Genomic DNA, 111,979 nt, shown 5'->3' on the forward strand with positions numbered 1-111,979 from the left:
ATCAGACAAATTCTTTTTCACTAACTTCAATGAGTTACGAAGGGCAGCGAGCACAACAATTGCTGTTCCATGTTGATCATCATGGAAAACAGGGATATCTAGCAATTCGCGCAGGCGTGCTTCGATTTCAAAGCAACGGGGCGCCGAAATATCTTCTAAGTTGATGCCGCCATAGACAGGTGCAATTAGTTGCACAGTGCGCACAATTTCATCGACATCTTGTGTGTCCAGACAGACTGGCCATGCATCAACATCTGCAAAGCGCTTAAAGAGTGCGGCCTTTCCTTCCATCACAGGAAGTGCGGCTGCAGGACCAATATTTCCAAGGCCCAGCACTGCAGAACCATCGGTGACAACAGCGACTGTATTGCGCTTAATAGTGAGGCGACGAGCATCGGATGGATCATCAACGATTGCTTGGCAGATGCGAGCAACACCTGGTGTGTATGCGCGAGATAGGTCATCACGAGTTTTAAGTGGCACTTTGGACTGTACTTCTAGTTTTCCACCTAAGTGCAACAAAAAGGTGCGATCTGAAACCTTGCGAACTACTAAACCTTTATGCGCACGAATGGCAGTGGTGATTTGATCTGCGTGATCAGCATCGATGGTGTCACACGTAACGTCAATAACAACTTTTTCTAATAAAGATTCAACAACGTCAAGTGCAGTAATTGTGGCACCTGCATCGGTTATGGCAGAAGTAATCAGTGCAACCGGTTGTAGTGAAGGCGAACCTTCAACGCGGATTGTTATGCCATAGCCAGGGCTTGTAGATGCCATCTACACAACACCGTATAAGCGATCGCCAGCATCTCCAAGACCAGGAACGATGTAACCACGCTCATTTAACTTTTCATCAAGTGCGCCAGTAACAACTGTGATTGGAATCTTTGCGTTTGCAAAAGCTTTTTCCATTGTGGCAATTCCTTCAGGAGCTGCCAAGATGCAAATCGCTGTGATCTCTGTGGCTCCACGCTCAATCAAATAGTTAAGGGCTGCAACAAGAGTTCCACCCGTTGCAAGCATTGGATCCAAAACGAAGCAGTGACGACCTGAGAGATCTTCCGGTAGGCGATTGGCGTAAGTGCTAGCTTGCAAAGTTTTTTCATCGCGCACCATGCCAAGGAAACCAACTTCGGCATTTGGCACAAGACGAGACATTCCTTCGAGCATTCCAAGACCTGCGCGCAGAATTGGCACAACGATCGGACGCGGAGACGCCATCTTCAGGCCCTCTGTCTCTGTCACAGGAGTTTTAATTTTTACTTTCACTGTCTGCACATCGCGCGTTGCTTCATATGCCAGAAGCGTTACGAGCTCTTCAACGAGATGTCTAAATGTTGGCGAATCAGTTCTTTCGTCACGCAGAACGGTCAATTTATGAGAAATCAGCGGGTGGTTGGCGACGTGAACTTTCATGTTCCCTAGCGTACAGGGCTTTTATTCTCCTGAAATGAGTGTAAGGATGCTCCTGTACTTTTCGGCTGTACTTTTCAACGGGGAAAGGTGAGATATGGAACAGATAAGTAACTCAGATCTCATTAACGATGTTGATATCGCCGTTGCCGCCTGGCACGAAGATGGGCGCTGGACATTGGCTCTTCTTCCCGATGCACATGATCTTGCGCAAGTAATTGACCGACTTAAATCACAACAGACAAATGGTGGCGCAATTGCACTGATTGCAATTGATGAAGAGTTCTTTATGCTCATTCGCGTTCTAGGTTCACACATCACAATGTTTCTCAGCGATGTCACATGCGCACTTGATTATGCGGTCGCCTCTGACTTTTTAGAAATAAACGATATTGATATGCCAGAAGAAGAGGATGATCCATTTCCTGTTGGCTATCTAGATATTTTTGCTGACCTGGGGATGAATCACATGGAGATGGCAGCACTGTGTGATGACGCAGAGTTATTTCCTGACGAACAACTCGAAGCGATTGCAGGGCGTTTAGGCTTTGGCGATCAGTTTGCACAGTTATTAGAGCTGTGACATCTGTTGAATTAATGCGCGAAGCAATCGCTCTTGCGCAGGCAAGCCTTGCATCCAATGATGTTCCAGTCGGTGCACTCATCATTGATCCATCAGGAAAAATTATTGCAAGCGGAACAAACGAGCGCGAAGCAAAATCTGATCCCACTGCCCACGCAGAAATCGTTGCGATGCGCAAAGCCGCAACTAATGGATGGCGTTTAGATAATCACACATTGGTTGTGACGCTGGAGCCATGTGCGATGTGTGCAGGTGCTATTGCCCAAGCACGGATTTCTAAGGTGATCTTTGGTGCATGGGATGAAAAGGCTGGCGCTGCAGGTTCAGTCTGGGATGTATTGCGCGATCCGCGCGCTATTCACCGCGTTGAAGTTGAATCAGGAGTTCTAGAAAAAGAGTGCGCAGCGTTACTCAGTGATTTTTTCCGCTCAGGCAAGTAATTCATAGGATGGATTAAGAATCTTTAGCGAACCATTTTCTTCGCCAACCATTCCTTCTGCGCGCAGTTCAGTACCCACTTCAAGGCCTGCGATTTCGCGGCGGCCTAAGAATTGAAGTGTGATTCCACCGCTTTCATCCCATAACTCGATTTCAAGTACTGGAGATGATCCACTCGGCGCAGTTTTAATTGATGCGACCTTGCCCTGCACATGTGCACGCTTTCGCCACTGCACAGCGCCGATAGGTGTCATATCTTCTGCGTAGTGACTAATGGGGCCAACCGAGGCAACAACTGGTGCTGCCTTCACAGGAGCCACAGTTACTAACTTCTTTTCTTTCTTATCAATAACAAGTGGAGCGCCAGAGAGAATGCGCTCAACATCGAAGGGAACAATCGTTGCAACCACACGTGGTAATTGAGAAATAGGAGCAGCAATTGCTTCTGCCGTTCTATCGTGTAGCAAACGACCTAAGAAACGAGAATAAGAACGACGTGGCAAGAGCAGAGTTAATTCAACATCGGCCTTTTCTGTCATCTTAATTGCGTAATCAACTGCAGCATTTGCAAGGCGACGATCTGGGCAATCAATGAGTTCTAGAGTCACATCATCTAGCGCATCCGATTTTGCCCACGCCTTTACAATTTGTTCTGCGCGCAAATCATCAATAACAAAGTGAACAGCCTTTAATTCGCGCGGCTTCAATGATCGCGCATAACGAATGGCGCCCACTGTTGCCACATCGACGCTATCGACCAATACAGTCACATCGTGTCGAGCAATCGATGTTGCACGCTCTTGTTCGACCTTCACATCTAGTGCGCTCTGCTCCTGTGTGTATTGACGGCGAAGACGAAGGAATGTAACTACAAGTATCGGCGCGGTAACTAAAACCAACCAAGCGCCTTCACTGAATTTAACAATTGAGAAAATAATAACAACTAGTAGTGAGATGCCACCAGCTAATCCGTTGATGATCATCTTCGCCTTCCAAGCACCAAGGCGATGCACGTATGCGTGCTTTGTCATACCAAAGCCAGCCAATGTAAATCCTGTAAAGACACCGAGGGCGTAGAAGGCAACAAGGTGTTCAACAGAGCCTGCAGTAATTAAGACAAGGAAGATTCCGCCACCTGCAAGCAAAAGAATGCCATTTGAGAAAGCTAAGCGGTGGCCGCGCTTTGTGAGCTGCCTAGGCAAATAACCATCTTTTGCGATGAAGTTAACCAGCAGTGGAAAAGCGCTATATGTGGTGTTTGCACCAGCAAAGAGGATAAGCATCGTTGCGAACTGAACGAAGATAAACATTGCTGTGCCAAATGTTCCATCGCCCATGGCAGCCTTAACGATCTGGGATATAACAGTTGGCGTTCCACTCTCATATGGCATCGCATGGATTTTGTGTGCAAACCAAGAAACACCTAAAACTAAAGAACCGAGCAAAGTACTCATGATTACCAGCGTGCGACGAGCGTTCACATGCTCAGGTGCCTTAAAGAGTGCAACGCCATCTGAAATTGCTTCAAGACCCGTTAAAGATGATCCACCATTTGCAAAAGCACGCAGCAAAATAAATATGGCTGCAAATGTGAGCAATCCACTCGGTTCACCCATTGGCACAGCCCCAGGCAAATTTGTTTCAAGCATTGGCAGCGTGCCACTGAAGTGGCGATACAAACCGATTGCAAAGACGATGAACATAGAACCAACGAATAAGTAGGTAGGAAGAGCAAATGCTTTTCCAGCTTCCTTCACACCGCGCAGATTTCCATACGTTAACAAAACAATGATCGCCAAGATCATCGGGATCTTCCACGGTTCAAGTTCAGGAAAAGTTGAGATGATTGCGGCCACTCCTGCTGCAGATTGAATTGCAAGTGTCACGATGTAATCGAGCATCAAAGCAACGCCAGCAATTTGTGCGACTACTGGTCCGAAGTTTTCCCTGGAGACAATGTAGGCACCACCAGTTTTCGTATAGACATCGATGACGTTGCGATAGGAAAGAGTGATGATCAAAAGAATTACTAGAACTATTGCCGTCATTGGCATCAAGATTGCAAAGGCTGCAATTCCAAAGGCTGGCAAGAGCGCAATTAAAATCTGCTCGCTACCGTAGGCAGAGGATGAAATACAGTCTGAAGATAAAATACCAAGTGCGTACTTTTTATCTAATCTCTGGTGGCTCAAGGTGTGACGATTAAGAGCGCCACCTAGTAAACGCCGCTTTATTTTGTAGGAAAGCGGATCTTTTAGGTGTGCATGTTCTTGCAAGGCGACCGGCTCCGGCGCCCCATCTGTCCACGACTTCGGCATAGTAGACTCATCTTATGCGTACACAGATGTATATCGATGGTCAATGGGTTGATGGCATAACAACAATGCCTGTCACCGATCCAAGTGACGGTTCCGTCATTGCAGAAGTAGCCGTTGCCGGCCCCGAACAATGCGAAGCAGCCGTTGCAGCCGCTGACCGCGCCGCAGCCGATTGGGCAAAGACCGCACCACGTGTTCGCTCTGAAATCTTGCGCAAAGCATTTGAAATCATGGTTGCCGAAGCAGATGCAATTGCAACGATTGTCTCTAAAGAAAATGGCAAAGTTCTAACGGATGCCAAGGGTGAAGTTTTGTACGCCGCAGAATTCTTTCGTTGGTTTGCCGAAGAAGCAGTACGCGTCCCCGGAGATTTCCGTAAATCACCAAGTGGTGACAAGCGCATCCTTGTTACACACCAACCAATTGGTGTCTCACTTCTAATCACACCCTGGAACTTTCCTGCTGCAATGGCCACACGCAAGATTGGTCCAGCAATTGCAGCGGGCTGCACAATGATTTTAAAACCAGCATCTGAAACTCCACTCACAGCACTCGCCATCGTTGACATCATGGAACGCGCTGGAGTTCCTAAGGGAGTCATCAACGTCATCCTTCCTCAAAAAGTTGGCGAATCAATTTCAAAGATTTTGCATGATCCACGAGTAAAGAATTTATCCTTCACAGGTTCCACAGAAGTTGGTCGCGTTCTTATTCGTGAGGCCGCTGACCGTGTCATCCGTTGCTCCATGGAACTCGGTGGCAACGCACCATTTGTTGTCTTCGAAGATGCAGACATCCCTGCCGCAGTTGCAGGGCTAATGCTTGCCAAGATGCGAAACGGTGGCGCTGCCTGCACCGCGGCCAATCGTGTTTATGTGCAAAAGAGTGTGGCTGATCAATTTACAAAAGAGTTCTCACAAGCAATGTCACAACTGAAAATGGGTAAAGGCACAGATGCTGGAATACAACTCGGCGCAAGTGTCTCGATTAAAGAACGCAACAAGATTGCAGAACTAGTTGATGCTGCAGTAAAAGCTGGCGGAAAACTCCACACTGGTGGCAGCACACCGGAAGGCGCCGGCGCTTTCTATCCCGCCACAGTTATCTCTGTTGATAAATCAAATGACATTTTAAATCACGAAGTATTTGGTCCTGTTGCACCGATTGTTACCTTTGATACGGATCAAGAAGCAATTCAACTTGCTAACTCCACAGACTTTGGATTAATTAGTTATGTATTTACAAAAGATCTTGCCCGCGCAATTCGCACAGCAGAAGCGATCGAATCAGGAATGGTTGCCATTAATAAAGGCGTCATCTCGGACCCTGCCGCACCATTTGGTGGCGTGAAGCAGAGCGGCCTAGGACGCGAAGGTGGATTCGATGGAATCCACGAGTTCCTCGAAACCAAATACATTGGAGTCGAGATTTAAACTATTTTTTTAGCTTGTAACCCGCCGGACACTTAGGGCTAATTGCAGTTTTCTTAACTGTCTTTGTGCCCTTTACGCAGGTGATGGTTTTCTTTACTACTGGTGTAGCGGTTGGGGTTGCGGTTGGAGTTGGAACAACAACTGTTTCGCCTTCCTTTAAAACATCAAAAGATTGAGTGTAAACATCAGACGCTAGTAATTCTGTCGTTGCTGGAACTTGGTAAGTCAAAGAACATTTTCCAGATGACATCATTTTTACGGAGAAACCAGAAGTAAAGCAGACTATTGGTGTAATTGAAGTAGGCAAAATCCATGCTTGTGATCCCGAATAAACCTGAGGTAATGCAAAGTATGCAGGAAACTCTTTTACGGTTTGATTTTCAACCTTAGAAATCGAGAGAGACTGCTTGACCTTGGCAGGCAAAATACTTACGGACTCTTCATATTTCTTTTCTAAGTAGTCCTTTGTTTTTGGAGTGCTAACCTTAAAACCACAGTAGCCTTCCTTTAAAAATTTGAGCTGAGCTGCTTCAGCCACGCACACCAACGGAGTTACAGAAGTAATTGATAAATTTAGCCCAGCGACTTGTTGTTCAAAATAGTCACTTACTTTATAGGTCTCACCTGCTCGCCAAACAGGTACTACGCTCGAATTATATTTTGAAACATTTGTAAATTGGCTTTCGATTAAGGAATTGTAAGTTGGACCTTCGAAAGTTGAGTAGTTCAAATCCAAATTACCATCATTTCGGACAAGTAATCCATTTTCTGCTCCAACGAGGGCTCTAAAGTTCTTAGGCTTAGTAATTCCAGTTTCATATTGATAATTAGTAGATTTATTGTTCCGTGCCGAACTTAAACTGGGAACGTATACCCCTTGTGTAATATTTCTAGGGAGTTTTATCGAACCTTTAAATGTCACTTTTTGAAGTGTGGGATTTATAGGACTATCAGTCCGGTTTAGATAAATTAAAAAATTAGAATTTTGGCTGTTTGAAAGTGTTACAACAAGAGAAGTGTTTTCAATACCTAGTGGATGAGAGACCACAGCTTCAAAATTGACAGTTGTTTCATTCGAGAACAGTTCAATTTCATTGGGAGTGAAACTGAAAGATTCCACGACCGGATTCTCTGTTGCTGCGTTTGCTGCCGGAGCAATAACTCCAGCCAAAAGCAAAACCGCTACAAATAATGATTTGATCTTCATTGTTTTCTCCCTATTGGTATTGCCAAACCCTATTACTGCAATTGCATGAAAGTACTGTTTTGTGCGGCGGAGGATAGGGGATTTGAACCCCTGAAAGGTTGCCCTTTACACGCTTTCCAAGCGTGCGCACTCGGCCGCTATGCGAATCCTCCCGAGGGGAAGAACTCTATAGGTGCGCTAACTATGCTTAGACCAGATCCCTCGTGCGGCGTTACCGCACTGAACTCCCCCAGGGTAGGAATACAGCAAGGGTAGGTGCGCTCTAGCGGGTGCACGAGGGATCCCTTAAGTTTTATTGTTTAAGAATTATTTGAGTCGAGAAGGGGATGTGATGTCACTAGCGTTGTATCGCAAGTATCGCCCTTCTGTATTTGCAGATGTTATTGGTCAAGAACATGTGACTGTTCCTTTAAGTAATGCATTGTCATCAGATAAAACACATCATGCTTATTTATTCAGCGGTCCACGTGGTTGCGGTAAAACATCTAGCGCACGCATCATGGCTCGTTCACTCAATTGCGAAAAGGGGCCAACACCAACTCCATGCGGGCAGTGCCAATCATGCAAAGACTTAGTTGCAAATGGTCCAGGATCAATTGATGTTATTGAATTAGATGCAGCGACTCATGGTTTAGTCGATGATGCAAGAGATTTAAGAGATAAAGCTTTCTTTGCACCCGTTAATAGCAAGTACAAGATTTATATTATTGACGAAGCACACCAACTTGGGCCGGGTGCTGCAAATGCGTTGCTCAAAGTGGTTGAAGAGCCACCTCCTCACGTTATTTTTATCTTTGCCACAACAGAGCCAGAAAAACTGATTTCAACTATCCGCTCACGTACACACCATTACCCATTCCGTTTAGTACCACCTGGAGTACTGACTGCGCATTTAGAAAAGATCTGTGCTGCAGAAGGTGTTGAAGTAGCTAAAGGTGTGCTGCCATTGGTGGTGCGCGCTAGTGGTGGTTCTGTGCGTGATGCGTTATCTGTGTTGGGTCAATTGCTTGCAGGCGCTGGCAAAGACGGCGTCAGTTATGACATCGCAGTGCAGCTACTTGGATTCACTGACGGTGCGTTGTTGGATGATGCAATCGATGCGCTGGCAGCACACGATGCAGCAACATTGTTTGCAACAATCGATCGCGTGATCGAAAGCGGTCATGATCCAAAGAGATTCACCGCAGACTTGCTAGAACGTCTACGCGATTTAATGATCGTGGATGCACTCGGTGAAACAAGTGCGAATTCAATCTTGCGCGATATGCCAGATGACCAACTAGAACGCATGCGCAATCAAGCACAGCGCATCGGTACTGCTTCACTTTCGCGCGCAGCAGACATCGCAGCAGATGGATTAACAGAAATGCGCGGTGCTACCGCACCACGATTGATTCTCGAACTCATTTGCGGCCGCATCTTGTTACCAATAAGTGATGCAACAGAGACCGGATTACTTGCTCGAATCGAACGTTTAGAACGCGTTGAAAACATCGCGCCAATGCCTACTCTTTCCAAGAGTGCTCCTTCGGTGGAAGCTGTTAAACCTTCAAAGGTTTTACCTAGAGAAGAGACTAAAGAAGCACTTCCCGTGGCTTCGGAACAACCGATTGCGAAGAAGGCAACAGTTAGCACAATGGACATTGCTGGTCTTCGACGCATATGGCCTGACGTAATAGAAAATGTTAAGAAGCGTCGTAGATTGACGTGGTCACTGTTGTCCGCGAGCGCACAAATCCTTGGTGTTGATGACACAAACATAACGATCGGAATCGTCAACGCCGGTGCACGTGATTCATTTGTGCGATCAGAAAGTGATGAGATTCTGCGCCAAGCATTTATTGAAGTTGTGGGACTTGATCGCAAGATTGAATGTGTTGTGGATCCATCAGTGAATCCAAGTACACCTGCAACGCGTGCGGTACGCGTCGATGAATCACCGAGTGATGTTGAACAGCTCAGCGGTGCAGCGTTGTTAGCACGCGAACTAGGCGCACAAGTTATTACGGATAAGAAGTAATAATGAGTGGAATGTATGAAGGTGCGATACAAGATTTAATTGATGCCTTGGGTCGCTTGCCTGGTGTGGGTCCAAAGAGCGCGCAGCGAATTGCTTTTCATATTCTGCAATCAGATGCCGACATTGCTGCAGCATTGGTTGATGCAATTCGTACGGTGAAAGAACGCGTGAAGTTTTGCACGCAGTGCGGAAATGTTTCTGAAGAAACAGAGTGCCGTATTTGTCGCGACCCACGTCGTGATAACTCACAGATTTGTGTTGTTGAAGAGAGTAAAGATGTGATTGCGGTGGAGCGCACGCGAGAATTCCGTGGCAAGTACCACGTGCTCGGTGGAGCAATTAGTCCTATTGATGGAATCGGACCTGATCAATTAAGAATTAAAGAGCTGATGAGTCGTTTATCTGACTCAGCGATTACTGAAGTTATTTTGGCAACGGATCCAAACCTCGAAGGTGAGGCAACGGCCACCTATTTAGCTCGATTGATTAAGCCGCTAGATATAAAGGTCTCTCGTTTGGCCAGTGGTCTGCCAGTGGGCGGAGACCTTGAATACGCCGATGAAGTTACCCTTGGGCGAGCATTTGAAGGCAGAAGGAACGTCGAAAACTAAGTATCTCGTTATTTGAGATGCTCGAAGTCTCATAATTTGAGAAATCCGATAATACGGGTACAAAATCGCTTCTGAGCCTGTCATGCTTGGCCGTATGGGATTAATCGTTCAAAAGTACGGTGGGTCATCGGTGGCCGATGCCGAGGGCATGAAGCGGGTGGCTGCTCGCATCGTGGCCTCCAAACGCGATGGCAATCAAGTTGTTGTTGTGGTTTCGGCGATGGGAGACACAACCGATGAACTAATTGATCTAGCAAATCAGATCACTCCTATTCCGACCGGTCGCGAATTAGATATGTTGCTGACAGCGGGTGAACGAATTTCAATGGCATTACTTGCAATGGCAATTTCTAATTTAGGTCACGAAGCTCGTTCATTTACAGGCAGCCAAGCAGGCGTGATTACAGATAGCGCACATGGTCGCGCTCGCATTATTGATGTGACACCAGGACGTATTCAAGAAGCGTTAGAAGAAGGCGCAATTGCAATCGTTGCTGGTTTTCAAGGAATTTCGCAAGATACAAAAGATGTAACAACACTTGGTCGAGGCGGATCAGATACAACTGCGGTTGCATTGGCTGCAGCGCTGGATGCAGATGTCTGCGAGATTTATACAGATGTTGATGGCGTCTTTAGTGCAGACCCACGAGTTGTGCCTGCGGCCCGCAAACTAAAGACAGTTACGTATGACGAGATGCTCGAACTAGCAGCATCTGGTGCAAAAGTTTTACATCTGCGTTGCGTTGAGTACGCACGCAGATATGACTTACCAATTCACGTCCGTTCATCTTTTACAACCAACGAAGGAACATGGGTAGTTAAAAACCACCCTGAAGGAGGAAACATGGAGCAAGCAATCATCTCGGGTATCGCACACGATAAGACCGAAGCAAAGATCACCATAGTTGGTGTACCAGATCGCACTGGTGTTGCTGCTCGCATCTTCCAAGCAATTGCCGATGCTGACATCAACATCGACATGATTGTTCAAAACGTTTCTGCAGCAGCTACTGGCCTAACAGATATTTCATTTACTCTGCCAAAGGCAGAAGGTGCTAATGCATCCAAGATTCTTAAGGCAATACAAGGTGAAGTTGGATTTGCATCAATTCAATACGATGATCAAATCGGCAAGCTCTCACTCGTTGGTGCTGGCATGCGTTCACACCCAGGCGTAACAGCAACATTCTTTGCTGCGATGTCAGAGGCTGGCGTAAACATCGAAATGATTTCAACATCAGAAATTCGTATCTCAATTATCTGCCGTGAATCAGACCTTGATGGCGCTGTAAAAGCAGCCCACACAGCCTTCGAACTAGATGCTGATCAAGTAGAAGCAGTTGTATATGGCGGCACGGGACGATGAGTAACAAACCTTCACTTGCAGTTGTTGGTGCCACTGGAGCCGTTGGCACAGTAATGCTCAGTATTTTGTCTGAGCGTGCTGATGTGTGGGGCGAGATTCGTTTGATCGCGTCCGCTCGAAGTGCGGGAAAGAAACTTAAATGCCGCGGTGAAGAACTCACAGTTGTTGCCTTATCGCCAGAGGCGTTCGACGGCATTGATGTTGCGATGTTTGATGTGCCAGATGAAGTTTCTGCTGAGTGGGCACCAATTGCGGCATCTCGTGGCGCAGTTGTTGTTGATAACTCGGGAGCATTTCGTATGGACGCCGATGTTCCGCTAGTTGTCCCAGAAGTAAATCCAGAGATGGTTAAGCAACGTCCGCGTGGAATTATCTCTAATCCAAATTGCACAACTCTTTCGATGATTGTTGCAATGGGTGCGCTACATAAAACTTACGGACTTAAAGAGTTAGTTGTCTCTTCTTATCAAGCAGCATCTGGTGCTGGTCAATCAGGTATTGATGCGCTTCGCGCGCAAATGAAACAAGTTGCTGGAACGGACGCGGGAGATGCAACTGGAGATCTTCGTAAACATGTGACAGACCTTGGTCCTTTTCCAGCGCCCCTTGCACTCAACGTTGTGCCATGGGCTGGTTCTTTAAAGGCAGATGGTTATTCATCTGAAGAATTAAAGGTTCGCAATGAATCACGAAAGATTCTTGGACTCGCAAACCTAAAGGTTTCTGCAACATGTGTTCGCGTGCCAGTTATTACAACGCACTCACTAACTGTGCATGCTGTCTTTGAGAAAGAACCATCACGTAAAGCAGCGCAAGATATTCTTGCTAACGCGGCTGGCGTTAAGTTGGTGGATGACCCTGAAAACTATAAGTTCCCAACACCGGCAGATGTAGTTGGCACAGATCCAACGTGGGTTGGTCGTGTTCGAAAGAGCATTGATGATCCAATGGCTTTAGACCTATTTGTGTGTGGTGACAATCTGCGCAAGGGTGCTGCGCTTAATACAGCACAGATTGCCGAACTACTTGCAGTTGAATTTACTAAGTAAGGTATACCTATGGGCATTAAAGAAACTTTGCAAGCAAACCTGACCGAAGCAATTCGCAGCCGAGATGAAATCGTTTCGGGCACGATTCGTATGGTGTTGACTGCGATTACCAATGAAGAAGTATCAGGTAAAGAAGCACGCGTGCTGACAGATGCCGAAATTATTACTGTGCTTTCACGTGAGGCAAAGAAGCGCCGCGAAGCAGCAGAGGCGTTTGCTGATGCAGGTCGCGCGGATAAAGCAGCTCTTGAAAAAGCAGAGGGTGAAGTTATTGCTAAGTATTTGCCTGAGCAGATGAGCGAAGATGAGATTAAGAAACTTATTGCCGCGGCCATTGCACAAACTGGTGCAAGTGGACCTGGCGATATGGGCAAAGTAATGGGTGTTATTAAAGGACAAACTGCAGGAAAAGCAGATGGTGGAACAGTCTCTGGTCTAGTGAAAGAAGCGTTAAACAAATGAAATATGAATACGCAACAGTTCCATTGTTATCTCATGCAACAAAGCAGATCCTTGATACATGGGGTTCTGATGGCTGGGAACTCGTACAAGTAATTCCTGCACCCGGCACTGGCGAACAACTAGTTGCTTACATGAAGCGAGAAGTTAAGTGAGCACCGATGTTCGCGCAAAGCTTGCAGAACTTGGTCTAGAACTTCCTGTTGCTGCAAAGCCACTTGCCGCATACGTTCCAGCGGTTCGCACAGGAAACATAGTTTTTACTGCAGGTCAATTGCCATTAGTAAATGGCGAGATGGCAGGCACTGGAAAAGTTGGTGACAGCGTCACACCTGAGCGCGCTAAGGAGCTTGCACAGGTTTGCGCACTTAATGCTTTAGCAGCTGTTGCACTGGTGGCAGACGTAAACAAAATTTCTAAAGTTATCCGCGTAGTTGGTTATGTAAATGGCGCATCTGGATATATCGCGCACCCTGCAGTTGTAAACGGCGCATCAGAACTCTTTGTACACATTTGGGGTGAAGCAGGAAAGCATGCACGTTCTGCTATTGGTGTTGCTGAATTACCTTTGGATTCTCCCGTTGAAATTGAGTTAACGGTAGAAATCGCGGATTAGTTTTTGCCCATGACAAGAAAGTCCATCGCACTTGTCACGGGATTAGTTCTGATTTTTTCGCTGCCAACTTTTTCTGCCAATTCTGCGTCCATAAAAGCAGGTTTTGCATGTAAGAAATCTGGTCAGAGTATTGAATTCGACGGCAAGAAATATACCTGCGTTAAATCTGGCACAAAACTAAAGTGGAATAACGGAGTAATCATTCCGATTTCAATCCCTATTTCTGCAAGTGATTTAAGTGTGTGTAAAATTTCAGATCAACGCCCCTTGAACATGCGACACCGCGCGATTGCTTTTCCAGCGGAACCCGAACCTGGTTTCGTAAATACAGGTAGAGAGAAAATTGTTGTCGTTGGAATAGATTTTTCGGATTCTCCGGGGGACGGAACTCCAAAGGCTGCAATCGATGAAATTGTTAAGAACTCCACAGAGTGGCTCAATTGGTATTCACGAAAAAAGTTAACATGGGATTTTGTTACCTATGACAAGTGGATAAGAGCACCCAAAGAGTCACAAGCTTTAGATGTTGCTGAAGTTGGAGCAGACGCTCAGATCACCAGAGAGATTAAAGAAGAGTACGTATCTGAGATTCAAAAAGTTGTTAATGTCGAAAAAGCAGCCGCATTCTGGGTTATATATCCCGAAGGTATCCAGAAAATTGTTGCTGTCGGACAAAATAGACAGTGGTATCCGATTCAAACAAAAGATGGAGTAATAGCACCAGCAATGTTTGCCATCGGAAAAGAAACTTATGAATCAAAGCGAACTCCTTGGCTTTACTTGGCGCATGAAACTATGCACGCGCAAGGATTAGCTGGACACTCACCATTTATGCCACCAGTTATGGGTGGAATTATGAATTTTGATGACAGCCCCACACATTATTTAAACGCCTGGGAAGCTCTAACTTTAGATTGGGCTGAACCAAGTGATACTTATTGTGTCGATCTGAAAAAATTAAAGAAAACGCTCATAACTCTTGTTCCAATTGAACGAGAACAAAAAGGCATCAGTTCAGTGATGATCAAACTAGATCCGCATCGAGTATTGGTTGTGGAGTCTCACCGTATTGATAAATGGTCTCCACTGCTTAACAAAGAAGCACAAGGTGTGATGACGTACATTGTTGATACCGCAGTTAATAATCGCAATAAGTTATTTGAATCACCTGCCACGTATGTAAAACTGAACGGGGTGAACCACGGCCTAGTTTCTCTTCAAGGAAAGCCTGTGCCGGGATATGAGAATTTCGGAATTCATTTAGTAAATGGAGTTGGAATTGTCCAGAGCCGCTGGGACCTTAATTACGTGATGTACCAAGGGGAGTCTTTGAGTGCATACGGTGTGAAGATTTCACTAGTCAAATCAGGATCTAATGACACAATTCAAATTGAGAGAAAGTAACCTTACTTACCGCGCTTTGTTAGACGCTCTAGATCTGTAATCAAAACAGAGCGCCCATCTAGTTTGAGCCAGTTGCGACCAGCAAAATCTGCCAGTGCCTTATTAACTGTTTCGCGAGATGCGCCAACTAGTTGTGCAAGCTCTTCTTGGGTTAGGTCGTGATTAACAACTAGACCTTCATCAGTGGTTTTACCAAAACGTTCACCAAGATCAATCAGTGCTTTTGCAACACGACCAGGAACATCAGAGAAAACCAAATCACCAACTGCTTCATTGGTGCGACGCAGGCGTTGTGAAAGTCGAGCAAGTAAGTGAAGAGCAACATCTGGATTTTGACGTAACCAAGGAATTAACTTGTCATGGCCGAGTGACAAAAGTTTCGCATCTGTAACAGCTGTTGCTGTTGATGTGCGTGGGCCGGGATCAAAGAGGGAGAGTTCGCCAAACATTTCGCCTGGTCCAAGAATTGAAAGTAAGTTTTCGCGACCATCGCTGCTAGAAGTTCCGAGCTTTAACTTACCCTCAAGGATTACGTAGAGGTGATCGCCTTCATCGCCTTCGGCGAAGAGAATGTTTCCCTTAGTAATCTTGACGCTATCCATTGATGTGCGAAGTGATACGGCAGAGGCTTCATCTAGCGCAGTAAAAAGTGGTGCGCGACGAACAACATCTTCTTCTGGGGTCACGAAGGGTACTTTACTCGCATGAGCGCCGATAGGGAAACTCGCAGCCAAGCCAAGGCTGTCTATCGCATTTTATGTAAGACATATCCAAATATCAGGTGTGAATTAGATTTTACAAACCCACTACAACTATTGGTGGCAACTGTTTTATCTGCGCAGTGCACAGACAAAAGAGTCAATCAAGTAACGCCACCGCTTTTTAAAAAGTATAAAACCGCTAAAGATTATTCGCGCGCCAAGATAGAAGACATAGAAGAATTGATTTTTTCAACAGGTTTTTATCATGCAAAAGCCCGCAACATAAAAGGTTTGGCAGTAAAACTACAGAGTGACTTTGGCGGAAAAGTTCCGTCCACCTTAGAAGAGCTAATTACGCTGCCAGGTGTTGGCCGCAAGACAGCTAACGTTGTGCTGGGTCATGCCTTTGATATTCCAGGAATAACAGTTGATACGCACTTCGGTCGTTTATCTCGCAGATTTGAATGGACGGATTCAAAAGATCCAGTGAAAGTAGAAATTGATGTGCAAGAGTTAATTCCAGAGAAAGAGTGGACCAACTTGTCACAACGAATGATTTGGCATGGACGCAGAATTTGCCACTCACGCAAACCCGCGTGTGGTGCGTGCCCTGTGGCAAAGATTTGTCCTTCAGTTGGAATTGGCGAGATGGATAAAGAAAAAGCAAAGGCACTTGTGAAAACCGATAAGGATTTCAGATGAAACGTCTATCGGTTCTCTTAGTTGCGCTCTTATTTGTTAGTGGTTGCACGACGACGCCTTCCGCAATTTCAAAAGGCGAATTAGTTGATTGTGCATCACCATCTGTTGATTCAAATGTGAGTGGCACAGAACTTGAATGTTTAGATGGAAGCGCTGGGATAACCCTGGAAGCGCTGCGCGGCCCAGCAGTCGTTAATGTCTGGGGATCATGGTGCGGACCATGCAAAGATGAAATCCCTTATTTCGTTGATTTTTATGGCAAAGCAAAAGGCAAACTAGTTCTACTCGGTATCGATGTGGAAGAAGCACAGATTGGCGATGGTCGTCACTTTGTAGAAACTCGCGGCATCACATGGCCCAATCTTTATGATCCAGACGGCCGCACAGCATCAGCTTTAGGTATGGGTGTACCAATTACTTATTTCGTTGATGCAAAGGGCGTAACTGTCTACAAAAGAATTGGCGTAATTACATCAACTCAAGAACTTGAAGAGCTTACAGAGAAATACCTAGGGATCAGTATTTAGTCTTCATCCTTTGCGGTGCTTAATCCTTGTGAAATAAGCGCCATCACATTTGGATCTGCAAGAGTTGTTGAATCACCGACTGCGCGGTTTTCTGCTACATCTTTAAGCAATCTGCGCATGATTTTGCCACTTCGAGTCTTTGGTAATTCTTGAACCACAACAATCTGTCGTGGCTTTGCAATTGCGCCAATTTCTTTTGCAACGTGGGCACGCAATTCTTTAATCAACTCTTCTCCGCAAACATTTGGAATTCCACCACGCAAAATAACGAAGGCAACAATTCCTTGTCCTGTCATTTCATCGGCCGCACCAACCACCGCAGCCTCTGCAACAGCTGCATGTGAAACAAGTGCTGATTCAACTTCTGTTGTTGAAATACGGTGACCTGAAACATTCATAACGTCATCGACTCGACCCAGTAACCAGATTGCTGCATCAGTATCGATTTTTGCGCCATCGCCTGCGAAATAAACTCCATCAAAGCGCGACCAATACGTTTCTTTATATCTTTCTTCTTCGCCCCAAATTCCGCGCAACATTGATGGCCATGGTTTATCTAAAATTAAATATCCACCGTGACCAAGACCAACTTCTTTACCGTTGTCATCAACAACTTTTCCGCTGATACCTGGGAGTGGACGCATTGCAGATCCAGGTTTTGTATGTGTAACACCAGGCAGCGGTGAAATCATGATTGCACCAGTTTCTGTCTGCCACCACGTATCAACGATTGGACAACGGTCACCACCGATAACTTCGCGGTACCACATCCATGCTTCTGGATTAATTGGTTCGCCAACAGAGCCAAGTAAACGAAGTGATTTCAAGTTGTGTGCGTTAGGAAATTCATCGCCCCACTTCATCCATGTGCGAATAAGTGTGGGCGCTGTATAAAGAATAGAAACCTTGTATTTCGCAATGAGTTCAAAGATGCGGCCTTTATGTGGCGTATCTGGGGTTCCTTCATACATCACTTGTGTAGCACCATTAATAAGCGGTCCATAAACAACGTATGAGTGACCGGTAACCCAGCCAACATCTGCTGTGCACCAATAGACATCTGTCTCAGGTTTAATATCAAAGACCATCTTGTGCGTGTAAGCGACCTGGGTTAGATAACCGCCAGTTGTATGTGAAATTCCCTTTGGTTTAGCAGTTGTGCCGGATGTATACAAAATAAATAGCGGGTGCTCGCTATCAAATGATTGTGCAACATGTTCGGTGCTCTGGCGATCAACAATGTCGTGCCACCAGACATCTTTGTTGCTATCCCAATGTGTTTCTTGTCCCGTGCGCTTAACAACTAAAACGTTCTTTACATTTGTCTTTCCTTTAAGCGCATCATCGACTGCTGGCTTGAGCGCAAAAGGTGCACCTTTGCGATAACCACCATCGGCTGTGATCACAAGTTTTGCATCAGCATCTTGGATGCGAGATAAAAGTGCATCTGCAGAGAAACCACCGAAGACAACAGAGTGCGGTGCGCCAATTCGAGCACATGCGAGCATTGCAATTGCGGCCTCTGGAATCATCGGCATATAAATAGCAACGCGATCGCCATCTTTGATTCCAAGTTCAGTTAAAGCATTCGCTGTCTTTTTAACTTCAGTTAATAACTGAGCGTAAGTAATTGTGCGGGTATCACCAGGTTCGCCTTCGAAGAAGAAAGCAACACGATCTCCGCGACCTTGTGCAACGTGGCGATCTAGTGCGTTAACGCTTGCATTTATCTTTCCGCCAACAAACCACTTAGCAAATGGAACTTTCCAATCCAACACAGTTGTCCACGGTGCATCCCACTGTAATTCGTGTGCTTGTTTTTCCCAGAAAGCTAAGCGATCTTTTTCTGCTTCGTCATACATAGATGCTTGTGCATTAGCTTGTGCAATAAATTCCGCACTTGGTGGAAATAGGCGATTTTCATGGCCTAGTTTGGCGAGGGATTCTTGATTCTCGGACATATAGTCAAGGTTAGTCCGAGCGCCGATTTTTCAGAAGAGGCTAAAGGTGGTTGGATTAGCCGTAAGCCTCGAGACGGCCCAATGAAGAGCTCGCTCAAGAGAATTACACCGGAGTCAGAAATTCATTGGAGTTATAAATGCCAATTGCAACCCCTGAAATTTATTCAGAGATGTTGGACCGCGCTAAAAAAGGCGCCTTCGCATATCCAGCAATCAACGTTTCATCTTCACAGACTCTGATCGCAGCACTTCGTGGTTTCGCCGAAGCAGAATCAGATGGAATCATTCAATTCTCTTGGGGCGGTGCGGAATACGCATCTGGTTCAACGGTTAAGAACATGGTCGATGGCGCCGTGGCGCTGGCAGAGTTCGCCCACGTTGTTGCAAAGAATTACAAAGTAAATATTGCACTTCATACAGATCACTGCCCAGTTGAAAAATTAGATGGCTTCATGCGTCCGCTTCTTGCATTTGGCGCCGATCGAATTAAGTCAGGCAAAGGACCACTCTTCAGCTCACATATGTGGGATGGATCTGCAGTAGATATGCCAGAGAATATGAAGATTGCAGATGAACTTATTGAAAAATCACTTGCCGCACGAACACTTCTTGAAATCGAAATCGGTGTTGTTGGTGGAGAAGAAGATGGTGTTGAAGCAAAGCACGATGCCAAGTTGTACTCAACTCCTGAAGATGCGCTCATGACTGTTAAAACTTTGGGCATGGGAGAACGCGGTCGCTATATGGTCGCTGCAACATTTGGAAACGTACACGGTGTTTACAAGCCAGGAAACGTTGTACTGCAACCAAAGATATTGCAGACTCTTCAAGCTGCTGTTGCAAAAGAAAAAGGGTTACCAGCCGGAAGCAAGCCAATGGATCTTGTTTTCCACGGTGGTTCTGGTTCACTGCTTACAGAAATTCGTGAATCACTTGATTACGGCGTGATAAAGATGAATATTGATACAGATACGCAATACGCATTTACTCGGCCAGTTGTTGATCACATACTCAAAAATTATGACGGTGTATTAAAAATTGATGGCGAAGTTGGAAATAAGAAGACGTACGATCCACGCGCATGGGGCAAAGCAGCAGAAGCTGGAATGGCTGCTCGCGTTACACATGCATGCGAAGATCTTCGTTCAACCGGAACTTCGTTACTTAAGTAAATGCCAGCACTAGTACTCCTGGGTGCCCAATGGGGCGATGAAGGTAAAGGCAAAGCCACCGACATTCTTGGCGACCGTGTTGATTATGTTGTTCGCTATCAAGGTGGAAACAATGCAGGTCACACAGTTGTTATCGGTGATCAAAAATATGCATTGCACTTACTGCCTTCAGGAATTTTAAGTCCAAACGTAATTCCAGTAATTGGCAATGGCGTTGTGATTGATCCGGGTGTATTACTTGAAGAAATTAAAGGATTAACAGAGCGCGGTATTGATTGTTCAAAATTAGTAATTAGTACCAATGCGCACTTGATTACTCCTTATCACCGCACCATCGATAAAGTTTCTGAGCGCTTCTTAGGCAAAGCAAAGATCGGCACAACTGGCCGCGGAATTGGTCCTGCTTATGCGGACAAGATCAATCGCATCGGAATTCGTGTTCAAGATTTATTTGATCCATCTATCTTGCGTCAAAAAATCGAAGGTGCGCTAAAAGATAAGAACCAAGTACTTATCAAAGTCTTTAACCGTAAAAACATTGAAGTTGATGAAGTGTTGGATGAATACCTTGGCTACGCAGAAATCTTGCGTCCATATGTTGCAGATACTGTCTTGTTACTTGATCAAGCTCTCAAAGCTGGTAAAACAGTTCTGCTCGAAGGATCACAAGGAACACTTCTCGATGTGGATCACGGCACATATCCATTCGTAACATCGAGCAATCCAACTGCAGGCGGTGCTTGTACTGGTTCTGGAATCGGACCAACACAAATTGGTCGTGTTATCGGAATTGTTAAGGCGTACACAACTCGCGTTGGTTCTGGTCCATTTCCTACAGAACTCTTTGATGAAGATGGCGAAAAACTTCGCACCATCGGTGGTGAAATCGGTGTAACAACTGGTCGTGCTCGTCGTTGCGGTTGGTATGACGCACCGATTGCGCGTTATGCAGTTCGCGTGAACGGACTGACAGATTTCTTCTTAACAAAACTAGATGTACTCACTGGCTGGGACAAAATTCCAGTATGTGTTGCCTATGAAATTGATGGAAAGCGTGTTGAAGAATTACCAGCATCGCAATCTGATTTCCACCATGCAAAACCAATTTATGAATACTTGCCAGGATGGAAAGAAGATATTTCTAAGGCGCGCAAGGTGAGTGACTTACCAAAAGCTGCGCAAGATTATGTTGCTTTCCTTGAAAAGATTTCTGGTGCTCCAATGAGCGCCATTGGAGTTGGGCCAGGCCGAGATGAAACAATTGTTGTAAAGGATTTCATTTAAATATGAAAATCCTCCTAGTCGGAAGCGGCGGTCGCGAACACGCACTCGCACTAGGGTTAAAGGCAGATCCAAGTACAACTGAACTTCATTGCGCACCCGGTAATCCAGGTATTGCAGATCTTGCGTTATTACATCCACTCGATATAAAAAATAATGCAGCGATTGTTGCTCTTGCTAAAGAATTGTTGATTGACCTTGTTGTTATTGGTCCAGAAGTTCCGCTAGTAAATGGTGCATCAGATGCTCTGCGATCAGCAGGATTCGCTGTCTTTGGTCCATCAAAAGCTGCGGCGCAATTAGAAGGTTCGAAAGATTTTGCAAAAGGCGTAATGCGAGATGCTGGTGTGCCAACCGCGCATAGTTACACCTGCACAACTAAGGAAGAAATAGAAAAAGCACTCGACGAATTCGGTGCACCATATGTTGTTAAAGATGATGGACTTGCTGCAGGCAAAGGTGTTGTAGTCACAATAGATCGCGAAGTTGCACTTGCACATGCGTTGTCCTGCACACGAGTGCTCATTGAAGAGTACTTAAATGGTCCAGAAATATCACTGTTCGGTATTTCAGATGGCCGAAATATTATTGCGATGCAACCAGCACAAGATTTTAAACGCGCACTAGATGGCGACTTAGGTCCAAATACTGGTGGCATGGGTGCCTACTCTCCCTTGCCATGGGCACCAGATGACATCATCGAAGATACATACACACAAGTGCTTGCTCCAGTGATTGCCGAAATGGCAGCGCGTGGAACACCATTTATTGGTTTGTTATACGCAGGTCTTGCTCTCACTGATCACGGAATTCGCGTCATCGAATTTAATGCGCGCTTTGGTGATCCAGAAACACAAGTGTTAATTCCACTACTTAAAACACCACTTGCAACACTTTTGTATAAAGCTGCAACAAACGCACTCGATGATGTTGCGCTGCAATGGCGAGAAGAATCTGCTGTCACTGTTGTACTCGCTGCAGGCGGTTATCCAGAATCACCACAAACCGGTTCTGTAATTCTTAATATTCCAAATGTAAAAGAGACGCTTACTTTTCACGCCGGAACAACTAGATCAACTGCAGGACTAGTTTCAAGTGGTGGACGCGTGTTAAGTGTGACCGGAGTTGGTGAAGATCTGACAGAAGCACGAGACCGCGCATATAGGGCAATCTCGCAGATCACATTGCCTGGCTCTTTTTATCGCACTGATATCGCACTCAATGCGTCGGTCGCTGAGAAGGGCAACTAAATGAGAGAGAATGCACCAGTGAGCGTTTTAGCAGATAGATATGCATCCACCGCGATGCGCGAAATCTTCGCGCCAGAATCAAAAATTATTGCAGAGCGCAAACTTTGGATCGCTGTTGCTCGTGCGCAATCACAATTAGGTCATGCAATCCCTGAATCAGTAATTAAAGATTACGAAAAAGTAATTAGCAAAGTAGATCTAGCCTCCATTGATGCTCGCGAGAAAAAGAGCCGCCACGATGTAAAAGCACGCATCGAAGAGTTCAACGCGCTCGCTGGCCACGAAGCTATCCATGCAGGGATGACTAGCCGAGATCTGACTGAAAATATCGAAGCGCTACAGATTCGAAACGGTTTACAGATTGTTAATGACAAAGTAATTGCCCTGCTTGCTCGTCTTGGACAAAAAGCAGCACAGTACGCAGATCAACCAATTGCTGGTCGTTCACACAATGTGCCGGCACAAATCACAACTCTAGGAAAACGTTTTGCATCGAGCGCCGAAGAACTTCTCTTTGCATACGAAAGATTGTCATCGCTACTTGATCGATATCCAATGCGTGGAATTAAGGGTCCAGTTGGTACATCACAAGATTCGATTGACTTGCTCGGTTCAAGTGATGCGCATCAAAAATTAGAAAAAGCCATTGCAACCGAACTTGGATTTACCAATGTACTAGATTCAACTGGCCAGATTTATCCACGATCATTTGATTATGACGTCGTCACAACACTTGTGCAGATAGCTTCGGCTCCATCATCTCTTGCTACATCAATTCGTTTAATGGCTGGCGCCGAACTTGTCACCGAAGGATTTAAAGCTGGACAAGTTGGATCATCTGCAATGCCACACAAGATGAATACACGATCATGTGAACGAGTAAACGGTCTATCAGTTGTTTTGCGCGGTTATGCATCAATGGTTTCTGAACTCGCTGGTGATCAATGGAACGAAGGTGATGTTTCTTGCAGTGTTGTTCGTCGTGTTGCGCTGCCAGAGGCTTTCTATGCAATTGATGGCTTGCTAGAAACAATGCTTACTGTGCTGGATGAATTCGGCGCATTCCCTGCAGTTATTGCTGCGGAACTTGAAAAGTATTTACCATTCTTGGCTACAACAAAGATTTTGATGGCTGCTGTTAAAGCTGGCGTTGGCCGCGAAGTTGCACATGAAGTAATTAAAGAACATGCAACTAAAGCAGCGTTAGAAATGCGTGAAGGTAAAGCAAATAACTTGCTAGCAGCAATCGGTGCAGACTCTCGCATTCCATTAGATGCCGCTGCCCTTGCTGCTTTAATTAAGGATCCAATCGAATTTACTGGCGATGCTCGCCAACAAATTGCACGAGTTGTTAATCGCATTGACGCGATTACTTCCGCGCACTCTGCCGCAGCGCAGTACAAACCCGGCTCTATCAGGTGAGCGGCTTTGGCCTAGCTGGCCCACCGCCAGCGCCTTTAATAACTGGGTGGAAGCATCTGCGCACCGGAAAAGTTCGCGACCTTTATACAAATGAAGATAATGAAATTCTTTTAGTCGCATCAGATCGCATTTCCGCTTTTGATTGGGTTTTACCAACACCAATTCCGAATAAAGGCGCAGTACTAACACAACTCTCACTCTTCTGGTTTGAACTACTCGCAGACATTGTTCCTAACCATGTGATTAGCGATGATGTTCCGGGATCGGTTATTGATCGCGCAGTAATCGTGGCGCCCCTTGAAATGTTTGATGTCGAATGCGTTGCACGTGGGTATCTCACCGGCAGTGGATGGAGTGAATACCAGAGCAACTCATCTGTCTGTGGAAATACTCTGCCAGCAGGTTTGCTCGATGGATCTCAATTACCACAATCAATTTTCACGCCAGCAACAAAAGCTGAAATTGGTGATCATGATGAAAACATTGATTTCGCACAATGTGAAAAAATTGTTGGTGGAGATACTGCAACCGAACTTCGAGGGCTAACACTCAAGTTATATGAAACAGCATCTGAGTTTGCGCAATCTCGCGGAATCATTCTGGCTGATACTAAATTTGAATTTGGCACTGATGAAGATGGTGAAATCACACTCGGTGATGAAGCGCTGACTCCTGATTCATCTCGCTTCTGGGAAGCTTCCACATGGAAGCCAGGGGGCGCACAACCATCATTTGATAAGCAATTTGTCCGTGATTATTTGATTTCTAGTGGCTGGGATAAAAAGTCTCCGCCGCCGGAATTACCTAATGAAATAGTGGAAAAAACAGCAGCACGTTATGAAGAAGCATATTTCCGTATTACCGGCAGCCGGTTTAACGGATAAATTTAACTCCTAACGAAAGGCGCACTAATGGCAAAGATCGTGGTCGATGTGATGTTAAAGCCTGAAATCCTTGACCCACAAGGAACTGCTGTTGGTGCTGCGCTGCCACGTCTTGGTTTTACTTTTGCAAAGAGTGTTCGCCAAGGAAAAAGATTTGAAATTGAAATCGATGGCGATGCAACACCAGAACAATTAGCACAAGTAGAAAAAGCAGCCGAAACGCTTCTTGCTAATCCTGTTATTGAAACCTTCACTGTGAGAGTTGAAAAATAAGTGAAAGTTGGCGTCGTAACTTTTCCGGGAACACTCGATGACAGAGATGCCGCGCGCGCAGTGCGCTTTGCAGGCGCTCAAGCGATTTCACTCTGGCACGGAGACGCGGATCTTCACGGAGTGGATGCGGTAATTCTTCCTGGCGGATTTTCCTACGGTGATTACTTACGTTGTGGTGCAATCTCTCGCTTTGCATCAGTGATGCAATCAATTATCAAACGCGCAAATGACGGCATGCCACTTCTTGGAATCTGCAATGGTTTTCAGGTTTTATGCGAAGCGCACTTATTGCCTGGGGCTCTAACACGCAATCATGAACTTCACTTCTTGTGTCGTGATCAAAAGATTTCAATTGAAAATACTACGAGTGCATGGACTACTTCTTATTCACAAGGACAAGAGATTGTTATTCCACTAAAAAATGGTGAAGGTTCTTTTCAATGCGATGATCAAACACTTGCCGCGTTAGAAAACGAAGGCCGCATCATTGCTCGCTATGTTGGTGAAAACCCAAATGGATCGCGCAACCTGATCGCAGGAATTACAAATGAACGCGGCAACGTCGTTGGTTTAATGCCACACCCAGAACACGCAATCGATACATTAACTGGACCAACCCCTGAGGGGCTTGGTTTTTTTACATCGCTTCTGCACTCAATGGCTGGCAAATAAATGGCGCTAGATACCGTTGCATCAGCCACGACATCTCCGGATACGAAACAACCATTTCTTGAACTTGGATTAAAAGAGGATGAGTACGCACGTATTCGCGAAATTCTTGGGCGTAGACCAACATCTTCTGAGTTAGCAATGTATTCAGTGATGTGGTCAGAGCACTGTTCATATAAATCTTCAAAGGTTCACTTAAAACAATTTGGTGACAAGGCTGTTAAAACAGATGCACTACTTGTTGGTATCGGTGAAAACGCTGGCGTTGTTGATGTCGGACAGGGTTATGCAGTTACTTTTAAAATCGAATCACATAACCACCCATCATTTATCGAGCCGTATCAAGGAGCAGCAACCGGCGTGGGCGGAATCGTTCGTGACATTTTGACTATGGGTGCCAGGCCAATTGCAGTCATGGATCCACTTCGCTTTGGTCCAGCAGAAGCTGCAGATACTCGTCGCGTATTACCAGGTGTCATTGCAGGAGTTGGTGGTTACGGAAATTGTTTAGGACTTCCAAATATTGGTGGCGAAGTTACATTTGATGAAACATATGCTGGCAATCCACTTGTTAACGCACTCTGCATCGGAGTGATGAAACATAGCGATATTAAATTAGCGAAAGCTGCCGGTGCTGGAAATCTTGTTGTTTTATACGGCGCGAAAACTGGTGGCGATGGAATCGGCGGCGTATCTGTTCTTGCATCAGAAACATTTGGCGCATCAGGTCCTGCAAAGCGACCAAGTGTTCAGGTGGGCGATCCATTCGTTGAAAAAGTTTTGATCGAGTGCTCACTAGAAATATTTGCGGAAGATTTAGTCGTTGGTATTCAAGATTTGGGTGGCGCGGGCCTTTCATGTGCCACATCAGAGCTGGCATCAGGTGGCACAGGCGGAATGGCTGTAGAACTTGATCGAGTGCCACTTCGCGACCCATCACTGTCACCTGAAGAAATTTTGATGTCAGAATCACAAGAGCGCATGTGTGCAATCGTTGAACCAAAGCACATTGATCGTTTTCTAGAAATCTGTAAGAAATGGGATGTAACAGCGACAGTTATTGGTGAAGTAACAACTGGTGATCGTCTAGAAATTACGTGGCACGGTGAGTTAATTGTTGATGTTCCACCACGCACAGTCGCTCACGAAGGCCCTGTCTACCAACGACCATTTGCAGAACCTGCTTACATCAAGCAAGTAAATAGTGAAAAAGTAAATGTCCCACTTCCAACTAACGCGGCAGAAATTAAAGCTGCGGTATTAAAACTTGCTGGCACGCCAAACTTGGCAGATAAATCCTGGGTTACTTCTCAATACGATAAGTATGTACAAGGCAACACTATTCAAGCCCAACCAGATGATTCTGGAATGGTGCGAGTTGATGAATCAACACACTTAGGTGTCGCAGTTTCAACCGATGCCAACGCAAATTGGTCGTACTTAAATCCATACGAAGGTGTGAAACTGGCATTGGCCGAAGCTGCTCGCAATATTGCAACAGCGGGTGCGGCCCCACTTGCAGTTAGTAATTGTCTTAACTTTGGTTCTCCTGAAGATCCAGGCGTGATGTGGCAATTTGCCGAAACTGTTCGCGGTCTTGCAGATGGTTGTTTAGAGATGGGTTTACCTGTTACGGGCGGAAACGTTTCGTTCTATAACCAGACTGGCAGCACTGCAATTTTGCCAACACCAGTTATTGCAGTTCTGGGTGTCATCGAGGATGTTCGTACTCGCACACCAATGAGTTTTGATCGTGCAGGACTTCATCTCTATTTACTTGGTGACACTGGCGAAGATTTTGCCGGGAGTGAATGGGCATTTATTCACGGCATCCGCGGGGGTCAATCACCACAATCAGATTTACAAGCTGCAATGCGCCTAAATACATTACTTGTCGCAGGGCGCACAGAAAAGATTTTCACTGCAGCACATGACTTAAGCCAAGGTGGTTTATCTGCAGCGCTTACTGAAATGGTTTTACGTCACGGAATTGGTGCAACAGTGACACTGGAAAACGCTGCTGTTGATCTATTAAGTGAAACCCCAGGACGCGTGATTGTTGCAATTGATCCAAGTAAAAAGCATGTACTGCACGCACAAGTAACTAAGGCAAAGATTTCCTGCACGCACATCGGCACAACTGGTGGAGAGTCACTGACAATCAATGATTCAGTAATTCAACTGACTGAATTACGTAAAGCTCATACCGAAACATTTCCAAGGTTGTTCGGATGAGTAGAGACCCGCAAATCATGATCGAAGTAAAAGCAACACTTGCGCTGCTCGAATCAAAAGCACCTGGGCGCGCCATAGAAGTTCGAATTCCGCCTTATGCAGCAATTCAATGTGGCGAAGGTCCAACGCACACACGCGGCACACCACCAAATGTCATTGAGATGAAAGCTGATACATGGCTATCACTTGCTCAAGGCGTCACAACCTGGGCAGATGAAATTGCTGACGGAAAAATAATCGCTTCAGGTGCGCGCGCCGATTTGTCGCAGTACTTGCCCTTAACGGATAAGAATTAGGATTAGACATGGCCCGCCGTCCCGATGGATTACTCAATCACAATCTCTTTGATGCAGATCGTGGGCCACAAGATGCGTGCGGTGTATTCGGTGTCTGGGCGCCAGGAGAAGAAGTAGCAAAACTTTCTTTTTACGGTTTATATGCACTTCAACATCGCGGTCAAGAATCTGCAGGAATTGCAACAAGTGATGGCGAACGCATCACGGTCTATAAAGATATGGGATTGGTTTCACAAGTATTTACTGAAAGTGATTTAGTTACTCTAAAAGGCGATCTTGCTATTGGTCACTGTCGGTATTCCACAACTGGATCTAGTACGTGGGTAAATGCGCAACCAACACTGCGCCCAACTAAGTACGGAACACTGGCTTTAGCCCATAACGGCAACCTAACAAATACGGGCGATCTCGCAGAGTTGGCACACAAACTCGATAAAGATCACAATAAAGATGAACGTGGCGCAACTACAGATACAGAAATTATGACCGCGCTCATTGGTTTGCAAGATGAAAAGAATGTTGAAGCAAGCGCTCTTGCAGTATTGCCAAAACTAGAAGGCGCATTCTCACTCGTCTTTATGGACGAACACACTTTGTACGCAGCTCGCGACCGCCACGGTGTACGCCCACTAGTTATTGGAAAATTAGAAAATGGCTGGGTCGTCGCATCCGAAACAGCAGCACTCGACATCGTTGGCGCAGCATTTGTTCGTGAAGTAGAACCTGGAGAATTCTTAGCAATTGACTCTGATGGTCTGCGTTCGCAGATGTGGTCAACTCCCGAACCAAAGGGCTGCATATTTGAATACGTTTATCTTGCGCGTCCCGATACAACAATTGCTGGTCGCGGTATCCATGCAACTCGCGTTGCAATTGGAAAACGATTGGCCGCAGAACATCCAGTTGAAGCTGATTTAGTAATTCCTGTTCCAGAATCTGGCACACCATCTGCGATTGGCTATGCAGCAGGATCTGGAATTCCTTACGGTATGGGATTAGTTAAGAACTCATACGTTGGTCGCACATTTATTCAACCCAGCCAAACAATTAGGCAGCTTGGCATTCGCTTAAAACTTAATCCTTTGAAAGAGATTATTGAAGGCAAACGCATCATTGTCGTTGATGACTCAATCGTTCGCGGCAACACACAACGCGCGATTGTTCGAATGCTTCGCGAGGCAGGGGCGCGAGAAATTCACGTCCGTATTTCTAGCCCACCTGTTAAGTGGCCATGTTTTTATGGAATTGATTTTGCAACACGCGCCGAACTCATTGCAAGCGGATTAGACGTTGAAGAAATTCGCAGATCAATTGGCGCGGACTCACTTGGTTATGTATCCCTCGAAGGATTAATCGAAGCCACAGAAATAGCTGAAAAGAACTTATGTAGCGCTTGTTTTACAGGCAAATATCCAATTGCAATTCCTGCTGATTTGTCTGAGGGCAAAGCGCGCCTTGAAATTACAGAAGTACATGGGCATAACTAATGTCGACGTATAAAAGTTCTGGCGTTGATATTGATGCAGGAGATCGCGCTGTTGAATTAATGAAGGCATCAATTGCAAAAGCCACGCGTCCAGAAGTACAAGGTGGCATTGGTGGATTTGCTGGACTCTTTGATGCAAGCGCACTCAAAAAATTTAATAAACCACTTCTTGCGACATCTACAGATGGCGTTGGCACAAAAACAGAGATTGCTCGCGCAATGGGAATCTATGACACTATCGGTGAAGATTTAGTTGCGATGGTTGTTGATGACTTAGTTGTCTGTGGGGCAGAACCACTCTTTATGACCGATTACATTGCAGTTGGAAAAGTAATCCCAGAGCGCATCGCAGATATTGTTGCTGGCATTGCGCGCGGATGCGTAAAAGCAAATACTGCACTGATCGGCGGCGAAACCGCTGAGCACCCAGGATTACTTGCAGAAGATGAATTCGATATTGCAGGCGCCGCAACTGGCGCAGTTGATGCTGACAAACAACTCTCGAAAGAGAAAGTAAAAGCAGGAGATGTGCTGATTGCAATGCCTGCATCTGGTTTTCATGCAAATGGTTATTCACTTATTCGCCATATTCTGAAAGAAGAGAAGTTAGATCTTGGCAAGCAATATGGTGACCTCGACAAAACACTCGGTGAAATTCTTTTAACTCCCACAGAGATTTACACTCTTGATTGTTTGGCACTCATCAAATTACTCGGCGAAAACTTGCGAACATTTAGTCACGTCACCGGTGGTGGCTTGGCAGATAACACTGCACGTGTTGTTCCAGATGGCTTAGTAGCGAAGTTCGATCGCAGTACATGGTCACTTCCACAAGAATTAATTTTCATGGCGCACGAAGGTGGCGTTCCACAAAACGACTACGAACGCACCTGGAACTGCGGAGTTGGCATGGTCGCCATCATCGATGCCGCATCGGCAGACCTGGCGATCAAGGCCCTTGCCGCGCGGGGAATGCAGGCGTGGGCCGCTGGCTCAGTTGGCGCCACAACGCCTGGGGCTGCCCGTGCTGCTTTGGAAGGCGACTACCGATAGCGATAACCTACGGCTCTGGTAGATACACACCGTTGAGGTAAGGAGGTCACGCTATGGGGCGCGGCCGAGCAAAAGCGAAACAGACAAAAGTAGCTCGCGATCTTAAGTACAACTCACAAGAGATGGATCTTGATCGTTTAGCAAAAGAGTTACATAACGAAGGACAACCAGCGCAGGATCAAGAATCAGATGATCCATACGCTGATGGCAATTATATTCCTCGTGCGTAGATAAAAAATGCGCCCGACTCCGTACGTCGCATCACTTCGAATCTATGAACCACTTTCGGCATTTGATCCTGTTGATCGTTTGCGCTGGACATCTATTGATCCAGAAAAAGATTCGCGCACCGAAGAACAATCGTTAGCACTTCGCAGAATTATTTTTCCAGAGCCACCAGCCGGACGACCAGATGGTGCGCATATTTTAGATATCGACGGCGTTCGCTACGTTTCGCCTTGGTCAACTGCTAATCGTTGTTGGGCCGCCCTTGATGATTTTAAGGATTCGATGCCAAGTTCAGTTACAAAGTTTTTTGTTCCAGAATCTCTTGAAGATGTCATCACTGCAGGAGTTGAACAACTCGAAGATAAAGTTCCACATATTTTGACACAAACCTGGGTTATTCCACCACGATGGTTTTCACTCTTTGCACCAGAAGAACGAGTCCGCGGAATCGATAACGATGGTCACTACACATTAATGCGCGCTCGCATCGCCGATGCCAAAGCACGTTGCCAAGTTGCGCACGAAACTGTGCAACGCGCATTTGGTCCTGGACCAGTTGAAGGTGAAATTGAAGAGTTAGAAGATTGGCTAGATTTATTTCATCCGCAATCACTCGTTGAATTAGATTACGGTGGGCTCGCTAATTATTTAGATAAAGCCCTCCGAGATTCTGGCGAAAGTGGATTAGATGCTGATACATCCGTTGAAGATGTCTTGTCATCATTAGCTGGCCTTGCAGCAGGGGATGGATCACTTGCAGGACAGGGATATGAGCGTTTGGTTTCGCGTTGGCGCAAAGTTGGCGCGTACGAATCGGCTATGTAGTACCTAAAAATTCACTAAAACTGTATTGCTTTTGACCTATCCAAACCTAGATACTTCACTCCATAAGGTGCAATACGGACAACCGAATTGCGAGAACCTTCGAGCGTTAAATGGTGGATATGAATCGATTAACTGATGCAGAAGTTTTGCTCACTCCCGCCGAAGTAGCCGCTCTATTTCGAGTAGATCCAAAGACTGTTACACGTTGGGCACAAGCAGGAAAACTCACATCAATTAGAACCCTCGGTGGTCACCGCCGTTACCGCGAATCAGAAGTTCGCGAATTACTAAAATCAACTCAGAGCAACTAATTTCTTCTTTTTCTTTATGAATTACTCAATTACGCAGTACCTGTTGTTGGGTGCTGTTGCGCTGGTCTATGTCGGTGTGATTACTGGTCCAATGCGCAAGATTGCGATTCGCTATAACGTAGTTGATTCACCAGATATGGCGCGTAAGATTCAAAAAGAGCCGGTGCCTTATCTAGGCGGTGTTGCAATCGCTGTTGGCGTTGTTGTTACTTCATACATCGCACTAGTTGCAAAAGATTTCAACCTTAAATCTCTAGGACTTGCCAGCTCCGTTCTAGTACCAGCAATTCTTATCTCTGCAATGGGACTTTGGGATGACTTACGCGGCCTACAACCATGGCCGCGTTTAATTGCCCAAACATCTGCTGGCACAGCGATGGCGCTGATTTTGATTGCCACAGACACAATGGGATTTGCACTCGGCAACACTTTTCTAAACGCCGCAGTCTCTATTTTTTGGATTGTCGGAATTACAAACTCCATTAACTTCTTTGACAACCTGGATGGCGGCGCCGCTGGCACAGTTGCGATTGCCTCGTTCTTTCTATTTCTTATTGCAAATACTGAAGGCCAGATACTCGTTAGCGCACTCGCCATTGTTGTTTGTGGCTCCACAGCAGGATTTTTGCTCTGGAATAAATCTCCTGCAAAGATCTATATGGGCGATGCCGGGGCTTTGTTTTTAGGCATTGTTATGGGCGTTCTTACTATTCGCCTTGATCCAGGAGTTAAACCACAAGTGCTTTCACTAGTTATCCCGATTGCTCTGCTTGCAATTCCGATTCTTGATACAACAGTTGCAGTCACATCACGTCTATATCGCGGGATCTCACCATTTACTGGCGGTCGCGATCACTTGTCGCATCGTTTAATGCGCATTGGCATTCATCGTAAATACGCAGCGATCACTCTGTGGGCGGCATCAGGTGTCTATGGGCTGTTGGCATATGCCATCTATCAAACTGAGAATTCGATCTTTGCCTATGTTGCTGGCGCTGGATGGATCGGACTGCTCGTGTTTTTCTTGCGTATCTCTAGCGAAGATAAGTAGTAAACTTCTTCCATGGCCGATAACAAGAAACCCGCAGATGATGCTCGCGCAAAGTTTTTAGAAGCTCTTGAGAAGAAAAAGAGTAAGAACGCACCTGCTCCAAAAGAAGGACGCTCTTCTGGTTCTAAAGTGAGCGGTGGTCAAGCAACTGGCGGTGCACCAGGTCGATTCCAACGTAAGTCTGGATCTTCTGGTTCTGCAGCTGGTTAATTCCCAACTTAACCTTTTGATTGGCCAGAGAGATAACTTTTTAATCCTCTATAAATACCAAAGATACGCCAAGTTTTGGAATGAGTTATCTTTTGCCGCTCCGAAATAGCGATATCCCGCTCCGAAATAGCGATATCCCGCTCCGAAATAGCGATATCCCGCTCCGAAATAGCGATATCCCGCTCCGAAATTGCCTCGAGAAGATTACCCTCTTTTTTATGAGTTTCTTTCTGTAAAATAGAGATGACATTTTCCAACTCTTGAATTTTTATTGACTCGGAATCATTGGATTTTGAAGATATCTTGTCAAGATCGACCACTTGTTCAAAATTTTTTTTGGCCTCTTGTTTTGAAATTTTTCTCTCAACCAGGAATCCCAAAGAGCTCCAAAAGTATTCAAAATCACTTGCAAACTTGGGAAAGTGAATAAACTTGTAGGGAAGTCTTAGCCGTTCACAAGCCTCAATCAAGTCCCACAATCCGGCACTTAGAGTTCGATTTACGGAATCGGAATCTATTCCAAAAACAGCCCCTCCTGGAACATCGGCCCACGTGCTCCAAGTCCATTCTGTAGATTGATGTTGAAGTGCTCGCGATGCTCGTTCCTGAGAGACCCGACTAACAACCGCATCTCGTCTATTTCTAATTGGAATTAGTATCAACTCATACTTATTTAAATTTGCAAGTGAAACAGAATTTACATATTCGAAAAACCAAGGATCTTTATCAATTTCGAATTCCGAAGTTCCATCAATCCTTGATTCGTATCCAGCCTGAGCCTGTTCAGAGAAACCGCCATTTTCGGTCGGGGCTTTAAAACCAAACTCAGAAAATATTCGCACTAAAAGTGTGGTTCCAGATCTACCTGGACCAGCAATTCCAATTTTCATGGCTGTAGTCTAACCCAAACCATCCATATTCGATTCGGAATCAAATTATATTTGCTATTCAAAGTCACTTGAAAAAAAGTTACCTTGTCTGAGCCTACAAAAGTGTTAACACGATTCAAGACTTCAACAATATATAGAGCCACATAACCAGTAAAAATTGCTCTAGACGCGCTAAATAAATTAACGTAGTTGCGAAAGTGGCTTGGGCCGGGATCGAACCGGCGACCTAACGATTTTCAGTCGTTCGCTCGTACCAACTGAGCTACCAAGCCTTACCAAAAATTCAGCGCCGGCCACACGAATGTGTACAGCGCCAAACTTTTGCGACCCGGACGGGACTTGAACCCGCGACCTCCGCCGTGACAGGGCGGCGCGCTAACCAACTGCGCTACCGGGCCTTGAAATAAATTTGTAAGAATTAATTTCAAAACCTTTACTGCTGTACTGCGTGCCCCCAACGGGATTCGAACCCGTGTTACCGCCGTGAAAGGGCGATGTCCTAGGCCCCTAGACGATGGGGACGTTTGAGGCTCGCAAATCGTACCTTGTGTAAAGCGTGCGACCAAACTGCCTTTATTTATACGCTAATTAATAGCCCATTTAACTGAGATTGCCACAGTTACATCTTGTTGGCCAAGATCAATCACAGTTTCACCAGCTGCATCTTTAGCCATCGCCATTATTGGATATGCAGATGGTCCGCTGCTTTCAGACAAAGTAATTACACGTCCAAGTTTTACACCTAACAACTTCGCATATGACAACGCTTTAGCACGCGCATTCTTAACAGCAACGGTGCGTGCAGAAAGTGATGCTTTGCTTGAATCAAGTACGAATGGTGAAACACCATTGACCTGCAAGTTATCCCCACCTGCTGCAACAACAGCATCAACTACTGCTCCAGCATTTGCTGCGTTCTTAATTGTTACAACAAATGATTGTGACGCACGGTAGCCAATAAGTTTTGATCCACCATCTGGGGTGTAGCTGTATTCAGGATAAGAAGAGATTGATTGTGTTGCGATCTCTGTCTTTGCCACACCATTTGCAAGAAGTGCCGCTCTCACAGCTGCTGCGGCCTTTGCTGTCTCAGCTAATGCTTCTTTATTGCTTGCTGCCACAACAGTTGCAGTTGCGCTCATGCGCACCGCATCAGGTGTCACCTTGACTGTTCCTTCAGCATTTACTGAGATAGAACGGTTAGGTGATGCCGCCATTGATGCAGGGGCAAGTGCCACGCCACCGATCAAGGAAAGAGCAATGGCTAGGACTGCGAATCTCTTCATGTGTGTGGTTTTCATAGGCTCAAGTGTACTTCTTTGTCTCTGTGAAAATAATGAGAGAATACGCAGATGAGCCAAGGAGAAAATGCACAAGCACTCAAAAACGGTGCTCTGATTGCCTTTCCAACAGAAACTGTTTACGGACTTGGCGCCGATGCAAGTAATGAAAAAGCAGTTGCGCGTATTTATGAAGTAAAGGGTCGCCCGCAAGATCACCCTCTAATTCTGCATATTGCTTCGATGAATGACATTACTTATTGGGCGACAGATGTCAGCGATTACGCAATGGCGCTCGCGCGTTCTTTCTGGCCAGGACCGATGACGCTGATATTTAAACGCAGTGATGCCGCAAAGGATTTCGTTACCGGAGGACAAGACACAGTTGGTCTTCGGGTTCCAGATCATGCGTTGGCGTTAGAACTTTTGCAAGAGTGCAAGAAGATTGGTGTGCACGCAATTGCTGCGCCTTCGGCCAATAAATTCGGTCATGTTTCGCCCACAACGGCTGCTGCCGTGCAAGAAGAAATTGGTACTTATTTATCTGCGGAAGATTTGATTCTTGATGGCGGGGCAGCTCAGGTGGGGCTGGAATCGACAATCATTGATTGCACGGGGGATGCACCGAAGATTCTGCGCCCGGGTGCAATCACGCAAGAGATGATTGAAAAAGCAACAGGGATGCAAGTAAGTGGCGATATAGATGCAAATATTCGCGTCAGTGGATCTCTTGAAAAACACTACGCACCAAATGCTCAAATACTTCTTGATGTTCAAGCAAGTGCTGGACAGGGATTTATTGCACCTGCAGAAGTTGCAACACCATCTGGGGCAATTCGATTGGTATCTCCTGCAAACACAGATGAGTTTGCGCGCACTCTTTATTCGGCACTTCGAGATGGAGATGCACAAGGCCTAAAAACGATTGCAGTTATCCAACCCAGCGGTGATGGGCTTGCAATTGCCATCCGTGACCGCTTAATGCGTGCGTCAAAGGGGAGATAATTTTCGGCTAGGATTCCGCAAGTACACAGCAGAAAACATTTGGGGCCTATAGCTCAGTCGGTAGAGCAACGGACTTTTAATCCGTGGGTCGACGGTTCGAGCCCGTCTGGGCCCACGTTCTTGATTTAAAACTCATTCACTGTTAATTTTCACTCGCTTACCAATTAGGAAACTAAAAACGTAAGTGGCGTTGTGTCTAGCGAAGTCCGGTTAAATTCCGGCGCTGTCCCGCAACTGTAAATGATCGAAAGATCTAAGCCAGGTCGCCTGGCAGAACGCCGAAGTATCCGACCTCGGAGGAAGGTCGGGCCTCTAAGCGTTATTGCTTTTTCGCCCAATTTTCCTCCCTCAAATTATTGAGGGAGTTTTTTATGTTTAAGGCACGTCTTCGTGCGCCTGCAATTGCAATCGTTGCAATTGTTTTCGCATCAGTTCTGGCAAGTCCCGCGTATGCGGCAGCAACACAGTATCCGCTTACTATTAAGTTCGGTGGTTACACCACAAAGATTGCTAAAAAACCAACAAAAATTATTTCGTTATCTCCTAGCGCAACTGAGATTTTTTATGCAGTAGGTGCTGGTTCACAAATTCTTGCAGTGGATAATCTTTCAAATTACCCAGAAGGTGCGCCGATTAGCGAGATAAGTGCATTCGAGCCAAACGTAGAAGCAATCTTGGCCAAAAAACCTGATCTTGTTTTGCTTTCTATTGACTCAACAAAGGCACCGCAGATTAGAAATGCGTTAGTGAAGTTGGGCATTCCTGTCTTAATGGAGAAAGCACCGGCAACACTTAAGGATGTCTATGCAGAGAACTCACTTCTGGCAAAGGTGACGGATCGACAGGATGGGGCCGTCAAGCTCAACGCTGCGATGGCTAAGTCAATTAAAGATGTTTTGGCTAAAGCTAAGAAGAGTTCAAAGATTCGTATATTCCACGAATTAGATGACACGTATTACTCGGTCACATCTAATACCTTTATTGGCAAGGTCTATAAGGACTTTGGTGCTGTAAACATTGCTGATGCTGCATCAGGTGCCGATAACTCTGGTTACCCACAGTTATCTGCCGAGTATCTACTTAAGAGTGATCCACAAGTAATTTTCTTAGCTGATGCTCAGTACGGCGTTACTGCTGATTCTGTTTCTAAGCGCGCTGGGTGGTCACAGATCAGCGCAGTGAAGAATAAAAAGATTGTGGAGCTACCAGCAGATGTTCCATCTCGCTGGGGACCACGTCTTGTTGATTTCTATAAGTTAATCGGTGCTTCATTGGCAAAAGTTTCCTAAATGAAAAATCAAGAGATCGACCGAATCTGGCACTGGCGCACAACTCTATTTGTGGGCATCTTGCTCGCATTTGTGTTGTTGCTCGGTGTCTCTTTCGGTCCGATCTCTTTGGACTTCATGAAAATTTTGCGCACACTCTTTGGTTTAAGCGGTGGATTGCAAGATGAAGAAAAGATTCTCTTCTTGCAACTCCGCCTGCCAAGAGTTTTACTAGCAGCACTCGTTGGTGCGGCGCTTGCAACTAGTGGTGCGGTCTATCAAACGGTTTTCCGCAATCCACTTGCTGATCCATATCTGTTGGGTGCAGCAGCAGGTGCTGGTCTCGGAGCAACACTTGCACTAACTGGCGGCACACAAAGTTTTTATGCAGCACTTCCACTATTCGCTTTTCTTGGGGGCGTTTTGGCTGTTGCTGCAACATTCATGATTTCAGGAAGAGCATTTGCAGATCCTGCAACGCTTTTATTATCAGGAATCGCTATTGGCTCTTTTGCAACTGCTGTGCAGACGTATTTGCAACAACGCAACAGTGAAGTCCTGCGCCCCGTCTATTCATGGATCTTGGGGCAGCTGACGGTCGCTGATTGGCAAGTTGTTAAGTGGGCCAGTATCTATATCTTGCTGGCGCTAGTGATTTTGATTCGTATGTCGCGTTTATTGGATGGCTTGCTACTCAGTGACGAAGAAGCTTTCTCGCTCGGTATTTCTCCAAATAAAATACGAATCATCGCAATAGGCGCTGCAACCCTTGCAACTGCAACAGCCGTATCTGCTAGTGGTCTGATCGGCTTCGTCGGAATCGTTGTTCCGCACTTAGTTCGTGGGCTTACAAAGCGAGCAACCAACAGAGTTTTATTTACGGTGGCACTCTCGGGTGCCGCGTTCTTAGTTCTTGCAGATCTTGGTGCACGCACCTTGTTATCTCCTGCGGAATTACCTATCGGTGTCATCACTGCCTTTGTTGGCGCACCATTTCTTTTATTCGTACTACGAGCAAAGAGAGTCCTTAAATGATCGAAATCAAAAACCTATCCGTGCGCTATGGCGATTTTTATGCACTGGACCACATCACATTAGATATCCCCCGTGGTTCGTGGACATGTCTTGTTGGTCCTAATGGTGCGGGTAAAACAACTTTCTTAAGAACGCTGCTTGGCAATAAGGCATACGACGGATCAATCACTATCGATGGCCTTGAGGTCTACAAGAATTTACGTAACGTCGCATTTGTTCCGCAACGTCCAGAGATTCCAGCAGGTATGGACGTTGCAGAGTATGTGATGCTCGGACGTGCACGCCTGGATGGATGGGGACGAGAATCTCGTACAAGTCGACGTTTAGTGCAACAAATACTTGAGCAGATGCAACTGTCTGGACTGCGCCACCAATTAGTTACGCAATTATCTGGCGGCGAAATGCAACGGGTACTGATTGCTCGCGCGCTTGTGCAAGAACCAGAGTTAATGATTTTGGATGAACCAACTTCAGCACTTGATTTGCACCACCAGATTTCAACACTGAATCACATTGAAGGAATGCAAAACAATGGCGTCACCATCGTTTCAACGATGCATGACATCACACTGGGTGCGATGTATGCAGAACGAATTGTCATTATGCAAAACGGCAAGGTGTTACTAGACGGACCTTCAAATACGGTGATTCATTCACCAGAACTCAAGCACGCATTTGATGACGGAATCACAATTCACACTCTGGACAATGGTCGTCCAGTAATTGTTGCTACAAAGAATTCACTACAGATATGAGCATCTATTTTGTTGCAGGCGGCGCCCGAAGCGGCAAGAGCCGTAAAGGTGAAGAACTAGCGCTGACATTATCTGGGGCAAGCAAGCCGATCTTTATTGCAACTGCTGAAGCAGTAGATGATGAGATGACTAAGCGAATTCAAAAACACCAGAATGATCGAGGTGATGCGTTTTCTTTAGTAGAAGAACCAAAGAATTTAAGCAAAGCACTGAAAGAAATAGATACCCATGCAACGGTTTTAGTGGACTGCCTGACATTATGGTTATCAAATAACATGATGGGCGAAGGCAGTGATTCAAATGAATCTGTGATTGCCGCGGCCCGCGCACGCAAAGGTGCAACTATTTTTATTAGCAATGAAGTAGGCGAAGGCATTGTTCCGATGCACCCGGTTTCGCGAGAATTTCGCGATCTCTCAGGAATCATGAATCAACAATTTGCTCAAGCGGCGGAGAAGGTTTATTTCATGAAATTCGGTATTGCCCAGGAATTAAAATGATTAATGACATCAAAGTAGCTTTTGCTTTTCTTACCCGAATTCCAATTGGGCACAAGCCAGATATTTCAATTCAGCGCAGCGCTGTCTGGTTTCCCTTTGTTGGTTGGGTAATCGGTGGCGTTACAGGAATTCTTTTTTACTTTTTATCTCAAGGCATACCAACTTTACCAGCTGCTGCGATAACGATTCTATTTTCAACACTTGTGACAGGTGGATTTCATCAAGATGGGTTAGCCGATACTTTTGATGGACTTGTTGGTGGATGGACACCGGAAGATCGCTTGCGAATTCTTAAGGATTCACGGCATGGCACATACGGAGTACTTTCAATTGTTTTACAGTTGATTATTCAAATTTCCTTACTTTCAACTTTGTCTCCAAAAGTTGGCTTACTTGCAATTATCACTGCGCACTCGCTGGGTCGGTTGGTTCCGATTTATTTCATGATGGCTCCTGCTGTTCCGTCACACGAAGGAATGGGTGCCACATACTCTCGTGCGGTGCGCGGGCGAGACGTACTTGCATCCACCGTGCTGACGATTGTTTTGCTCTTTGGGTTAATTGGCAGTCATCTATTTATTGCAGCCGCAATTGTCGCGGTCGTTGGTTTTGTTTTCTTGAGCTACGTTAAGAAGAAAATTGGTGGCGTTCTTGGTGATGTGTTGGGGGCATCCGAACAAATTGCCGAAAGCTTCATACTTCTTTACTTTGTTGTGATTCTGACTCATTCCATTTGGTTGTCATGGCTGATTTAGTTAAGGCCAGATTTGATGCTGTCTTATTTGATCTAGGTAATACTTTAATTAAACAAGAAAATCCTGGAGTGCCTTACGAATCACTGGCGGTTGAGTTACTTCCGGGCGTTGAGCAACTGCTTAAAGAGTTGTACGGGCAAGTAAAGATTGGCATAGTTTCAAATACGCAGACGATTACTGCAGGCGATATTAAAAAGAAGCTAGCGATTGTTGGAATTGATCATTACTTTGATGTTGTTATTGCTACCGGTGAATTAGGCATTCACAAGCCAGATCCAGCTCCGATTGTTGCGGCAATCAAGGCATTGGATATAAAAGCAGAGCGCACAATTTATGTAGGCGATATAGAAACAGATTTACAGGCAGCGAACTCTTCTGGTACTGCCTTTGCATACACAGGGCCTGATATTTATCAGTCAATGCATCAATACTTATTACACAGTGATTCTGCACTCGATCGTGCACTGCACACGCAACCAACGTACTCACAAGCACATGTAGATGCCGTACAAAAAGAATTCGATGGTTTGGCAAAGCCAGTTGGATCACTTGGCAAATTAGAAAAAGTTGCAGCACAGATTGCAGGAATTACACATTCGCACACACCAACTATTGACCCCGCTGCAATTGCCGTCTTTGGTGGCGATCACGGAATTGCAGCTGATGACTCTGTTACTCCGTGGCCACAAGCGATTACAGGAATGATGCTGGAAGTTATGGGAGATAAGAAAGCTGCTGTCTCTGTTTTGGCGGATGTTGCTGACGTGTACTGCCAATACATAAATGTTGGCGCGGTTAGTGACTCTAAGTCACGTGCTGTTCGCAACGAGAGAGTGAAAAGCGGGACGCAAGATGTTCGCACGGATGCTGCAATGACGCGAGAAGAAGTTATCGCTGCAATGAACGTTGGCGCACAAACTGCTGAAAGATTAATCGCCGGTGGTTCAAGGTCACTCTGTACTGGCGAAGTGGGAATTGGAAACACAACGCCGTCAGCAGCGTTGATTGCCCACTTCGCAAATGCAAATGCGCAGGAAGTTACCGGACGCGGCTCAGGAATTGATGATGCGACTTATGTACGGAAAGTAGAAATCGTCGAGCAATTGATTAATAAAACAAAATCAACAACAGATCCAATTGATGTTCTTGCTCAAATCGGCGGTTTAGAAATAGCTGCACTCACTGGCTACATACTGCGCACAACATCTCTACAAATACCGGTTCTATTAGATGGTGTAATCACACTCGCGGCAGCAACAGTGGCAGAAGCAATGAAACCAAACACAACAAGCTTTCTTATTGCTGCACATTGTTCTTCCGAACCAGGATCAAAAATTGCACTAAAGCACCTCGGACTAAACCCGCTTCTAGATTTAGATTTACGACTTGGCGAAGGCACCGGTGCTTTGTTATCAATACCTATTATTAGATCGGCATGTCAGGCACTTTCTCGCATGGCTCGGATCTCTGATCTGCTTTAGAACCATTTATTCACAGAGGATTACCAACCAATTCACCCTTGTGCCCCTTTTAAATCAAGGGTTTCTTGCTATTCTTTTGCCATTCCTATGGAGGTATCTATGCTTCGCAAGATTGTTATCGCTTCAGTTCTAGGCCTATTTTTAGCCACTTCAGTTGTCACACCAGCATCGGCTGCGACAATCAAGACTGGTACTTCCTGCGCAAAGGAAGGTTCAGTGAAGAAGGTTGGCAAAAAGGTCTACCTCTGTGGCAAGAACCCATTCGTCACACCAACAAAGAACACTTGGGCCCTAAAGACCTGTCTTGAGGGTTACGACAGTTACATCTCCATCAAAGATGATCTAATCCCACAGGCTATGGACATGCTTGGCCTTTTGGGTGGAGCAGACAAAATCACTCAACAGGCTGAGATCGACACGATGACATCGGATAACGTCCTTGTGCTCAACGCCCTGAAGACAAAATGGTGTAAAAAAGGCGCCTAAATCCCATATAAGTAGTATCAAAGGGCGGTTTTCTATATCGGAAGGCCGCCTTTTGGCTTGCCTGCGCAGGATTTGCGCTTAAGCAAGGTAAAATTAAGGTCTGGAGTAACCCCGCTCCCTCGATGAAATGTCCGTTTTGTCTATCCTCCGCTACATTCAGGCTGCGGATGCGTAGTAGTTGGTAGAGGCGGCGACGGTCGGCTCTGTAATACAAAACCGGTTAAGGAAAATCCAAGTGGCTATTAAGAAGAAGGCTCTAGCGCAAGGACCACGTGTGTGGACCGTTGCTGAGCTCGGTGCTTTCTACACAGAGCACCGTTCAGAGCTTCTTGCCCACGCTAATCGCGTACTAAAGGATTCCGCAAAGGCTGAAGAAATCACACAAGATGCCCTGATCAAGTTCATGTTGGCTGCTCCAGAACTAGAGTCAACAGATCACGGCCTTTCTTATCTACACCGCACAATTGAAAATCTTTGCATTGATCTATTCCGTCTAGAGGGACGTCGTCCAAACCTTGTGGTTCTAGATGACGCCACTGCTGAAGTTGAGGCTGCTTGGCAAGTAGATGGCGATCACTCATCTGTCATTTCAGCTGCAGAGGATGCAGCAATTATTCGTCAAGCACTTGCAATGTTATCTCCTGCTGAGCGCGCAGCGCTTGTGATGTGGGAGATGGAAGGTCGATCAACTTCTGAGATCGCATCCGAGCTCGGCATTAAAGAATCTGCAGTTCGTCACACAGTCTCTCGTGCTCGCGCATCTCTTCGTCGCGTTCTCAGCGAACTCGTCATCGATGAAGAGCGTGGTCTTACTGCCCTTGACATGCTTTCCACCTCTTATAAGAAGGCAGCAGTCCTTGCACAGAAATCCTCCAAGGTTGCACTCTCCCTTCTTCTCGTTGTCACAGCATTTCTCGGCTTTAACTCATTGACCGGCAATGAAGGAAATGTTCAGGTCAACGATCTTGCAATCTCAGCTCCAACAACTGTGACGGAAGAAGCAGTTACACCTGCTGCCCCAGTTGTTGTTACAGAGCCAGCAAAGAAAGTTTCAGTAAAGAAATCATCTGGCATTTCCGTTGAAGAGTTCAACGACCAGATGGATATCTCCAAAGCTCAACTGGAATCAGTTGCAGTCATGGCAGAGACGCTAGCCATGATCATGGTCGCTGAAGGAGATACAACCCAATAACTTTCCGCATCGGTTATGGCGCTACACGTGTTCGTCATAAAAGAAGCGGAATTAGAAGATCGAAAGATCTTCGAGCCAGATCCAGGAAATTCCTGAATCTGACTAACGAAAGGAAAAACATGTCTACAAAGACAAACTTCAAGCGCGTAGCGCTTGTAGCAGTAGCAGCGTTGGGACTTGGTGTACTTACATCAATCGCTCCAGCAAATGCAGCTGATTTTGCAGCTGATGATCTCGACATCAATGCAGCATCAACTTCAGTAAACACAGGAGCATGTTCTATCGCAACTGGTGGACAAGGTGGCGTATTCGTCAACGGTTCACTTGTTTCTATGGACTCAGCTACTGCTGATGATTACTACATCAAAATCTCAGGTCCAGCTGTTGTTGTTTCAACAGAAGGTGCATCATCAACACCAACAACGATTACTGATACCGATGGAACTGCATCTGATACACACGAAATTCGTCTAAATGGCCTAGGAACAGTAACTGTTACTGCCTCTGTATCATCATCAACTGCAGCTGTTGACACATTCGACATCACTGTTGTTGCATCATGTGAGACAAGCACGCTATCGCTTGCGAATAGCAATTTCACAATGACTTCACTTGCTCAAACAGATACAGACGATGCAGCAGGAACTGCTTGGGAAACTGCATTTAACGGCGTAGATACAACAGATGCGAACACTGTTGCTGTATCTGGCGTAGGTTATATGCGTGCTCAGTTGTTCAACGTTTACGATGCAGCACTTTCATCAAAGCCAATCGTTGCGACTGCAACAGGTACTGGCACAGGTTGCTGGGTGGCAGTTGAAGCATCTGACGCAACCGCAGGTGCTGCAACAGATCCAGCTGCATCAACTGCAGTTATGACAGGAACAGGTGCGGACCTTACTTTGGAAGTAAAGGCTGCTACATCAGGCGAAGCAGTTAACTGCTCAGTTACTTTGACATGGAACGGCATCACAGTCGGTACAAAGTCATTTAAACTTCAGGGAGTTGCAGCCAAGGTTGTTGTCTCTGGTGTGACTGTTGGTGTTAAGAGTGGATCTGGTTACTACCGCGCAGCTGTTACAGATGCACTTGGTAACGTACTTCCAAGCATCACAATCTCAAACTCAACAACTGAGGCTAACAACGTTGCATCAGTACTTGTGGTTTCTGACGCAGCCTCAGTAGCTGCAACAACTGGAACAGCAACTGATGCTTCAACTGGTGCTATTTTGGGTACAACTCCTGCGGTCACTGCTGCAAACCTTGCAGCAGGAACAGTTGCTTCATACGCATGTACTTCAAAGGGTGGAGCTGCGAAGATCACAGTTCGTGCTCTTGCATCTGGTGTTACATATGTAACTTCAGCACCATTTGATGTCTATTGCGGCGGAGCTTCAATTGACACATGGTCAATCTCATTGGATAAGGCTTCTTATTCACCAGGTGAGATTGCAACACTTACTGTCTCTTCAAAGGATGCTGACGGAAACTTCGCTCAGTCACTCCTAGCACTTGGTGAATCAACATCTGCATTCGGTGGAATGACATTTGTTACAGCTCCAACTGATGTAGACAAGTTCAACTCAGGTGCTGGTACAAAGACTTACCAGCTATCAGTTGGAACAACAGAAGGTTCATTCGTTGGAACTTTCAAGTTAACTGGAACAACTGATACATCTGCTAAGACTGTGTCTTACAAGATCGCATCAACTTCAACTGCTGTAAGCAATGCCGATGTTCTCAAGGCAATCGTTTCCTTGATCGCATCAATCAACAAGCAGATTGCAGCCCTTCAGAAGGCTCTTCTAAAGAAGTAATAACTTCGATAGACACTAAAGGCGGCCCCTTCGGGGGCCGCCTTTAGGCTTTTCTAAGGTGCGCAGCGGTATATTTCATTTCATGTTCCTAGCATTAATTCCATTGGTTTTAGTTTCGGTTGGTTGGTTCGCACACGATCCAGTTTCTATATTTGCCAGTTCGGTTTTGCTTGCGGGGGTACTGATAGCGGTTTTGGTTAGAAGCCGGGGTTCGTGGAAGAAGTCTTGGTTCTTATTGACCCCCATTGGACTTGTATTGGGGTATTTAGTTTCAGCAGTCGTGAATGGGCAAGGCTTGGCTCCGATTTATTTAGGTGGATATCAAAGAAATTTTGGCATAGCTACCTGGTTGGCACTGACATTGGTGGTTTTGGTTTGCGCACAGGGCGAAGTTAAAATTCGTGGATTTTTGGATTGGATCCTTCCAAGTGTATTGATTGCTGGTCTGGCATATGGGTGTGTTCAATTCTTGGATCAAGACCCATTGCCGTGGACTAACCCGTACAAGGCTGTTTCGTTAACTTTAGGAAATCCAAACTTTGCTGGAGCATTCTTTGGAATTCTAAGCGTTGTAGCGGTCTCAAGAATTTTTGTTGGGAAAACTAGTGCGCTTAAAGTTTTTGGTGTATTGCTTTTCGCAGCAACCGTATTTATCAGCCTTAAAACAAAGTCATTACAATCGCCACTGCTAATCATTGGTGGCATCTTAATCTTTGCGTTGCTTTCAAATCTTGCGGCAAAGGGCAGAATTGGACGAATTACCAAGCTTGCATCAGGTGGAGTACTTGGTGCAGCCGTAATTGGAATAGGTGTGCTCTTTATAGGTGGTGGAAGTTTTCTGGCTACTGTGCGAGAGAAATTATTCTTTCAAGGAAGCGTTGCACAGCGTCTAGATTATTGGCGCACAGGATTTGAGATATGGAAAGATCATCCAATCTTTGGTGTGGGAGCAGATCAGTTCCAGAGATATGCAGCGTTATACAGAACACCAGAGCAATTAAAACGTGACGGCGTATTTGTTATTCCAGACAAATCTCACAATGTGTTGATTGATCACTTTGCAAATGGCGGTTTGGTCGTTGGTGTGATTTGGATTGCCTTCGTTGTGTCAGTTTTTTACATGTTGCTTAAATCTCTAAAAAATAATGACAAAATTCAGGTTCGAAGAGATCTTGCTTTACTGGGCACAATGTGGAGCACATATGTTCTGCAGGCTTTGATCAGTCCAGATCAGATTGTGCTTTCTTTGATTGGTTATTCGAGTGCTGGATTAATCGCAGGTATTTATCTCAAAGATGCACCAACAGTGAAAATTGACCCATTTATTGTGCGTTCAGTGACAGCATTTGTATTGGTTTTGGCTGTCGTTATTTCAGGCAAGGCACTTATGGCCGATGCTAATGTAAAAAAGGTTGTTAATGGGCAAATAACAGGGGTGGAACCAATCTTGAAAGTTATTGATGCATGGCCAAATGCAAAGACAACAGAGTTGATTGGTATTCAAGAAATTAATAAACCAAATAATTGCGAATTTGCTAATCAGATATCTGACAAACTGTTGAAATATGACGATCGAAGCGCTCAAGGTTGGTATATGAAAGCCATCTGCGATAACAGTATTCGAAACTATGACAAAGCAATTGAAGATATTAATAACTCTGTTAAATTCGACCCGATCAATCCAAGCTACTTGGTTGGTAAAGCTAAGCTAGAAATCGCAGCCTCACGCATCGTTGATGCAAAGGTAACGATTGCAAAGATTACAGAAGTAGACCCAAGTAATGCTGAGTTGGCTGCGCTTAATTCATCTGTTTCAGCCATTAAGTAAGGCAGTATCCTTCTGCCTATGAAAATAGCAATCATCGGCCTGGGTTACGTGGGTCGATCTATCGCCCAAGCTGCGGTGGGTGCTGGCCATTCTGTTGTTGGTTTCGATATTAATTCTGATGTTATTTCTTCGTTAAAGATCAGCAAAAATTTCAAAGCAACGACCGATGCTGCATTGATCGGTGATGCAGAAGTAATTGTGATTGCGGTGCCTACGCCATTGGATAGCGCACGAAAGCCTGATTTATCAGCGGTTCACGCAGCTTGCAAAACAATTATTGACCATGTTAAGAGTCCAGTGTTAGTGATTAACGAATCAACTTCTTACCCGGGCACGTTGCGAAACGAGATAGCTGCGGTAATCGAGAAAGCTTCTGGACTTGGACATTTGTACGCGTCTTCTCCCGAAAGAGTGGATCCGGGCAACGAGAAATGGACACAGAAAAATACGCCACGGTTACTTGCTGGCTTAACACCTGAAGCAACAAAATTGGCTCGTAAGTTCTACTCATCCTTCTGTGATGAAATCATTGAAGTCTCAACCCCTGAAGTGGCAGAAGCTGCAAAACTATTTGAAAATACTTTTAGACAAGTAAACATTGCATTGGTCAACGAATTTGCCCAGATTAGCGATGCTTTGGATATACCAACTCGAGAAGTACTGGACGCGGCAGCGACGAAACCATTTGGATTTATGAGTTTCCAACCAGGTCCTGGTGTTGGTGGGCATTGCATTCCGGTGGATCCAAGTTACTTGGCCCACGTTGCGGAAAATGTTGGAGTACCAGCAGAATTTATTAAGCGCGCTAATCAAGTGAATTTAGGAATGCCGTCATATGTCGTTTCACGGGTTGCAAAAGATGTTGGCTCGTTGAAGGGCAAGAAAGTTGTTGTCATTGGAGTTTCCTATAAAGCAAATGTTTCTGATACCCGTGATGCACCAGCAGCTTTAGTGATCGATGAACTTAAGAAACTCGGCGCAGAGGTATCTTGGCACGATTCAGTTGTTGATACGTGGAACGGGCAATCCAGCAGTGATCTAAAAGGATTCGATGTCGCAATAGTTGTGACAAAGCATGATGCTGTAAGCGAAGCAGAGATTAAAGCGAGTGCGAGTTATGTATTTGATTGCACTGGCAGCATCAAAGGCGTTGCTGGGCTTTAAGAATTATTGATGTGCTGAGCTACATCAGCGATGATTTGTGAAAGATTCTTCTTTGGTGCCCAATTGAGTTCCTTCTTAATCTTGGAAATATCCGGTACTCGGCGCTGCATATCTTCAAATCCAGGAGCATAAGCCTTTTCGTAAGAAATAAATTCAATCGAAGATTGTGAGTTTGTTTCTTTGATTACTTGATCTGCCAATTCTTTAATACTTATTTCCCCTGTACCGCCAACGTTGTAAACCTCATTGATTGTTTTATCTGTACCAACGAGAGCAAGCAGCGCCTCGATGGCATCGTGTACATGGCAAAAAACGCGAGATTGGGTACCATCTCCGTAAATACCAATTGGTTCGTTCTTGAGAGCAGAGCGAACAAAGCGAGGAACAACCATTCCGTAGTGTGCTGATTGGCGGGAACCGACAGTGTTGAAGAGTCTGGCTGTTGTGACTTTTAAACCTTTTTCTTGGTTGAGGGAAAACGCCATTGCTTCTTCAATTGCCTTGGCATCTGAATAAGACCAACGAATCTTTTGCGGTGAACCAACAACACGGTCATCTGTTTCATTCAATGGTTGCTTCGGGTTCTTTCCATAAATCTCAGAAGTGCTTGCAATCAGAATTCGCTTCTTGTGATTTGCCGCGGCATTTAGAACAACTTCGCTGCCTGCAATATTTGTAGAGATTGATTCAAGTGGAGACTCGAGAATGGTGTTTACGCCAAGGGCTGCTGCCATATGGAATACAAGATCAACATCTTTAATAGTGTCATTAATCAGATCGGCATTTCTGATGTCACCATCGATGATTTCGAAATTCTTAGTAATGTGTTTGATATTGGCAGTTGATCCAGTAGAAAAATTATCGAGTGCAACTACTTGATCTCCGCGCACGATCAAAGCATCGGCTAAGTGAGAACCGATGAATCCGGCTCCGCCGGTGACGAGTACGCGCATAGGTATAATCCTATTTTGCTAACTTCTTATATAGCGATACATGGGCGCTGATCATCTTCTCAACAGAAAATGCCTTTGTAGCGTGCGCTTTTGCAGCCTTGCCCTGTGCAGTGCGGAGAGCTTTGGAATTGATGAGTTTTTCAAGTGCCCTAGCTAATTCTTCTGTGTTCTTGGGGGTAACAAACCCAGTCTTGTTATTGATAACCACTTCTGCGACCCCACCAACATTTGTAGCCACAACTGGCTTGGAAGCAAGTTGAGCTTCGATTAAAGCAATCGGCATCCCTTCATTTTCGCTAGTGGAAAGAATGATGTCGGATGCAGCAAACAACTTTGGTGCATCTGTCCACCCAAGAACTTTTGTATTTTTTGGTGCTTGTGCTTTTACTTCGTCCAACATGTCACCACCGCCTGCAATAAGAAATTGTGCATCTGGAAATAGCTTTGCTATTTCCAGCGCACGTAAAGGATTTTTTACACCCGTCACACGGGCTATCCATCCAATAGTGATTTTTTTACGTTGCTTTGCTTTAGGAATTTTAAGCGGTTCAACACCTGGTGGAATATTTGTGAATTGTTCTGGCTGACCTATTTCTCGTTCAAGCAACTCTTTTGCAACCTGAGCACCGACCGTGACAATCGCATCGGTGCGCATCGCAAAGCGACGTTCGAATGAAGTAATGATTAATGACTTAAGACCAGAAAACTCTGGGTCATCAAATAAGTGACCATGAAAAGTATGGACAAACTTAACTCGCTTGCCTGCAGCTTTGTTAATCTCTTTTGTTTTGATACGACCGATAAAGCCAGCCTTAAAAGTATGGGTGTGCAAAATATCTGGCTTCACTTCTTTAACTACTTCGAGGAGTTGCTTGAGTGCAAAATGATCTTTGAAGGGATTGATTTGGCGCCCTAGGGAAGGAATGCGAATTACTTTAAGTGTTTTAGCTGAAGGATCTTCTTGTTCAAATCCTTGTACAAAACCTGCGGCAACATAAGTTTCTATTTTATGTTTTGGCAGCTCTTCGGCTAATCGCGTAATGTAACGAGCGGTGCCGCCAACATTAAGTCGTGCAATTACATGCAGAACGCGCATGGTTTATTGCTTTTCGTAAGCAGCAACGACTTTTTTGGCGGGTCCTGACATCTTTACAACACCGTTTTCGAGCCAAATAGCCTTGCTTGCGAGTTTGCGCACTGCGTTCATATCGTGTGAAACAAGAACAACAGCAGCACCCTTCTTTATCAATTCTGACATTCGCGCACTTGATTTAAGTTGAAAATCAGCATCTCCGACGCTGAGAACCTCATCAATGAGCAGCACATCAGCAGTTTCATCTGTAGCCGTTGCAAAAGCAAGACGTGCAACCATGCCGGAAGAGAATGTGCGGAGCGGGAAATCCATATGGTCTGTGACGCCGGCCCATTCACCAATTGCTGCGGTACGAGCTTTTGTTTTATTCATGTCGCGGCCCATAAGAGTTGAATAAAAGAGCACGTTTTCAGCACCAGTCATTTCTGGATGAAAACCTGCACCGAGTTCAATCATCGGCGCAATTGATCCTGTGACTTTTGCTTTGCCTTTTGTTGGTGGCAGAACTTGGGCAAGAATTTTTAGTAACGTGGATTTGCCAGCACCGTTCTTGCCGATGATTGCAATTACTTCGCCAGAATTAACGGTGAATGAAACGTCTTTAAGAGCAACATAATTTTGAACTCGAACTTTTCGGTGCAGTAGATCTCTAAAGAGTTCTTTCAATGATCCTGTTTTGTTCTTTAAAACGCGGTATGTCAGGCTGACATTCTTAATCTCAATGGTTGCCATCAGAGCATCGCCACCGTTCGTGGCCAGAACTTCTTGAACATGTATGTCCCGAAGAGAATTGCGAGGATTCCAGTGGCGCCCATGTAGAGCCAATCATTGAGTGTTGCTGTTGAGTTATTAGAAAAAGCCCAACGGAAGCAGTCAAGATAACTTGTCAGCGGATTGAGCTTAACGATGTTTTGCATACGTTCGGAGAGTATTGAGATTGGGTAAAAAACAGGGGTTAAGTAGGTGAGAATCAAAAGAGTTACGCCGACAATGTTCTTGGTGTCATCGAAGCGAATAAAGAGAAGCGAGAGGGATAAGCCAAGACCAGCGACGAGTAGCGCTAAAAAGAATCCGACAATGATGACGAGCGGGAAAGTAAGCGCTAGAGATTGGCCGGCGATGTAGACAACTATGGCAAGAGGAATAAGACCGATAAAGAAGTTAACGAGTCCGGCAAGGGCTACGGAGATTGGAAAGATTTGTGGTGGTACATAGATCTTTGTAAGGACGCCTGCATTTGATGCGATTGATTCTGCCGAAATCATTATGCCTTGATTAAAAAATGAGTTAAGGACGATTCCGGCCATTAAATAAGGCGCGTATTGCTGACCATCAGGCAGTTGTCCTGCAAAGACAAAAGAGAAGACAACCCATAAGACGAAGCTGGTGAGCATTGGGTTGAGAAGCGTCCAACCAATGCCGATGACGCTGCGCTTGTATCGCAGAGTTAATTCACGACCAACTAGAAGTCGGATTAATTGCAGGTGCTTCATAAGGGCTTAAGTGTATTGCCAGACACAGGTATGGCTTTGCTCGCTCATGTGTAACTCACAGAAAATAGGAGTTCAATAGGGGTATGAGCAACGCGTCCACGATTAAGTACTCATCGGGTGCTGGGGTTGATTGGGCGGCGCTGATTGCAGGAGTTGGGTTAGGGCTCACCGTTGCCATGCAGGTCACGACGATGTCGTATTCAGATATTTCTTCTCCCTATGCGGTGATTACTTCGTTCTCACGGTTGTGTGCTCTGGTTGGCACTTATTTTGCAGTGCTAGGTATTTTTCTTATTGCAAGAATTCCTTTTGTTGAGCGTGGTGTGGGACATGACAGATTGGTGAGCTGGCATCGCAAGTTGGCGCCGTATTCACTCTTTCTTATTGGCTTTCACGTCATTTTCATTGTTCTGGGTTTTGCCGGACAAGATCAGATTCCTTTGTATAAAGAAACGTGGAACATGCTCACAAAGTTTTATTGGATGTGGGCAGCCCTTGGCGGATTTGTATTGATGATCTTGGCAGGTGTGACCTCTTATAAAAAGGCAAGAGCCAAGATGTCTTATGAGACGTGGTGGATTATTCATATCTATACATACGCAGCCATTGCGCTCTCCTTTATGCACCAAGTGCTCAACGGTTCTATGTTTGTGGGACATCCGCTTAATCGATTCTTCTGGACTGCTTTGTATGTCGTGATGGGTGCTTCAGTTTTGTATTGGCGTATTGGTTTGCCATTGGTGCGCTCACTGCGTCACAACATTAAAGTTGATCGTGTTGTGATTGAAGGACCTGGTGTTGTCTCCGTCATTATGCGCGGGCGCAAGCTGCACAATCTTTCGGCGCAAGGTGGACAGTTCTTCTCGTGGCGCTTTTTAGAAAAAGGGCATTTACTTGTTGCACATCCTTATTCTCTGTCGGCTGCGCCGACTGAGCATTATGTTCGCATTACTGTGAAAGATTTAGGCGATCACTCTCGTTCGCTTGCGCTGTTGCGTCCGGGCACACGTGTCTTTGTGGAAGGTCCGTATGGTGCTTTCACAGCAGGACGTTCATCTAGTCCACACGTTCTTCTAGTTGGCGGTGGTGTGGGCATTACACCTATCCGTGCAATCATCGAAGAGTTTAAAAACGGTGTGCAGATGGATGTGATCTTTAGAGCATCTAAGGAAGAAGATTTAGTTTTGCGTGAAGAACTAGATTACTTAGAGGCGCATTCTGATGGCACGATACGCGTGCATTACTTGGTTGGACCGCGTAAGAATCATCCAATGAATGCTAGATCTCTCACAAAGCTAGTGCCTAGCTTTGCCGATGCTGATATCTATATATGTGGGCCTACGCCGCTGGTGGACTCTGTGCGCAAAGCAGCCCAAGATGTTGGTGTTCCAAAAGATAAGTTTCATGACGAAGCATTCGGATATCACACGGAGATCAAATGAAGAGAGCGCTCTTAATCGCTGGTGGCACAGTCGGTGGGTTGGGTGCTGTCTTAATGATTACTCCACCAAATCTTTCAAAGACAACGTTGATTGCAATTGATACTGCCGCACCTGCACCGAGTGCGAAACCCACTGCTGCAGCGCCAACAGTTGCACCTGCCAAGCCTGTTGGTGGTGTGACTGGTTCATTTACTGGTGATCCAGTCACTATGCGTTATGGAATTGTGCAAGTAAAGATTACGGTTGAGAACGGCAAAATTACTGATGCGCAAGCGGTGCAGGCACCATCTGGTAGTAATGATCGTTACACACAAAAGGCTGTGCCTGTATTACGCCAGCAGACAATTGCTATTCAATCTGCAAATGTGCAAGGGGTATCAGGTGCTTCCTTTACGTCATACGGCTGGTATGAATCACTTGCATCCGCCATTGCAAAAGCTGGTCTATAAAACTTCTCATGCGCCAGCGCCACACAATCGATGCTTGGGGCACAAAGCTTTACTTTGATTGCGATGGAGAATCCTTTGATTCAGATGCAGCCTTTGCTGAGATAGCTGCTTTTGTTTCTTTGATTGATGATTTGTTTTCAACATATAAGCCTGACTCTGTTGTGTCGCAATTACGTGATGGACGGATGCAAATAGGCGATGCGCCAGCTGATGTGATTGAAGTTGCTAATTTGTGCGCAGTTGCTAAAGATTTAACGGAAGGTGCATTTGATCCGTGGGCGGTGCCGGGTGGTTTTGATCCCAGCGGGTATGTAAAAGGATGGGCAGCAGATAAGTGCGCAGATATTGCACAAGAACATGGAGCGCAGCGCGTGCAGATAAACTTTGCAGGAGATTTAGCGCTGCGTGGTGGTTTCAATGATGCAGGCGTCATAAAGCCTTGGTCTATAGGTATTTCTAATCCAGATAACACACAAGAAGTTGTGAAGGTTGTGGAGATATTCGATGGTGCCATTGCAACCAGTGGTGATTACGAACGAGGCGCGCATATTCATGATCCCTATACGGGCATGATTGCAATCGGTGCGCGCTCTGCCAGTGTTATTGGCCCTGATGCAGGGCTGTGTGACGCTCTGGCGACCGCGTTGATGGTTGCGGGCAAAGATGGTGGCAAATGGTTTGGATTGCCTGAGTTAGCTAGTTATTCGGCGTGGGTGGTAAATCGCAATGAGAACACTGCGTGGAGCGTTAACGACTAGCGGTGTTGAGTTGTTCTACTTCTTCCTTGCTCAATTTAATTATTTGAATAATTTCTAATAATTGCTCGACTGTGCGGGCACTTGCAATAGGTGCGCTGACTGCGGGGTTTGATCGAAGCCATGCAAGGGCTACAGCAGACATTGAAGCGCCGTGATTTTTAGCAATGGCGTCTAGTGCATCAATAGTTGCCCAACCAGTTGGTGTCATGTATTCCTTGACTGCTTCTGCGCGTACTGATTCAACTGTGATGCCGGGGCGGTATTTGCCAGAGAGGAAACCTTTTGCAAGACCATAGAAGGGAAGTGCAGACAAACCGTTTTTGGTGACAACTGCTGCTTGTTCTGCTTCAAAGGGATTGCGAGTAATTAAGTTGTAGTGATCTTGTAATGCGATGTATGAAGCAAGGTTGTTAGCCTTTGCTGTGTCTAGTGCATGTTGCAGGCGAGCACCTGAGTGTTGTGATGCGGCGATGTAGCGGATTTTGCCCTCGCTTATGTGTTTTGTGTATGTGGCGAGGGTTTCTTCGGTGGGAACTTTTAAATCATCTTCGTGTGAGTAATAAATATCAACATAATCTGTTTGTAGGCGGCGTAATGAGTCATCGAGTGCTGATGTGATGTTTTGTGGTGATAAACCGCGGCGCGTGGAAAGTTTGGCAACCTTTGTTGCAAGAACAATGTTGCCTCTGTTGTTGCGTGCTTTCATCCAATTACCGAGGATGACTTCTGATTCTCCGCCTGAATTTCCCTCTTTCCATTCGGAGTACACATCGGCGGTGTCGATGAAGTTTCCACCGGCTGCGACGTAGGCATCTAGGACTGCAAAGGATTGGGGTTCATCTGCGCTCCAACCAAAGACATTTGCACCCAGGCATAGGGGATGAACTATGAGATCTGTCTTTGGCAGTGTGAACATGGATACAACCTAAGGCAAGATGCTCTCATGGTCGAGACCACCGGTGGCTTTACTAGCGCGCAGCTAGCCCTTGAAGCACAGACACTTATGTTGCCATCGCTATCACACGCCGAAGCAATTGAAATTGGTGAGATCGCTATTGGACTTGGACGCGATAGAGCGTTGCCAATTGCTGTTGAAGTTCGATTAGGGCAGTGGAGTGTTTTTCATATTTCATTGCCGGGTTCAACAGATGTTAATGATTGGTGGATTGCGCGCAAAGCGCGCGTTGTGATGGCAAAGGGCACATCAACAATGTTTGAAAGAGTTGCAGCTGAAGAAGCTGGCGTTAATTGGTATGAGCACAATGGATTATCTGAAGAGCTACACGCTGTCCACGGTGGTGGATTTCCGTTAAACGTTACAGGTGCTGGGATGGTTGGAATTTTACTAATTAGTGGATTGCCACAGGTGCAAGATCATTTGCTCGGTGTTGAAGTCATTGCCGAATATCTAGCGCGTAAAGGTGAACAAAGTGCAATTCATTGATGACGCCGAATTTCAGATAAATATTGATTTAGATCAAGGTGCGCGTATTTCATCCTTGATCTGGCGAGATATGCAATTTGCTGTTCCGTTTCGTGGATCTCCTCTTACTTATGGTTGGTATGCAATGGCGCCATGGGCTGGGCGTGTGCGAGATGGAATTATTAAATCTCCGAGCGGGCAAGAGTTTCAGTTACCAACGAATGCGCATCCACCGCATGCCATTCATGGTTTTGGTTATGAATCATCGTGGCAAGAAATTGGTCCAGGGCGTTCTATGTTGTATTTACCAAAACCATATGGCGGCGCGACGGTGGAACAATCAATTGAAGTATTAGATGATGCCATTCGGTGGTCACTTGAATACGATCCTGGCGATTGCGACCTGCCTGCATGGATGGGATTTCACCCATGGTTTGTGCGAGATCTAGATCGTGGAGGAAGCGCCGAAGTGGAATTTAGCGCGGCCAAGATGTTATCCCGCGACTCAGATGGAATGCCTGATGGACAAATAGTTTCACCGAGTGCGCAGCCGTGGGATGACGCATTCACAGAGGTGCGCGGAACCCCCAGTGTTGTGTGGGAAGACGTTGCGCGCATCAGTATCGAATCAGATGCGCCGTGGTGGGTTGTTTATACCGAAGATCCTGATGGCATCTGTATTGAGCCACAGACCGCACCCCCTGATGCGCAGAACTTAGGTATTACCGGCGAGCACTACATCGAAGCGCTATTTGTCTTTGAAGAAGAATAAGTAGGATTTGCAGATGATTAATCGCGACCACCTAGCAAAGCTGATGAAGATCGAAGAGAAGCGTTTTCTTGCGCGCACTAAAAAAAGTGGCGCACTCTTTAAGCAAGCGAAGAAGACGATGCCTGGTGGCGTTCCAATGTCATGGATGACTAAGTGGCCGGGTGCATATCCACTCTTTGTGAAAAGCGCTAAAGGTGCACACTTTAAAGATGTCGATGGCAATACATACATTGATTTTTGTTTAGGGGATACCGGCTCTATGACAGGACACTCACCTGCTGCAACTGTTGCTGCGATTAAGAAGCAACTGAACTCTGGTTTAACTGCGATGTTGCCAACTGAGGATGCACTCGCCGTTGGTCGGGACTTAACAGAACGTTTTGGTCTGCCGATGTGGCAATTTACTGTCTCCGCCACCGATGCCAATCGACATTCAATTAGATATTGCAGACTTGTAACGGGCAAACAAAAGATCATTGTGATCGATAAGTGCTATCACGGCTCTGTTGATGAAACTTTTGCAACGCTAGATGCTGCTGGCAACACAGTGAAGCGCGAAGGAAACATCGGAGCACCTGTTGATTTGTCTGAGACAACTCGAGTGGTGGAGTTCAATAACTTAGCTGCGATGGAGGCAGCCCTTGCTCATGGCGATGTTGCAGCGATTTTGATGGAGCCTGCGATGACAAACATTGGAATTGTTCTGCCTGAAAAGGGTTATTTAGAAGCAGTTGGAAAACTTGCTAAAAAATATGGCGCTGTGTGGATTATTGATGAGACGCACACTATTTCTGTGGGACCTGGTGGAATGACAAAATTGCACAAATTAAAGCCAGATATGTTGACCATTGGCAAGGCTATTGCAGGTGGCTTGCCTACTGGAACATTTGGAATGACAAAAGATATTGCAGATCAGATTGCCGCAAAGGTAAAGCGCGAAATTGTTGATACTGGCGGCATTGGTTCCACATTAGCTGGCAATGCTTTATCTGCAGCTGCCATGCGCGTGACGCTTAAAAAAGTTTTAAATGAGAAGAATTTTAAGAAGATGATTGCCCTGGGCACACGCTGGTCAGATGGTGTCGATGCTGCGATTAAAGAGTTCGGCTTGCCGTGGCACTGCAATCGTTTAGGCGCACGTGGTGAGTACATATTTGCATCAAAGGCGCCGCGCACAGGCAAAGAAGCGGCCGATGGTGGAGATTTTGAATTAGAGCAATACATCCACTTGCGTCTGCTCAATGATGGCTTCTTGTTAACGCCATTTCACAATATGGCGCTGATGTCACCTGATACAACAAAGCAAGATGTTGATGCGCATACCAAGGCATTTCGCAAGATGTGCGCTGAATTAATTAAAGCCTAAGGATTTATAGAGGCCTAATCCTTTTTCATTATCAGCATCCACATATAACATCGATCGCTTCAAGCCTTTGCCAACTAAGTAATTCATTGCTGCAATCGAGACCGCACGTCCTATTCCTTTGTGGGCGTGCTCTGGGTGCACACCAACGACATATAACTCACCAATGGGATCTTGATTAACGAATTCGTCGTGAATCTTTGTCCAGCAAAATCCAATGATTGTTTCGGCTTCAACAACTAGGAAAAATCCATTGGAATCAAACCAGTGCTCTGCCATGCGGTTTTCAAGATCTGCCATTGCCCAATTTCCTTGATCAGGGTGGCGGGCAAAGATTGTGTTGTTTAACTCAAGCCATTGTGTTTTATCGGTTGAAGGGTTGAATGTGCGAATTGAGTATGAGTGTGCGATTTCGGGAATTGGATCGCCTAAGGAGCGGTGGATCTTAAGAATATGGCGCATATGAATTAAACGCGCTCAGAAATATTGGAATCTTTTCCATTGTGAGGCAATGTAAATCTGTATCCCACGTTTCGAACGGTGCCGATGATTGCTTCAAACTCTGGACCAAGCTTTGAACGCAAGCGACGGATGTGGACATCAACTGTGCGAGTACCACCGAAATAGTCATAGCCCCAGATTTCTTGCAGTAATTGCGAACGAGTAAATACTCGACCTGGGTGCTGTGCTAAATATTTGAGCAATTCAAACTCTTTAAATGTTAAATCAAGTGCTCGACCTTTGATGCGGGCGCTATATGAGTTTTCATCGATGACAACATCTCCTGTGCGAATTTCTCCAGAGGTTGGATCTGAAGCGTTAATCAATGATTGATAGGTGCCGATTGCAAGGCGAATGCGTGCATCTACTTCTGCGGGACCTGCTGTATCGAGCATGACATCGTCGATGCCCCATTCAGCGCTAATTGCAGATAAGCCACCTTCAGTTGTAATTGCAATGACAGGAGCGCCAACACCAGTGGTTGTGAGCAACTTTGTTAAAGATTTAGCAGCAGGTAGATCGCGACGAGCATCGATGAGAAGTACTTGCATATCTGGAACATCGACTAGAACGCTGGCTTCTGCTGGAAGAATTTTAACGCTGTGTTGTAGCAAACCCAGTGCTGGTAAAACTTCAGCGCTGACACCTTGTGTGTTTGTCAGTAATAACACGGTGGCCATCGTCGGGTTTCCTATTCCTTGTAAGTGCGCAACAATACTCTTGTGAAATCCTTGCTTCCACTCGTTATCGTGCTTGCGCTGGCTACTGCCTACGGCTTCTGGCACAAATTACGCGAGGGACATTTCAAAGTGCGCAGAAGCAAGGCTGCAGCGCTAGATGCGGCGATGCTGGGCTCACCTCTTGGATCTCGAGTGACGTTGGTGCAATTCTCATCAGCATTTTGCACACCTTGTCGCACGACCCGTGCACTTTTGTCTCAGATGACAGCTGACATGCACGATGTGGTCCATCTTCATATCGATGCCGAGGCAAACCTGGATCTGGTCAATCGCCTCAATATTTTGTCCACCCCAACGACGCTAATTCTTAATAAGTCAGGCACCGAAGTCGGCCGCGCTGTTGGTGCGCCTAAACGCGATGAAGTTCTCGCGGCAATTGCCTCAGTTAAGTAAGTGCAAGTTCTTCGCAATTAGTCTTTCGCTTTTAACTTCTTTATCCTTTCCTTCATGTCACAACAATTAAAAACACCAACCCTTATTGATGTTCGTGGTCCACGTTTCGGTGCTGCAATTACATTAGTTGTTTTAGCAATTGCACTTGCAACACAAAATGCGTGGTTTCTAACTCTTCAAGGAGTTGTCTTTGCAATTGGGGCAATCCGCGGTCCTCAATTCACTCCGTATTCATTTATTTTTAAGCGCGTAGTTAAGCCGCGACTTCGTGGGGAAGTTGTGACTGAAGATTCACGTCCACCACAGTTTTCAATGGGTGTTGGTCTGGTCTTTGCACTCGTTGGCTTACTTGGTTCGGCAATCGGATCTGCAGCGCTATTTAATGTCGCAGTCGGGTTTGCACTCGCCGCATCATTTTTAAACTCTGTCTTTAATTATTGTCTTGGTTGTCAGATGTATCTGCTCGTCTTAAGAGTTCGTAAGCGCTCAATTTAAATAACTAACAAATAGGAGAAATAAATGTCAAGAGAAAGCGCCCTTGTAACAACTGACTGGGTGTCAGAAAACCTTACAAATCCAAAGGTTGTATTTGTTGAAGTAGATGAAGACACAACACTCTATGAACAAGGCCACATCCAAGGCGCAATCACTTTCCACTGGCGAGATGACTTGCAAGATGGTCTTGTGCGTGACCTTGTTTCAAAGGAGAAGTTCGAAGCACTGCTTTCAAAAAATGGTATTGCAAATGACACAACAGTTGTTCTCTATGGAGGCAATAACAACTGGTTTGCAACATATGCATATTGGTATTTCAAGATTTACGGACACCAAGATGTTCGCTTGATCGATGGTGGACGCAAGCTCTGGGAGCTAAAGGCGTTGCCATTGGTTAAGGAAGTTCCAGCACGCGCTGCTACTCGCTATGTTGCAAAGGAGCGCGATAACACAATTCGTGCATTCCGCGATGAAGTAATTGCTGCAATCGGAACACTTAACATTGTTGATGTTCGCTCTCCTGCAGAGTTCTCAGGTGAACTTGCAGCCCCTGCTCACCTTCCACAAGAAGGCGGACAAATTAAGGGACATATTCCAACTGCTAAGAACATTCCATGGTCAAAGGCGGCGAATGAAGATGGAACATTTAAGGCAGAGGCAGAACTTAAATCAATCTATGAAAGCGCTGGCGTTGATCTTGCAAAAGACACAATCGCTTATTGCCGCATCGGCGAGCGTTCTGCATTCTCATGGTTTGTATTACATGAGTTACTAGGCGTTAACAATGTTAAGAATTACGACGGTTCATGGACTGAATACGGTTCATTAGTCGGCGTGCCCGTAGCTGTTGGTGCATAGTTGAGAACATGCGGTGCAACACCTGGTGGTCCTTCCCTTGATGGAATCGATCTAACTAAACAGAGCGTTATCCAAGGCGTCATACTCAGGGACGGCGATGCTGATGGTGTGCCAAATGGTGCACCTGTGGCTAATGCTCATATTCGTTTATTAGATAGCCACGGTGAATTCACCGCAGAAGTACCAACAAATACCGATGGACAATTTCGTTTCTTCGCAGCCCCAGGTGCATGGACTCTCGTAGTTCTAGCACCGGGGGTGCGTAAGGAGTTAAGCGTGAGCGCAGCAACGGGTATTCCCGCAGATTTAATTATTCAAATCTAGATTAGACTTGCCTTATGGCCGACAAGCACGAATTACGCGATAAGGGATTACGCCTTACACCGCAGCGCGAATTAGTTTTATCTGCTGTGCGCGAATTAGGCCATGCAACCCCTGAAGATGTTGCAGAAAAAGTGCGCCTAACGCATCCCGGAATTAATTTATCTACTGTTTATCGCAACTTAGAAACTCTTGAAAACGTTGGCCTTGTTCAGCACACACACTTAGGCCATGGCGGTGCGACTTATCACGCAGCAGAAGAGTTAACCCACTTACACCTTGTCTGCGGAACTTGCGAAGCAGTAGGCGATGCACCGATCACAATTGCTGGTCAATTCGTAAATGCGCTCGCAGATGATTATGGGTTTAAGACAGATGTTTCACACTTTGCAATTTATGGCACATGCGCTGCCTGTGTTGCTAAACAGAAGTGAGCCCAGTCGGCGTGAGCGCAGTGCTAGTTGAAGATGGCCCAGATAAGGGCGCTATTTGGCATTTCGGTGAGCCAGTAAAAGAACAACGCGCACTTGAAAATGGCAGTGCGTGGGCTGATTTATCTCATCTAGATATCGTTGCAATCAAAGGTGAAGATCGACTTACCTGGTTACACGCGCTGACAACTCAGCACCACGAACAATTACAACCAGGTGTGTGGCAAGAAGCTCTGATTCTTGATCCACAGGGTCATGTGCAATACCAATTTTTGTTAGTCGATGATGGCGATTCAGTCTTTTTAGTTCTAGATCCCGGGTACAAAGAAACGCTCATTGAGTACCTCAACACAATGAAATTTATGTTGCGAGTAGATGTTCGTGATGCAAGTGGTGAATATGCGGTCTTGCGTGCACCGGGTGCACAAACAGATCTTGGTGGACCTTTCGCACTTGTGCCACGAGGTGAACTAGATGAGATGCGCAAAGTATTTAGCGAAAACGCAACACAAGCGGGTACGTGGGCACTAGATGCCATGCGCGTTGCCGCAGGTCGCATTCGAATTGCTTTTGAAACAGATCACAAATCAATTCCAAATGAATTAGGTGTGCTCAATAAATCCGTACACATGGCAAAGGGTTGCTATCGCGGACAAGAAACCGTTGCCAAGATCTATAACCTCGGAAATCCCCCACGTCGCTTGGTTTTATTACACCTAGACGGAAGCGTTGTGACATCTCCCGCTCAAGGCACAGATGTGATGAATGGTGAAGTAAGAGTTGGTTTTATTGGCACCGTGGCGCGTCACCATGAATTAGGCACAATTGCTTTGGCAGTTATTAAACGAAATACACCAGTTGAAGCACAGTTAGAAGTTGATGGTATTCCTGCTATTCAGCAGGTAATTGTTCCGGCTTAATAAACTAACGCTTGCGTGCTCTCGCGCGTTATTTCTTCAACAAATGATGCGGCGCCTTCAATAACAATTCCTTTTATTTGATCGCCATCATTGATGTTACGGCGCACAGCGCACTGTGAACACAGAACAACTCGCGCACCAGAGACCAGCGCAGCTAATTGATCTGCAAGGGGCGCGGCGTGTGGCAGTTCAAACTCTGCAGCTTTTCCTGGCACTGCAAAATAGGCAGCATCACCAGTTAGCCAGAGTGAAACGTTGATGCCAGATGCTAAGGCCGCAGATGCAACAGAGAATGCTTGAGATACGCGCTCTGGTGCTTCAAGGCCGGCTGTTAATTTGATGACGAGATTTGCTGTGCGAGACATAGGACAACTCTAAAGTACGCTTGCGGGTATGGAAATCACAACCGCTGTGCTTTTAGCCGTTGCAGCCCTTGGGCTCGGCGTGGGCTTCATGATTTATGGTGTTCGTAGAAAAGAACGTCAAGCGCGCGCTCGTATTCGCAGTGCATATTACAAAGGTCAGCGTTAGTGGTCTTTACAATTCCAGAAGGTTTACATCCAGATCTTAATCCACTTGCGTGGTTAGTTGGAACATGGCGAGGCAAAGGTCGCGGTGAATATCCCGGTATTGAGCCATTTGAATACAACCATGAAGTTGTTTTTAATCACGATGGTCGTCCATTTTTAAATTACTACTCACGTTCATGGATTATTGATGCAGAAGGTGAAGTAATTAGACCTGCTGGATCTGAAACTGGATTTTGGCGAGTGAAACCAAATAATGTTTTAGAAGTTTTGATTTCACATAACACCGGAATCACAGAAGGTTGGGTTGGACAATTCGATGGTCCAAAGATTCAACTCGTTATGGATCAGGGCTATTCAGCGCCGAGTGCAAAGATTGTTACAGCAGGTGTTCGTTTATACGGACTAGTTGCTGGCGAGCTCTTCTTTGCCTATGACATGGCTGCCGAAGGAAAAGAACTACAGGCTCATATCTGGTCTTCCCTTGCTCGTTCAAGTGATTGAGTTTCAAGTACACGGGTAGACTTGGCACATGAACGGTCGCATTGCCACATTGATGGTGCACACATCACCACTGGATCAACCAGGTATTGGTGATGCTGGCGGCATGAATATTTATGTGACTGAAAGCGCCGAACGTATGGCTGCGATGGGCGTTGAAGTAGATATTTTTACGCGCCGTACAAATAAAGATGTTGCAGATATTGTAGAAATTTCTCCAGGTGTGCGTGTTCGACACCTAAACGTTGGACCAATAGATGGAGTTACAAAAGAGCGTTTACCTGAATTAATCGGTGAATTATCACAAGAATTTACTCGCTTGCTGAGTCAGGACTCTTATGACGTAATCCATTCTCATTATTGGATCTCAGGAAAAGTAGCTATGCCAGCGGCTGAAAAACTAGGAATTCCACTGGTGCACACAATGCACACCATGGCTCGCGTGAAGAACTTAAATTTGGCCGAAGGTGAATCACCAGAACCAATGATTCGCGTGCAGGGTGAAACTCAAGTTGTTGCAGCCGCCACAGGATTAATTGCCAATACAGATGCAGAGGCTGCAAGTTTGGTTTCTCTCTACAGTGCGTGTCCTGACAATGTTCATGTTGTTAGCCCTGGTGTGGATCTATACACATTTACTGCCGGTGCAGGGCGCGCGGCAGCACGCGAAGAAGTTGGTTTCGCGCAAGATGCGCTAGTAATTACTTTCGTTGGACGTATTCAGCCACACAAGGGCCCTGAACTATTGATTCGTGCAACATCGGAGATGATTAAGCACTCACCACAACTTCGTCCAAAGCTTGTTGTAAACATCATTGGTGGCGCATCCGGTGCCAATACCGCAGAAGTAGAACGCATGAAAGAACTAGTTGCCTGGCTTGGAATCTCAGATGTTGTGCAATTCGCGCCCCCTGTTCCACGTGCAGATTTGCCACAGTGGTATCGCGCTGCAGATTTAGTGTGTGTGCCAAGTTATTCCGAAAGTTTTGGTTTAGTTGCACTTGAAGCACAAGCATGTGGAACACCAGTTGTGGCAACCGCAGTTGGTGGACTGCGAACAGCAGTTGCTGACGGTATTTCTGGAGTATTAGTAGATGGACATGATCCACGTGCGTGGTCGTCTGTTCTTGCACGTTTAATTCAAGAGCCACAACGTCGTGTTCTTTTGTCCCTTGGTGCGATCGAGCACGCATCACACTTCGGTTGGGATGCAACTGCGCGCGGAACACTAGATATTTATGATCGCGTGCTTTCAGATGTTCGTGAAGCTCGTAAAACATCTGGTGCCTAATGGCTATTGATCCACGCGCTGTTATTGAAGAATTTCTGGATTCTCACGATTTAGATTACGACCGCGGCGATGAGAACACTTTTCTAGTTACTTTGCCAGGTGAGACAAAACTACAGACGCATTGCGCGCTTGTTGTGGGCGATCACTCATTAAGCATCAACGCATTTGTTATTCGAAAGCCTGATGAAAATGAAGCAGGAGTACATCACTGGTGCATGACCAAGAATGCATCGATGTATGGGGTTGCATATGCCATCAACACTCTTGGCGATATTTATCTAGTCGGTCGCTTGCCACTTAATGCAGTGACAGATCGCGAAATAGATCGCTTGCTTGGCGCGGTTTTGCAGTATTCAGACTCTTCATTTAATCCATTACTTGAACTCGGTTTTGCTAATGCAATTCGTCGTGAGTGGGCATGGCGAGTATCTCGTGGTGAATCACTGGCGAATCTAGAGTTTGCCCGTCACTTCATTTAGGATGCTCATATGACAATCAAACTCATTCTTTTGCGCCACGGTGAATCCGAGTGGAATGCAAAGAATTTATTTACAGGTTGGGTTGATGTCCGCTTATCCGCATCAGGTGAAACAGAAGCAAAACGTGGCGGCGCGTTATTGGCCGAGTGCGGTTTATTGCCAGATTTAGTTCACACATCTTTGTTACGTCGCGCCATTCACACATCGCAATTAGCGCTGGATGCATGTGATCGTCATTGGATTCCGGTTTCGCGTTCATGGAGATTAAATGAACGTCACTACGGCGCGCTACAAGGAAAAGATAAGAAAGAAACTCTTGCCGCATACGGTGAAGAACAATTCCAATTGTGGCGCCGTTCTTTTGATGTGCCACCACCAGCTATTGAAGATGGTTCAGAATTTAGCCAAGCTAATGATCCACGCTATGCAGGACTTGGAAGCAATCTTCCAAAGACAGAGTGCTTAAAAGATGTTGTCACACGCATGTTGCCGTACTGGCACGAAAACATTGCGCCAGATTTATTAAGCGGTAAAACCGTTTTGGTCACAGCCCACGGAAATTCGCTGCGCGCTCTTGTTAAGCATTTAGATGGAATTAGTGATGCCGATATCGCTGGATTAAATATTCCAACCGGTATTCCGCTGTATTACGAATTAGGATCTGATTTGAAGCCGGTTAAATCTGGCGGAGAGTATTTAGATCCAGATGCAGCTCGTGATGCAATTGCTGCGGTTGCCAATCAGGGTAAGAAATAATTAAGCTAAATCTGATGCGTACGTTCCTGTAACAAGGAAGTAGACACGACGAGCAACTGATACTGCGTGATCTGCATAGCGCTCGTAATAACGGCCAACTAGAGTCATATCGATTGCTGTTTCAATTCCGTGTGACCAATTATCATCGAGTAAAATCTCAAATAATTTACGGTGCAACTTATCCATCGCATCATCATCTTTTTCAAGTTCTACAGCGGCTAATGTGTCGCGAGAAGTAATGATTCCAGTTGTTTTTGTCATGATTCTCTGGGCTACTTCACCCATTTCTTGAATAATGAAAACTAATTCCGGTGGGATCGCGCATGCTGGATAACGCATGCGCGCAAGCTTTGCGATGTGGTGTGCAAGATCGCCCATTCGCTCGATGTCAGAGCTCATACGAATAGATGTAACGATTGTGCGTAGGTCACCAGCTACTGGTTGTTGACGGGCTAATAACGTAAGCGTGCGAGCATCTAGATCATGGTGCAAATTATCGATGCGCTCATCTTCAGAGATAACTTCCTCGGCAATGGCTAAATCTGCTTCCAAAATTGCTTTGGTGGCACGCACCATCGCGGTGTTAGCAAGTTGACTCATCTCGACAAGAGATACTGAGATGGCGTCTAGGTCATCATGAAAGGCGTCGCGCATTGCATAACCGTACCTTGAGCCTGCCTCTTCTTGGCGGAGGCAGGTTAACGGACATTGAATACAAGGCTAAGAAATGGGTTTTTTCATCCCAGGCTCACCCCCAATGGTGAGAGTTACACAAGCAAACTCTACGATGGTGCCATGTTTGGACGCCGATCATCACGCGAAAGTGCAAACGGCTCTGCACAGATTCCTTCAGGAATTGTTGACCTCCTCGAAGTTGTCGATGCAGAGTACTTATTACTTGCACCAGGTGAAATAGTTCTGCGCGCATCTGAAGCATCATCAACACTAGGTATGGTGCGCGATGGAAAATTAGTGAGCAATGAAATTTTAAACATTGTTCGTGCATGCAGACGTTCGCAAATCTCCCAAGAAGCCACAATCGAATTACCGCGTGGACCAATTGGTGAAGGTACACACAACTTATTGGTTCGCGTCTCTCCGATAGGCACACAAGGAGTGATTGCAGTTTTGATTTTCGATGACTCAGAGTTCAGGCGCCTAGATGCTGTGCGCAGAGATTTCGTTGCAAATATCTCACACGAGTTAAAAACACCGATTGGTGCGCTCTCAATATTGAGTGAAGCCGTGCTTGAGGCTAGCGATGACCCAGTTGCAATTACTCGCTTTGCAACAAGAATGCAGGCAGAAGCAAAGCGCCTTTCAGATTTAGTTCAAGAAATCATCAATCTTTCTAGAATTCAAGATGAAGACCCGCTTAAAAATGCAACTCCAATTTTAATCAGTGATCTTATTTTGCAAGCTATCGATGAATCTCGGTTATCTGCAGAATCTCGAGAGATCAAGATTGAATTCATTAATAATAGTGAAGTAACTATTTTGGGTGATGCAACTCAATTAGAAATGGCCATTAGTAACATAATTGAAAATGCCATCAATTACAGTCCTGATAAGACCAACGTTGTGATCTCATTAAGTAACGTTGATGGGTTGGCTGAAATAAAAGTTAAAGATCAAGGTATCGGAATCTCAGAGCAAGATATTGAGCGCATCTTTGAACGTTTCTATCGAGTTGATCCAGCGCGTTCACGTGCCACAGGCGGTACTGGACTTGGTTTATCAATTGTTAAGCACATCATCACAAATCACGGTGGAGACATCACTGTGTGGAGTGAGCAAGGCGAAGGAAGTACTTTCACGATGAGACTTCCTGAATTTATTGAAACAGGCGACTTGCAAGAGAACTTAGTAAGCGTCCCTAGTTTGACGGAGGAAAAGTAATGTCTCGAATTCTCGTAGTAGAAGATGAAGATTCATTTTCAGATGCATTGGGATATTTACTAGGTCGCGAAGGCTTCGATGTGTGTGTTGCCGATACAGGCACAAAGGCAATTGAAGAATTTGATCGTGGGGGAGCAGATTTAGTATTGCTCGACCTGATGTTGCCAGGTTTATCTGGCACCGAAGTTTGTAAGCAACTACGCACACGTTCTAATGTGCCAATCATTATGTTGACGGCAAAAGATTCAGAAATCGACAAGGTTGTAGGTCTTGAATTAGGCGCCGATGATTACATCACTAAGCCTTATTCCTCTCGCGAACTAGTCGCTCGTATTCGCGCAGTTCTGCGCCGCAACACTGGTGAATTCACAGATGAAACATCTTCTAGTGGCTCACTGGCAGCAGGTCCAGTTCGTTTAGATGTTGAACGTCACTTAGTTAGCATCAATAACGAGAGCGTTTCATTTCCACTCAAAGAGTTTGAATTACTTGAATTTCTCATGCGGAATGCTGGTCGCGTGCTGACACGTATGCAATTAATTGATCGTGTGTGGGGCAGTGATTATGTGGGAGATACAAAGACTTTAGATGTGCACATCAAGAGATTGCGCTCCAAGATTGAAGCAGATCCAGCGAACCCAGTAATTATTCAGACCGTGCGCGGTCTTGGATACAAGATGGAAGCTTAAGCAGTCGGTTCTGTACTAGGTGCTAAACCACTTGTAACTTCTGCATAAATACCTTCTTGTTCACGAACTAATACATTAAAAGTAATTTCGCCAGCTTTTCCGAAGAAGAGTGAAAGTTCTACATTCGCACCTGGCTTTAAGTTGGCGCCAACAATGACTGCCTTAGCGTTTGCAGTTTCGCCTTCAAAGCGAATTGTTTGATTTTGAGAAATAGTACTTACTCCGCCAAATACTGCTTGGTTTGCCCCAACTGCAAGACCTAAGAGAGCGTCATCATTTGCACCGGCATTGATAACGGTGCCAACTACGACTGCAGATCCATCTGGTTGAGCAACAAGTAAGAAATTTCGAAGAGAAATATTGTTATCGTCTTTGTTGATGCCGCCTTCTTGACCATCTGTAACTTTCTTAGTCAAGCGCGTAGTCGCGTTAGGTCCTGCTCCACAACCACTTAGTGAAAGTGCAAGAGCAACAATTACTAGTGGTGCAACGATTGTGCGAATACGCATTTCTAATCTCCAAGTACTTTGTAAAAATAATGTTTTCTCATTTGTCAAGATGTAATAAGCATATTCTCTCACGTCAAAAGGGCGTTTTTACCCGCTTAAATCCGAGGTGACTAACCCCTTAAATGACTGGTATTATTGGTCCCTAACGAAGGGCACCACATGTCATTTAAGGTCGGCGAAACCGTTGTTTATCCTCATCACGGAGCAGCACTTATCGAAGCCATCGAAACTCGAGTAATTAAAGGCGAAGAGAAGACCTACCTCGTTCTAAAGATTGCACAAGGCGATCTCACAGTACGCGTACCAGCAGAAAACGTTGACCTAGTTGGCGTTCGCGATGTTGTTGATAGTGCAGGCCTTGATCGTGTATTTAATGTTTTGCGTCAGCCATATACAGAAGAGCCAACAAACTGGTCACGCCGTTACAAGGCAAACCTAGAAAAGCTTGCTTCCGGTGATGTTATTAAGGTTGCAGAAGTAGTTCGCGATCTTTATCGCCGCGATCTAGATCGTGGATTATCAGCTGGCGAAAAGCGCATGCTTGCAAAGGCAAAGCAGATTTTGATTTCAGAGCTCGCACTTGCAGAGCGCACTGATGAAGAAAAAGCAGCAGTTATCCTCGATGAGGTTCTAGCTTCTTAAATTTTTAGTTTAAATTTTCTACGTATTTGGGGAAACAAATGAGCCAGTGTGCGGCCATCATTGCAGCCGCTGGCAGTGGCGAAAGATTTGGAGCCACACTTCCTAAAGCACTAATCACTCTAGGCAATCGCACACTTATTGAGCACGCTGTTGCAGCCCTTGCACCCATTGCATCTGAAATAGTTATTTGCGCACCAGCGGGATATGAAAAGCAGATTCAAGAATTAGTTGGCGCTGACATCACAGTTGTTACAGGCGGAACAACTCGCTCAGATAGCGTGCGAGCAGGAATCGCAGCCCTTACTGGTAAAAATAAATATGTTTTGGTTCATGATGCTGCTCGCGCACTGGCGTCAACGCAATTAGCAAAAAATGTTCTGGCAGCGCTAGAAAAAGGCGAAGTAGCAATTATTCCAGGTCTTGAATTAATTGACACAGTCAAAAGCGTTGATGCAGGTGGTCACGTTACTTCTACGCCAGATCGCGCATCACTTCGGCGCGTGCAAACACCACAGGGCTTTGATCTAGAGATTTTAAAGAAAGCACATTCAAGCGGTGCTAATGCAACAGATGATGGCGCACTGGTTGAAGCTATCGGCCACAAAGTATTAATCATCAATGGCGAAGACCGTGCTTTGAAAATTACAACACCTGCAGATCTTGCAACAGCGCTTTCAACACTTGGTGATTCATCAGAATTTAGAACCGGTGTTGGTGTTGATGCACATGCATTTGAAGAAGGACGCGAGCTATGGCTTGCAGGTTTGCACTGGCCAAATGAAGTAGGCGTTGCTGGTCACTCTGACGGCGACGTTGCAGCACATGCAATCTGCGATGCTTTATTTGCAGCGGGACAACTCGGTGATCTCGGAAGCAATTTTGGAACAGATAAACCAGAGTATGCAGGCGCATCTGGTGTGACGTTACTAAAAGAAACAATGCAGAAAATTAGCTCTGCTGGTTATTCGATTTCAAATGTCACGGTGCAAATCATTGGCAATCGCCCAAAACTCACAAGCCGCCGCAGCGAGGCAATAGCAACATTGTCAGCAGCACTTGGTGGTGCCAATGTTTCTGTACTTGCAACAACAACAGATGGCATGGGATTAACTGGCGAAGGCCGCGGCATCGCAGCAATCGCGTCAGCTCTGCTCATTAAGCAAGGGTAGAATCACCTAATGAGTTCGCTACATTTATATGACACATTGACGCGAACCACCGCACCCTTTAAAGCAATCAAGGCTGGCGAAGCATCAATTTATCTCTGTGGTGCAACTGTTCAAGCGCCACCACATATTGGTCACGTTCGAAGCGGAGTGAACTTCGATATTTTGCGCCGCTGGCTAACCAAGAGTGGCTATAACGTAACTTTTATTCGAAACGTTACAGATATCGATGACAAGATTTTGCACAAGGCAGTTCATGAAAAAGCGCCATGGTGGGCAGTTGCAATGAAATATGAGCGAGCATTCGCTGATGCATACGCAGCACTAAACGTTGCACCACCAACCTATGAACCGCGCGCCACAGGTCACATCACCCAGATGATTGAACTCATGCAAATACTGATCGAACGCGGCGCTGCATATGCGCCAGGCAATGGCGATGTCTATCTTGAAGTTCGCAAACTTAGTTCTTACTTAACTCTGTCTCGTCAAAAGCTAGATGATCTATTGCCGGCGGCGGACGCGGATGAAACATATAAAAAAGATCCACGAGATTTTGCGTTATGGAAAGCTGCAAAGCCTGGAGATCCATCATGGCCAACTCCGTGGGGCGCTGGTCGCCCTGGATGGCATCTTGAGTGCTCTGCAATGGCGCACGCATATCTGGGTGAAGCATTTGATATTCACGGCGGAGGATTAGATTTAGTTTTTCCACACCACGAAAACGAAATTGCACAATCAGAAGCTGCTGGATATCCATTTGCGAAACTTTGGATGCACAACGCATGGGTTACAGCATCTGGTGAAAAGATGAGCAAGTCACTCGGCAACTCATTACAGGTTGCAGAGTTGCTCAAGAGTGTGCGCGGAATTGAATTGCGTTGGTATCTCGGCAGTGCTCATTACCGTTCGATGGTCGAATTTTCTATGGGCGCACTTGAAGAGTCTGCAACAGCGTTTCGTCGTATCGAATCATTCTTACAACGTTCAGTTGAAATACTTGGCGTTGAGCCAACACCAGTCGTTAACGCCACTTTTGCCGATGCGATGAATGATGATTTAGCAGTGCCAACGGCTCTAGCAGGCATCTCTGAATCACTTCGCTTAGGAAATACTGCAATCACAGATGGTGATAAAAAAGGTATTGCACAGCACGCAAATGAGATTCGTGGGGCACTCGATGTGCTTGGTTGCGATCCATTTGATCTGGTATTCGCACACTCTGGTGCAGCAGATTTAAGTGCAGCCCTTGATGGAACTATTCAACTTGCCCTTGCTGCGCGCACTGCGGCTCGCGAACGCAAAGATTTTGCAGCATCTGATCAGATACGAGATGGCTTAGCAGCACTTGGAATTTCAATTGAAGACACAGCACAAGGGCCACGTTGGTCGATGACAAATCCTGTAACACCAACAGAAGGCAGTAAATAAATGGCCGGCAATTCAGAACGCAAAGGCGCAGTGCGCGGATCTAAAAAAGGTCCATCAGGTGGCACAGGCGGAAAAAACAAGAGTCGTCTTTCAGGTAAAGGTCCAACACCAAAAGCAGAAGATCGTCCTTATCACGCAGCGGCTAAGCGAAAGAAAGCATCCGAGAAGCGCACACCAAGTGCTGGTGCACGTGGATCTCGCACAGAAAAACCAAAGGGCGAAATTGTCTCTGGCCGTAACGCAGTTCTAGAAGCGTTGCGCGCTTCCGTTCCTGCAACTGAACTATTAGTTGCGCGCAGCATTGATGTTGATGATCGCGTCGCAGAATCCCTTCAACTTGCACTCAATCACGGACTTTCAATTCGCGAAGCACATCGCGCAGAAATCGAAGGAATCTCGGCTAATAGCCAAGGAATTATTCTTGCGATTAAGCCATATCAATACTCTTCATTCCAAGAAATTAGTGAACGTGCAAAATATCCCGCGCTCATCGTTGCGCTAGATGGTGTGACAGATCCACGTAACTTAGGTGCAATCGTTCGTAGCGCTGCAGCATTTGGTGTTGCAGGAGTTGTAATGACAGAGCGTCGCGCAGCTGCAATGACCGCCTCCGCCTGGAAATCATCGGCTGGCGCCGCAGCGCGCGTACCAGTTGCGCAAGTAACGAATATGGCTCGCACCATAGAGGATGCGAAGAAGATGGGTTGTTTCGTTGTTGGCCTAGATGGCGAATCAGATGTGACTCTTTCAGGTATGAAAGTTGCGACAGAACCAATCATGATTGTTGTTGGAAGCGAAGGAAAAGGCTTATCAAGACTTGTTCGCGAAAAGTGCGATCTCGTTGTTTCTATTCCAATGAATGCTTCAACAGAATCCCTTAATGCAAGCGTTGCAACATCCATCGCTCTGTTCTGGGTGGATGAGGCTCGTAGAAAGAAATAAATGCAGTACACACGTTTTATAGTTCTTGGTGACTCATTCTCTGAAGGAATGAGTGATGAAATCATTGATGGCAAATACCGTGGTTGGGCAGATCGCGTTGCCGATGTTCTGGCAACGCAGACTCCTGGCTTTACATATGCCAACCTTGCGATTCGCGGCAAATTAGTGCATCAAGTTCTAGATGATCAAGTGCCGCTAGCTCTACCGCTGATTGATGGTCCGAACACTCTCGTCTCATTTCATGCTGGCGCAAACGATGCACTTCGACCAAATTACAATCACAGCGCAGTTCGAACCGCATACGTAAGAGCTGTTACAAAACTTGTCGAAACTGGCGCCACGATCATACTTTTCACCGTACTTGAAAAAAATGGCAATGGCGGTAAAGCATCTGCTGTGTGGGAAGAGCGAATGGGCACATTTAACAAAATAGTGCGAGAGGTCGCAGATAAATTCAATTTGTTAGTAATGGATGCATCAATGGATCCTGAATCATCTAATCCAAATCTATTGGCTTTTGATCGCTTGCACTTAAACGTGGCTGGACATTACAGAGTTGCACAAGCAGTGCTGGAAAGAATCGGTGCTCCATTTGATTTAGGGTGGAAAGAGCCAGTTGTATCTCCAAAGAAAAAACCAATGATCATTCGCAAAGCGATGACTTTTTTATGGTTCGTAACTTTTGCACTGCCCTGGGTTTGGCGAAGAATCCGTGGACGTTCTTCCGGTGATGGTCGAAGCGGTAAATACACATCGCTGACATCGTGGCCAGCGCATTGATGCGCTTGCGACGTGCCACTTTAGGGCTGAGTTAAGACTGTTATCATTTGTTCTTTCCCTACTGTTCATTTAGAAAAGCGACCATTTACCTATGCTTCCCGCATCTCGCCTGATCGATAGAGAGCTCAGTTGGCTCTCCTTTAACGAACGCGTCCTTGATTTAGCAGCGGATCCGTCAACTCCACTCCTTGAACGGGTTCGATTCATGGCAATATTTTCATCGAACTTAGATGAATTTTACATGGTGCGGGTTGCATCTGTTTTAAGCAATCTCGAAGATGGCTCACCAATGACTGCAAGTCCAGATATTGAGCCATCTGTATTAATGAAAGCAATCTCTCATCAAACCCATGAACTAGTTTCTCGCCAATCCAAAATCTTCAAAAATGAAATATTGCCTGAAATGAAAAAGGCAGGAATTGAAATTGTTGATTGGCAAGAGCTGAATTCCGAAGAGCGTAAATATGTCTCCAAAATTTTTTCAGACAGAATTTTTCCAGTATTAACACCATTGGCCGTAGATCCGTCCCACCCATTTCCATATATTTCAGGTCTCTCACTTAATCTTGCAGTAATAGTTAAGAACCCAACGACTGGCGCAGTCTTCTTTGCACGCGTGAAAGTTCCACCTATTTTAAATCGCTTTATGCCGGTTGGCCCAAGCAAAGCACAAAGATTTATTCTTCTTGAAAGTGTCATTGCTACCCACCTTCAAGAACTCTTTCCAGGAATGATCATTGAGGATCATTACACCTTCCGAGTGACACGAAACCAAGATTTAGATATTGATGAAGATGATTCAGAGAATCTGCTCATTTCACTTGAGCAAGAGTTACAACGCAGACGCTTTGGACCACCAGTTCGTTTAGAAATTGAAGAAGGCATAGATCCCGCGCGACTTGAAAGCCTTGCTGAGCACCTACAAATTGCACCTGAAAATATCATTTCTGTGCCAAACCCAATTGATTTAACAAGCCTGCATAAGATTGCAGATTTAGAATTATCCGAACTAAAGTTTGTACCCTTTAGATCTAGAACTTCTAAATCACTCAAGCAAGTTGATACTGAAGATTCAGATATGTTTTTCTCAGCTATTCGACAGGGCGAAATTCTCCTTCACCACCCCTATGAATCCTTTACTTCATCTGTGGTTAGTTTTCTTGAAAATGCAGCGAGAGATCCACAGGTTTTAGCTATTAAACAGACTCTCTATAGAACATCAGGTGATTCACCTATCATCGAAGCGTTGATCGAAGCCGCCGAAGCTGGAAAACAAGTTTTGGCTGTTATCGAAATTCGTGCACGCTTTGATGAACAAGCAAATGTTCGATGGGCGAGAAAACTTGAGTCAGTCGGTGTGAACGTTGTTTATGGATTAATGGGGCTAAAGACTCACGCAAAGTTATCTTTAGTCGTCCGTGATGAACCAAATGGGCTTCGTAGCTACTGTCACATTGGTACTGGAAATTACAATCCAAAGACAGCACGCATGTATGAAGATTTAGGAGTGCTCAGTAGTGATGAAGAGTTAACCGATGATCTTTCCAAACTCTTTAATCAGTTATCTGGCTTTGCACCACAATCTTCATATGCGCGTCTCTTAGTTGCACCACGAACTCTGCGCCCTGGGCTTATTGACAAGATCGATCAAGAAATTCAGAACGCTAAAGATGGAATGCCATCTGGAATTCAATTCAAATTGAACTCACTTCTTGATGAGGAGTTTGTAGACAAACTCTATGAAGCATCTCAAGCGGGAGTATCAGTGGAACTTCTCATTCGCGGAATTTGTGCGATAAGACCAGGTGTTGCTGGAATGTCTGAAAATATCAAGGTGCGCTCTATTCTTGGGCGCTTTCTTGAGCACTCACGAATTTTCCACTTCACAAACGCAGGCGAAGATGAATACTGGATTGGCAGCGCAGACCTCATGGGCAGAAATCTCAATCGCCGAGTTGAAAGTCTTGTGCGTATCGATAAGAAAGCACACAAAGAGTATTTGCAGGAAATTCTTGATCAAGGCTTATCTGATGATGTTTCTAGCTGGCATATGCATGATGATAAGTGGACTCGCGTGACACAAAACCAAGAGGGCAAGAAACTTAAAGATATGCACGCATTATTTGCCAAGCGTTTTAAGAATGTGAAGTAAAAATGGCCTCTGAAACGACAGTCATTCAAGCAGCAGGCGCCGTTTTATGGCGTTATTCAGCAAATAAGAAAATAGAGATTGCCCTTGTGCACCGCCCACGATATGACGATTGGTCATTACCCAAGGGAAAAGTCGAAGATAAAGAATCACATATTGCGTGTGCTTTTAGAGAAGTTTTAGAAGAGACCGGATACACACCTGTTTTTGGACCTGAGATTGGTCAAGCGACTTACAAAGTGGAGGAAGAAAAGAAAATAGTTCGGTACTGGTCTGCACGTGCAACAGATGCCCCAGTTGCACCAGTGGATAAGAATGAAATTGATGAAGTTCTCTGGCTAGAAGTAAAGGATGCCAGGAAGAAATTAACGTTAGATGATGATCGCGAAATTGTAGATTTCTTTATTGATTTTGGAGTAGATACAACTCCACTTGTCTTACTTCGACATGCAAAAGCTTTAAAGCGAACTGATTGGGATGGCGAAGATTCAGATCGACCACTAGATAACCTCGGACAGCTACAGGCAAAAAGATTATTGCCACAGATCTATCCTTATAATATTTCTGAAATCCATTCATCGGACGCGTATCGATGCATGCAGACGGTAGAAGATCTTTCAAGAGCGTTGAAATTAAATTGCATAGTTGGGCTCGACCTCAGCGAAGATGCCTATTCAAAAGATAAAGAAGTGGCCCTGGAATATGTCTCGACTCTGATGGATAAGAACCAGCGTGTGTTGATCTGTAGTCATAATCCCATATTGCCAAAGGTGCTTAAGAAACTCGTTGGCAAGAAGTATTTCAAGGAATTAGATTCAAAACTTGAGCCAGCTGAAGCATGGGTAATTCACCATAGAGATGGCGAAGTTGTTTCTGTTGATTGGCTTGAAGCACCAAAAATCTAGTTAGATCTTCATCCAATCAAGCCATTTAAGAACGATTCCTTCTCGCAATGCCCACGGGCAGATTTCCACTTCATCGAGTTCTAATTTAGATAGCGCGCTGTAAGCGACAATCGCACCAGCGACAATTTGTTGTGCTCGTGTAGAAGAAACGCCAGGAAGTTCTGCTCGCTCCTTATTGTTCATTGCCAATAACTTAGGGATAGCTTTTTCAAGGGAAGTGATATTTAGTTTTTTAGGATTATCTTTAAACCAATGTTCATTTATTCGAGCCAGAGTTCTAAAGGTTTTGCTGGTGGCAACAAAGTGATCAGCGCGGTGTTCCGCAAGGGCTGGAAGAAGTGATGATCCAAGAGCATCCTTAACAAACTCTTCTAGCTTCTTAACTTCTTTAGCTGTGTATGGATCGCTTTGCAAAAAAGTTCTTGTTAACCGAGCGGCGCCAAGTGGCAGCGAGATTGACTCTTCTGGGTATTCATCATCGCCGACAGCCATTTCCAATGAACCGCCACCAATATCTAAAATCAATAGTCGACCACTTGACCAGCCCAGCCAACGTCGTGCAGCTAGGAAAGTCATGGCAGCTTCTTCGGTGCCATTTAATATCTGCAATTCAATATTGTGGCGTTCGCTTATTTCTTTAATTACTTCTGCACCATTTGTTGCTTCTCGAATAGCAGATGTTGCAAATGCAACAATCTCTTCAGTTTTGAATTCTTTTGCATGAACGAGGGCATCACCGATTGCTTTATGTAACTCTTCAACACCTAATGGTGAGATATTTCCAATTTCATCCAGATAGTCAGTTAGACGAAGTTCTGTTTTCAGATTTGTTGTGGGTGTTGGGCGTGCTCCTGGGTGGGCTTGCATTACCTGAAGGTGAATTGTGTTTGATCCAACATCTAAGACACCGAGCAGCATTGCGCAAATCTACCGCGTGCTCGGCCACAAGGCTTGATTTTTAGATTTTGTATTCTCCTGCCATAATTGCGCAGCACGAAAGGCCTCCCTAGCTCAGTGGTAGAGCAACGCACTTGTAATGCGTAGGTCGTCAGTTCAATCCTGACGGGGGGCTCACAGTTGGTCTACTCTCATCTCTATGACAAAAACAAACTCTCGTTGGGCCGGTTATTTATTTATTGCGCTAGGCCTGATCAATTGGCGCTATCAAGACAGCAATCCAAATGCTATGACAAATAGTTTGGTACTTATCTCAGCTGGCGTGATCACCCTCATCCTTGCTTTCACGAAGGCTGGTTTAGCGTGGCTTGAAACAAAGACGGGCCAGAGAATTGGATTAATCGCTGGAGCAGCGCTCATAATCTTTTCATATGTAAATTAACTTATTTAAAGCAGTAAAAAACGGCCGCCAAGTCAGACTTGGCGGCCGTTTTTATTTACGAGTTACTTATCTTCTGACATACCTTCTGCAGCAGACTTCATCTTCGCAATCTTGTAGATTGTGAGACCGAATACGCACTTAGCAAGCACGTCTGCAACTGTGTAACCAATCTGGCGATACATAAATGCATCTGTTCCAGTGATTCCAAGTAGTGGGAATAGGTATGAGATTGGGTAAACGCCCCATGTCGCAATCAGAAGTAGACGTAGGCGACCAATAGTCGCTGCTACACCTGCTGGTTGGCGATCAAGTGACTTACCGAGCTCTACGAACAATACATACAGGATGTATAGGAAAGGAATTGTGGAGAGAACGCCCCAAAGGATCTTTGTGCCGTCATCTGCTGAGATTTCACCTGGGTAACCAAGTGCGATCATTGCAGCTGATGCAGGTACAAGGCGTGTGATCAATGAAGATGACGCGGCCTTTGCAAGAGCGAGTACAGCAACTACTTCAACTAGAAGTAGTGGCACAGTTAGTAGCCAGTCAACGTAGCGGTATCCCTCGTTGAATGATCCTGCACCAGTTGTTGCAACCATGTATCCATCTGAAGACTCACTAAATGAGTTGAAAATTCTCCAGTAGTGGTATCCAGCAATGAATGTAACCATTGATGAAAGTACAAGGGCATTACGGTATTTAGGTAGTACACGTGACTGTGATACGAGTGTGTACACAGTGCATGCAAGCATTGAAATTAAACCAAATGAAAATACGTTATAAATCGTATTCCACTGGTTGGCTGTTAATTCGAGCATTGACTTAGCCTCCATGAGGGCAATGTGTTGTCCTTCGTTCGCGCGAACGAAGCGTGGTTTTTCGATTCCCAGATGGCGTGGGGCCATCTGCGGAAAAACTCACCGGGTTAATGTTCTTGCCTACGGGGCAGTAAGGCAACTTTAAATAGAGGAATGTCTGAAGAATTTCTTGCCTAGAATTGGTGCAAAGAGGGCTAGCACGGCGAGTAGAGAGGGTGAGTTATGGAGCAGGGGCATTTTCCAGCAGATGGCTTTGCCGATGTCTTAGGGGCCAACAAAGAGTATGTGGCTCAATTTAAATATTCAGAACTCACAGGTCGAGCAGCAAAAGGATTAGCAATTGTGACGTGTATGGATTCACGCATCAATCCGCTCTCAGTCGGTGGAATGAGATCAGGAGATGCCAAGATTTTGCGTAACGCTGGCGCTCGCGTTACAGAGGATGTTTTACGAACATTGGTTCTAGCAACATATTTATTGGGAGTTAATCGGATTTTGGTTATGCCTCACACAGATTGCAGAATGGCCAGTGCCACAGAAGAAGAAATTCATGCTCATATTGAAAAAGAGTATGGCGTAAACACACGTTCACTTGAGTTTAGAACTGTGAAAGATCAAGAAGCTGCTCTTGCAATCGATGTTGAGCGTGTGCGTTCGTACCCGTTGCTGCGAGATGGCGTGATTGTTGGTGGAGCAATTTATGATGTTAAGACTGGAACAATTACACCTATTGATTGTTGATTCTACTGATGGGATCTCTCGTCAACGGATAATCTGGGTGGGCATAAAAATCTTTTAACAAAGCGTGCACTAATTCTGGTTTTTCTTTAACAACCGAGTGAGATGAGCCGGGCACAATTGCAAGACGGGCATTGGTTATTGCCTGATAAATCTTTTCTGATTCTTTTGCGCTAATGACATCATCATCTCCTGCAAGAATTAAGACAGGACATTTAATTTTAGAAAGCGTTGCCGGTGAGATGTTTGGCTCGCTCTTCCAGACTTTAAAGGCTGTTGTAATTTTCTTTATTAACTCAGATGCCGGATCAGGGGATACGCGATCGTGGTCAGCCTGTGCTTCTGGTGACACCTCTGGTTTTCCAATTTTTAGGCGAACTTGGGCAGCAGTTGTATTGCCACCGATTGACACAACTGAGCGCACTAATTCAGGTCGGCGTATCGCAGCCAAAAGTGCGATATTTGCACCATCACTCCAACCAATCAGGTGGGCGGGCTCCTTCACCACATCTTCTAAGAATGCGATGAGCTCTTTTGTTTGAAAATTAAAGTGGAAGCTGCCTTTTTGATTAGCGGTGTGGCCATGACCTGTTCGATCGTAGGCAAAAACTTTGAAATTTCTTTTTACTGCAGGAAGCAAATATTTCTTTACTTTTTCGCTATGGCTTAAACCACCGTGAAGGATGACTAGTGCTTCACCCCGTTTGGACCATTGAAATGTAAATACTTCGTGGCCTCGCAGGTTTACGTATTTCTGCATTTAATTCGAATCCATGATGTGACGGTTACCGCGATCAAAAGTTAAGTAGTTCCAGGTCCAGTCGGCCATGGTTCCTATTTTGTTACGTCCACCTAAGAGATAGAAAAGGTGTAACCACAGCCATGCATACCAAGCAAGAACACCTGTCATTCTAAAGTTTTTAACTTCAACAACAGCCTTGTTTCGCCCGATGGTGGCCATAGAACCTTTGTCTCTATATTTAAATGAATTCAAAGCTTTGTTCTGTGCAAGGTTGATAATCTGTTTTGCTACGAAGCGACCTTGTTGTAGTGCAACAGGTGCAACCATCGGTAAGAATTTTCCTTCAGAATCTTTAAACCCAGAGATATCTCCGATAGCCCAGATGTGTGGGTAGTTCTTCACCTGAAGAGTCTGTTCAACATCTACGCGTGTGGATATGAGTGGAAGGTTAAGTGCTGATGCTGTTGGTTCTCCGCGAACTCCAGCAGCCCAAATAGTTATCTGTGCGGGGATAGTAGCGGCGCCCTTAATGCTAATTGAAGTGTTTTTGACTTCTTCAACTGCTGTATTGAGCATTACGTTTACGCCGAGTTTTTCAAGGTCTTTTTTAGTTCGTGCAGAGAGTGCTGGTGAAAAACTAGGAAGTAAACGTGGTCCTGCTTCAATTAAAACTATCTTCATATTAGCTGCAGCTTCAGCTTGATCATTTGCCAGTGGACCACGAATGAGTTCAGCAAATGCGCCAGCCATCTCAACTCCAGTTGGTCCACCACCAACGACTGCAATTGTGAATTCAGTGTCATCTTGGAAGCGACATAGATCTTCAAATCTACGCATTACTTCTGCTCGGATGGCGAGGGCTTCATGCACGCTCTTCATTCCGAGTGCGAATTCGTTAACGCCTTTAACGCCGAAATCTGCAGTTGCAGAACCCAGTGCGATGATCAGATGGTCAAAGGCAAGAACTTCAGAGCTATCTATTTTTACAGTTTTATTGTTGTGATCGACAGTAATTGGTGAGCCCATACGAAATTGCGCACCAGATTTACGAAGCGCTCCGCGCACAGGATGTGCAACGTGATCGGCTGCTAAGCCAGCGGAAGCAACTTGATAGAGCAAAGGCAAAAATGTTTGGAAATTATGGCGATCCACAACAGTGACATCTGCATGGTCACGAAGTTCTCGGGCCGCGGTTAATCCGCCAAAGCCAGCGCCGAGAATCACAACGCGTGGTTTGCTCATATCGCCTCTTCCGAGTGTTGGTTTTCTTGGCTTAAGTCTATTCTGATAACCATGAGTCAGCAGAACCAAAAGCGTAAGTACCTAGTTACAGGTGCATCAGGATACGTGGGTGGACGTCTAGTTCGCACACTATTAACCGATGGGCATGATGTGCGCGTATTGGTACGAGACAAAATTAAAGTGCAGGACCGCACATGGGCCAATGACGTAGATATCGTTGTTGGAAATGCAACGAGTGCTTCAGATTTAGATCGCGCGCTTATCGGAATACATACAGCCTTTTACTTACTGCATTCGATAAATGTTGGTGTGGATTTCACCGCTATTGAATCCGAAATGGCTCGCGCATTTGCACAAGCTGCAGAGCGCGCAGGGGTTTCACAAATAATTTATCTCGGTGGAATTGCCAATGATAAGAACAGCAGCAAGCACCTTTCATCACGAGTACAAACTGGCAAAGAGTTAGCGTCGACTTCTGTTCCAGTCCTCGAGTTTCGTGCAGGCATTATTATTGGATCAGGTTCGGCCTCCTTTGAAATGTTGCGTCACCTGACTCACCGTTTGCCGATTATGACAACGCCTAAGTGGGTTTCAAATAAAACTCAGCCGATTGTTGTGCGAGATGTTTTGTATTACTTGCGTAAAGCTGCAGTATTAGAAAAACCCGTTAATCAAGTATTTGATATCGGGGGACCAGAAGTTTTGTCATATGCCGACATGATGCAGACTTTTGCAAAATTATCCGGCTTGCGCAGACGCTGGATTATTCAAGTTCCAGTATTAACACCAAATCTTTCAAGTTTGTGGATTGGTCTTGTTACACCTGTTCCAACATCTCTTGCGCGACCATTGGTCGGTTCACTCATCAGCGAAGTTGTTGCGGATAAAAACAAGAGCGTTGATGCACTCATTCCTCCTCCACCTGAAGGTTTATTAAATGTTGAAGACTCCATCAAATTAGCTCTTACTCGCACAAATGATCACAAGGTTGAAACGCGTTGGTCGGATGCGTCAACGCCAACTGCGCCGTGGCAAAAAGCGCAAGGAGATCCCGAGTGGGCAGGTGAGATGATTCTTAGCGATCGTCGTGAATCACTTACTAGCGCACCCATTGAAACTGTGTGGAAATACATTGAAAGCATCGGTGGCGATAACGGTTGGTATGGATCCGATTTTCTCTGGTGGGCTCGTGGCGTTATTGATCGCTTCTTCGGTGGAGTTGGATTGCGTCGCGGACGTCGCGATCCAGTTTCATTACGAATCGGTGACAGTTTAGATTTTTGGCGAGTTGAAGAAATCGAACATGGTGTGCACATGAAGTTATATGCCGAAATGGTTTTACCCGGCAAAGCGTGGCTTGATTTTAGAGTTTCTACAGAAGATGGAAAGACTAGAATTGTTCAAGAAGCAACATTTGTTCCACGCGGCTTAGGTGGACAAATGTATTGGTATGCAATTGCACCGCTTCATACCTTGGTTTTTCCAACGATGATTAGAAATATCGTAAAGCGAGCAGAAGCTAATGCATGAGTTCACCGAAGAGGTTGAAAGCCTTGCAGGTGAAATTTTGGCATACAGTCTTGAACGATTAAAGAGTGATCCACCTCTTGATGGACCGCGAAGCGAAGCAGATTTATTTCGTGAAGTTGGAAACACAATCACTGCCCGTGGACTTGGCGGAAGTGATGCACTAAAGGTTTTTACCGAGGTGTTAGCAAAGGCTTGTATTTCAACGGATCACCCACGTTACTTAGCTTTTATTCCATCTGCACCAAGTGAGTTCGCAAACTTATTTGATTTAGTTGTTGGCGCGAGTGCTTTATATGGCGGCTCATGGCAAGAAGGCGCCGGCGCAGTATTTGCTGAAAACCAGGCGCTGCAATGGCTTATTGATTTAGCAGGATTGCCAGATACTGCCGGTGGAGTTTTTGTGCAGGGCGGCACAATTGGAAATTTATCCGCACTCGTTGTTGCGCGCGCAGAAGCGCGTAAGAAGTTTGCAGATGCCACACGCTGGGTCATTGCATGTTCTGAAGAGTCACACTCATCTATTGCATCCGCGGCAAATGTTATGGATGTTGATATATTAAAGATTGCCACACGAAGTGATCGCAAATTACATGGTGACGATGTTGCTCGCGAAATAGATGCCTTACACGCAGCAGGAACATCTCGAGTCTTTGCAGTCGTTGGCACAGCTGGAACAACAAATCTTGGAATCATCGATGACTTAAACGGAATTGCCGAGGCCGCGCACCTTCGCAACATTTGGTTTCACGTTGATGGGGCCTATGGGTTGGCGGCGTTGTGTGCACCGAGTGTGCGAGCAAAATTTAATGGCGTTGAAAAAGCAGATTCATTTATTGTCGATCCACACAAGTGGTTATTTGCACCCTTTGATGCGTGCGCACTTATTTATCGCAATCCCGAATTAGCACGAGAGGTACACACACAGCACGCAACATACTTAGACACTCTTCACGACGGATCCTGGAATCCATCTGATTATGCAATTCATTTAACAAGACGTGTCCGTGGATTGCCCTTTTGGTTCTCACTTGCAGCCCACGGCACCGATGCGTATTCAAAATCAATGGAAGCCACAATGACGGTGGCCGCGCAATCAGCAGAGTTAATTAAAAAGCATCCCAATCTTGAACTCTTATACGAACCAGAACTTTCGATTGTCGCCTTCACTCGTCCCGGTTGGAACGCGGGGCAATATCAGCAGTGGAGCGATAAATTATTAGCTGATCAGATTGGTTTTATTCCGCCATCATCAGATAAAGGCCAGCCAATATTGCGTTTTGCAATCGTTAATCCGTGGACGAAAATAAGTGACATCGAAGCGATTTTGGCCACTCTGTAAATCCCACACTTTTTAATTAACTCCCCGTAAGATTTGCTCCATGTCCATGATGGAAAATGCCAATAATTCGCCTGCTGTTTTAAGCGAACTAGAAGCGCGCATCCTTGAATTTGAAGGAACATGGTGGAAATTTGCTGGTGCTAAAGAGTCTGCAATTAAAGAATTATTTGACCTCAGCGCTCCTCGTTATTACCAACTACTCAACGATTTAATTGATCGCGAGGACGCACTTGTAGCGGCCCCGATGTTGGTCAAACGCCTTCGCCGTCTGCGCGAAGCACGCATGTCCGCACGTACATCTCGCTAAAAACCGACCCCGTTTTGCAGTCCGGGAATTACTCCCGTAGATTTGGCGTTAGCACTCTCGAGGCTAGAGTGATAAGAGCAGCCTCATATTGTCCGTCACATTATTTGAGGAGTACATAAGCATGGCAAAGCAGATTGCTTTTAACGAAGAAGCACGTCGTGGGCTAGAGCGCGGAATGAACGTGCTTGCAGATGCAGTCAAGGTAACCCTTGGACCTCGTGGACGTAACGTGGTTCTGGAGAAAAAATGGGGCGCACCAACAATTACCAACGATGGCGTTTCAATCGCTAAAGAGATCGAACTTGATGATCCATGGGAAAAAATTGGCGCAGAGCTAGTTAAGGAAGTTGCTAAGAAGACAGATGATGTCGCTGGCGACGGAACAACAACAGCCACAGTGCTGGCACAAGCACTTGTTCGCGAAGGTCTGCGTAACGTTGCTGCGGGATCAAATCCAATGGCGCTTAAGCGCGGTATCGAAAAGGCAGTAGCAGCAATCGTGACTGAGCTTGGATCAATGGCGAAAAACGTTGAGACAAAAGAGCAGATTGCAGCAACAGCTTCTATCTCAGCCGCAGATGCCACTATCGGTGAAATGATCGCTGAAGCAATGGACAAGGTTGGCAAAGAAGGCGTTATTACTGTTGAAGAGTCAAATACTTTTGGACTCGAACTCGAACTCACAGAAGGTATGCGCTTTGATAAGGGCTATATCTCTCCATACTTTGTAACAGATCAAGATCGTATGGAAGTTGTTCTAGAAGATGCATATGTGCTTCTAGTTAACTCAAAGATCACAAACATTAAGGATCTAGTTCCGGTCCTTGAAAAAGTTATGCAATCAGGTAAGCCACTTGCAATCATCGCCGAAGATGTTGAAGGCGAAGCACTTGCAACGTTGGTAGTAAATAAGATTCGCGGAATTTTCCGCTCTGCAGCAGTTAAGGCACCTGGCTTTGGAGATCGTCGCAAGGCGATGCTTCAAGACATTGCAATTTTAACTGGAGCAACAGTTATCTCTGAAGAAGTTGGGCTCAAGCTTGATCAAGCAGGAGTAGAGCTTCTAGGTCGCGCTCGCAAGGTTGTTATCTCCAAAGAAGAGACGACAATTATTGAAGGTGGCGGAGACGACGCTCAAATTAAGGGCCGCGTTGCACAGATTCGTTCAGAGATTGAAAAGAGCGATTCAGATTACGATCGTGAAAAACTACAAGAGCGTCTTGCAAAACTTGCTGGTGGAGTTGCAGTTATTAAAGCTGGAGCTGCAACAGAAGTAGAACTTAAAGAGCGCAAGCACCGCATTGAAGATGCAGTTCGCAATGCAAAGGCTGCAGTTGAAGAAGGCATCGTTGCCGGTGGTGGCGTTGCACTATTGCAAGCAGCAACAGCAGCATTTGCAAAATTAAAATTAGAAGGCGATGAAGCAACTGGTGCAAAGATTGTAGAAGTTTCAATCGAAGCACCTCTTAAGCAAATCGCTATAAACGCTGGCCTTGAAGGCGGAGTAGTTGTTGAAAAAGTTCGTAACCTCACAGCAGGTCATGGACTCAATGCAGCAACTGGTGAATACGTTGACATGATTAAAGCTGGCATCATCGATCCAGCAAAGGTGACACGTTCTGCACTTCAAAATGCAGCTTCGATTGCCGCACTATTTATTACAACAGAAGCAGTAATTACCGATAAGCCAGAGAAAACACCTGCAGCACCTGCAGGTCCTGGCGGCGGAGATATGGACTTCTAATTTCTCACGCGTAAAGCGTTACGAACGCCACTGCCGATTAACTCGGTAGTGGCGTTCTGCTTTATCCTTATGGCATGAGCACTCTCGAACTCGCACGTTCTGCTGCAATTGCCGATGCTGGCAGCGCTGATTTAGTTGGCGCAGATGTCTCTGTTGAAATCGATGATGATGGTCGCGTTGAAACTTATTTATTTGAAGCACACCTTGCAGGTTATAAAGGCTGGCGTTGGTGCGTAACAATTGCGATAGTTGATAAAAAATCAGAACCAACTATTTGTGATGTTGTTGTTCTTCCAGGGCCGGACGCATTACTTGCACCAGAGTGGGTTGCATATCGTGATCGCATACAACCTGGCGATGTTGGTGTTGGTGACATTGTTCCAAGTTCACTCGATGACACACGTTTAGTTCCATCTGTTCACTCACTCATTGCTGATGAAGAGTTAGATGCACTGCAAGTATTTGAACTTGGACTTGGTCGTGCACGAGTGATGTCTATTGAAGGTCGCGATCAAGCAAGTAAGCGTTGGTATGAAAGTGATCGCGGTCCACAATCACCTATTGCGCAATCGGCACCGAAACCATGTTCGTCATGCGCATTCTTTTTACCGATAGCAGGATCTCTTCGCGCTTCATTTGGCGTATGCGCTAATGCGATTTCACCTGAGGATGCACGCGTGGTTTCCGTTGACCACGGATGCGGCGCGCACTCCGAAGCCACGCTCTGATAAACTAGCCCTCTGCCCGTGGCCCCCACGGCTTAAACGAATATAGAAATTAACAAGGAGCACTCCCCATGCCTACAGGTAAAGTGAAATGGTTCAGCCTTGAAAAAGGTTTTGGTTTCATCGCATCCGATGAAGGCGAAGATGTTTATCTTGCTTCAACATCTCTTCCAGAGGGCGTCTCAACTGTGAAGCCTGGAACAAAGTTGGAGTTCAGTGTTGGTGATGGTCGTCGTGGACCACAAGCACTCTCTGTAAAAATCATTGATGCACCACCATCTCTAGCAGCTAACTCACGTACCAATAGTGATGACCTTGCTGCAATGATCGAAGACACAATCAAGATTTTGGACAAGGTCGGAAATGGTTTACGCCAGGGACGCCATCCATCTGCTGTAGAAGCAGAGCGTCTTGGAAAAGTTCTTCGCGGTATTGCAGGACAGTTAGAAGCTTAAATTCCGCTTCTGCGTGATCTGCGTATTGTGTAGCGAATACCAAATACTCCTAAAGCAGCGCCGAATACGCACGTCCACACATACTTTGTTTCTGACCCTGCAACTAAGAATGCAGCACCAGCAATAAGCCATGCAATAGTGCCAACGGCGATTAGCACGACTGTATTTTTAAGATTTGTTGGCATATTAGAAGCCACTAAGAACTATTAATCCTAGTAAACCAACGAGTGCGATGATTGAAATCATTCGTCTAGTTTTGTAATTCACGGCTCTCCTTTTTGGATTTTGTAGATGGAGTAAGAATAACAATTGTCAGTGCAATCACAATAAGGACCGGCACCATTAGGTATGCGCGAGATATTCCCAGATGATCTCCGAGTACTCCTAGTACAAATGGAGCCAGCGCAATTCCAGATCCTGCTGCAAGTGAACCAATGCCGATAGCTAAGTCAGGGCGATTATCGCTAAAGCCCATCAAGCGAAGAGATGAGAGTGCAAATTGCATTGAAATACCAAGACCATTGATAAAGAGTGTAACTAGTGAAATTAGAACGTTATGAGAGAACCAGAAAATTGTAAATCCAATAAATTGCAAAATAATGATTGTGATGAGTTGATGATCGAGTTGTAATTTCTTAAGAACAATGGCGCCATACCAACGACCAATTGCCATTCCTGTTCCCAAAGCAACTATTCCCAGAGTTGCAGCTGAGGCGCTTCCACCTACGCGATCTCGCAAAAGAGCAGCAGCCCAAAACGTGGTCGCAAACTCAGTACAGATGCAGATAAAGAAACCAAAGCAAGCAATCCAATACGTGCGTGAAAGCTTGCCACCCTGGCGCACACTGATCTCGCGATCATGGGCGTCACGGTTCTTATCTCGTGAGGAGAAATACAAAATTATTGTGGCCGGAATAGTGAGCAATAAACCGAAGCGCCAACTTATGGCAGTTCCGGCAAGGCTTCCGATAATGAGTGTGCCAAGAACGTAACCTGCAGAATTAACTCCATTGGATTGTGGCAAAGCAAGGGCTGTTGCTTCTTTAAAGTGGTGAGACAGGCGTGTGACCATATTGTTAATGACCATCGAAGTTCCCAGCCCACTTAAAAATGTAGCCGTTAAAGTAAAAGCCACAGGCTTAATGGTGACGAACATAAGAACGCCACTGCAAAAGAGCCACATTCCAATCCATGAAGTTCTTTCGCGACCGAAGTAATGAACCAAACGTGAATTTGCTAAACCCGCACAAATTCCTGCAACACCCATTGCTGTTCCGTGTAAGCCAGCAATTGTCAGTGATGTTCCCTGATCGGCGCGCAGAAGTGGTTGGGCAGGGCCAAATCCACCCAGAAAGAAGTTAAGAATTGTTACTTGAAGTGCAATTGCCCAAAAGGTTTTGTCGCGCGTAAATGAATGTGGCATTACTTTCCTTACGGAATAATTAAAGCGCGGCTACAACGTAATCAATACACGCGGTGAGTGCATCGATATCGCTGGGATCAACAGAAGGAAACATACCAATACGAAGCTGATTCTTACCCAATTTACGGTAAGGCTCGGTATCGACGATTCCATTCTCGCGCAGAATTGATGCCACCTTGAGTGCATCGATTGAATCATCAAAATTAATTGTTGCTACAACCTTGGAACGCATTGCTGGGTCTGTGACAAATGGAGTTGTGTATGAAGTTTTTTCAGCCCATGAATACATGCGAGATGCTGAGTCAGCACTTCGACCTGTTGAGAATTTCAATCCACCATTTTCATTCATCCACTTGAGTTGATCTGCAAGCAAAATAAAGGTTGCAATTGCTGGAGTGTTATATGTCTGATCAAGTCGTGAATTCTCAATGGCAATGGTGAGATCTAATATCGCTGGGGTCCAACGCCCACTTGCTTTAATTTTTTCAGCACGAGCAATGGCAGCTGGTGACATCAGTGCAAACCACAAGCCACCATCTGATGAGAATGATTTTTGTGGGGCGAAGTAATAGGCGTCAAACTCTTTTGCATCGACTACAAGTCCACCTGCGGCGCTTGTCGCATCTACTAGGACAAGAGCGTCTTTGGTTCCTGCTGGTCTGATAATTGGCATTGCCACACCAGTGCTTGTTTCATTGTGTGTAAATGCATAGGCATCTATGCCATCTTCGGCAACAGCTGTTGGATGCGAACCTGGTTCAGATTTAATAATTGAAGGTTCACCTAAAAAGGGCGCATCTTTTGCACCCTTTGCAAACTTTGATGAAAACTCACCGAAGACAAGATGCTGCGAGCGATTTTCAATTTGAGCAAAGAGTGCGATGTCCCAAAATGCAGTTGTGCCACCATTTCCTAGAATGACTTCATAACCATCTGGAAGTGAAAATAGTGATTTCAAACCTTCGCGAACTTCATGAACAACGTTTTTTACTGGTTTTTGTCGGTGTGAAGTTCCAAGAATTGACGCGCCACTTTTATAGAAATTATCTAAAGCAGATTGGCGAATCTTTGAAGGACCGCACCCAAAACGACCATCGAGTGGCTTAATGCCATTAGGAATAACGATGCTCATGAATTAATTCTAAGGGAAGTAACGCTGCATCTCCCAATCGGATTTTGCATCGCTTCTGTGATATCGAATACGGTCGTGCAATCTGGAATATCTTCCTTGCCAGAATTCAATACTGTCGGGTATCACTCGAAACCCACCCCAGTGCGGTGGTGTTGGCACAACACTTCCTTCGGGCCATTTCTCTGATGCACCTTTAAAACGCATTTCTAACTCTTCGCGTGAAGCAAGCGGTGCTGATTGAGCGCTAGCCCACGCACCGATCTGACTCGACCACGGTCTTGTTGCAAAGTAACTCTCAGACTCTTCGCGTGAAATTTTATCTGCTTGACCTGAAATTATTACTTGTCGCTCCATTGCATACCAAGGGAAAAGAAGTGTTACTTGCGAATTCATTGCAATTGCTTGTGCTTTACGAGAAGAATAATTAGTAAAGAAAGTAAAACCACCTTGTGAAATATCTTTAAGCAAAACTGTGCGCGTTGTAATTTCACCTGAACCATCAGCAGTTGAAAGCACCATTGCATTTGCTTCAACAATAATTTCATTTGCAGCCGCAGCGGCCATCCACTCCTCGAATGCTACGAATGGATCAGTCGGCAATTTTTCCAGCCCGACTTCGCCGTAGGAGCGCCGCATTGCTGAAATCTTGGCTCGAATTCCGCTTTCTGTCATGGATGTATCTAACGTCACTTTGGCCCGCAGGGCTATCTCAACTTACGTGGTCGCCAGCACACCTTCTATGGGGGCAGAATTACCCCCGTAATACCCAATAAAGGAGCGCGCTGTGTCTGATGATTTCAAGCCAGGTCTCGAAGGTGTCATAGCTTTTGAATCTGAAATTGCTGAACCAGATAAAGAGGGCAGTGCACTTCGTTATCGCGGTGTTGATATTGAAGATCTAGTTGGGCGCGTTTCATTTGGAAACGTGTGGGGATTGCTAGTTGATGATGAATTTAATCCAGGCCTTCCACCAGCAGAAAAATTTCCGTTACCAGTTCACTCAGGTGACGTTCGAGTCGATGTGCAATCTGCAATTGCGATGCTTGCACCAGCATGGGGATTTAAACCACTTCTAGATATTTCTGATGAAGAAGCGCGATCAAATCTTGCACGAGCATCTGTCATGGTTCTTTCATATCTTGCGCAATCTGCACGTGGTATCGCTGCAACACCTGTTGCAGAATCTGAAATTGATAAAGCACATACAGTTGTTGAACGCATGATGATTCGTTGGCGCGGAGAACCAGATCCACTTCACGTGCGCGCAATCGATGCCTACTTTGTATCTGCTGCAGAACACGGAATGAATGCATCCACATTCACAGCTCGTGTTATTGCTTCAACTGGGGCAGATGTTGCCGCTGCACTCTCTGGCGCAATTGGTGCGATGTCAGGTCCGCTACATGGCGGCGCACCTTCACGTGTTCTTGGAATGATTGAAGATGTGGAACGCGTTGGCGATGCACGTAAGTATGTAAAAGATTTGATGGACCGCGGAGAACGTTTAATGGGGTTTGGTCACCGCGTGTATCGCGCTGAAGATCCTCGTGCACGCACTCTGCGACGCACAGCAAAAGAATTAGGCGCACCTCGCTATGAAGTTGCACTCGAATTAGAAAAGGCAGCACTTGCTGAATTACATGAACGCCATCCAGAACGTGTTCTAGAGACAAACGTTGAATTCTGGGCAGCAATTGTTCTTGATTTCGCAGAAGTACCTGGTCCACTATTTACTTCTATGTTTACCGCAGCCCGCACAGCAGGTTGGTCTGCACATATTCTTGAACAAAAACGTACTGGCCGTTTGATTCGTCCTTCAGCTCGCTACATCGGTAAAGCGCCACGCAAACCAGAAGATGTACATGGCTGGGATGCAACGGTTCATCAACTACATAATTAACCCACTATGTCGCGCAGCATCATGTGGTTTCGGCGCGACTTACGCCTTATTGATAACCCTGCCCTCTTAGCTGCAATAGAAGCTGGCGAAGAGATAGTTCCAGTATTTATTCTGGATCCGAAGTTAATTGAGATCACAGGTGCAAAAGGCTTGGCTTACTTAGCCGAATCACTTCGAAACCTTGATCAATCACTCGGAAATAAATTGCATATCTGTACTGGCAATCACGTTGATGTACTCAATGAATTAAAGAAAAAATATGATGCAACATCAGTGCACATTGCTTCTGAATACGACCAATACGCACTTGAACGAGATGCGCGCATCGAATCTGCAGGAATAGAACTCACACGCACCGGAAGTCCTTACGCAGTTGCACCCGGTCGAGTAAAAAAACCAAGTGATGCGACGAACTACCGTGTCTACACACCTTTTTATCGTGGATGGCTATTACATGGTTGGCGCGCACCAGTTGCTGCGCCCAAAGTGATTAAAGCCGTTACACCAGATGAGAAATACAGAAACTTTCCTACATGGCAACCACCAAAAGGAACAGAGATTTTTGCAGCTGGCGAAAAAGCAGCACACGATCGATTTAAGAAATTTAAGGCCAAAGGTCTTGATGCTTATGATGAAACTCGAAACTTCGCTGGCATAGATGGCACAAGCAAAATGAGTACGCACCTTACGTGGGGCGAAATACATCCGCGAACACTTCTTGCTGGATTAGGTGAAAGCAAAGCACACGACACATTTAGAAAAGAAATAGCCTGGCGCGAATTTTATGCAGATGTGCTGCACAACTATCCGCATACGGATAAAGATTATTACGCACCGCAATTTGCGAATATGAGATATGACGAACCAGGTGAAAAATTCAAAGTGTGGTGTGAAGGCAAGACTGGATACCCATTTGTCGATGCAGGGATGCGCCAATTAGTTAAGGAAGGCTGGATGCACAATCGCGTGCGTATGGTTGTTGCTTCCTTTCTTGCTAAAGATCTACACATCGAATGGCAGCACGGTGCTCTATTTTTTGAAGAACATCTAGTTGATTTCGATATTGCATCTAATGCACATGGTTGGCAGTGGACCGCAGGTTGTGGCACAGATGCATCCCCGTATTACCGAGTCTTTAATCCAATTGAGCAAGGCAAGCGATTTGATGAAAACGGTGACTACATCCGCAAATACGTTCCAGAGTTAGCACACTTAAGCGCCGATGAAATTCACGAACCTTGGGATAGCGCTGATGGATACAAACATGGTTATGCAAAAAAGATTGTTGAGCACGCTACAGAGCGAATCGAATCCCTTGCTCGTCTAGAAGAAATCAAAGTGCGCAACACCGAGTGATTCTCGTTTAGCCCGATACATAGCCACATCTGCTCTGCGCAATAAATCATGCTCATCGTTATTAGCTGCAACGCCGATACTCACGCCTAAATCAATCGATTCTTTGCCAACTAGAAATGGATAACTCATCGTTGCATGCAGTGCGAGTGCAACTTCCATACTTGATTCGTAATTCGCATGAATCAAGACTCCAAATTCATCTCCACCCAACCTAGCTAGCGTTGCGTCCGGTGGAAGCGCTCGATGAAAACGCATCGCAACTTGCTTCAAAATTTCATCACCAATGTCGTGGCCGAATGAATCATTTACTGGCTTAAAACCATCAAGATCTAAAATAAGTAGCGCTCCTTCTGAATCACCAATCTCTTCGATTTCTGCAATTAACTTTCTTCTATTAGATAGCCCCGTTAGTTCATCAGTGCGGGCAAGTGTTCGCTCGGTTCCAAGGGAGCGTGCCTGGCGCAGTGCAATAGTCATTCGAATAAATGCGACAAGTAGTGTGAGCAAAGTCGGAAAGAGTATGAACGAGGGAAAATAACCTGGACGAATAGTAATGATTCCAAGCAAGGTTGCACTTAAGAAAACAGAGAGTGCAACAAAGACTGGGTTGACTCCTTCATTCGAACTCTGTTCACTCGCCTTGAATTGCGTGGACATAACGAATAAGGCAAGCCCCACCAACCAACCATCATCAGAAATAGATCCAAAGGTGTATTTGTTATTTACATGTAGCCACAAAAACAAGAAATCAGAGAAGGCGTAGATGAAGATTCCAGTACTGGCCACAACTGCGCGCTTGGAAATCTTCTGAGATAAAAGAGTTGAAATGACACTTGCAACCAGAATTAAATCTCCAACGGGATAGAAAATTGCAAAGAAAGTCATGGACATGTCACCGTTAAGACGTGGCAATACGGGGCCGACAAATAGAGCTGTTCCTAGCGAACCGAGACCGAGTGCAATAATTGTTGAATCTAGAATTTCAACAGCTGAAATACGCGAACGTTGAGAAAGTAAACGGGGCAGTGCAATAAATGCGGCTGGATAAAAGAGCATGTATAAAACATTTGAGGCTAATTGACTGGGTAGATTTAAAGTATAAAACACACTGAGCGAAGAAATGAGCGAGCCGGCGGCCCATAGCCCGATTGCTAAAGCAAGAAATGCGATGCCGATGTGATCATTAAAACTTGGAACACCAATGAGTGAAAAAACAAAGAGAATGGCGATTGCGTTATAGATCCATAAATCTAAATACACCTGTGGAGTTGTGTGAATTACTCGGGATAAAAGATGAACCGTCAGGAGTAAAAATCCCAGAGTATTGAGTGAAAAATATTTACGGAGCACAACAACACCGTAGAAGAAATAAGAGTAAAGACGTATAGGGCTAGCCCTACATCTTTATTTTTGGCGTTGGCGCACCCTTACGTTCATTCCAAGCTTGCGCACAAGTGGGCGCGGACCAAAACGAGAAACAGTACTGAGAATTAAATATTGCCAACCAGGTACGGACAGTACTTTGCCATTCTGATTTTCTTTCCACGCTTGAGTAACAACTCGATCAGATGAAAGCCACATAAATTCAGGTAAACCATTCATACGCATACGTCCACGTTCATGAAATTCAGTACGTGTAAAACCTGGACAGAGTGCAGAAATCTTTATACCGGTGCCACTCATTTCCGTATGAATAGATTCTGAGAGCACAGTTAAATAAGATTTAGAAGCGCTATAGGTTCCGCCTGCGATCCAACCTGCCACGGATGAAACGTTGATAATTGACCCGCTATTTCGCTGCTTCATTTGTGGCAACACTGTGTGCATTAATCGCATGGGTGTGCGAACCAAGACATCGAGTAATTGTTGTTCAGAATCTAGATCACTTACAGAGAAAGCTTTATTAATTCCAAAGCCTGCATTATTGACAAGTACTTCAATCTGATTTTCAAGTATGTATTTTTCAACCTTTGCGCATCCAGCATCAGTGGCTAAATCAGCCTGCACAATTGCACTCTGTACTTTGAATTGTGATTCTAAGGACGCAGCACGTTCTTTCATCCGTTCAAGGTCGCGAGCAACGAGCACAATATTGAAACCTTCACGTGCCAGTACGCGAGTAAAACTCTCACCGATTCCAGCGGTTGCGCCTGTGACAAGTGCCCATTTACTCATCTGCTCTCCTTAACTAGACTTGCAATTATGGTACTAGCGGTGGACTTAGGGCAATCAGGCGCAAGATTTAGAACAACTGATACCGAATTCACAAGTAAGCGATCCAAGCTTGCACAGGAATCAACACTTGATGTACTCAATGATTTGTTTATCGAGGCACAAGAAAAATTAGGTCCCACTTTTCAAAGCGATGTCGTGGCACTTAGTCTCACAGGTGTTTATGGTGACGTTGGTGATCCAAAACCATACGGTCAGTTAGCTGCAAAATACTTTGGTGCGAAATCAGTTGCAGTAATTGATGACGGCTTAGCGGGCTACTTCGGTGCACTTGGAAATAATGATGGCGTCACTCTTTCAATAGGCAGTGGAACAGTTGCTATTGCAGGCCGGCGAGGAAGTTATTCACACGCCGATGGGCTCGGACATATTTTTGGCGATCTTGGTGGGGGATTTTGGTTAGGTAAAGCCGCGCTCGAACGAGTTCTGGCAACGCAGGAAGGCAGAGATGACGCGACTTTTCTGTCAGAATTTTTCGAATCAGAAATCAAAACATATGAGTCTTTGAAATCTCATACTGATGCCAAAGCACACCTTCTATGTATTAACGCTGCAAAAACATTGCTAGAAGCTGCAGAGGCAAAGAACACAGATGCAATAACAATTAGAGACAAAGGCGCTGAGTATTTAGCAAAGACAATTCGCGCTGCATGGACAAATGTTGGGGGAATGCGCAACGAAGGTATTTCCATTGCCTTGCTTGGAAAATTGGCAGAAAACAAAGGTTACGCCGAATCTATCCGACGTCGCACATCATCTCTTTTGCCGCAAATCACTTTGGTTGAGCCACAAGGAAATCATTTAGATGGAGCAATTTTTATTGCAGAGCAAGTGCCAGAAGATATTGATCCGTTACTTCGTTGGTGGCATAAGTAATTCACCAATTGCACCAGCTGGAACAAATGGTTTATTTGGCATGACTGCATTAATTCTTGAGTATTGAGAGTTTTGAACCGGACGTGGATCTAGTTCACCTTTATTTGGCCAAAAGGAAATTGCTCGTTCTGCTTGTGCTGTAATTGTTAAAGAAGGATTGACGCCAAGATTTGCAGTAACGGCTGCGCCATCTACAACATGCATTGTTGGGTAGTTCCATACGCGGTGATAGGGATCGATAACTCCTTGGGAAATATCTGAACCGATTACACATCCACCTACAAAGTGAGCAGTAAATGGTGCACCGATTAAGTCACCAACGTGTCCGCCTGCAAAGCCGCCGTATTTGTTTGCAATACGTCGCACAGTTTCATTGGCAGCAGGAATGTAAGTGGCATTTGGATTTTCAGAGTTATTTGTAGAGGTTAAACCTAATCCCCACCATTTTTTCTTTGGGCGCACAGATAAGGCTGAATCCACGTTTTGCATAACAAGTGCGATTACCGTGCGCTCTGACCACTGATGCACATTTAATACTCGTAAAAGTAGCGATGGTTTCTTAATGAATTCTTTTAGCCATTGACGACGGCGATCTTTAGCAACATTTCCATCAGTCATGATTGTTTGAAGTAAGCCCATTGCATTGCTTCCCTTGCCGTATCTGACCGGCTCAACGTGTGTGTGTTCATCTGGAAAGAAAGAAGAAGTGATTGCTGCGCCCTTACTAAAATCAATATCACTCTTAGGCATCAGCGCCCCAGTAAGTGCTTCGCTATTAGTGCGTGAGAGATCACCGAGTCGATCAGAGAGTTTAGATAACTTGCCAGTTGCTTTCATGCGGTGCAGAAGTTTCTGAGTGTTATAGGTACCGGCGCTGACAATGAGTTGATTAGCTGTAAAAGTAATTGTTCGGCCAAATAAACCATTTGTTTTCTTAGCTTTAATAATCCACGAACCATCACTGGCTTGTTCAAATGATGTCACAGTAGTTAATGGAAATACTTTTGCTCCAGCAGATTCAGCTAGCCCTAGATAATTTTTCGGCAGAGTATTCTTTGAATTAAATCTACATCCGGTCATACACGCACCACATTGTTGACAACCATTTCGCGCAGGACCAACGCCGCCAAAATATGGGTCTTTGCTTGCAACTCCTGAGCCTTCACCGAAATAAACGCCGAGCGGTGCCATCCTAAATGTGTGTCCGACGCCCATCTCGATTGCAACATCTTTCATTGCTTGATCACTTGGTGAGAAGTAAGGATTTTCTGCAACACCGAGCATGCGACTTGCTTGGTCATACCAAGGCAATAACTCTGATTTCCAATCGGTGATGTGTTTCCACTGCTTATCTTCAAAATAAGAATCAGGTGGCTGATACAAAGTATTCGCATACACAAGTGACCCACCACCAACACCTGCGCCAGCAAGGATTAACACATCAGGCAGTGCGTGAATGCGTTGAATTCCCAGTAAGCCAATTTTTGGAAAGAATAAAAACTTGCGTAAACGCCAAGAAGTTTTTGGGAAGTCTTTTTCTTTAAATCTTTTTCCGGCTTCTAATACGGCAACCGAATAACCTTTTTCAGTAAGCCTGAGTGCTGAGACTGATCCACCAAATCCAGAACCGATGATGAGAGCATCAAAGTCCTTAGCCATGGGCTATTTTTCCTCTCGAATTTTCCAGGAAGTTCCGTAGCTCTCAAGTAAATCAAGGAATGGTATTGAATCAAACCATTCAGGACCAGAAACGCCACCTTCTGGAACCCAAACCTTATTATGAATTAGCTCCATGGCAATAACTGGATTGATTGCAGTTTGCCACACAACTGCCTGATCACCGTACTCCTTCATCGACCAAGCGTTATCAACGACGTTGTAGATGTAGCAAGCGTAAGGCTTACCTTCTTTGTTAATGCCTTTAACTAGTGTGCCGGCACAAGTTTTTCCACGCATGCGTTCGCCAAGTGTTGCGGGGTCAGGAAGTGATGCAGCAAGTAAGTCACGTGGTGAAACAGAAATTCCTTGAACTTCAACAGTTTCTTTACGATCTAATCCGAGCATATGAATTGTTTTTAAAGTGGTGATGAACTGTGCTCCAAGACCATATTTGAAGTTTACTTTCTTGGCTTCAATTTTCTGTGGAATCAAAACAACTTCTTCGTGTTCGACATTTACGCATTCAACTGGACCGATGCCCTCGGGAAAATCAAAGGTTTCGATTTCGCTAAATGGTTCTGTTGTGTGCCATCCGCGACCGTCTTCCCAGACGATTGGTGGATTTAGGCACTCTTCAATAGTTGTCCAAATAGAAAATGATGGAGCGAATTCATAACCTTCAACAGTTATATTTGAACCATCTAAAATAGTTATTGAATCAATTTTGCTAAACAAATGATCAGATGCGTACTTAGCGAATACATCGCTCATACCTGGTTCGATACCCATACCAACAAGTGCAAATATCTTTCTTTCTGCCCAGTTCCAGTCACGAGCAAATTGTTCGTCACCGAGTTTCACGCCAGTTTCGGTATATGGATAGTGAGGATGTGGACGCGAAAGTGACATAGCCATATCAATGTAATTAACATTTTCAATTTCGCACGCAAGAAAAATCGGCATTACAAATCGCGGATCAACTGCGTTAATGACAACATCGGGTGCCGCGCGCCTTATGAGGTTACGGATATCTTCAAGTTCGGCGGCGTTAACTTCAGCCGCCGAGAACCTTGAGTCTTTTACCCTTGCAACTGCTTCCTCGGCACGAGATAAGGTGCGATCAGCAATAACCATAGAAGTAATGAATGATCTGCGAGATGCAATATTGGCTATTGCTCTTCCAACGCCTCCAGCGCCGATGACAAGCGCCTTCATTCCTGGCCCCACATGGGATAAAACTCCGAATCAATTAGAAACGTAATTTTAATGGGAAGATTGCGCATTAGCAATATCGGTCCCCGTAGCTCAGTGGATAGAGCAACCGCCTCCTAAGCGGTAGGTCGCAGGTTCAACTCCCGCCGGGGACGCAATTACTAATTAGTGCTTGAGAGTAAATCGTTGCAATGATTTTGGCGCCCACCAATTGCGTTCACCAAACAAACGCATCAGTGCAGGAACAAGAAGCGCACGAATAAGTGTTGCATCAAGTAACACAGCAAATGCCACACCAAAGCCGAGCATCTTGATCGATGTCACTCCACTTGTCATAAATGCTGCGAAAACAACGGCAAGCAATAACGCCGCAGCAGTAATAATTCGCGCCGAGCGTTGTAGGCCTTTAGCAACAGATTCGATATTAGATTTTCCATCTAAGTGCTCTTCGCGAATGCGAGAGAGCAAGAAGAGTTCGTAGTCCATAGATAAACCGAAAACAACTACAGCAACCAAAATCACCGAACCAGTATCAAGGGCGCCAGTTACGGTGAAATCACCCACCAACCATTTCAGGTGACCATCGATAAAGATCCATGTGATTGCACCAAGAGTTGCAACGAGTGAAAAACCATTGAGAAGTACGGCCTTAATTGGCAAAATAATTGAACCGGTAAATACAAAGATAAGGATGAATACGGTTAGCGCAATCCAACCCAGAGCCCATGGCAGAGTTCGTGCAACACCATCTTGTGAATCAGTGAAATCTGCTGCTGCGCCACCAATGAGTGTTCCTTCCGGTACTGGCAGTGCACGAATCTCATGAATAATTCGTTGTGCTTCTAACGTGCGAGATGGTTCTTTAGAAATCACCTGGACTCTGATGTCTTCACCGAAGTATTCAATTTGTCCCACGCGCGAAATTCCATATACGCCTTGCACGCGAGCTAAGAAATTATTGATTTCAATCTCTTTGCCTGCTCCATTTGGAATTACTACTTCAATAGGGCTTCCTTCAAGACCAGTGAAACGTTCATCAATTACTGCCGATGCGATAGCAGCAGGATCTGATTTTGGTAGGACACGTGCATCGACTTGAGAAAATGCAATATTCGTAATTGGGGCGGCAAGAATTCCAAGTACTAATAGAGATCCAACAACCACAGGGAGAGGACGCTTCATTACTGCACGAGCAGTATGAGCCCATCGACCATCTTCTTTAGGAGTAATTCCTGCTCTACGTACAACACCTTTATCAACTTTATGTCCCAAAATTGCAAGTAGTGCTGGCAACGGAATCAAAGCGCCAACAACAGCGAGTGAAATTACTGCAACACCGGCGTATCCAAAAGATTTAAGGAAATTAAGTGGAAAGAGCAAAAGAGATGCCATTGTTACAAAGACAGTTAGTCCAGAGTAGAAAACAGTTTTTCCTGCCGTTGCAACAGTTGTAATAATTGATTCGTCCACGCTCTTGCCAGCGTGTAACTCTTCGCGGAATCTATTAACGATCAACAAGGCGTAATCAATACCCAGTCCTAACCCCAAACCTGTAATGAGGTTGAGGGCAAAGACTGAAACATCGGTAAAGAGCGTAAGAATATAAATAATTAAAAATGACCCCAGAATTGCCGTTATTCCAACAAATAAAGGCATTGCTGAAGCCACCAAGGTACCAAATACAAAGATCATCAAAAGAAAAGTTAAGGGGATTGCGATTGCCTCAGCAATTTTTAAATCATCTTGAATTTTGCTGTTAATCGCATGAGTGATAACGCCGCCACCTGAAGCGTAAACAATAAAGCTGCCTTGCTTGCCATCAAATTTCTCTTGTACTTCTTCACCAATTTTTCCAAGTGAAGCCCAATCATTTGAATCTGGATCTGTATAAATAAATAAGAACGCCGCTTTGTCATCGGCTGCCTTCATGGAGGGGGCACCGCCTGTGCTCCAGTAAGAAAGTGTGCGATCAACATTGGCAACAGATTTCACTTTTGCTTCAAGCGCCGCGGCTTCTGCAATTACGCCAGGATCATCAACGCTTCTATTTTGTGTATCAATTATGAGAATTGCCGCAGGTTCTTGAACTTTAAACTTTTCAGTCAAATAGTCATAAGCCTTTGCTGATTCACTACCGAGGTCTGAGTAACCGCCACTATCAAGCTTTGAGAATGCGAGAGAGCCAACTCCGCCTGCTGCAAGGATTCCAATAATAAAAAGAATGAGAACCGACTTCTTGCGACGAACGATGAATCTTCCAAGCCCTGCAAACATGATTCTCCGGGTATCTCGCTACTATTAGGAGTCCAATTCTAATCGGAGGTTATAAATGAGCGAAATCTTGCCGAATATAACCACGGATGAAATAGATCACGAACAAGCCCTCGAAGATGCACGCCGCGAAGCAGAAATAAAAGCGGATAAACCGCCCCACCACGAAAATTAATTATTCAGTTTTTGGTGTGGGTGCAGGTGTTGGCGTCGGTGGTGTTGGAGTTTTAGCAGTATTTGATTTTGCAGAATCAGTTTTATAAAAACCAGAACCTTTAAATACAACGCCGACTGCAGAATAAATCTTTCTTACCTCACCCTTACATTCAGGACAGGTTGTTAGTGAGGCTTCGGTAAAAGATTGAAATGCCTCAAACTGGTGGTCACAGTCAGCGCATGCATATTGATACGTAGGCATCTGACTATTCCTTTCCGCTATTTATCCCAGTTTTGGGGTAGAAACCAAGTCTAAAGAAGTGGGAAGATAGATGCGAATTACGGTGGCGAAAAGGGGGAGCGCAATGAAGATCATGCGGATTTTAAGCATTGCAGTAATAGCGCTGTTCATAAGCGCGCCAGCAATAAATGCAAATTCTCTGACAGCCACTAATCCAATGAGTGGCGCGACCGTAACTGTGGCACCAAGTGCTGTCAGTGTTACAGGACAAGTACCACTTATTGATGCCGGTAATTCAATGGAAGTAACTGATCCACAAGGCAAGCGAGTCGATGACGGAGTTCTTGCAATCGATGGAGCAAGTGCGGTCATTGGTTTAAAGACTCTCAAAGTTGCGGGTGTTTACACAGTTACATACACACTCTTTGCAGAAAATGATGTTCCGCTGGAAGGTTCCTTTAGATTTACTTTTGCGGCTCCAAGTGAAATTTCTACTCCACAACCAATTCCAACCGAAACCACAAGTGCAAAAGCTGAAGTGAGCGATTGGGGAACAAATGCTTTTGTTATTGGATTACTAGTTGTTGCATTCTTTGTTCTTGTTCTCCTCTCTTTATATGCACGAAAGATATTTAAAGAGAGATGATTTCTGCTCTGGTCACAGCCAGTAAATTCTTTTCAACCCTTTCAAGTTTTGTAACTATTGGAGCACTGCTGGCCCTTGCCTTTTTGGTCCTAGATAAAGAAGGCAAACTTTCTACCAGTGGAATGAAAATTCGATCTATCATCTCGATTTCTGCACTCCTCTGGTTTTTAAGTAGCTTTTTAAATATTTTCTTTACATTAGCTAATATTTTGGGCGAACCACTCTCAGCGGTTTTAGATCCAACCGTTTTACAATCATTCATATTTCAAATCTCTTTGGGCCAGTACCTATTTTTCCAAGCCGTTATTGCATTATTTGTGGCGATAACTTCTCGCGTAATAACTTCCCCTGGATACACCGCAATCCTTTTGATGATCTCACTCATTGCCATTGCAGCTCCAGTTTTTCAAAGTCACTCAGCATCTAGCGGTTCACACGCCCTTGCAATCGGATCCTTATTTGTTCACGTTATAGCACTCTCATTTTGGGTGGGTGGGGTAATAGCAATTGCCCTACTCAATGAAAATGACCGCAAAATTTCTTTACCGCGGTTTAGTCATATTGCTTTATGGGCAGCAATCGCAGTTGTTATAAGTGGAGTGCTAAATGCGAGTGCTCGACTCAATTTTGCGGCTGCTTGGTCGACTAGCTATGCATACGTCGTAATTATCAAAGTTGCTATTACATCAATCTTGCTTTTCTTCGGTTACAAGCACAGAAATCACTTAGCCGCTAAACCATCTGTTAATTGGGGTGCGATGACTCGCCTGATTTCAGTAGAAGCAGCCATCATGATTTTTGTAACAGCCCTTGGTTCGTGGCTCTCTTCTAATCAACCGCCTGTGCGTGGTGGTGAACAACCATTTAATGCAGCACTTGCAGTTGCAGGGTTAAAAATGCCGGAAGAACCAACTTTAAAACGAATTCTTTTTGAATATGACCCAGATATTCTGATGATTGGTTTGCTTGTGTTGGCTGTGGCTCTTTATATAAAGGGTGTTGTTGTTCTGACTCGACGTGGAGATAAATGGCCAGTGGGTCGGACAATTTCATTTGCGTTAGGTATTTCTGCAATTGATTTTGCAACTAGTGGCGGACTTGGTGTGTATGCGCACTTTGCTTTTTCATGGCACATGGTGGCGCACATGGTTTTAGGAATGATTGCACCGATTGGAATAGTTCTAGGTGCTCCAATTACTCTGGCACTTCGCACGTTGCCACAATCTCGAGATGGTGTTGAACGAGGTGTGCGTGGTTTGTTAATTACCGCTTTGCATTCACGATATTCGCGAACAATTACTAATCCAGTTGTTGCTCTGGCAATATTTGATGGATCTCTCTTTGCTCTTTATTTCACATCATTGTTTGGCGGAATGATGCAGAGCCACCAAGGTCACCTCTTTATGAATATTCACTTCATACTTGCAGGAATACTCTTTTTCCATGTAATTGTTGGCGTAGATCCAAATCCAAGAAAAGTTCCACATCTCGTACGCATTGTTATTCTCTTTGCTGCAATGAGTATTCATGCCTTCTTCTCTGTGGCACTTATGTCTACAACCACTTTGATTGATGGCGGATATTTTGAATCCCTTCAACGTCCATGGTCTTTGGACTTACTTGCAGACCAACAATCAGGTGGCGCTATCGGTTGGGCAATGGGAGAGATTCCAATTCTCATCGCTCTGATTGCTACATTCATCCAGTGGATGCGCGATGATTCGCATGAGGCAAAACGCATAGACCGTAATACCGCTCGCAAGGCAGCACTTGGCCAACCAGATGAACTTGCGGAGTACAACTTGTACCTCAATAATTTAAATAAGAGAGACAGAGAGGCGAATCAGTAATGGATGCACTTTTTTCATTGCCACGTGAATACGAAGAACTTCGTCAAAGCGTTCGCTCTCTTGCTCAAAAAGAAATTGCTCCACACGCAAAAGCTGTTGATGAAGATCATCGTTATCCGATTGAAGCTGCACAAGCGCTAGCAAAAGCTGGATTATCTGCAGCTCACGTTCCAACAGAATTTGGTGGAGATGGCGCGGATGCACTTGCTGTCGTACTTATCATTGAAGAAGTTGCACGTGCATGCGGTTCGTCATCTCTTATACCTGCTGTAAACAAATTAGGTTCGATGCCATTAATTCTTGGGGGAACATCTGAACAGAAAAAAAGATGGCTAACTCCATTGGCACAAGGTAAAGGTTTTTCTTATTGTCTTTCTGAGTCCGAAGCAGGATCCGATGCTGCATCTCTTCGAACCAAAGCAACGAAGAGTGGCGATAAATGGATTATTAATGGAAGTAAAAAATGGATTTCAAACGCCGAGGTTTCAGATTTCTACACCGTAATTGCACAAACAGATCCAGCACTTGGATCCAAAGGAATTACAGCATTCGTAGTTGAGAAAACTGATGCTGGAGTTTCATTTGGTTCACCCGAGAAGAAAATGGGATTTCGAGGTTCTCCAACTCGTGAGGTGTATTTCGATAATGTAGAAATCTCAGATGATCGACGCATTGGCGAAGTTGGTAACGGTTTTGTACTCGCAATGGATACTCTAGATCACACACGAATTACGATTGCAGCACAAGCAATTGGGTTAGCGCAAGGCGCATTAGATATTGCAACGGCGTATTCTCATGAGCGCAAGCAATTTAATAAGCCAATCTTTGATTTTCAAGGTGTTCAATTTATGTTGGCAGATATGGCAATGAATATTGAAGCCGCACGCCAACTTACTTATGCGGCGGCAGTGAAGAGTGAAAATGGCGAAAAAGATTTAAAGTTCTTCTCTGCATCAAGTAAGTGCTTTGCCAGTGATGTGGCAATGAAAGTTACACAGGATGCCGTGCAGATTCTTGGCGGATATGGGTATGTATCTGATTATCCAGTTGAGCGAATGATGCGAGATGCCAAACTTACACAAATTTATGAAGGTACAAATCAGGTACAAAGAATTGTGATTGCTCGCAACTTACCCGTCCGTTAGTTTTTATTAAATCGCACAATTAAATCGGGTGTAGCTGCTGCATCAACGGCAATATCGTGTGATTCTCGTGGCAGTACTTCACTCGTAACTTCACCAGAATGAACCAGAGCAATTTTCCAACCAGACATAGTTGGCAGTGCGCGGTCGTAATATCCGCCACCTTGTCCAAGTCGATACCCATCGCGATCAATTCGAAGAGCAGGCACAATCACCACATCTATTGCTGGCAGTACAGAAATCACTTCACCCACAGGTTCTAGAATATTTTTCTTTTCAATCAATTTACTTTCATCGCCATCCCAAAAAATCCAGTCAATGTGATCTTTGTTTACACGGGGCAGAATCAGAGTTTTTCCTGATTTTATTAGCGCGCGATTTAGTTCCACAGTACTAGGTTCGTGACCATAGGAAACATAGCTGGCAACAATTGTGGCCTGCATTACTTCTGGAGTTGAAAGTACATTTGTATAGACCGCAGGGATAAAAGCCTCACGCCTTTCGCGGCGATATCGCTCACGCATATGTGCTTTATCTTTCATCGCAAATCCCCTAGAAATCTAGTCACTACAAGTATGGTGTGATTATGGCAGAGCAAATGCGCGTAGATGAGTTCCTCAGTTCATTACTGGGAATTTGTCACCCACTTGAGCCACTTGATTTACCGTTATTAGATGCGCACGGTGCAACACTGGCGCAAGATATTTATGCTGGCGAAAGATTAGTTCTACGAGCCAATAGCCGAATCCGCTCCACGCAGATTGGATTGGCAGCATCAATTGGCCTTGATCACTTACCTACAAGACCTCATCCACGCGTTGTAATTTTGTCGGCAGGACCAGATTTGGTAGAGCCAGGACAAAAACTTAAAGCCGACGAAGAGTTTGAGACTAATTCTTGGTTACTCACAACAGCCGTTCGCGAAGTGGGTGCAATTGGCTATCGAGTGCACTCAATTCCAGATGATGAGGAAGAATTATTAGGCGTAATCGAAGATCAATTAGTACGCGCAGATCTAATAGTTATTAGCGGTGAACGCAACGATGATTCATTTGATCTCATAACCCGAACCCTGCAAAAAATGGGTGAGATAACAACTCTTGATCTAGCAATTGAAAATAGTGGACGCCATAATTTCGGTCAGATCGGACCCGACAAAACTCCTGTGGTGACACTGCCCGGGGATCCAATTAATGCATATATCTCTTTCGAACTCTTTGTTCGTCCAATGATTCGCACAATGCTCGGAGCCTCAACAATTCATCGTCCATCAGTAAAAGCAAAACTAGAAAAAGCAATCACTTCAACTCCAGGTACTCGTTCGTATGTTCGAGCGATACTCTCTGAAGATGCCAGCTCTGTGCGGGCATTAGATATTCAAGATGAAATTTCTACGCTTTCAGATGCAAACTCTTTTATTGCACTGAGCGAGAAGGATGAAAAAATTTCGGCAGGTGCATCTGTGAACGTTGTGGTGCTCGAACGGCGATACATTTAAATGCGCGATCATTCTTGGCCAGTAACACTTCACGGTACAGAAATTCACCTAAAGCCTCTTCGATTTAGAGATAGAAAAAAATGGCTTGAAGTTCGTGCGCATAATCGTGAATGGCTATCGCCCTGGGAAGCAACTCTTCCATTTACTCCAGGAAGTGACCCTGAATCATTACAAAAAGAACTTCCATCTTTTTTCCGGTTGGTTCGAACCCTTAATCGAGAATCACGAGATGGCCGATCCATTTCATTTGCAATGTGGCATCAAAATAATTTAATCGGACAAATATCTATGGGAGGCATCATTCTTGGCGCACTACGCGGTGCCCATATTGGATATTGGATTGACCGTGAATACGCAGGACGGGGATATACAACCGAAGCTGTTAACTTAATGACCGAATATGGCTTTTCAGTCCTAGCACTTCATCGAATAGAAATTAATCTTCGCCCTGAAAATGCAGCATCTCGTAGGGTTGCCGAGAAAGCTGGATATGTATTTGAAGGAGAGCGCTCTCGATACTTACATATTGATGGGGATTGGCGAGATCATCTTTCATTCGTAAAAGAAAACCCATTAATTAAGTAAATAAAAAGCAGAGCGAAATCGGCACTGAAATACCCGATAGGTCCGATATCTCCCTCTATCTTTATACATCATGGCTTCAGGACTCATTTATGTGGCAATCATCGGAATGTGGGTTGCCTATTTCTTGCCTCGCTGGGTTCATGACAGAAATGAATTTTCAGGAAAATCAATTGAACGTTACAAAAGCGCACTTCGCGTTGTAGCAAATAGTTCGCCAGGTGGAAGTTCTGGATCTGGAGTAATTCATACAGATTTAGATCACGAAGCTAAAGTTGCACAAAGACTTATGCAAAGAAGAATAACTTTTGCAATCCTAATTATTTCACTCCTCACAACAATTGTCGGTGGTCTAATGAATTCAATGAAAATTACTTTTGCACTTATTCCACTAACTGGAATAATCATTTACGTTGCCCACGTAAGGCGACAAACAATTAGTGAGAAGTTGTATAAACGACGAATAAGAAACCTACAAAAAGGTCAATCTGGTACATCAGGTACAAATCTCTCTGAAGTTGTTAGCAATGTGACTCAAAAAGAACATTGGATTCCTCTTTCAGAACGTGAATTATCTGGCGTTGTAATTTTGCCAAAAGGCTCGGCTGAAAATCGTGGCGCGTGGCAACCAAATGAAGTTCCAGTTCCAACATATGTAAATGCTCCTAAGGCCGTAACACCGCGAAGAACGATTGACTTAACAACTCCTGGTCAGTGGAGTGATGATCAAGAGCGCTTGGCTCGCGAAGCACTCGCAGCAGCTACTCCTTCACGTGATCAAGTATTTGATCAAGACCTGGCAGAGCAAGCGGTTGAAAAACTCAATCGCTCGCGTGCGGCAAACGAATAATCTAAATCCAGGACGCAAACCACATTCGCATATGCCACTGTGCATATGTGATTACTTCGCCTAAATAAAGAGGCAAAAAGTAAATAAAATTAAGGAAAACCACAGCAACAAAACCAAGGATTATTACTTGGGCATTTGCGGGGTTTTTACTGCGATCTATAAATAGCTTTGCACAGTAAACGAGTGCCAGAATCAAAAACGGCTCAAAGACAATGGCATAAAAACTAAATACGGTGCGCTTTTGAAAGAAGAACCAGGGCAGATAACCCGCAATAACTCCAAGTAAAATGAATGTTAATTTGCTATCAACGTTGCGATGATAGAACTGCCAGGCCCACAATCCGATGAGTACTACTAATGCAATCGTTGCGCTCCACCAAAGAACCGGTGTGCCCAAAGCCAAGACTTCTTGCGCACAACTCTTACTCCCACAACCTGTTGGGGATTCATAAAAAAATGAAGTTGGTCTACGCATGATTAACCAACCCCAAGGGTTTGCTTGGTAGGCGTGTTTTTCAATTAGTGAAGTATGAAAATCCAACATTTGCTTGTGATAGTAAATAAGGGAACTAAACGGATTAGATGCATAAGTGCGATCCCAACCACGATTGCTAGCAAACCAACCAATCCAGGAAGTGAGATAAATCCCGATGGGCAAAATCGCAAATTGAAGAACGCGCGTTGCAAGTGTGCGCAGTAATTCTCGTTCAGGATTTTCTCGGTACAGTCTGTAAAGAGTTACCAAACCAAATAAGAATATAAAATAAAGCGCACTCCACTTAGTAGCAATTGCTAGACCGAAGAAGATACTTGCAAACCAATACTGTTGCCTGAACCAAAAATATGCTGCAGTTAAGATAAATAATGTAAGAAATAGATCCAGCAATGCTGTACGAGAATGAACTAGCAGCAAGCCATCAAAAGCCAGAAGCGCAGCTGTGACAGCAGTTAAAAATGGTGAGCGGAAGAGTTCGTGCGCTAAACGCGCTGCAATCAAAATAATTAGCGTTCCGGCAATTGCCACGGCAATTCGCCAACCAAATTCGTTATCACCAAAGATTTTTATTCCAAGGGCTATGCACCATTTTCCAACTGGAGGATGCACAACGAACTCCGGTTTAGATCCGGCAACCTCTACGCCATATTTTAGAAAGTCTCGTGCACCATCAACGTAGTAAAGCTCATCAAAAACAAAGCCCTTTGGATTACCTAGATTAATTACCCGTAGGAAAAATGAAGCGATTGCTATGAGAACTGGTGCAATGCTTGCAATCATAGGGATAGCGTATCCGAGGCCAATTACTGAGATGATTACGCCATGGCTCTCATCTTGGCTGCAACTCCACTTGGTAATCCCAAGGATGCTTCTGCTCGATTAATGGATGCAATTGCAACTGCCGATGTCATAGCTGCCGAAGATTCACGTCGCTTCCATAGATTGGCATCAGATCTTGGCGTAACTTTTGTTGGCAAAGTTATTTCTTTCTTTGATGGAAATGAAGATGCGCGAACGCAAGAAATTCTTGAATTACTAAGAATTGGGAAAAATGTTTTAGTTGTTAGTGATGCAGGCATGCCAACAATCAGTGATCCTGGATTTAGATTAGCCCGGGATGCTTCTGCAGAAAATATTGTTGTTCAAGTTCTGCCAGGTCCATCTGCTGTAACAATGGCGGTTGCTCTATCGGGCTTACCAACAGATCGATTTTCCTTTGATGGTTTTCCACCTCGAACATCAGGAGCCCGTCAAAAGTTTTATGAATCTTTGCGATTTGATGAGCGCACTCTTGTGTTTTTTGAAGCACCGCATCGCCTTGAAGAATCCCTAGCCGATGCAGTTGCATCATTTGGGTCTAATCGAAAAGCGGCAATCTGTCGGGAAATGACCAAACATTATGAGCAGACAATACGTGGGGATTTAGCCACACTATTGGAGTGGAGTCAGAAAAACGAAGTTCTTGGTGAAATTACATTAGTAATTAGTGGA

At 45.2% G+C, this 111,979-nt stretch carries 119 protein-coding genes, 7 tRNA genes, 1 other RNA gene and 1 riboswitch (2 of these 128 only partly in view); of the genes, 89 read left to right on the top strand and 38 right to left on the bottom strand.

What is annotated here, in order from left to right:
- On the bottom strand, nt 1-783 hold the 5' portion of the coding sequence (locus tag PHILAsVB114_RS00300) for an NAD-dependent malic enzyme (RefSeq protein WP_095697434.1). The gene continues 594 nt to the left of window position 1, outside the view; the window shows 783 of its 1,377 coding nt (coding positions 1-783); its start codon is at nt 781-783; its stop codon lies off the left edge, out of view.
- Nucleotides 784-1,422, bottom strand: coding sequence for a uracil phosphoribosyltransferase (gene upp, locus PHILAsVB114_RS00305; protein ID WP_095697435.1), 639 nt, complete (start codon nt 1,420-1,422; stop codon nt 784-786). It abuts the gene before it with no gap.
- 94 nt (nt 1,423-1,516) lie between these two features.
- Here upp and PHILAsVB114_RS00310 point away from each other — a divergent pair, with 94 nt between their 5' ends.
- Both PHILAsVB114_RS00310 and tadA read left to right on the top strand, forming a co-directional pair.
- A complete protein-coding gene (locus PHILAsVB114_RS00310; RefSeq protein ID WP_095697436.1) occupies nt 1,517-2,002 on the top strand; it encodes a tRNA adenosine deaminase-associated protein in 486 nt (161 codons plus the stop codon).
- Nucleotides 2,003-2,016: 14 nt separating this feature from the next.
- Nucleotides 2,017-2,442 (top strand): tRNA adenosine(34) deaminase TadA, encoded by a 426-nt coding sequence (tadA, locus tag PHILAsVB114_RS00315; RefSeq protein ID WP_204246844.1) that lies wholly within the window; start codon nt 2,017-2,019, stop codon nt 2,440-2,442.
- Here tadA and PHILAsVB114_RS00320 read toward each other — a convergent pair.
- Nucleotides 2,431-4,758 (bottom strand): amino acid permease, encoded by a 2,328-nt coding sequence (locus tag PHILAsVB114_RS00320; RefSeq protein WP_095697438.1) that lies wholly within the window; start codon nt 4,756-4,758, stop codon nt 2,431-2,433. The genes tadA and PHILAsVB114_RS00320 overlap by 12 nt on opposite strands.
- Nucleotides 4,759-4,772: 14 nt before the next feature.
- On the opposite strand from PHILAsVB114_RS00320, the gene PHILAsVB114_RS00325 reads away from it, so the two are divergent.
- Complete coding sequence (locus PHILAsVB114_RS00325; protein WP_095697439.1) at nt 4,773-6,191, top strand: NAD-dependent succinate-semialdehyde dehydrogenase; 1,419 nt, start codon at nt 4,773-4,775, stop codon at nt 6,189-6,191.
- 1 nt (nt 6,192) lies between these two features.
- Here the strand turns inward: PHILAsVB114_RS00325 and PHILAsVB114_RS00330 are convergent, their stop codons facing one another.
- Both PHILAsVB114_RS00330 and PHILAsVB114_RS00335 read right to left on the bottom strand, forming a co-directional pair.
- Nucleotides 6,193-7,398, bottom strand: coding sequence for a hypothetical protein (locus PHILAsVB114_RS00330; protein ID WP_095697440.1), 1,206 nt, complete (start codon nt 7,396-7,398; stop codon nt 6,193-6,195).
- Nucleotides 7,399-7,465: 67 nt separating this feature from the next.
- Nucleotides 7,466-7,550 (bottom strand) — tRNA-Ser (locus PHILAsVB114_RS00335).
- 40 nt (nt 7,551-7,590) lie between these two features.
- Here PHILAsVB114_RS00335 and ffs point away from each other — a divergent pair.
- The 9 genes from ffs to PHILAsVB114_RS00375 all read left to right on the top strand — a co-directional run bounded on the left by ffs (nt 7,591) and on the right by PHILAsVB114_RS00375 (nt 14,923).
- An RNA gene (gene ffs / locus PHILAsVB114_RS00340) (signal recognition particle sRNA small type) lies at nt 7,591-7,687 on the top strand.
- A gap of 42 nt (nt 7,688-7,729) precedes the next feature.
- Complete coding sequence (locus tag PHILAsVB114_RS00345; RefSeq protein ID WP_095697441.1) at nt 7,730-9,418, top strand: DNA polymerase III subunit gamma and tau; 1,689 nt, start codon at nt 7,730-7,732, stop codon at nt 9,416-9,418.
- A gap of 11 nt (nt 9,419-9,429) precedes the next feature.
- A complete protein-coding gene (recR, locus tag PHILAsVB114_RS00350) occupies nt 9,430-10,029 on the top strand; it encodes a recombination mediator RecR (protein ID WP_095698633.1) in 600 nt (199 codons plus the stop codon).
- 94 nt (nt 10,030-10,123) lie between these two features.
- Nucleotides 10,124-11,395: an aspartate kinase gene (locus PHILAsVB114_RS00355; protein ID WP_095698634.1), complete on the top strand. Its 1,272-nt coding sequence runs from the start codon at nt 10,124-10,126 to the stop codon at nt 11,393-11,395.
- Nucleotides 11,392-12,444, top strand: coding sequence for an aspartate-semialdehyde dehydrogenase (locus PHILAsVB114_RS00360; protein WP_095697442.1), 1,053 nt, complete (start codon nt 11,392-11,394; stop codon nt 12,442-12,444). The genes PHILAsVB114_RS00355 and PHILAsVB114_RS00360 overlap by 4 nt, the downstream gene beginning before the upstream one ends.
- A 9-nt stretch (nt 12,445-12,453) precedes the next feature.
- Nucleotides 12,454-12,906 (top strand): GatB/YqeY domain-containing protein, encoded by a 453-nt coding sequence (locus PHILAsVB114_RS00365; protein ID WP_095697443.1) that lies wholly within the window; start codon nt 12,454-12,456, stop codon nt 12,904-12,906.
- A complete protein-coding gene (locus PHILAsVB114_RS06935) occupies nt 12,903-13,058 on the top strand; it encodes a Sp36 family protein (RefSeq protein WP_157906129.1) in 156 nt (51 codons plus the stop codon). Before PHILAsVB114_RS00365 ends, PHILAsVB114_RS06935 begins: the two co-directional genes overlap by 4 nt.
- Nucleotides 13,055-13,519, top strand: a complete 465-nt coding sequence (locus PHILAsVB114_RS00370) for a RidA family protein (RefSeq protein ID WP_095697444.1) — start codon at nt 13,055-13,057, stop codon at nt 13,517-13,519. Before PHILAsVB114_RS06935 ends, PHILAsVB114_RS00370 begins: the two co-directional genes overlap by 4 nt.
- Nucleotides 13,520-13,528: 9 nt before the next feature.
- Entirely contained in the window at nt 13,529-14,923 is a 1,395-nt protein-coding gene (locus PHILAsVB114_RS00375; RefSeq protein WP_095697445.1) for a hypothetical protein, read from the top strand.
- Nucleotides 14,924-14,925: 2 nt separating this feature from the next.
- Here the strand turns inward: PHILAsVB114_RS00375 and PHILAsVB114_RS00380 are convergent, their stop codons facing one another.
- A complete protein-coding gene (locus tag PHILAsVB114_RS00380; protein WP_095697446.1) occupies nt 14,926-15,609 on the bottom strand; it encodes a Crp/Fnr family transcriptional regulator in 684 nt (227 codons plus the stop codon).
- A gap of 18 nt (nt 15,610-15,627) precedes the next feature.
- Here PHILAsVB114_RS00380 and nth point away from each other — a divergent pair, with 18 nt between their 5' ends.
- Nucleotides 15,628-16,326: an endonuclease III gene (nth, locus tag PHILAsVB114_RS00385; RefSeq protein ID WP_095697447.1), complete on the top strand. Its 699-nt coding sequence runs from the start codon at nt 15,628-15,630 to the stop codon at nt 16,324-16,326.
- The gene (locus PHILAsVB114_RS00390; RefSeq protein WP_095697448.1) at nt 16,323-16,853 is read left to right on the top strand and encodes a TlpA family protein disulfide reductase; all 531 of its coding nucleotides are present in this window, start codon (nt 16,323-16,325) and stop codon (nt 16,851-16,853) included. Before nth ends, PHILAsVB114_RS00390 begins: the two co-directional genes overlap by 4 nt.
- Here PHILAsVB114_RS00390 and acs read toward each other — a convergent pair.
- Complete coding sequence (gene acs, locus PHILAsVB114_RS00395) at nt 16,850-18,814, bottom strand: acetate--CoA ligase (RefSeq protein WP_095697449.1); 1,965 nt, start codon at nt 18,812-18,814, stop codon at nt 16,850-16,852. The genes PHILAsVB114_RS00390 and acs overlap by 4 nt on opposite strands.
- 137 nt (nt 18,815-18,951) lie before the next feature.
- Here acs and fbaA point away from each other — a divergent pair, with 137 nt between their 5' ends.
- From fbaA to PHILAsVB114_RS00475, 16 genes are all read left to right on the top strand, one after another.
- Nucleotides 18,952-19,986 (top strand): class II fructose-bisphosphate aldolase, encoded by a 1,035-nt coding sequence (gene fbaA / locus PHILAsVB114_RS00400; RefSeq protein WP_095697450.1) that lies wholly within the window; start codon nt 18,952-18,954, stop codon nt 19,984-19,986.
- Nucleotides 19,987-21,270, top strand: a complete 1,284-nt coding sequence (locus PHILAsVB114_RS00405) for an adenylosuccinate synthase (protein ID WP_095697451.1) — start codon at nt 19,987-19,989, stop codon at nt 21,268-21,270. It abuts the gene before it with no gap.
- Nucleotides 21,271-21,272: 2 nt separating this feature from the next.
- Nucleotides 21,273-22,517, top strand: coding sequence for a phosphoribosylamine--glycine ligase (gene purD, locus PHILAsVB114_RS00410; RefSeq protein WP_095697452.1), 1,245 nt, complete (start codon nt 21,273-21,275; stop codon nt 22,515-22,517).
- On the top strand, nt 22,518-23,939 hold the full coding sequence (gene purB / locus PHILAsVB114_RS00415) for an adenylosuccinate lyase (RefSeq protein WP_095697453.1): 1,422 nt from the start codon (nt 22,518-22,520) through the stop codon (nt 23,937-23,939).
- Nucleotides 23,936-24,823 (top strand): phosphoribosylaminoimidazolesuccinocarboxamide synthase, encoded by an 888-nt coding sequence (locus tag PHILAsVB114_RS00420; protein ID WP_095697454.1) that lies wholly within the window; start codon nt 23,936-23,938, stop codon nt 24,821-24,823. The genes purB and PHILAsVB114_RS00420 overlap by 4 nt, the downstream gene beginning before the upstream one ends.
- Before the next feature lie 27 nt (nt 24,824-24,850).
- Complete coding sequence (gene purS / locus PHILAsVB114_RS00425; RefSeq protein WP_095697455.1) at nt 24,851-25,096, top strand: phosphoribosylformylglycinamidine synthase subunit PurS; 246 nt, start codon at nt 24,851-24,853, stop codon at nt 25,094-25,096.
- Nucleotides 25,097-25,768: a phosphoribosylformylglycinamidine synthase subunit PurQ gene (gene purQ / locus PHILAsVB114_RS00430; protein ID WP_095697456.1), complete on the top strand. Its 672-nt coding sequence runs from the start codon at nt 25,097-25,099 to the stop codon at nt 25,766-25,768.
- Nucleotides 25,769-28,000 carry a phosphoribosylformylglycinamidine synthase subunit PurL gene (purL, locus tag PHILAsVB114_RS00435; protein WP_095697457.1) on the top strand — a complete coding sequence of 744 codons (2,232 nt, stop codon included), beginning with the start codon at nt 25,769-25,771 and terminating at the stop codon, nt 27,998-28,000. It abuts the gene before it with no gap.
- On the top strand, nt 27,997-28,296 hold the full coding sequence (locus PHILAsVB114_RS00440) for a sterol carrier family protein (protein ID WP_095697458.1): 300 nt from the start codon (nt 27,997-27,999) through the stop codon (nt 28,294-28,296). Before purL ends, PHILAsVB114_RS00440 begins: the two co-directional genes overlap by 4 nt.
- Nucleotides 28,297-28,304: 8 nt before the next feature.
- Entirely contained in the window at nt 28,305-29,783 is a 1,479-nt protein-coding gene (gene purF, locus PHILAsVB114_RS00445; RefSeq protein ID WP_095697459.1) for an amidophosphoribosyltransferase, read from the top strand.
- Nucleotides 29,783-30,835, top strand: coding sequence for a phosphoribosylformylglycinamidine cyclo-ligase (gene purM, locus PHILAsVB114_RS00450; protein WP_095697460.1), 1,053 nt, complete (start codon nt 29,783-29,785; stop codon nt 30,833-30,835). The genes purF and purM overlap by 1 nt, the downstream gene beginning before the upstream one ends.
- A 53-nt stretch (nt 30,836-30,888) precedes the next feature.
- The gene (locus PHILAsVB114_RS00455) at nt 30,889-31,065 is read left to right on the top strand and encodes a DUF3073 domain-containing protein (RefSeq protein WP_095697461.1); all 177 of its coding nucleotides are present in this window, start codon (nt 30,889-30,891) and stop codon (nt 31,063-31,065) included.
- 7 nt (nt 31,066-31,072) lie between these two features.
- The gene (locus PHILAsVB114_RS00460) at nt 31,073-31,888 is read left to right on the top strand and encodes a DUF8083 family protein (RefSeq protein WP_095697462.1); all 816 of its coding nucleotides are present in this window, start codon (nt 31,073-31,075) and stop codon (nt 31,886-31,888) included.
- Between the two features lie 119 nt (nt 31,889-32,007).
- Nucleotides 32,008-32,199 carry a BldC family transcriptional regulator gene (locus PHILAsVB114_RS00465; RefSeq protein ID WP_095697463.1) on the top strand — a complete coding sequence of 64 codons (192 nt, stop codon included), beginning with the start codon at nt 32,008-32,010 and terminating at the stop codon, nt 32,197-32,199.
- A 16-nt stretch (nt 32,200-32,215) separates the two neighbouring features.
- Complete coding sequence (locus tag PHILAsVB114_RS00470; RefSeq protein ID WP_095697464.1) at nt 32,216-33,250, top strand: MraY family glycosyltransferase; 1,035 nt, start codon at nt 32,216-32,218, stop codon at nt 33,248-33,250.
- A gap of 12 nt (nt 33,251-33,262) precedes the next feature.
- Nucleotides 33,263-33,460, top strand: a complete 198-nt coding sequence (locus PHILAsVB114_RS00475; protein ID WP_095697465.1) for a DUF5302 family protein — start codon at nt 33,263-33,265, stop codon at nt 33,458-33,460.
- 8 nt (nt 33,461-33,468) lie between these two features.
- Here the strand turns inward: PHILAsVB114_RS00475 and PHILAsVB114_RS00480 are convergent, their stop codons facing one another.
- The 5 genes from PHILAsVB114_RS00480 to PHILAsVB114_RS00500 all read right to left on the bottom strand — a co-directional run bounded on the left by PHILAsVB114_RS00480 (nt 33,469) and on the right by PHILAsVB114_RS00500 (nt 35,651).
- Nucleotides 33,469-34,350, bottom strand: coding sequence for a hypothetical protein (locus PHILAsVB114_RS00480; protein WP_095697466.1), 882 nt, complete (start codon nt 34,348-34,350; stop codon nt 33,469-33,471).
- 198 nt (nt 34,351-34,548) lie between these two features.
- Nucleotides 34,549-34,622: transfer RNA gene (locus tag PHILAsVB114_RS00485), tRNA-Phe, on the bottom strand.
- Between the two features lie 52 nt (nt 34,623-34,674).
- Nucleotides 34,675-34,748, bottom strand: a tRNA-Asp gene (locus tag PHILAsVB114_RS00490).
- 51 nt (nt 34,749-34,799) lie between these two features.
- A tRNA-Glu gene (locus PHILAsVB114_RS00495) sits at nt 34,800-34,872 on the bottom strand.
- A 62-nt stretch (nt 34,873-34,934) separates the two neighbouring features.
- Nucleotides 34,935-35,651, bottom strand: coding sequence for an SIMPL domain-containing protein (locus PHILAsVB114_RS00500; protein ID WP_204246800.1), 717 nt, complete (start codon nt 35,649-35,651; stop codon nt 34,935-34,937).
- Between the two features lie 51 nt (nt 35,652-35,702).
- Between PHILAsVB114_RS00500 and PHILAsVB114_RS00505 the strand changes: the two genes are divergently transcribed.
- From PHILAsVB114_RS00505 to PHILAsVB114_RS00565, 13 genes are all read left to right on the top strand, one after another.
- Nucleotides 35,703-36,635 (top strand): L-threonylcarbamoyladenylate synthase, encoded by a 933-nt coding sequence (locus PHILAsVB114_RS00505; protein WP_095697467.1) that lies wholly within the window; start codon nt 35,703-35,705, stop codon nt 36,633-36,635.
- Between the two features lie 42 nt (nt 36,636-36,677).
- Nucleotides 36,678-36,750: transfer RNA gene (locus PHILAsVB114_RS00510), tRNA-Lys, on the top strand.
- Nucleotides 36,751-36,808: 58 nt separating this feature from the next.
- A riboswitch (adenosylcobalamin (AdoCbl) riboswitch) is annotated at nt 36,809-36,947 on the top strand.
- Between the two features lie 59 nt (nt 36,948-37,006).
- Complete coding sequence (locus PHILAsVB114_RS00515; protein WP_095697468.1) at nt 37,007-37,924, top strand: ABC transporter substrate-binding protein; 918 nt, start codon at nt 37,007-37,009, stop codon at nt 37,922-37,924.
- The gene (locus PHILAsVB114_RS00520; RefSeq protein WP_095697469.1) at nt 37,925-38,938 is read left to right on the top strand and encodes a FecCD family ABC transporter permease; all 1,014 of its coding nucleotides are present in this window, start codon (nt 37,925-37,927) and stop codon (nt 38,936-38,938) included. It abuts the gene before it with no gap.
- The gene (locus tag PHILAsVB114_RS00525; RefSeq protein ID WP_095697470.1) at nt 38,935-39,693 is read left to right on the top strand and encodes an ABC transporter ATP-binding protein; all 759 of its coding nucleotides are present in this window, start codon (nt 38,935-38,937) and stop codon (nt 39,691-39,693) included. The genes PHILAsVB114_RS00520 and PHILAsVB114_RS00525 overlap by 4 nt, the downstream gene beginning before the upstream one ends.
- Entirely contained in the window at nt 39,690-40,193 is a 504-nt protein-coding gene (cobU, locus tag PHILAsVB114_RS00530) for a bifunctional adenosylcobinamide kinase/adenosylcobinamide-phosphate guanylyltransferase (RefSeq protein ID WP_095697471.1), read from the top strand. Before PHILAsVB114_RS00525 ends, cobU begins: the two co-directional genes overlap by 4 nt.
- The gene (cobS, locus tag PHILAsVB114_RS00535; RefSeq protein WP_095697472.1) at nt 40,190-40,948 is read left to right on the top strand and encodes an adenosylcobinamide-GDP ribazoletransferase; all 759 of its coding nucleotides are present in this window, start codon (nt 40,190-40,192) and stop codon (nt 40,946-40,948) included. Before cobU ends, cobS begins: the two co-directional genes overlap by 4 nt.
- Nucleotides 40,936-42,429 (top strand): nicotinate-nucleotide--dimethylbenzimidazole phosphoribosyltransferase, encoded by a 1,494-nt coding sequence (gene cobT, locus PHILAsVB114_RS00540; protein WP_095697473.1) that lies wholly within the window; start codon nt 40,936-40,938, stop codon nt 42,427-42,429. The genes cobS and cobT overlap by 13 nt, the downstream gene beginning before the upstream one ends.
- Before the next feature lie 99 nt (nt 42,430-42,528).
- Complete coding sequence (locus tag PHILAsVB114_RS00545; protein WP_095697474.1) at nt 42,529-42,915, top strand: hypothetical protein; 387 nt, start codon at nt 42,529-42,531, stop codon at nt 42,913-42,915.
- Nucleotides 42,916-43,150: 235 nt separating this feature from the next.
- Nucleotides 43,151-44,107: an RNA polymerase sigma factor gene (locus PHILAsVB114_RS00550; protein WP_204246801.1), complete on the top strand. Its 957-nt coding sequence runs from the start codon at nt 43,151-43,153 to the stop codon at nt 44,105-44,107.
- 119 nt (nt 44,108-44,226) lie between these two features.
- Complete coding sequence (locus tag PHILAsVB114_RS00555; protein ID WP_095697475.1) at nt 44,227-45,924, top strand: hypothetical protein; 1,698 nt, start codon at nt 44,227-44,229, stop codon at nt 45,922-45,924.
- 82 nt (nt 45,925-46,006) lie between these two features.
- Nucleotides 46,007-47,752 (top strand): O-antigen ligase family protein, encoded by a 1,746-nt coding sequence (locus tag PHILAsVB114_RS00560; protein ID WP_095697476.1) that lies wholly within the window; start codon nt 46,007-46,009, stop codon nt 47,750-47,752.
- 18 nt (nt 47,753-47,770) lie between these two features.
- Nucleotides 47,771-48,916 carry a nucleotide sugar dehydrogenase gene (locus PHILAsVB114_RS00565; RefSeq protein WP_095697477.1) on the top strand — a complete coding sequence of 382 codons (1,146 nt, stop codon included), beginning with the start codon at nt 47,771-47,773 and terminating at the stop codon, nt 48,914-48,916.
- On the opposite strand, the gene PHILAsVB114_RS00570 is transcribed toward PHILAsVB114_RS00565, so the two are convergent.
- Genes PHILAsVB114_RS00570 through PHILAsVB114_RS00585 form a run of 4 tightly spaced genes read right to left on the bottom strand, consistent with a single transcriptional unit; the run spans nt 48,913 to nt 52,455 of the window.
- Nucleotides 48,913-49,869: a GDP-mannose 4,6-dehydratase gene (locus tag PHILAsVB114_RS00570; protein ID WP_095697478.1), complete on the bottom strand. Its 957-nt coding sequence runs from the start codon at nt 49,867-49,869 to the stop codon at nt 48,913-48,915. The genes PHILAsVB114_RS00565 and PHILAsVB114_RS00570 overlap by 4 nt on opposite strands.
- A 10-nt stretch (nt 49,870-49,879) precedes the next feature.
- Nucleotides 49,880-50,965: a glycosyltransferase gene (locus tag PHILAsVB114_RS00575; protein WP_095697479.1), complete on the bottom strand. Its 1,086-nt coding sequence runs from the start codon at nt 50,963-50,965 to the stop codon at nt 49,880-49,882.
- 3 nt (nt 50,966-50,968) lie between these two features.
- Nucleotides 50,969-51,694 carry an ABC transporter ATP-binding protein gene (locus PHILAsVB114_RS00580; protein WP_095697480.1) on the bottom strand — a complete coding sequence of 242 codons (726 nt, stop codon included), beginning with the start codon at nt 51,692-51,694 and terminating at the stop codon, nt 50,969-50,971.
- Complete coding sequence (locus PHILAsVB114_RS00585) at nt 51,694-52,455, bottom strand: ABC transporter permease (RefSeq protein ID WP_095697481.1); 762 nt, start codon at nt 52,453-52,455, stop codon at nt 51,694-51,696. The genes PHILAsVB114_RS00580 and PHILAsVB114_RS00585 overlap by 1 nt, the downstream gene beginning before the upstream one ends.
- Nucleotides 52,456-52,538: 83 nt before the next feature.
- Here PHILAsVB114_RS00585 and PHILAsVB114_RS00590 point away from each other — a divergent pair, with 83 nt between their 5' ends.
- Genes PHILAsVB114_RS00590 through PHILAsVB114_RS00600 form a run of 3 tightly spaced genes read left to right on the top strand, consistent with a single transcriptional unit; the run spans nt 52,539 to nt 55,104 of the window.
- A complete protein-coding gene (locus tag PHILAsVB114_RS00590) occupies nt 52,539-53,897 on the top strand; it encodes a ferredoxin reductase family protein (protein WP_095697482.1) in 1,359 nt (452 codons plus the stop codon).
- Nucleotides 53,894-54,346 carry an FMN-binding protein gene (locus PHILAsVB114_RS00595; RefSeq protein ID WP_095697483.1) on the top strand — a complete coding sequence of 151 codons (453 nt, stop codon included), beginning with the start codon at nt 53,894-53,896 and terminating at the stop codon, nt 54,344-54,346. The genes PHILAsVB114_RS00590 and PHILAsVB114_RS00595 overlap by 4 nt, the downstream gene beginning before the upstream one ends.
- Nucleotides 54,347-54,354: 8 nt before the next feature.
- A complete protein-coding gene (locus tag PHILAsVB114_RS00600) occupies nt 54,355-55,104 on the top strand; it encodes an FAD:protein FMN transferase (protein WP_095697484.1) in 750 nt (249 codons plus the stop codon).
- Here PHILAsVB114_RS00600 and PHILAsVB114_RS00605 read toward each other — a convergent pair.
- Complete coding sequence (locus tag PHILAsVB114_RS00605; RefSeq protein WP_095697485.1) at nt 55,094-56,020, bottom strand: aldo/keto reductase; 927 nt, start codon at nt 56,018-56,020, stop codon at nt 55,094-55,096. The genes PHILAsVB114_RS00600 and PHILAsVB114_RS00605 overlap by 11 nt on opposite strands.
- A gap of 27 nt (nt 56,021-56,047) precedes the next feature.
- On the opposite strand from PHILAsVB114_RS00605, the gene PHILAsVB114_RS00610 reads away from it, so the two are divergent.
- From PHILAsVB114_RS00610 to PHILAsVB114_RS00620, 3 genes are read left to right on the top strand one after another with little or no spacing between them, the layout of a single operon-like run.
- The gene (locus PHILAsVB114_RS00610) at nt 56,048-56,548 is read left to right on the top strand and encodes a heme-degrading domain-containing protein (protein WP_095697486.1); all 501 of its coding nucleotides are present in this window, start codon (nt 56,048-56,050) and stop codon (nt 56,546-56,548) included.
- Entirely contained in the window at nt 56,535-57,299 is a 765-nt protein-coding gene (locus tag PHILAsVB114_RS00615) for an aldose 1-epimerase (protein WP_095697487.1), read from the top strand. Before PHILAsVB114_RS00610 ends, PHILAsVB114_RS00615 begins: the two co-directional genes overlap by 14 nt.
- Before the next feature lie 13 nt (nt 57,300-57,312).
- The gene (locus PHILAsVB114_RS00620; protein WP_095697488.1) at nt 57,313-58,665 is read left to right on the top strand and encodes a transaminase; all 1,353 of its coding nucleotides are present in this window, start codon (nt 57,313-57,315) and stop codon (nt 58,663-58,665) included.
- On the opposite strand, the gene PHILAsVB114_RS00625 is transcribed toward PHILAsVB114_RS00620, so the two are convergent.
- Nucleotides 58,651-59,124, bottom strand: a complete 474-nt coding sequence (locus PHILAsVB114_RS00625) for a GNAT family N-acetyltransferase (RefSeq protein WP_095697489.1) — start codon at nt 59,122-59,124, stop codon at nt 58,651-58,653. The genes PHILAsVB114_RS00620 and PHILAsVB114_RS00625 overlap by 15 nt on opposite strands.
- Before the next feature lie 5 nt (nt 59,125-59,129).
- On the bottom strand, nt 59,130-59,843 hold the full coding sequence (locus PHILAsVB114_RS00630; RefSeq protein ID WP_095697490.1) for a winged helix-turn-helix transcriptional regulator: 714 nt from the start codon (nt 59,841-59,843) through the stop codon (nt 59,130-59,132).
- Between the two features lie 24 nt (nt 59,844-59,867).
- Between PHILAsVB114_RS00630 and PHILAsVB114_RS00635 the strand changes: the two genes are divergently transcribed.
- The 6 genes from PHILAsVB114_RS00635 to ygfZ are packed head-to-tail and all read left to right on the top strand — an operon-like array spanning nt 59,868 to nt 63,321.
- Nucleotides 59,868-60,296, top strand: a complete 429-nt coding sequence (locus PHILAsVB114_RS00635) for a thioredoxin family protein (protein WP_236850892.1) — start codon at nt 59,868-59,870, stop codon at nt 60,294-60,296.
- A 54-nt stretch (nt 60,297-60,350) separates the two neighbouring features.
- Nucleotides 60,351-60,791: a DUF4395 domain-containing protein gene (locus PHILAsVB114_RS00640; protein ID WP_095697492.1), complete on the top strand. Its 441-nt coding sequence runs from the start codon at nt 60,351-60,353 to the stop codon at nt 60,789-60,791.
- Nucleotides 60,792-60,815: 24 nt separating this feature from the next.
- Nucleotides 60,816-61,649, top strand: a complete 834-nt coding sequence (locus tag PHILAsVB114_RS00645) for a sulfurtransferase (RefSeq protein WP_095697493.1) — start codon at nt 60,816-60,818, stop codon at nt 61,647-61,649.
- The gene (locus PHILAsVB114_RS00650; protein WP_095697494.1) at nt 61,650-61,973 is read left to right on the top strand and encodes a DUF1416 domain-containing protein; all 324 of its coding nucleotides are present in this window, start codon (nt 61,650-61,652) and stop codon (nt 61,971-61,973) included. It begins immediately after the preceding gene.
- A 14-nt stretch (nt 61,974-61,987) separates the two neighbouring features.
- Nucleotides 61,988-62,404, top strand: a complete 417-nt coding sequence (locus PHILAsVB114_RS00655) for a Fur family transcriptional regulator (RefSeq protein WP_095697495.1) — start codon at nt 61,988-61,990, stop codon at nt 62,402-62,404.
- Between the two features lie 11 nt (nt 62,405-62,415).
- Nucleotides 62,416-63,321, top strand: coding sequence for a CAF17-like 4Fe-4S cluster assembly/insertion protein YgfZ (gene ygfZ / locus PHILAsVB114_RS00660; RefSeq protein ID WP_095698636.1), 906 nt, complete (start codon nt 62,416-62,418; stop codon nt 63,319-63,321).
- Here the strand turns inward: ygfZ and PHILAsVB114_RS00665 are convergent.
- Nucleotides 63,318-63,686 (bottom strand): DsrE family protein, encoded by a 369-nt coding sequence (locus PHILAsVB114_RS00665; protein WP_095697496.1) that lies wholly within the window; start codon nt 63,684-63,686, stop codon nt 63,318-63,320. The two genes, ygfZ and PHILAsVB114_RS00665, sit on opposite strands and share 4 nt — an antisense overlap.
- 28 nt (nt 63,687-63,714) lie before the next feature.
- Here PHILAsVB114_RS00665 and PHILAsVB114_RS06940 point away from each other — a divergent pair, with 28 nt between their 5' ends.
- The 5 genes from PHILAsVB114_RS06940 to PHILAsVB114_RS00685 are packed head-to-tail and all read left to right on the top strand — an operon-like array spanning nt 63,715 to nt 66,875.
- On the top strand, nt 63,715-63,852 hold the full coding sequence (locus PHILAsVB114_RS06940; protein ID WP_157906130.1) for a hypothetical protein: 138 nt from the start codon (nt 63,715-63,717) through the stop codon (nt 63,850-63,852).
- On the top strand, nt 63,852-64,352 hold the full coding sequence (locus tag PHILAsVB114_RS00670; protein ID WP_095697497.1) for a heme-binding beta-barrel domain-containing protein: 501 nt from the start codon (nt 63,852-63,854) through the stop codon (nt 64,350-64,352). The genes PHILAsVB114_RS06940 and PHILAsVB114_RS00670 overlap by 1 nt, the downstream gene beginning before the upstream one ends.
- 28 nt (nt 64,353-64,380) lie before the next feature.
- The gene (mshA, locus tag PHILAsVB114_RS00675; RefSeq protein ID WP_204246802.1) at nt 64,381-65,640 is read left to right on the top strand and encodes a D-inositol-3-phosphate glycosyltransferase; all 1,260 of its coding nucleotides are present in this window, start codon (nt 64,381-64,383) and stop codon (nt 65,638-65,640) included.
- On the top strand, nt 65,640-66,119 hold the full coding sequence (locus PHILAsVB114_RS00680) for a type III secretion system chaperone family protein (RefSeq protein ID WP_095697498.1): 480 nt from the start codon (nt 65,640-65,642) through the stop codon (nt 66,117-66,119). The genes mshA and PHILAsVB114_RS00680 overlap by 1 nt, the downstream gene beginning before the upstream one ends.
- 9 nt (nt 66,120-66,128) lie before the next feature.
- The gene (locus tag PHILAsVB114_RS00685; protein ID WP_095697499.1) at nt 66,129-66,875 is read left to right on the top strand and encodes a phosphoglyceromutase; all 747 of its coding nucleotides are present in this window, start codon (nt 66,129-66,131) and stop codon (nt 66,873-66,875) included.
- Here PHILAsVB114_RS00685 and phoU read toward each other — a convergent pair whose 3' ends face one another.
- Nucleotides 66,876-67,529: a phosphate signaling complex protein PhoU gene (gene phoU, locus PHILAsVB114_RS00690; protein ID WP_095697500.1), complete on the bottom strand. Its 654-nt coding sequence runs from the start codon at nt 67,527-67,529 to the stop codon at nt 66,876-66,878.
- 141 nt (nt 67,530-67,670) lie between these two features.
- Here phoU and PHILAsVB114_RS00695 point away from each other — a divergent pair, with 141 nt between their 5' ends.
- Together PHILAsVB114_RS00695 and PHILAsVB114_RS00700 are read left to right on the top strand one after the other, a co-directional pair.
- Nucleotides 67,671-68,774: a sensor histidine kinase gene (locus tag PHILAsVB114_RS00695; protein WP_095697501.1), complete on the top strand. Its 1,104-nt coding sequence runs from the start codon at nt 67,671-67,673 to the stop codon at nt 68,772-68,774.
- Nucleotides 68,774-69,463: a winged helix-turn-helix domain-containing protein gene (locus tag PHILAsVB114_RS00700; protein WP_095697502.1), complete on the top strand. Its 690-nt coding sequence runs from the start codon at nt 68,774-68,776 to the stop codon at nt 69,461-69,463. Before PHILAsVB114_RS00695 ends, PHILAsVB114_RS00700 begins: the two co-directional genes overlap by 1 nt.
- Here the strand turns inward: PHILAsVB114_RS00700 and PHILAsVB114_RS00705 are convergent.
- A complete protein-coding gene (locus PHILAsVB114_RS00705) occupies nt 69,460-69,972 on the bottom strand; it encodes a hypothetical protein (RefSeq protein ID WP_095697503.1) in 513 nt (170 codons plus the stop codon). The genes PHILAsVB114_RS00700 and PHILAsVB114_RS00705 overlap by 4 nt on opposite strands.
- Nucleotides 69,973-70,131: 159 nt before the next feature.
- Here PHILAsVB114_RS00705 and PHILAsVB114_RS00710 point away from each other — a divergent pair, with 159 nt between their 5' ends.
- The 7 genes from PHILAsVB114_RS00710 (at nt 70,132) to PHILAsVB114_RS00740 (ending at nt 77,987) form a co-directional block, all read left to right on the top strand.
- Nucleotides 70,132-70,614 carry a CarD family transcriptional regulator gene (locus PHILAsVB114_RS00710; RefSeq protein WP_095697504.1) on the top strand — a complete coding sequence of 161 codons (483 nt, stop codon included), beginning with the start codon at nt 70,132-70,134 and terminating at the stop codon, nt 70,612-70,614.
- A 38-nt stretch (nt 70,615-70,652) separates the two neighbouring features.
- Complete coding sequence (ispD, locus tag PHILAsVB114_RS00715) at nt 70,653-71,783, top strand: 2-C-methyl-D-erythritol 4-phosphate cytidylyltransferase (protein WP_095697505.1); 1,131 nt, start codon at nt 70,653-70,655, stop codon at nt 71,781-71,783.
- 9 nt (nt 71,784-71,792) lie between these two features.
- Nucleotides 71,793-73,211, top strand: a complete 1,419-nt coding sequence (cysS, locus tag PHILAsVB114_RS00720) for a cysteine--tRNA ligase (RefSeq protein ID WP_095697506.1) — start codon at nt 71,793-71,795, stop codon at nt 73,209-73,211.
- Nucleotides 73,212-74,153 (top strand): 23S rRNA (guanosine(2251)-2'-O)-methyltransferase RlmB, encoded by a 942-nt coding sequence (rlmB, locus tag PHILAsVB114_RS00725; RefSeq protein WP_095697507.1) that lies wholly within the window; start codon nt 73,212-73,214, stop codon nt 74,151-74,153.
- Complete coding sequence (locus tag PHILAsVB114_RS00730) at nt 74,154-74,933, top strand: SGNH/GDSL hydrolase family protein (RefSeq protein WP_095697508.1); 780 nt, start codon at nt 74,154-74,156, stop codon at nt 74,931-74,933. It begins immediately after the preceding gene.
- A gap of 91 nt (nt 74,934-75,024) precedes the next feature.
- Complete coding sequence (locus tag PHILAsVB114_RS00735; RefSeq protein WP_095697509.1) at nt 75,025-77,085, top strand: RNA degradosome polyphosphate kinase; 2,061 nt, start codon at nt 75,025-75,027, stop codon at nt 77,083-77,085.
- Nucleotides 77,086-77,087: 2 nt separating this feature from the next.
- The gene (locus PHILAsVB114_RS00740) at nt 77,088-77,987 is read left to right on the top strand and encodes an NUDIX hydrolase (RefSeq protein WP_095697510.1); all 900 of its coding nucleotides are present in this window, start codon (nt 77,088-77,090) and stop codon (nt 77,985-77,987) included.
- On the opposite strand, the gene PHILAsVB114_RS00745 is transcribed toward PHILAsVB114_RS00740, so the two are convergent.
- Nucleotides 77,988-78,905, bottom strand: coding sequence for a Ppx/GppA family phosphatase (locus PHILAsVB114_RS00745; RefSeq protein ID WP_095697511.1), 918 nt, complete (start codon nt 78,903-78,905; stop codon nt 77,988-77,990).
- An 82-nt stretch (nt 78,906-78,987) separates the two neighbouring features.
- On the opposite strand from PHILAsVB114_RS00745, the gene PHILAsVB114_RS00750 reads away from it, so the two are divergent.
- Both PHILAsVB114_RS00750 and PHILAsVB114_RS00755 read left to right on the top strand, forming a co-directional pair.
- Nucleotides 78,988-79,059: transfer RNA gene (locus tag PHILAsVB114_RS00750), tRNA-Thr, on the top strand.
- A 24-nt stretch (nt 79,060-79,083) separates the two neighbouring features.
- Nucleotides 79,084-79,326, top strand: coding sequence for a hypothetical protein (locus PHILAsVB114_RS00755; protein WP_095697512.1), 243 nt, complete (start codon nt 79,084-79,086; stop codon nt 79,324-79,326).
- A gap of 62 nt (nt 79,327-79,388) precedes the next feature.
- On the opposite strand, the gene PHILAsVB114_RS00760 is transcribed toward PHILAsVB114_RS00755, so the two are convergent.
- Nucleotides 79,389-80,144 (bottom strand): bacteriorhodopsin-like, encoded by a 756-nt coding sequence (locus tag PHILAsVB114_RS00760; protein ID WP_095698638.1) that lies wholly within the window; start codon nt 80,142-80,144, stop codon nt 79,389-79,391.
- Nucleotides 80,145-80,366: 222 nt separating this feature from the next.
- Here PHILAsVB114_RS00760 and PHILAsVB114_RS00765 point away from each other — a divergent pair, with 222 nt between their 5' ends.
- Nucleotides 80,367-80,885: a beta-class carbonic anhydrase gene (locus PHILAsVB114_RS00765; protein ID WP_095697513.1), complete on the top strand. Its 519-nt coding sequence runs from the start codon at nt 80,367-80,369 to the stop codon at nt 80,883-80,885.
- Here PHILAsVB114_RS00765 and PHILAsVB114_RS00770 read toward each other — a convergent pair.
- A complete protein-coding gene (locus PHILAsVB114_RS00770) occupies nt 80,872-81,642 on the bottom strand; it encodes an alpha/beta fold hydrolase (RefSeq protein ID WP_095697514.1) in 771 nt (256 codons plus the stop codon). The two genes, PHILAsVB114_RS00765 and PHILAsVB114_RS00770, sit on opposite strands and share 14 nt — an antisense overlap.
- Entirely contained in the window at nt 81,643-82,866 is a 1,224-nt protein-coding gene (locus tag PHILAsVB114_RS00775; protein WP_095697515.1) for an NAD(P)/FAD-dependent oxidoreductase, read from the bottom strand.
- Between the two features lie 51 nt (nt 82,867-82,917).
- Here PHILAsVB114_RS00775 and PHILAsVB114_RS00780 point away from each other — a divergent pair, with 51 nt between their 5' ends.
- From PHILAsVB114_RS00780 to PHILAsVB114_RS00805, 6 genes are all read left to right on the top strand, one after another.
- Nucleotides 82,918-84,396, top strand: a complete 1,479-nt coding sequence (locus tag PHILAsVB114_RS00780; RefSeq protein WP_095697516.1) for an SDR family oxidoreductase — start codon at nt 82,918-82,920, stop codon at nt 84,394-84,396.
- The gene (locus tag PHILAsVB114_RS00785) at nt 84,389-85,735 is read left to right on the top strand and encodes a pyridoxal phosphate-dependent decarboxylase family protein (RefSeq protein ID WP_095697517.1); all 1,347 of its coding nucleotides are present in this window, start codon (nt 84,389-84,391) and stop codon (nt 85,733-85,735) included. Before PHILAsVB114_RS00780 ends, PHILAsVB114_RS00785 begins: the two co-directional genes overlap by 8 nt.
- A gap of 40 nt (nt 85,736-85,775) precedes the next feature.
- On the top strand, nt 85,776-86,042 hold the full coding sequence (locus tag PHILAsVB114_RS00790; protein ID WP_095697518.1) for a DUF3263 domain-containing protein: 267 nt from the start codon (nt 85,776-85,778) through the stop codon (nt 86,040-86,042).
- 121 nt (nt 86,043-86,163) lie between these two features.
- Nucleotides 86,164-87,786: a chaperonin GroEL gene (groL, locus tag PHILAsVB114_RS00795; RefSeq protein ID WP_095697519.1), complete on the top strand. Its 1,623-nt coding sequence runs from the start codon at nt 86,164-86,166 to the stop codon at nt 87,784-87,786.
- Between the two features lie 74 nt (nt 87,787-87,860).
- The gene (locus PHILAsVB114_RS00800) at nt 87,861-88,514 is read left to right on the top strand and encodes a DUF3027 domain-containing protein (RefSeq protein ID WP_095697520.1); all 654 of its coding nucleotides are present in this window, start codon (nt 87,861-87,863) and stop codon (nt 88,512-88,514) included.
- 68 nt (nt 88,515-88,582) lie between these two features.
- Complete coding sequence (locus tag PHILAsVB114_RS00805) at nt 88,583-88,966, top strand: cold-shock protein (RefSeq protein ID WP_095697521.1); 384 nt, start codon at nt 88,583-88,585, stop codon at nt 88,964-88,966.
- On the opposite strand, the gene PHILAsVB114_RS00810 is transcribed toward PHILAsVB114_RS00805, so the two are convergent.
- From PHILAsVB114_RS00810 to pdxH, 4 genes are all read right to left on the bottom strand, one after another.
- Nucleotides 88,963-89,151 carry a DUF2530 domain-containing protein gene (locus PHILAsVB114_RS00810; RefSeq protein ID WP_095698639.1) on the bottom strand — a complete coding sequence of 63 codons (189 nt, stop codon included), beginning with the start codon at nt 89,149-89,151 and terminating at the stop codon, nt 88,963-88,965. The two genes, PHILAsVB114_RS00805 and PHILAsVB114_RS00810, sit on opposite strands and share 4 nt — an antisense overlap.
- 65 nt (nt 89,152-89,216) lie before the next feature.
- Nucleotides 89,217-90,389, bottom strand: coding sequence for an MFS transporter (locus tag PHILAsVB114_RS00815; RefSeq protein WP_095697522.1), 1,173 nt, complete (start codon nt 90,387-90,389; stop codon nt 89,217-89,219).
- A 19-nt stretch (nt 90,390-90,408) separates the two neighbouring features.
- Nucleotides 90,409-91,521, bottom strand: a complete 1,113-nt coding sequence (gene serC / locus PHILAsVB114_RS00820; protein ID WP_095697523.1) for a phosphoserine transaminase — start codon at nt 91,519-91,521, stop codon at nt 90,409-90,411.
- Nucleotides 91,522-91,530: 9 nt separating this feature from the next.
- Nucleotides 91,531-92,193, bottom strand: a complete 663-nt coding sequence (pdxH, locus tag PHILAsVB114_RS00825) for a pyridoxamine 5'-phosphate oxidase (protein WP_095697524.1) — start codon at nt 92,191-92,193, stop codon at nt 91,531-91,533.
- A 112-nt stretch (nt 92,194-92,305) separates the two neighbouring features.
- Here pdxH and PHILAsVB114_RS00830 point away from each other — a divergent pair, with 112 nt between their 5' ends.
- Both PHILAsVB114_RS00830 and PHILAsVB114_RS00835 read left to right on the top strand, forming a co-directional pair.
- A complete protein-coding gene (locus PHILAsVB114_RS00830) occupies nt 92,306-93,421 on the top strand; it encodes a citrate synthase 2 (protein WP_095697525.1) in 1,116 nt (371 codons plus the stop codon).
- A gap of 6 nt (nt 93,422-93,427) precedes the next feature.
- On the top strand, nt 93,428-94,777 hold the full coding sequence (locus tag PHILAsVB114_RS00835) for a cryptochrome/photolyase family protein (RefSeq protein WP_095697526.1): 1,350 nt from the start codon (nt 93,428-93,430) through the stop codon (nt 94,775-94,777).
- On the opposite strand, the gene PHILAsVB114_RS00840 is transcribed toward PHILAsVB114_RS00835, so the two are convergent.
- On the bottom strand, nt 94,745-96,127 hold the full coding sequence (locus tag PHILAsVB114_RS00840; RefSeq protein ID WP_157906131.1) for a GGDEF domain-containing protein: 1,383 nt from the start codon (nt 96,125-96,127) through the stop codon (nt 94,745-94,747). The two genes, PHILAsVB114_RS00835 and PHILAsVB114_RS00840, sit on opposite strands and share 33 nt — an antisense overlap.
- A 54-nt stretch (nt 96,128-96,181) precedes the next feature.
- Nucleotides 96,182-96,952: an SDR family NAD(P)-dependent oxidoreductase gene (locus PHILAsVB114_RS00845; protein WP_095697528.1), complete on the bottom strand. Its 771-nt coding sequence runs from the start codon at nt 96,950-96,952 to the stop codon at nt 96,182-96,184.
- Between the two features lie 27 nt (nt 96,953-96,979).
- Here PHILAsVB114_RS00845 and PHILAsVB114_RS00850 point away from each other — a divergent pair, with 27 nt between their 5' ends.
- Entirely contained in the window at nt 96,980-97,885 is a 906-nt protein-coding gene (locus tag PHILAsVB114_RS00850; RefSeq protein ID WP_095697529.1) for an N-acetylglucosamine kinase, read from the top strand.
- On the opposite strand, the gene PHILAsVB114_RS00855 is transcribed toward PHILAsVB114_RS00850, so the two are convergent.
- Entirely contained in the window at nt 97,862-99,544 is a 1,683-nt protein-coding gene (locus PHILAsVB114_RS00855; RefSeq protein WP_095697530.1) for a GMC family oxidoreductase N-terminal domain-containing protein, read from the bottom strand. The genes PHILAsVB114_RS00850 and PHILAsVB114_RS00855 overlap by 24 nt on opposite strands.
- Nucleotides 99,545-99,547: 3 nt before the next feature.
- On the bottom strand, nt 99,548-100,759 hold the full coding sequence (locus PHILAsVB114_RS00860; RefSeq protein ID WP_095697531.1) for a saccharopine dehydrogenase family protein: 1,212 nt from the start codon (nt 100,757-100,759) through the stop codon (nt 99,548-99,550).
- A 79-nt stretch (nt 100,760-100,838) separates the two neighbouring features.
- On the opposite strand from PHILAsVB114_RS00860, the gene PHILAsVB114_RS00865 reads away from it, so the two are divergent.
- A tRNA-Arg gene (locus tag PHILAsVB114_RS00865) sits at nt 100,839-100,911 on the top strand.
- 10 nt (nt 100,912-100,921) lie between these two features.
- Here PHILAsVB114_RS00865 and PHILAsVB114_RS00870 read toward each other — a convergent pair.
- Both PHILAsVB114_RS00870 and PHILAsVB114_RS00875 read right to left on the bottom strand, forming a co-directional pair.
- On the bottom strand, nt 100,922-103,030 hold the full coding sequence (locus PHILAsVB114_RS00870) for an MMPL family transporter (RefSeq protein ID WP_095697532.1): 2,109 nt from the start codon (nt 103,028-103,030) through the stop codon (nt 100,922-100,924).
- A gap of 172 nt (nt 103,031-103,202) precedes the next feature.
- The gene (locus PHILAsVB114_RS00875; protein ID WP_095697533.1) at nt 103,203-103,445 is read right to left on the bottom strand and encodes an FmdB family zinc ribbon protein; all 243 of its coding nucleotides are present in this window, start codon (nt 103,443-103,445) and stop codon (nt 103,203-103,205) included.
- Nucleotides 103,446-103,548: 103 nt separating this feature from the next.
- On the opposite strand from PHILAsVB114_RS00875, the gene PHILAsVB114_RS00880 reads away from it, so the two are divergent.
- Genes PHILAsVB114_RS00880 through PHILAsVB114_RS00890 form a run of 3 tightly spaced genes read left to right on the top strand, consistent with a single transcriptional unit; the run spans nt 103,549 to nt 107,065 of the window.
- Nucleotides 103,549-104,070: a copper resistance CopC family protein gene (locus PHILAsVB114_RS00880; protein WP_095697534.1), complete on the top strand. Its 522-nt coding sequence runs from the start codon at nt 103,549-103,551 to the stop codon at nt 104,068-104,070.
- Nucleotides 104,067-105,920, top strand: a complete 1,854-nt coding sequence (locus PHILAsVB114_RS00885; RefSeq protein ID WP_095697535.1) for a bifunctional copper resistance protein CopD/cytochrome c oxidase assembly protein — start codon at nt 104,067-104,069, stop codon at nt 105,918-105,920. The genes PHILAsVB114_RS00880 and PHILAsVB114_RS00885 overlap by 4 nt, the downstream gene beginning before the upstream one ends.
- Nucleotides 105,920-107,065 (top strand): acyl-CoA dehydrogenase family protein, encoded by a 1,146-nt coding sequence (locus PHILAsVB114_RS00890; RefSeq protein WP_095697536.1) that lies wholly within the window; start codon nt 105,920-105,922, stop codon nt 107,063-107,065. Before PHILAsVB114_RS00885 ends, PHILAsVB114_RS00890 begins: the two co-directional genes overlap by 1 nt.
- On the opposite strand, the gene PHILAsVB114_RS00895 is transcribed toward PHILAsVB114_RS00890, so the two are convergent.
- Nucleotides 107,062-107,604 carry a 5-formyltetrahydrofolate cyclo-ligase gene (locus PHILAsVB114_RS00895; RefSeq protein WP_095697537.1) on the bottom strand — a complete coding sequence of 181 codons (543 nt, stop codon included), beginning with the start codon at nt 107,602-107,604 and terminating at the stop codon, nt 107,062-107,064. The two genes, PHILAsVB114_RS00890 and PHILAsVB114_RS00895, sit on opposite strands and share 4 nt — an antisense overlap.
- A gap of 44 nt (nt 107,605-107,648) precedes the next feature.
- Here PHILAsVB114_RS00895 and PHILAsVB114_RS00900 point away from each other — a divergent pair, with 44 nt between their 5' ends.
- From PHILAsVB114_RS00900 to PHILAsVB114_RS00910, 3 genes are all read left to right on the top strand, one after another.
- On the top strand, nt 107,649-108,560 hold the full coding sequence (locus PHILAsVB114_RS00900) for a molybdopterin-binding protein (protein ID WP_095697538.1): 912 nt from the start codon (nt 107,649-107,651) through the stop codon (nt 108,558-108,560).
- Nucleotides 108,561-109,145 (top strand): GNAT family N-acetyltransferase, encoded by a 585-nt coding sequence (locus PHILAsVB114_RS00905; RefSeq protein ID WP_095697539.1) that lies wholly within the window; start codon nt 108,561-108,563, stop codon nt 109,143-109,145.
- Between the two features lie 70 nt (nt 109,146-109,215).
- On the top strand, nt 109,216-109,992 hold the full coding sequence (locus PHILAsVB114_RS00910; protein WP_095697540.1) for a hypothetical protein: 777 nt from the start codon (nt 109,216-109,218) through the stop codon (nt 109,990-109,992).
- A 1-nt stretch (nt 109,993) separates the two neighbouring features.
- On the opposite strand, the gene PHILAsVB114_RS00915 is transcribed toward PHILAsVB114_RS00910, so the two are convergent.
- A complete protein-coding gene (locus tag PHILAsVB114_RS00915; protein ID WP_095697541.1) occupies nt 109,994-111,268 on the bottom strand; it encodes a dolichyl-phosphate-mannose--protein mannosyltransferase in 1,275 nt (424 codons plus the stop codon).
- Between the two features lie 42 nt (nt 111,269-111,310).
- On the opposite strand from PHILAsVB114_RS00915, the gene rsmI reads away from it, so the two are divergent.
- Nucleotides 111,311-111,979: the 5' portion of a 16S rRNA (cytidine(1402)-2'-O)-methyltransferase gene (rsmI, locus tag PHILAsVB114_RS00920; RefSeq protein WP_095697542.1), read on the top strand. 174 nt of this gene lie beyond the right edge of the window; the window shows 669 of its 843 coding nt (coding positions 1-669); its start codon is at nt 111,311-111,313; its stop codon lies off the right edge, out of view.

Origin of the sequence: Candidatus Planktophila limnetica, from assembly GCF_002288365.1 — a bacterium.
GTDB classification, from domain to species: Bacteria; Actinomycetota; Actinomycetes; order Nanopelagicales; family Nanopelagicaceae; genus Planktophila; species Planktophila limnetica.

Bases quoted from the DNA above. Each gene is read 5' to 3' on its own strand.
- fbaA (WP_095697450.1), top strand. From the start codon at position 18,952: ATGCCAATTGCAACCCCTGAAATTTATTCAGAGATGTTGGACCGCGCT.
- PHILAsVB114_RS00870 (WP_095697532.1), bottom strand. From the start codon at position 103,030: ATGTTTGCAGGGCTTGGAAGATTCATCGTTCGTCGCAAGAAGTCGGTT.
- PHILAsVB114_RS00835 (WP_095697526.1), top strand. From the start codon at position 93,428: ATGTCGCGCAGCATCATGTGGTTTCGGCGCGACTTACGCCTTATTGAT.
- PHILAsVB114_RS00905 (WP_095697539.1), top strand. From the start codon at position 108,561: ATGCGCGATCATTCTTGGCCAGTAACACTTCACGGTACAGAAATTCAC.
- rlmB (WP_095697507.1), top strand. From the start codon at position 73,212: ATGGCCGGCAATTCAGAACGCAAAGGCGCAGTGCGCGGATCTAAAAAA.
- PHILAsVB114_RS00890 (WP_095697536.1), top strand. From the start codon at position 105,920: ATGGATGCACTTTTTTCATTGCCACGTGAATACGAAGAACTTCGTCAA.
- PHILAsVB114_RS00680 (WP_095697498.1), top strand. From the start codon at position 65,640: ATGGCTATTGATCCACGCGCTGTTATTGAAGAATTTCTGGATTCTCAC.
- PHILAsVB114_RS00565 (WP_095697477.1), top strand. From the start codon at position 47,771: ATGAAAATAGCAATCATCGGCCTGGGTTACGTGGGTCGATCTATCGCC.
- PHILAsVB114_RS00560 (WP_095697476.1), top strand. From the start codon at position 46,007: ATGTTCCTAGCATTAATTCCATTGGTTTTAGTTTCGGTTGGTTGGTTC.
- PHILAsVB114_RS00765 (WP_095697513.1), top strand. From the start codon at position 80,367: ATGGAGCAGGGGCATTTTCCAGCAGATGGCTTTGCCGATGTCTTAGGG.
- PHILAsVB114_RS00640 (WP_095697492.1), top strand. From the start codon at position 60,351: ATGTCACAACAATTAAAAACACCAACCCTTATTGATGTTCGTGGTCCA.
- PHILAsVB114_RS00790 (WP_095697518.1), top strand. From the start codon at position 85,776: ATGTCCATGATGGAAAATGCCAATAATTCGCCTGCTGTTTTAAGCGAA.
- PHILAsVB114_RS00885 (WP_095697535.1), top strand. From the start codon at position 104,067: ATGATTTCTGCTCTGGTCACAGCCAGTAAATTCTTTTCAACCCTTTCA.
- PHILAsVB114_RS00440 (WP_095697458.1), top strand. From the start codon at position 27,997: ATGAGTAGAGACCCGCAAATCATGATCGAAGTAAAAGCAACACTTGCG.
- PHILAsVB114_RS00630 (WP_095697490.1), bottom strand. From the start codon at position 59,843: ATGGCCACCGTGTTATTACTGACAAACACACAAGGTGTCAGCGCTGAA.
- PHILAsVB114_RS00605 (WP_095697485.1), bottom strand. From the start codon at position 56,020: ATGTTCACACTGCCAAAGACAGATCTCATAGTTCATCCCCTATGCCTG.
- PHILAsVB114_RS00770 (WP_095697514.1), bottom strand. From the start codon at position 81,642: ATGCAGAAATACGTAAACCTGCGAGGCCACGAAGTATTTACATTTCAA.
- PHILAsVB114_RS00620 (WP_095697488.1), top strand. From the start codon at position 57,313: ATGATTAATCGCGACCACCTAGCAAAGCTGATGAAGATCGAAGAGAAG.
- PHILAsVB114_RS00685 (WP_095697499.1), top strand. From the start codon at position 66,129: ATGACAATCAAACTCATTCTTTTGCGCCACGGTGAATCCGAGTGGAAT.
- PHILAsVB114_RS00570 (WP_095697478.1), bottom strand. From the start codon at position 49,869: ATGCGCGTACTCGTCACCGGCGGAGCCGGATTCATCGGTTCTCACTTA.
- PHILAsVB114_RS00645 (WP_095697493.1), top strand. From the start codon at position 60,816: ATGTCAAGAGAAAGCGCCCTTGTAACAACTGACTGGGTGTCAGAAAAC.
- PHILAsVB114_RS00780 (WP_095697516.1), top strand. From the start codon at position 82,918: ATGAGTCAGCAGAACCAAAAGCGTAAGTACCTAGTTACAGGTGCATCA.
- purM (WP_095697460.1), top strand. From the start codon at position 29,783: ATGTCGACGTATAAAAGTTCTGGCGTTGATATTGATGCAGGAGATCGC.
- PHILAsVB114_RS00375 (WP_095697445.1), top strand. From the start codon at position 13,529: ATGACAAGAAAGTCCATCGCACTTGTCACGGGATTAGTTCTGATTTTT.
- PHILAsVB114_RS00695 (WP_095697501.1), top strand. From the start codon at position 67,671: ATGTTTGGACGCCGATCATCACGCGAAAGTGCAAACGGCTCTGCACAG.
- purS (WP_095697455.1), top strand. From the start codon at position 24,851: ATGGCAAAGATCGTGGTCGATGTGATGTTAAAGCCTGAAATCCTTGAC.
- PHILAsVB114_RS00320 (WP_095697438.1), bottom strand. From the start codon at position 4,758: ATGCCGAAGTCGTGGACAGATGGGGCGCCGGAGCCGGTCGCCTTGCAA.
- PHILAsVB114_RS00505 (WP_095697467.1), top strand. From the start codon at position 35,703: ATGAGCCAAGGAGAAAATGCACAAGCACTCAAAAACGGTGCTCTGATT.
- cobT (WP_095697473.1), top strand. From the start codon at position 40,936: ATGGCTGATTTAGTTAAGGCCAGATTTGATGCTGTCTTATTTGATCTA.
- PHILAsVB114_RS00700 (WP_095697502.1), top strand. From the start codon at position 68,774: ATGTCTCGAATTCTCGTAGTAGAAGATGAAGATTCATTTTCAGATGCA.
- PHILAsVB114_RS06940 (WP_157906130.1), top strand. From the start codon at position 63,715: ATGGAAATCACAACCGCTGTGCTTTTAGCCGTTGCAGCCCTTGGGCTC.
- PHILAsVB114_RS00760 (WP_095698638.1), bottom strand. From the start codon at position 80,144: ATGCTCGAATTAACAGCCAACCAGTGGAATACGATTTATAACGTATTT.
- PHILAsVB114_RS00585 (WP_095697481.1), bottom strand. From the start codon at position 52,455: ATGAAGCACCTGCAATTAATCCGACTTCTAGTTGGTCGTGAATTAACT.
- purD (WP_095697452.1), top strand. From the start codon at position 21,273: ATGAAAATCCTCCTAGTCGGAAGCGGCGGTCGCGAACACGCACTCGCA.
- PHILAsVB114_RS00755 (WP_095697512.1), top strand. From the start codon at position 79,084: ATGACAAAAACAAACTCTCGTTGGGCCGGTTATTTATTTATTGCGCTA.
- PHILAsVB114_RS00850 (WP_095697529.1), top strand. From the start codon at position 96,980: ATGGTACTAGCGGTGGACTTAGGGCAATCAGGCGCAAGATTTAGAACA.
- PHILAsVB114_RS00590 (WP_095697482.1), top strand. From the start codon at position 52,539: ATGAGCAACGCGTCCACGATTAAGTACTCATCGGGTGCTGGGGTTGAT.
- PHILAsVB114_RS00625 (WP_095697489.1), bottom strand. From the start codon at position 59,124: ATGCGCCATATTCTTAAGATCCACCGCTCCTTAGGCGATCCAATTCCC.
- PHILAsVB114_RS06935 (WP_157906129.1), top strand. From the start codon at position 12,903: ATGAAATATGAATACGCAACAGTTCCATTGTTATCTCATGCAACAAAG.
- PHILAsVB114_RS00355 (WP_095698634.1), top strand. From the start codon at position 10,124: ATGGGATTAATCGTTCAAAAGTACGGTGGGTCATCGGTGGCCGATGCC.
- PHILAsVB114_RS00515 (WP_095697468.1), top strand. From the start codon at position 37,007: ATGTTTAAGGCACGTCTTCGTGCGCCTGCAATTGCAATCGTTGCAATT.
- PHILAsVB114_RS00845 (WP_095697528.1), bottom strand. From the start codon at position 96,952: ATGAGTAAATGGGCACTTGTCACAGGCGCAACCGCTGGAATCGGTGAG.
- PHILAsVB114_RS00900 (WP_095697538.1), top strand. From the start codon at position 107,649: ATGGCAGAGCAAATGCGCGTAGATGAGTTCCTCAGTTCATTACTGGGA.
- PHILAsVB114_RS00730 (WP_095697508.1), top strand. From the start codon at position 74,154: ATGCAGTACACACGTTTTATAGTTCTTGGTGACTCATTCTCTGAAGGA.
- groL (WP_095697519.1), top strand. From the start codon at position 86,164: ATGGCAAAGCAGATTGCTTTTAACGAAGAAGCACGTCGTGGGCTAGAG.
- pdxH (WP_095697524.1), bottom strand. From the start codon at position 92,193: ATGACAGAAAGCGGAATTCGAGCCAAGATTTCAGCAATGCGGCGCTCC.
- tadA (WP_204246844.1), top strand. From the start codon at position 2,017: ATGCGCGAAGCAATCGCTCTTGCGCAGGCAAGCCTTGCATCCAATGAT.
- PHILAsVB114_RS00480 (WP_095697466.1), bottom strand. From the start codon at position 34,350: ATGAAAATTGGAATTGCTGGTCCAGGTAGATCTGGAACCACACTTTTA.
- PHILAsVB114_RS00330 (WP_095697440.1), bottom strand. From the start codon at position 7,398: ATGAAGATCAAATCATTATTTGTAGCGGTTTTGCTTTTGGCTGGAGTT.
- PHILAsVB114_RS00455 (WP_095697461.1), top strand. From the start codon at position 30,889: ATGGGGCGCGGCCGAGCAAAAGCGAAACAGACAAAAGTAGCTCGCGAT.
- PHILAsVB114_RS00785 (WP_095697517.1), top strand. From the start codon at position 84,389: ATGCATGAGTTCACCGAAGAGGTTGAAAGCCTTGCAGGTGAAATTTTG.
- PHILAsVB114_RS00915 (WP_095697541.1), bottom strand. From the start codon at position 111,268: ATGATTGCAAGCATTGCACCAGTTCTCATAGCAATCGCTTCATTTTTC.
- PHILAsVB114_RS00745 (WP_095697511.1), bottom strand. From the start codon at position 78,905: ATGCTGCTCGGTGTCTTAGATGTTGGATCAAACACAATTCACCTTCAG.
- PHILAsVB114_RS00860 (WP_095697531.1), bottom strand. From the start codon at position 100,759: ATGAAGGCGCTTGTCATCGGCGCTGGAGGCGTTGGAAGAGCAATAGCC.
- PHILAsVB114_RS00390 (WP_095697448.1), top strand. From the start codon at position 16,323: ATGAAACGTCTATCGGTTCTCTTAGTTGCGCTCTTATTTGTTAGTGGT.
- PHILAsVB114_RS00545 (WP_095697474.1), top strand. From the start codon at position 42,529: ATGCTTCGCAAGATTGTTATCGCTTCAGTTCTAGGCCTATTTTTAGCC.
- PHILAsVB114_RS00310 (WP_095697436.1), top strand. From the start codon at position 1,517: ATGGAACAGATAAGTAACTCAGATCTCATTAACGATGTTGATATCGCC.
- PHILAsVB114_RS00910 (WP_095697540.1), top strand. From the start codon at position 109,216: ATGGCTTCAGGACTCATTTATGTGGCAATCATCGGAATGTGGGTTGCC.
- cysS (WP_095697506.1), top strand. From the start codon at position 71,793: ATGAGTTCGCTACATTTATATGACACATTGACGCGAACCACCGCACCC.
- PHILAsVB114_RS00610 (WP_095697486.1), top strand. From the start codon at position 56,048: ATGGTCGAGACCACCGGTGGCTTTACTAGCGCGCAGCTAGCCCTTGAA.
- cobU (WP_095697471.1), top strand. From the start codon at position 39,690: ATGAGCATCTATTTTGTTGCAGGCGGCGCCCGAAGCGGCAAGAGCCGT.
- PHILAsVB114_RS00405 (WP_095697451.1), top strand. From the start codon at position 19,987: ATGCCAGCACTAGTACTCCTGGGTGCCCAATGGGGCGATGAAGGTAAA.
- PHILAsVB114_RS00735 (WP_095697509.1), top strand. From the start codon at position 75,025: ATGCTTCCCGCATCTCGCCTGATCGATAGAGAGCTCAGTTGGCTCTCC.
- PHILAsVB114_RS00345 (WP_095697441.1), top strand. From the start codon at position 7,730: ATGTCACTAGCGTTGTATCGCAAGTATCGCCCTTCTGTATTTGCAGAT.
- PHILAsVB114_RS00875 (WP_095697533.1), bottom strand. From the start codon at position 103,445: ATGCCTACGTATCAATATGCATGCGCTGACTGTGACCACCAGTTTGAG.
- PHILAsVB114_RS00325 (WP_095697439.1), top strand. From the start codon at position 4,773: ATGCGTACACAGATGTATATCGATGGTCAATGGGTTGATGGCATAACA.
- acs (WP_095697449.1), bottom strand. From the start codon at position 18,814: ATGTCCGAGAATCAAGAATCCCTCGCCAAACTAGGCCATGAAAATCGC.
- PHILAsVB114_RS00470 (WP_095697464.1), top strand. From the start codon at position 32,216: ATGAATTACTCAATTACGCAGTACCTGTTGTTGGGTGCTGTTGCGCTG.
- PHILAsVB114_RS00525 (WP_095697470.1), top strand. From the start codon at position 38,935: ATGATCGAAATCAAAAACCTATCCGTGCGCTATGGCGATTTTTATGCA.
- PHILAsVB114_RS00500 (WP_204246800.1), bottom strand. From the start codon at position 35,651: ATGAAAACCACACACATGAAGAGATTCGCAGTCCTAGCCATTGCTCTT.
- ispD (WP_095697505.1), top strand. From the start codon at position 70,653: ATGAGCCAGTGTGCGGCCATCATTGCAGCCGCTGGCAGTGGCGAAAGA.
- PHILAsVB114_RS00775 (WP_095697515.1), bottom strand. From the start codon at position 82,866: ATGAGCAAACCACGCGTTGTGATTCTCGGCGCTGGCTTTGGCGGATTA.
- PHILAsVB114_RS00520 (WP_095697469.1), top strand. From the start codon at position 37,925: ATGAAAAATCAAGAGATCGACCGAATCTGGCACTGGCGCACAACTCTA.
- PHILAsVB114_RS00575 (WP_095697479.1), bottom strand. From the start codon at position 50,965: ATGCGCGTTCTGCATGTAATTGCACGACTTAATGTTGGCGGCACCGCT.
- PHILAsVB114_RS00360 (WP_095697442.1), top strand. From the start codon at position 11,392: ATGAGTAACAAACCTTCACTTGCAGTTGTTGGTGCCACTGGAGCCGTT.
- PHILAsVB114_RS00600 (WP_095697484.1), top strand. From the start codon at position 54,355: ATGCGCCAGCGCCACACAATCGATGCTTGGGGCACAAAGCTTTACTTT.
- PHILAsVB114_RS00805 (WP_095697521.1), top strand. From the start codon at position 88,583: ATGCCTACAGGTAAAGTGAAATGGTTCAGCCTTGAAAAAGGTTTTGGT.
- purB (WP_095697453.1), top strand. From the start codon at position 22,518: ATGAGAGAGAATGCACCAGTGAGCGTTTTAGCAGATAGATATGCATCC.
- PHILAsVB114_RS00655 (WP_095697495.1), top strand. From the start codon at position 61,988: ATGGCCGACAAGCACGAATTACGCGATAAGGGATTACGCCTTACACCG.
- nth (WP_095697447.1), top strand. From the start codon at position 15,628: ATGAGCGCCGATAGGGAAACTCGCAGCCAAGCCAAGGCTGTCTATCGC.
- PHILAsVB114_RS00740 (WP_095697510.1), top strand. From the start codon at position 77,088: ATGGCCTCTGAAACGACAGTCATTCAAGCAGCAGGCGCCGTTTTATGG.
- PHILAsVB114_RS00665 (WP_095697496.1), bottom strand. From the start codon at position 63,686: ATGTCTCGCACAGCAAATCTCGTCATCAAATTAACAGCCGGCCTTGAA.
- PHILAsVB114_RS00880 (WP_095697534.1), top strand. From the start codon at position 103,549: ATGAAGATCATGCGGATTTTAAGCATTGCAGTAATAGCGCTGTTCATA.
- PHILAsVB114_RS00580 (WP_095697480.1), bottom strand. From the start codon at position 51,694: ATGGCAACCATTGAGATTAAGAATGTCAGCCTGACATACCGCGTTTTA.
- upp (WP_095697435.1), bottom strand. From the start codon at position 1,422: ATGAAAGTTCACGTCGCCAACCACCCGCTGATTTCTCATAAATTGACC.
- mshA (WP_204246802.1), top strand. From the start codon at position 64,381: ATGAACGGTCGCATTGCCACATTGATGGTGCACACATCACCACTGGAT.
- PHILAsVB114_RS00365 (WP_095697443.1), top strand. From the start codon at position 12,454: ATGGGCATTAAAGAAACTTTGCAAGCAAACCTGACCGAAGCAATTCGC.
- cobS (WP_095697472.1), top strand. From the start codon at position 40,190: ATGATTAATGACATCAAAGTAGCTTTTGCTTTTCTTACCCGAATTCCA.
- PHILAsVB114_RS00705 (WP_095697503.1), bottom strand. From the start codon at position 69,972: ATGCGTATTCGCACAATCGTTGCACCACTAGTAATTGTTGCTCTTGCA.
- PHILAsVB114_RS00460 (WP_095697462.1), top strand. From the start codon at position 31,073: ATGCGCCCGACTCCGTACGTCGCATCACTTCGAATCTATGAACCACTT.
- phoU (WP_095697500.1), bottom strand. From the start codon at position 67,529: ATGCGCGACGCCTTTCATGATGACCTAGACGCCATCTCAGTATCTCTT.
- PHILAsVB114_RS00815 (WP_095697522.1), bottom strand. From the start codon at position 90,389: ATGCCACATTCATTTACGCGCGACAAAACCTTTTGGGCAATTGCACTT.
- PHILAsVB114_RS00710 (WP_095697504.1), top strand. From the start codon at position 70,132: ATGTCATTTAAGGTCGGCGAAACCGTTGTTTATCCTCATCACGGAGCA.
- PHILAsVB114_RS00465 (WP_095697463.1), top strand. From the start codon at position 32,008: ATGAATCGATTAACTGATGCAGAAGTTTTGCTCACTCCCGCCGAAGTA.
- PHILAsVB114_RS00800 (WP_095697520.1), top strand. From the start codon at position 87,861: ATGAGCACTCTCGAACTCGCACGTTCTGCTGCAATTGCCGATGCTGGC.
- PHILAsVB114_RS00595 (WP_095697483.1), top strand. From the start codon at position 53,894: ATGAAGAGAGCGCTCTTAATCGCTGGTGGCACAGTCGGTGGGTTGGGT.
- PHILAsVB114_RS00810 (WP_095698639.1), bottom strand. From the start codon at position 89,151: ATGCCAACAAATCTTAAAAATACAGTCGTGCTAATCGCCGTTGGCACT.
- PHILAsVB114_RS00895 (WP_095697537.1), bottom strand. From the start codon at position 107,604: ATGAAAGATAAAGCACATATGCGTGAGCGATATCGCCGCGAAAGGCGT.
- PHILAsVB114_RS00475 (WP_095697465.1), top strand. From the start codon at position 33,263: ATGGCCGATAACAAGAAACCCGCAGATGATGCTCGCGCAAAGTTTTTA.
- serC (WP_095697523.1), bottom strand. From the start codon at position 91,521: ATGAGCATCGTTATTCCTAATGGCATTAAGCCACTCGATGGTCGTTTT.
- purF (WP_095697459.1), top strand. From the start codon at position 28,305: ATGGCCCGCCGTCCCGATGGATTACTCAATCACAATCTCTTTGATGCA.
- PHILAsVB114_RS00855 (WP_095697530.1), bottom strand. From the start codon at position 99,544: ATGGCTAAGGACTTTGATGCTCTCATCATCGGTTCTGGATTTGGTGGA.
- PHILAsVB114_RS00555 (WP_095697475.1), top strand. From the start codon at position 44,227: ATGTCTACAAAGACAAACTTCAAGCGCGTAGCGCTTGTAGCAGTAGCA.
- recR (WP_095698633.1), top strand. From the start codon at position 9,430: ATGTATGAAGGTGCGATACAAGATTTAATTGATGCCTTGGGTCGCTTG.
- purL (WP_095697457.1), top strand. From the start codon at position 25,769: ATGGCGCTAGATACCGTTGCATCAGCCACGACATCTCCGGATACGAAA.